Origin of the sequence: Lentzea albidocapillata subsp. violacea (assembly GCF_900100275.1) — a bacterium.
GTDB lineage: Bacteria > Actinomycetota > Actinomycetes > Mycobacteriales > Pseudonocardiaceae > Lentzea > Lentzea violacea.
On sequence record NZ_FNET01000011.1, the window covers coordinates 172,138 to 286,958 of the forward strand.

General features: G+C 68.3%; 114 protein-coding genes and 1 pseudogene (2 of these 115 only partly in view). 51 read left to right on the forward strand and 64 right to left on the reverse strand.

The window, feature by feature from the left end:
• The 4 genes from glgB to BLR21_RS24435 form a co-directional block, all read left to right on the forward strand.
• Positions 1-1,974: the 3' portion of a 1,4-alpha-glucan branching protein GlgB gene (glgB, locus tag BLR21_RS24420; protein WP_090008625.1), read on the forward strand. 195 nt of this gene lie to the left of the window's left edge; the window shows 1,974 of its 2,169 coding nt (coding positions 196-2,169); the start codon falls outside the window, past its left edge; it ends in the stop codon at positions 1,972-1,974.
• 112 nt (positions 1,975-2,086) lie between these two features.
• Positions 2,087-3,457, forward strand: coding sequence for a neutral zinc metallopeptidase (locus BLR21_RS24425; protein ID WP_090008627.1), 1,371 nt, complete (start codon positions 2,087-2,089; stop codon positions 3,455-3,457).
• 4 nt (positions 3,458-3,461) lie between these two features.
• Entirely contained in the window at positions 3,462-4,175 is a 714-nt protein-coding gene (locus BLR21_RS24430; protein ID WP_090008629.1) for a DddA-like double-stranded DNA deaminase toxin, read from the forward strand.
• A complete protein-coding gene (locus BLR21_RS24435; RefSeq protein ID WP_176929771.1) occupies positions 4,172-4,633 on the forward strand; it encodes an Imm1 family immunity protein in 462 nt (153 codons plus the stop codon). The genes BLR21_RS24430 and BLR21_RS24435 overlap by 4 nt, the downstream gene beginning before the upstream one ends.
• A gap of 42 nt (positions 4,634-4,675) precedes the next feature.
• Here the strand turns inward: BLR21_RS24435 and BLR21_RS24440 are convergent, their stop codons facing one another.
• The 3 genes from BLR21_RS24440 to BLR21_RS24450 are packed head-to-tail and all read right to left on the reverse strand — an operon-like array spanning position 4,676 to position 6,419.
• Positions 4,676-5,380, reverse strand: a complete 705-nt coding sequence (locus BLR21_RS24440) for a hypothetical protein (protein WP_143027857.1) — start codon at positions 5,378-5,380, stop codon at positions 4,676-4,678.
• Positions 5,377-5,838, reverse strand: coding sequence for a DUF6114 domain-containing protein (locus BLR21_RS24445; RefSeq protein ID WP_090008634.1), 462 nt, complete (start codon positions 5,836-5,838; stop codon positions 5,377-5,379). The genes BLR21_RS24440 and BLR21_RS24445 overlap by 4 nt, the downstream gene beginning before the upstream one ends.
• The gene (locus BLR21_RS24450) at positions 5,829-6,419 is read right to left on the reverse strand and encodes a DUF6230 family protein (RefSeq protein ID WP_090008636.1); all 591 of its coding nucleotides are present in this window, start codon (positions 6,417-6,419) and stop codon (positions 5,829-5,831) included. The genes BLR21_RS24445 and BLR21_RS24450 overlap by 10 nt, the downstream gene beginning before the upstream one ends.
• A gap of 182 nt (positions 6,420-6,601) precedes the next feature.
• Between BLR21_RS24450 and BLR21_RS24455 the strand changes: the two genes are divergently transcribed.
• Complete coding sequence (locus BLR21_RS24455) at positions 6,602-8,044, forward strand: neutral zinc metallopeptidase (protein WP_256334909.1); 1,443 nt, start codon at positions 6,602-6,604, stop codon at positions 8,042-8,044.
• Between the two features lie 32 nt (positions 8,045-8,076).
• Positions 8,077-8,871: a helix-turn-helix domain-containing GNAT family N-acetyltransferase gene (locus BLR21_RS24460; protein ID WP_090008639.1), complete on the forward strand. Its 795-nt coding sequence runs from the start codon at positions 8,077-8,079 to the stop codon at positions 8,869-8,871.
• A 372-nt stretch (positions 8,872-9,243) separates the two neighbouring features.
• On the opposite strand, the gene BLR21_RS24465 is transcribed toward BLR21_RS24460, so the two are convergent.
• From BLR21_RS24465 to BLR21_RS24475, 3 genes are all read right to left on the reverse strand, one after another.
• The gene (locus BLR21_RS24465; RefSeq protein WP_256334910.1) at positions 9,244-10,218 is read right to left on the reverse strand and encodes a tetratricopeptide repeat protein; all 975 of its coding nucleotides are present in this window, start codon (positions 10,216-10,218) and stop codon (positions 9,244-9,246) included.
• Entirely contained in the window at positions 10,215-11,039 is an 825-nt protein-coding gene (locus tag BLR21_RS24470; protein WP_090008853.1) for an SCO6745 family protein, read from the reverse strand. The genes BLR21_RS24465 and BLR21_RS24470 overlap by 4 nt, the downstream gene beginning before the upstream one ends.
• A 143-nt stretch (positions 11,040-11,182) precedes the next feature.
• Positions 11,183-11,488, reverse strand: coding sequence for an MTH1187 family thiamine-binding protein (locus BLR21_RS24475; protein ID WP_090008855.1), 306 nt, complete (start codon positions 11,486-11,488; stop codon positions 11,183-11,185).
• 51 nt (positions 11,489-11,539) lie between these two features.
• On the opposite strand from BLR21_RS24475, the gene BLR21_RS24480 reads away from it, so the two are divergent.
• On the forward strand, positions 11,540-12,037 hold the full coding sequence (locus tag BLR21_RS24480; RefSeq protein ID WP_090008643.1) for a MarR family winged helix-turn-helix transcriptional regulator: 498 nt from the start codon (positions 11,540-11,542) through the stop codon (positions 12,035-12,037).
• A 43-nt stretch (positions 12,038-12,080) separates the two neighbouring features.
• Entirely contained in the window at positions 12,081-12,689 is a 609-nt protein-coding gene (locus BLR21_RS24485; protein ID WP_090008645.1) for a phosphotransferase, read from the forward strand.
• On the opposite strand, the gene BLR21_RS24490 is transcribed toward BLR21_RS24485, so the two are convergent.
• From BLR21_RS24490 to BLR21_RS24510, 5 genes are all read right to left on the reverse strand, one after another.
• Positions 12,661-12,984 carry a DUF3817 domain-containing protein gene (locus tag BLR21_RS24490; protein ID WP_090008647.1) on the reverse strand — a complete coding sequence of 108 codons (324 nt, stop codon included), beginning with the start codon at positions 12,982-12,984 and terminating at the stop codon, positions 12,661-12,663. The genes BLR21_RS24485 and BLR21_RS24490 overlap by 29 nt on opposite strands.
• Before the next feature lie 166 nt (positions 12,985-13,150).
• Complete coding sequence (locus BLR21_RS24495; RefSeq protein ID WP_143027858.1) at positions 13,151-13,945, reverse strand: hypothetical protein; 795 nt, start codon at positions 13,943-13,945, stop codon at positions 13,151-13,153.
• Between the two features lie 91 nt (positions 13,946-14,036).
• Complete coding sequence (locus tag BLR21_RS24500; protein ID WP_090008651.1) at positions 14,037-16,247, reverse strand: helix-turn-helix transcriptional regulator; 2,211 nt, start codon at positions 16,245-16,247, stop codon at positions 14,037-14,039.
• Positions 16,248-16,274: 27 nt separating this feature from the next.
• Positions 16,275-18,482, reverse strand: coding sequence for a GH92 family glycosyl hydrolase (locus BLR21_RS24505; protein ID WP_256334911.1), 2,208 nt, complete (start codon positions 18,480-18,482; stop codon positions 16,275-16,277).
• Positions 18,483-18,696: 214 nt separating this feature from the next.
• A complete protein-coding gene (locus tag BLR21_RS24510) occupies positions 18,697-19,632 on the reverse strand; it encodes a hypothetical protein (protein WP_143027859.1) in 936 nt (311 codons plus the stop codon).
• A gap of 352 nt (positions 19,633-19,984) precedes the next feature.
• Here BLR21_RS24510 and BLR21_RS24515 point away from each other — a divergent pair, with 352 nt between their 5' ends.
• The 7 genes from BLR21_RS24515 to BLR21_RS24545 all read left to right on the forward strand — a co-directional run bounded on the left by BLR21_RS24515 (position 19,985) and on the right by BLR21_RS24545 (position 27,335).
• The gene (locus BLR21_RS24515) at positions 19,985-20,698 is read left to right on the forward strand and encodes an AfsR/SARP family transcriptional regulator (protein WP_176929772.1); all 714 of its coding nucleotides are present in this window, start codon (positions 19,985-19,987) and stop codon (positions 20,696-20,698) included.
• 135 nt (positions 20,699-20,833) lie between these two features.
• Complete coding sequence (locus BLR21_RS24520; protein ID WP_090008660.1) at positions 20,834-21,817, forward strand: LacI family DNA-binding transcriptional regulator; 984 nt, start codon at positions 20,834-20,836, stop codon at positions 21,815-21,817.
• Positions 21,814-22,854, forward strand: a complete 1,041-nt coding sequence (locus BLR21_RS24525; protein ID WP_090008662.1) for a class I mannose-6-phosphate isomerase — start codon at positions 21,814-21,816, stop codon at positions 22,852-22,854. Before BLR21_RS24520 ends, BLR21_RS24525 begins: the two co-directional genes overlap by 4 nt.
• The gene (locus BLR21_RS24530) at positions 22,851-23,615 is read left to right on the forward strand and encodes an ATP-binding cassette domain-containing protein (RefSeq protein ID WP_090008664.1); all 765 of its coding nucleotides are present in this window, start codon (positions 22,851-22,853) and stop codon (positions 23,613-23,615) included. Before BLR21_RS24525 ends, BLR21_RS24530 begins: the two co-directional genes overlap by 4 nt.
• Entirely contained in the window at positions 23,615-24,649 is a 1,035-nt protein-coding gene (locus BLR21_RS24535; protein ID WP_090008666.1) for an ABC transporter permease, read from the forward strand. Before BLR21_RS24530 ends, BLR21_RS24535 begins: the two co-directional genes overlap by 1 nt.
• 16 nt (positions 24,650-24,665) lie before the next feature.
• Positions 24,666-25,640, forward strand: a complete 975-nt coding sequence (locus BLR21_RS24540) for an ABC transporter substrate-binding protein (RefSeq protein WP_090008668.1) — start codon at positions 24,666-24,668, stop codon at positions 25,638-25,640.
• 186 nt (positions 25,641-25,826) lie between these two features.
• Positions 25,827-27,335, forward strand: coding sequence for an alpha/beta hydrolase (locus tag BLR21_RS24545; RefSeq protein ID WP_090008670.1), 1,509 nt, complete (start codon positions 25,827-25,829; stop codon positions 27,333-27,335).
• Here the strand turns inward: BLR21_RS24545 and BLR21_RS24550 are convergent.
• From BLR21_RS24550 to wecB, 3 genes are read right to left on the reverse strand one after another with little or no spacing between them, the layout of a single operon-like run.
• Entirely contained in the window at positions 27,320-27,934 is a 615-nt protein-coding gene (locus BLR21_RS24550; RefSeq protein ID WP_218130955.1) for a hypothetical protein, read from the reverse strand. The two genes, BLR21_RS24545 and BLR21_RS24550, sit on opposite strands and share 16 nt — an antisense overlap.
• Positions 27,935-27,946: 12 nt before the next feature.
• Positions 27,947-29,719, reverse strand: coding sequence for a DUF2334 domain-containing protein (locus BLR21_RS24555; RefSeq protein ID WP_218130956.1), 1,773 nt, complete (start codon positions 29,717-29,719; stop codon positions 27,947-27,949).
• Positions 29,716-30,972 carry a non-hydrolyzing UDP-N-acetylglucosamine 2-epimerase gene (wecB, locus tag BLR21_RS24560; protein ID WP_090008672.1) on the reverse strand — a complete coding sequence of 419 codons (1,257 nt, stop codon included), beginning with the start codon at positions 30,970-30,972 and terminating at the stop codon, positions 29,716-29,718. The genes BLR21_RS24555 and wecB overlap by 4 nt, the downstream gene beginning before the upstream one ends.
• A 342-nt stretch (positions 30,973-31,314) precedes the next feature.
• Here wecB and BLR21_RS24565 point away from each other — a divergent pair, with 342 nt between their 5' ends.
• Positions 31,315-32,637: a glycosyltransferase family 2 protein gene (locus tag BLR21_RS24565; protein ID WP_090008674.1), complete on the forward strand. Its 1,323-nt coding sequence runs from the start codon at positions 31,315-31,317 to the stop codon at positions 32,635-32,637.
• Here BLR21_RS24565 and BLR21_RS24570 read toward each other — a convergent pair.
• The 5 genes from BLR21_RS24570 to BLR21_RS24590 all read right to left on the reverse strand — a co-directional run bounded on the left by BLR21_RS24570 (position 32,634) and on the right by BLR21_RS24590 (position 37,681).
• Positions 32,634-33,287, reverse strand: a complete 654-nt coding sequence (locus tag BLR21_RS24570; RefSeq protein WP_090008676.1) for a response regulator — start codon at positions 33,285-33,287, stop codon at positions 32,634-32,636. The genes BLR21_RS24565 and BLR21_RS24570 overlap by 4 nt on opposite strands.
• Complete coding sequence (locus BLR21_RS24575; RefSeq protein ID WP_090008678.1) at positions 33,278-34,789, reverse strand: GAF domain-containing sensor histidine kinase; 1,512 nt, start codon at positions 34,787-34,789, stop codon at positions 33,278-33,280. The genes BLR21_RS24570 and BLR21_RS24575 overlap by 10 nt, the downstream gene beginning before the upstream one ends.
• A 136-nt stretch (positions 34,790-34,925) precedes the next feature.
• Positions 34,926-35,534, reverse strand: a complete 609-nt coding sequence (locus BLR21_RS24580; RefSeq protein ID WP_090008680.1) for a hypothetical protein — start codon at positions 35,532-35,534, stop codon at positions 34,926-34,928.
• On the reverse strand, positions 35,531-36,481 hold the full coding sequence (gene meaB / locus BLR21_RS24585; protein ID WP_090008682.1) for a methylmalonyl Co-A mutase-associated GTPase MeaB: 951 nt from the start codon (positions 36,479-36,481) through the stop codon (positions 35,531-35,533). Before meaB ends, BLR21_RS24580 begins: the two co-directional genes overlap by 4 nt.
• A gap of 9 nt (positions 36,482-36,490) precedes the next feature.
• Positions 36,491-37,681, reverse strand: coding sequence for an acetyl-CoA C-acetyltransferase (locus BLR21_RS24590; RefSeq protein WP_090008684.1), 1,191 nt, complete (start codon positions 37,679-37,681; stop codon positions 36,491-36,493).
• A 125-nt stretch (positions 37,682-37,806) separates the two neighbouring features.
• Here BLR21_RS24590 and mce point away from each other — a divergent pair, with 125 nt between their 5' ends.
• Positions 37,807-38,250 carry a methylmalonyl-CoA epimerase gene (gene mce / locus BLR21_RS24595; protein ID WP_090008685.1) on the forward strand — a complete coding sequence of 148 codons (444 nt, stop codon included), beginning with the start codon at positions 37,807-37,809 and terminating at the stop codon, positions 38,248-38,250.
• Here mce and BLR21_RS24600 read toward each other — a convergent pair.
• The gene (locus BLR21_RS24600; protein ID WP_090008687.1) at positions 38,216-38,794 is read right to left on the reverse strand and encodes a TetR/AcrR family transcriptional regulator; all 579 of its coding nucleotides are present in this window, start codon (positions 38,792-38,794) and stop codon (positions 38,216-38,218) included. The two genes, mce and BLR21_RS24600, sit on opposite strands and share 35 nt — an antisense overlap.
• Before the next feature lie 62 nt (positions 38,795-38,856).
• Complete coding sequence (locus BLR21_RS24605; RefSeq protein WP_090008689.1) at positions 38,857-39,216, reverse strand: SPW repeat domain-containing protein; 360 nt, start codon at positions 39,214-39,216, stop codon at positions 38,857-38,859.
• Between the two features lie 125 nt (positions 39,217-39,341).
• On the opposite strand from BLR21_RS24605, the gene ccrA reads away from it, so the two are divergent.
• Both ccrA and BLR21_RS24615 read left to right on the forward strand, forming a co-directional pair.
• Positions 39,342-40,709: a crotonyl-CoA carboxylase/reductase gene (ccrA, locus tag BLR21_RS24610; RefSeq protein ID WP_090008691.1), complete on the forward strand. Its 1,368-nt coding sequence runs from the start codon at positions 39,342-39,344 to the stop codon at positions 40,707-40,709.
• A gap of 36 nt (positions 40,710-40,745) precedes the next feature.
• Entirely contained in the window at positions 40,746-42,161 is a 1,416-nt protein-coding gene (locus tag BLR21_RS24615; protein ID WP_090008693.1) for a coiled-coil domain-containing protein, read from the forward strand.
• A gap of 90 nt (positions 42,162-42,251) precedes the next feature.
• Here BLR21_RS24615 and BLR21_RS24620 read toward each other — a convergent pair whose 3' ends face one another.
• Positions 42,252-42,779: a histidine phosphatase family protein gene (locus BLR21_RS24620; RefSeq protein WP_090008695.1), complete on the reverse strand. Its 528-nt coding sequence runs from the start codon at positions 42,777-42,779 to the stop codon at positions 42,252-42,254.
• Positions 42,780-42,803: 24 nt separating this feature from the next.
• Here BLR21_RS24620 and BLR21_RS24625 point away from each other — a divergent pair, with 24 nt between their 5' ends.
• Positions 42,804-43,349 carry a GNAT family N-acetyltransferase gene (locus tag BLR21_RS24625; RefSeq protein WP_030480485.1) on the forward strand — a complete coding sequence of 182 codons (546 nt, stop codon included), beginning with the start codon at positions 42,804-42,806 and terminating at the stop codon, positions 43,347-43,349.
• Positions 43,349-44,041, forward strand: coding sequence for an alpha/beta fold hydrolase (locus BLR21_RS24630; protein ID WP_090008697.1), 693 nt, complete (start codon positions 43,349-43,351; stop codon positions 44,039-44,041). Before BLR21_RS24625 ends, BLR21_RS24630 begins: the two co-directional genes overlap by 1 nt.
• Positions 44,042-44,044: 3 nt before the next feature.
• On the opposite strand, the gene BLR21_RS24635 is transcribed toward BLR21_RS24630, so the two are convergent.
• On the reverse strand, positions 44,045-44,338 hold the full coding sequence (locus tag BLR21_RS24635) for a hypothetical protein (RefSeq protein ID WP_090008700.1): 294 nt from the start codon (positions 44,336-44,338) through the stop codon (positions 44,045-44,047).
• Between the two features lie 32 nt (positions 44,339-44,370).
• On the opposite strand from BLR21_RS24635, the gene BLR21_RS24640 reads away from it, so the two are divergent.
• Positions 44,371-44,574, forward strand: a complete 204-nt coding sequence (locus BLR21_RS24640) for an FmdB family zinc ribbon protein (protein WP_090008702.1) — start codon at positions 44,371-44,373, stop codon at positions 44,572-44,574.
• A gap of 168 nt (positions 44,575-44,742) precedes the next feature.
• Here the strand turns inward: BLR21_RS24640 and BLR21_RS24645 are convergent, their stop codons facing one another.
• From BLR21_RS24645 to dhaK, 5 genes are all read right to left on the reverse strand, one after another.
• On the reverse strand, positions 44,743-45,336 hold the full coding sequence (locus BLR21_RS24645) for a DUF3558 family protein (protein ID WP_176929773.1): 594 nt from the start codon (positions 45,334-45,336) through the stop codon (positions 44,743-44,745).
• A 44-nt stretch (positions 45,337-45,380) separates the two neighbouring features.
• Entirely contained in the window at positions 45,381-47,156 is a 1,776-nt protein-coding gene (locus BLR21_RS24650; protein WP_090008706.1) for a 3-hydroxyacyl-CoA dehydrogenase family protein, read from the reverse strand.
• A gap of 592 nt (positions 47,157-47,748) precedes the next feature.
• Positions 47,749-48,456 carry a dihydroxyacetone kinase phosphoryl donor subunit DhaM gene (gene dhaM / locus BLR21_RS24655; protein ID WP_090008707.1) on the reverse strand — a complete coding sequence of 236 codons (708 nt, stop codon included), beginning with the start codon at positions 48,454-48,456 and terminating at the stop codon, positions 47,749-47,751.
• On the reverse strand, positions 48,453-49,079 hold the full coding sequence (gene dhaL, locus BLR21_RS24660; RefSeq protein ID WP_090008709.1) for a dihydroxyacetone kinase subunit DhaL: 627 nt from the start codon (positions 49,077-49,079) through the stop codon (positions 48,453-48,455). Before dhaL ends, dhaM begins: the two co-directional genes overlap by 4 nt.
• 1 nt (position 49,080) lies before the next feature.
• Complete coding sequence (gene dhaK, locus BLR21_RS24665; RefSeq protein ID WP_090008711.1) at positions 49,081-50,073, reverse strand: dihydroxyacetone kinase subunit DhaK; 993 nt, start codon at positions 50,071-50,073, stop codon at positions 49,081-49,083.
• A gap of 144 nt (positions 50,074-50,217) precedes the next feature.
• Here dhaK and BLR21_RS24670 point away from each other — a divergent pair, with 144 nt between their 5' ends.
• Positions 50,218-51,210, forward strand: a complete 993-nt coding sequence (locus BLR21_RS24670; RefSeq protein WP_090008713.1) for an ABC transporter substrate-binding protein — start codon at positions 50,218-50,220, stop codon at positions 51,208-51,210.
• Positions 51,211-51,232: 22 nt separating this feature from the next.
• On the opposite strand, the gene BLR21_RS24675 is transcribed toward BLR21_RS24670, so the two are convergent.
• The 5 genes from BLR21_RS24675 to nucS all read right to left on the reverse strand — a co-directional run bounded on the left by BLR21_RS24675 (position 51,233) and on the right by nucS (position 56,810).
• Positions 51,233-52,738 (reverse strand): aldehyde dehydrogenase family protein, encoded by a 1,506-nt coding sequence (locus tag BLR21_RS24675; RefSeq protein WP_090008715.1) that lies wholly within the window; start codon positions 52,736-52,738, stop codon positions 51,233-51,235.
• Between the two features lie 87 nt (positions 52,739-52,825).
• Complete coding sequence (locus BLR21_RS24680) at positions 52,826-53,839, reverse strand: hypothetical protein (protein WP_143027860.1); 1,014 nt, start codon at positions 53,837-53,839, stop codon at positions 52,826-52,828.
• 227 nt (positions 53,840-54,066) lie between these two features.
• Positions 54,067-54,303, reverse strand: coding sequence for a hypothetical protein (locus tag BLR21_RS24685; RefSeq protein ID WP_090008719.1), 237 nt, complete (start codon positions 54,301-54,303; stop codon positions 54,067-54,069).
• Positions 54,304-54,314: 11 nt separating this feature from the next.
• Entirely contained in the window at positions 54,315-56,006 is a 1,692-nt protein-coding gene (locus BLR21_RS24690) for a sodium:solute symporter family protein (protein ID WP_090008721.1), read from the reverse strand.
• Between the two features lie 144 nt (positions 56,007-56,150).
• Positions 56,151-56,810 carry an endonuclease NucS gene (gene nucS, locus BLR21_RS24695; RefSeq protein WP_030480472.1) on the reverse strand — a complete coding sequence of 220 codons (660 nt, stop codon included), beginning with the start codon at positions 56,808-56,810 and terminating at the stop codon, positions 56,151-56,153.
• A 54-nt stretch (positions 56,811-56,864) separates the two neighbouring features.
• Here nucS and BLR21_RS24700 point away from each other — a divergent pair, with 54 nt between their 5' ends.
• On the forward strand, positions 56,865-57,401 hold the full coding sequence (locus tag BLR21_RS24700) for an NUDIX domain-containing protein (protein ID WP_030480471.1): 537 nt from the start codon (positions 56,865-56,867) through the stop codon (positions 57,399-57,401).
• Here BLR21_RS24700 and BLR21_RS24705 read toward each other — a convergent pair.
• Entirely contained in the window at positions 57,398-58,324 is a 927-nt protein-coding gene (locus tag BLR21_RS24705; protein ID WP_090008861.1) for a GlxA family transcriptional regulator, read from the reverse strand. The genes BLR21_RS24700 and BLR21_RS24705 overlap by 4 nt on opposite strands.
• Before the next feature lie 106 nt (positions 58,325-58,430).
• On the opposite strand from BLR21_RS24705, the gene BLR21_RS24710 reads away from it, so the two are divergent.
• Both BLR21_RS24710 and BLR21_RS24715 read left to right on the forward strand, forming a co-directional pair.
• Positions 58,431-59,009 (forward strand): DJ-1/PfpI family protein, encoded by a 579-nt coding sequence (locus tag BLR21_RS24710; protein ID WP_090008725.1) that lies wholly within the window; start codon positions 58,431-58,433, stop codon positions 59,007-59,009.
• Positions 59,006-59,413 carry a hypothetical protein gene (locus tag BLR21_RS24715; protein WP_090008863.1) on the forward strand — a complete coding sequence of 136 codons (408 nt, stop codon included), beginning with the start codon at positions 59,006-59,008 and terminating at the stop codon, positions 59,411-59,413. Before BLR21_RS24710 ends, BLR21_RS24715 begins: the two co-directional genes overlap by 4 nt.
• Here BLR21_RS24715 and BLR21_RS24720 read toward each other — a convergent pair.
• Positions 59,410-60,111 (reverse strand): SDR family oxidoreductase, encoded by a 702-nt coding sequence (locus tag BLR21_RS24720; RefSeq protein WP_090008727.1) that lies wholly within the window; start codon positions 60,109-60,111, stop codon positions 59,410-59,412. The genes BLR21_RS24715 and BLR21_RS24720 overlap by 4 nt on opposite strands.
• Positions 60,112-60,213: 102 nt before the next feature.
• Here BLR21_RS24720 and BLR21_RS24725 point away from each other — a divergent pair, with 102 nt between their 5' ends.
• Positions 60,214-61,068 (forward strand): helix-turn-helix transcriptional regulator, encoded by an 855-nt coding sequence (locus tag BLR21_RS24725; RefSeq protein WP_090008729.1) that lies wholly within the window; start codon positions 60,214-60,216, stop codon positions 61,066-61,068.
• Here the strand turns inward: BLR21_RS24725 and BLR21_RS24730 are convergent.
• Positions 60,983-61,741: an enoyl-CoA hydratase-related protein gene (locus BLR21_RS24730; RefSeq protein WP_090008731.1), complete on the reverse strand. Its 759-nt coding sequence runs from the start codon at positions 61,739-61,741 to the stop codon at positions 60,983-60,985. The two genes, BLR21_RS24725 and BLR21_RS24730, sit on opposite strands and share 86 nt — an antisense overlap.
• Positions 61,742-61,758: 17 nt before the next feature.
• The gene (locus BLR21_RS24735; protein WP_090008733.1) at positions 61,759-63,753 is read right to left on the reverse strand and encodes a protein meaA; all 1,995 of its coding nucleotides are present in this window, start codon (positions 63,751-63,753) and stop codon (positions 61,759-61,761) included.
• A 103-nt stretch (positions 63,754-63,856) separates the two neighbouring features.
• Between BLR21_RS24735 and BLR21_RS24740 the strand changes: the two genes are divergently transcribed.
• On the forward strand, positions 63,857-64,144 hold the full coding sequence (locus BLR21_RS24740; protein ID WP_090008735.1) for a hypothetical protein: 288 nt from the start codon (positions 63,857-63,859) through the stop codon (positions 64,142-64,144).
• Here BLR21_RS24740 and murA read toward each other — a convergent pair.
• Positions 64,134-65,399: a UDP-N-acetylglucosamine 1-carboxyvinyltransferase gene (gene murA / locus BLR21_RS24745; protein ID WP_090008737.1), complete on the reverse strand. Its 1,266-nt coding sequence runs from the start codon at positions 65,397-65,399 to the stop codon at positions 64,134-64,136. The two genes, BLR21_RS24740 and murA, sit on opposite strands and share 11 nt — an antisense overlap.
• A 35-nt stretch (positions 65,400-65,434) precedes the next feature.
• On the opposite strand from murA, the gene BLR21_RS24750 reads away from it, so the two are divergent.
• Positions 65,435-66,007 (forward strand): cob(I)yrinic acid a,c-diamide adenosyltransferase, encoded by a 573-nt coding sequence (locus BLR21_RS24750; protein WP_030480460.1) that lies wholly within the window; start codon positions 65,435-65,437, stop codon positions 66,005-66,007.
• Between the two features lie 397 nt (positions 66,008-66,404).
• On the opposite strand, the gene BLR21_RS24755 is transcribed toward BLR21_RS24750, so the two are convergent.
• Together BLR21_RS24755 and BLR21_RS24760 are read right to left on the reverse strand one after the other, a co-directional pair.
• Positions 66,405-66,836, reverse strand: coding sequence for a DUF2550 domain-containing protein (locus BLR21_RS24755; RefSeq protein ID WP_030480459.1), 432 nt, complete (start codon positions 66,834-66,836; stop codon positions 66,405-66,407).
• Positions 66,837-66,858: 22 nt separating this feature from the next.
• Positions 66,859-67,224 (reverse strand): F0F1 ATP synthase subunit epsilon, encoded by a 366-nt coding sequence (locus BLR21_RS24760; protein ID WP_090008738.1) that lies wholly within the window; start codon positions 67,222-67,224, stop codon positions 66,859-66,861.
• 106 nt (positions 67,225-67,330) lie between these two features.
• Here BLR21_RS24760 and BLR21_RS24765 point away from each other — a divergent pair, with 106 nt between their 5' ends.
• Together BLR21_RS24765 and BLR21_RS24770 are read left to right on the forward strand one after the other, a co-directional pair.
• Positions 67,331-67,819, forward strand: coding sequence for a SigE family RNA polymerase sigma factor (locus BLR21_RS24765; protein WP_090008740.1), 489 nt, complete (start codon positions 67,331-67,333; stop codon positions 67,817-67,819).
• The gene (locus BLR21_RS24770) at positions 67,810-69,030 is read left to right on the forward strand and encodes a hypothetical protein (RefSeq protein ID WP_143027861.1); all 1,221 of its coding nucleotides are present in this window, start codon (positions 67,810-67,812) and stop codon (positions 69,028-69,030) included. Before BLR21_RS24765 ends, BLR21_RS24770 begins: the two co-directional genes overlap by 10 nt.
• A gap of 71 nt (positions 69,031-69,101) precedes the next feature.
• On the opposite strand, the gene BLR21_RS24775 is transcribed toward BLR21_RS24770, so the two are convergent.
• The 13 genes from BLR21_RS24775 to BLR21_RS24835 all read right to left on the reverse strand — a co-directional run bounded on the left by BLR21_RS24775 (position 69,102) and on the right by BLR21_RS24835 (position 83,200).
• Entirely contained in the window at positions 69,102-70,832 is a 1,731-nt protein-coding gene (locus tag BLR21_RS24775; protein WP_090008744.1) for an ABC transporter ATP-binding protein, read from the reverse strand.
• Between the two features lie 397 nt (positions 70,833-71,229).
• Positions 71,230-72,747: an ABC transporter transmembrane domain-containing protein gene (locus tag BLR21_RS24780; RefSeq protein WP_090008747.1), complete on the reverse strand. Its 1,518-nt coding sequence runs from the start codon at positions 72,745-72,747 to the stop codon at positions 71,230-71,232.
• A 16-nt stretch (positions 72,748-72,763) separates the two neighbouring features.
• Positions 72,764-73,972 (reverse strand): MFS transporter, encoded by a 1,209-nt coding sequence (locus BLR21_RS24785; protein ID WP_090008749.1) that lies wholly within the window; start codon positions 73,970-73,972, stop codon positions 72,764-72,766.
• Positions 73,973-74,096: 124 nt separating this feature from the next.
• Entirely contained in the window at positions 74,097-75,533 is a 1,437-nt protein-coding gene (gene atpD / locus BLR21_RS24790) for a F0F1 ATP synthase subunit beta (RefSeq protein ID WP_030480452.1), read from the reverse strand.
• Positions 75,526-76,440: a F0F1 ATP synthase subunit gamma gene (locus tag BLR21_RS24795; protein ID WP_090008751.1), complete on the reverse strand. Its 915-nt coding sequence runs from the start codon at positions 76,438-76,440 to the stop codon at positions 75,526-75,528. The genes atpD and BLR21_RS24795 overlap by 8 nt, the downstream gene beginning before the upstream one ends.
• Before the next feature lie 8 nt (positions 76,441-76,448).
• Positions 76,449-78,095, reverse strand: a complete 1,647-nt coding sequence (atpA, locus tag BLR21_RS24800; protein WP_090008752.1) for a F0F1 ATP synthase subunit alpha — start codon at positions 78,093-78,095, stop codon at positions 76,449-76,451.
• Positions 78,096-78,140: 45 nt separating this feature from the next.
• The gene (locus tag BLR21_RS24805) at positions 78,141-78,974 is read right to left on the reverse strand and encodes a F0F1 ATP synthase subunit delta (protein WP_090008754.1); all 834 of its coding nucleotides are present in this window, start codon (positions 78,972-78,974) and stop codon (positions 78,141-78,143) included.
• Between the two features lie 3 nt (positions 78,975-78,977).
• Positions 78,978-79,523 (reverse strand): F0F1 ATP synthase subunit B, encoded by a 546-nt coding sequence (locus BLR21_RS24810; protein WP_090008756.1) that lies wholly within the window; start codon positions 79,521-79,523, stop codon positions 78,978-78,980.
• Between the two features lie 31 nt (positions 79,524-79,554).
• Positions 79,555-79,800: an ATP synthase subunit c family protein gene (locus tag BLR21_RS24815; protein WP_090008758.1), complete on the reverse strand. Its 246-nt coding sequence runs from the start codon at positions 79,798-79,800 to the stop codon at positions 79,555-79,557.
• A gap of 61 nt (positions 79,801-79,861) precedes the next feature.
• The gene (gene atpB, locus BLR21_RS24820) at positions 79,862-80,638 is read right to left on the reverse strand and encodes a F0F1 ATP synthase subunit A (protein ID WP_090008760.1); all 777 of its coding nucleotides are present in this window, start codon (positions 80,636-80,638) and stop codon (positions 79,862-79,864) included.
• Between the two features lie 150 nt (positions 80,639-80,788).
• The gene (locus BLR21_RS24825; RefSeq protein ID WP_090008762.1) at positions 80,789-81,235 is read right to left on the reverse strand and encodes a Cg1360 family ATP-synthase-associated protein; all 447 of its coding nucleotides are present in this window, start codon (positions 81,233-81,235) and stop codon (positions 80,789-80,791) included.
• Positions 81,236-81,331: 96 nt separating this feature from the next.
• The gene (locus BLR21_RS24830) at positions 81,332-82,468 is read right to left on the reverse strand and encodes a glycosyltransferase family 4 protein (protein WP_090008764.1); all 1,137 of its coding nucleotides are present in this window, start codon (positions 82,466-82,468) and stop codon (positions 81,332-81,334) included.
• Positions 82,469-82,549: 81 nt separating this feature from the next.
• Positions 82,550-83,200 (reverse strand): L-threonylcarbamoyladenylate synthase, encoded by a 651-nt coding sequence (locus BLR21_RS24835; RefSeq protein ID WP_090008766.1) that lies wholly within the window; start codon positions 83,198-83,200, stop codon positions 82,550-82,552.
• A 134-nt stretch (positions 83,201-83,334) separates the two neighbouring features.
• Here BLR21_RS24835 and BLR21_RS42700 point away from each other — a divergent pair, with 134 nt between their 5' ends.
• From BLR21_RS42700 to BLR21_RS24900, 15 genes and pseudogenes are all read left to right on the forward strand, one after another.
• Complete coding sequence (locus BLR21_RS42700; protein WP_176929774.1) at positions 83,335-83,481, forward strand: hypothetical protein; 147 nt, start codon at positions 83,335-83,337, stop codon at positions 83,479-83,481.
• 23 nt (positions 83,482-83,504) lie between these two features.
• Positions 83,505-83,642, forward strand: coding sequence for a hypothetical protein (locus tag BLR21_RS42705; protein ID WP_176929775.1), 138 nt, complete (start codon positions 83,505-83,507; stop codon positions 83,640-83,642).
• Positions 83,642-84,160 carry a hypothetical protein gene (locus BLR21_RS24840; RefSeq protein ID WP_090008768.1) on the forward strand — a complete coding sequence of 173 codons (519 nt, stop codon included), beginning with the start codon at positions 83,642-83,644 and terminating at the stop codon, positions 84,158-84,160. The genes BLR21_RS42705 and BLR21_RS24840 overlap by 1 nt, the downstream gene beginning before the upstream one ends.
• A pseudogene (locus BLR21_RS44715) lies at positions 84,127-84,614 on the forward strand (DUF5753 domain-containing protein). The gene BLR21_RS24840 and the pseudogene BLR21_RS44715 overlap by 34 nt, the downstream one beginning before the upstream one ends.
• Complete coding sequence (locus BLR21_RS24850) at positions 84,545-84,718, forward strand: DUF397 domain-containing protein (protein ID WP_090008773.1); 174 nt, start codon at positions 84,545-84,547, stop codon at positions 84,716-84,718. The pseudogene BLR21_RS44715 and the gene BLR21_RS24850 overlap by 70 nt, the downstream one beginning before the upstream one ends.
• A 100-nt stretch (positions 84,719-84,818) precedes the next feature.
• Positions 84,819-85,244, forward strand: a complete 426-nt coding sequence (locus BLR21_RS24855; RefSeq protein ID WP_176929776.1) for a type VII secretion target — start codon at positions 84,819-84,821, stop codon at positions 85,242-85,244.
• Positions 85,244-85,780 carry a DUF3558 family protein gene (locus BLR21_RS24860; RefSeq protein ID WP_090008777.1) on the forward strand — a complete coding sequence of 179 codons (537 nt, stop codon included), beginning with the start codon at positions 85,244-85,246 and terminating at the stop codon, positions 85,778-85,780. Before BLR21_RS24855 ends, BLR21_RS24860 begins: the two co-directional genes overlap by 1 nt.
• 22 nt (positions 85,781-85,802) lie before the next feature.
• Positions 85,803-87,050: a hypothetical protein gene (locus tag BLR21_RS24865; protein WP_143027863.1), complete on the forward strand. Its 1,248-nt coding sequence runs from the start codon at positions 85,803-85,805 to the stop codon at positions 87,048-87,050.
• A complete protein-coding gene (locus BLR21_RS24870; RefSeq protein ID WP_090008781.1) occupies positions 87,047-87,799 on the forward strand; it encodes an ESX secretion-associated protein EspG in 753 nt (250 codons plus the stop codon). The genes BLR21_RS24865 and BLR21_RS24870 overlap by 4 nt, the downstream gene beginning before the upstream one ends.
• Positions 87,796-88,281 carry a YbaB/EbfC family nucleoid-associated protein gene (locus BLR21_RS24875; RefSeq protein WP_090008783.1) on the forward strand — a complete coding sequence of 162 codons (486 nt, stop codon included), beginning with the start codon at positions 87,796-87,798 and terminating at the stop codon, positions 88,279-88,281. Before BLR21_RS24870 ends, BLR21_RS24875 begins: the two co-directional genes overlap by 4 nt.
• Positions 88,278-88,580 (forward strand): type VII secretion target, encoded by a 303-nt coding sequence (locus BLR21_RS24880; RefSeq protein WP_090008785.1) that lies wholly within the window; start codon positions 88,278-88,280, stop codon positions 88,578-88,580. Before BLR21_RS24875 ends, BLR21_RS24880 begins: the two co-directional genes overlap by 4 nt.
• The gene (locus tag BLR21_RS24885) at positions 88,577-89,818 is read left to right on the forward strand and encodes a hypothetical protein (protein WP_090008787.1); all 1,242 of its coding nucleotides are present in this window, start codon (positions 88,577-88,579) and stop codon (positions 89,816-89,818) included. Before BLR21_RS24880 ends, BLR21_RS24885 begins: the two co-directional genes overlap by 4 nt.
• On the forward strand, positions 89,815-90,438 hold the full coding sequence (locus BLR21_RS24890) for a hypothetical protein (protein ID WP_143027864.1): 624 nt from the start codon (positions 89,815-89,817) through the stop codon (positions 90,436-90,438). Before BLR21_RS24885 ends, BLR21_RS24890 begins: the two co-directional genes overlap by 4 nt.
• Before the next feature lie 385 nt (positions 90,439-90,823).
• Positions 90,824-92,494, forward strand: a complete 1,671-nt coding sequence (locus BLR21_RS24895) for a hypothetical protein (protein ID WP_143027865.1) — start codon at positions 90,824-90,826, stop codon at positions 92,492-92,494.
• Entirely contained in the window at positions 92,491-92,814 is a 324-nt protein-coding gene (locus BLR21_RS24900; protein WP_090008793.1) for a hypothetical protein, read from the forward strand. Before BLR21_RS24895 ends, BLR21_RS24900 begins: the two co-directional genes overlap by 4 nt.
• 4 nt (positions 92,815-92,818) lie before the next feature.
• On the opposite strand, the gene prmC is transcribed toward BLR21_RS24900, so the two are convergent.
• From prmC to rpmE, 5 genes are all read right to left on the reverse strand, one after another.
• Positions 92,819-93,685 (reverse strand): peptide chain release factor N(5)-glutamine methyltransferase, encoded by an 867-nt coding sequence (prmC, locus tag BLR21_RS24905; RefSeq protein WP_090008865.1) that lies wholly within the window; start codon positions 93,683-93,685, stop codon positions 92,819-92,821.
• Positions 93,686-93,705: 20 nt separating this feature from the next.
• The gene (gene lpdA / locus BLR21_RS24910; protein ID WP_090008796.1) at positions 93,706-95,091 is read right to left on the reverse strand and encodes a dihydrolipoyl dehydrogenase; all 1,386 of its coding nucleotides are present in this window, start codon (positions 95,089-95,091) and stop codon (positions 93,706-93,708) included.
• Positions 95,092-95,102: 11 nt separating this feature from the next.
• Positions 95,103-96,311 carry an acyl-CoA thioester hydrolase/BAAT C-terminal domain-containing protein gene (locus tag BLR21_RS24915; protein ID WP_090008797.1) on the reverse strand — a complete coding sequence of 403 codons (1,209 nt, stop codon included), beginning with the start codon at positions 96,309-96,311 and terminating at the stop codon, positions 95,103-95,105.
• A 22-nt stretch (positions 96,312-96,333) separates the two neighbouring features.
• On the reverse strand, positions 96,334-97,398 hold the full coding sequence (prfA, locus tag BLR21_RS24920) for a peptide chain release factor 1 (RefSeq protein ID WP_090008799.1): 1,065 nt from the start codon (positions 97,396-97,398) through the stop codon (positions 96,334-96,336).
• Positions 97,399-97,483: 85 nt separating this feature from the next.
• Complete coding sequence (gene rpmE, locus BLR21_RS24925; RefSeq protein ID WP_030480430.1) at positions 97,484-97,693, reverse strand: 50S ribosomal protein L31; 210 nt, start codon at positions 97,691-97,693, stop codon at positions 97,484-97,486.
• 243 nt (positions 97,694-97,936) lie between these two features.
• Here rpmE and BLR21_RS42710 point away from each other — a divergent pair, with 243 nt between their 5' ends.
• Entirely contained in the window at positions 97,937-98,323 is a 387-nt protein-coding gene (locus BLR21_RS42710; RefSeq protein ID WP_176929777.1) for a hypothetical protein, read from the forward strand.
• Between the two features lie 85 nt (positions 98,324-98,408).
• Here the strand turns inward: BLR21_RS42710 and rho are convergent, their stop codons facing one another.
• From rho to argS, 6 genes are all read right to left on the reverse strand, one after another.
• On the reverse strand, positions 98,409-100,457 hold the full coding sequence (gene rho, locus BLR21_RS24935) for a transcription termination factor Rho (protein WP_090008804.1): 2,049 nt from the start codon (positions 100,455-100,457) through the stop codon (positions 98,409-98,411).
• 319 nt (positions 100,458-100,776) lie between these two features.
• Complete coding sequence (gene thrB, locus BLR21_RS24940) at positions 100,777-101,631, reverse strand: homoserine kinase (RefSeq protein ID WP_090008806.1); 855 nt, start codon at positions 101,629-101,631, stop codon at positions 100,777-100,779.
• The gene (thrC, locus tag BLR21_RS24945) at positions 101,628-102,680 is read right to left on the reverse strand and encodes a threonine synthase (protein ID WP_090008808.1); all 1,053 of its coding nucleotides are present in this window, start codon (positions 102,678-102,680) and stop codon (positions 101,628-101,630) included. Before thrC ends, thrB begins: the two co-directional genes overlap by 4 nt.
• Entirely contained in the window at positions 102,677-103,978 is a 1,302-nt protein-coding gene (locus tag BLR21_RS24950) for a homoserine dehydrogenase (protein WP_090008810.1), read from the reverse strand. The genes thrC and BLR21_RS24950 overlap by 4 nt, the downstream gene beginning before the upstream one ends.
• Positions 103,975-105,393, reverse strand: a complete 1,419-nt coding sequence (gene lysA, locus BLR21_RS24955; RefSeq protein WP_090008867.1) for a diaminopimelate decarboxylase — start codon at positions 105,391-105,393, stop codon at positions 103,975-103,977. Before lysA ends, BLR21_RS24950 begins: the two co-directional genes overlap by 4 nt.
• Complete coding sequence (gene argS, locus BLR21_RS24960; RefSeq protein ID WP_090008812.1) at positions 105,393-107,021, reverse strand: arginine--tRNA ligase; 1,629 nt, start codon at positions 107,019-107,021, stop codon at positions 105,393-105,395. The genes lysA and argS overlap by 1 nt, the downstream gene beginning before the upstream one ends.
• A 169-nt stretch (positions 107,022-107,190) precedes the next feature.
• On the opposite strand from argS, the gene BLR21_RS24965 reads away from it, so the two are divergent.
• The 4 genes from BLR21_RS24965 to BLR21_RS24980 form a co-directional block, all read left to right on the forward strand.
• Positions 107,191-108,018, forward strand: coding sequence for a DUF3105 domain-containing protein (locus BLR21_RS24965; protein WP_090008814.1), 828 nt, complete (start codon positions 107,191-107,193; stop codon positions 108,016-108,018).
• A complete protein-coding gene (locus BLR21_RS24970) occupies positions 108,018-108,713 on the forward strand; it encodes a DUF305 domain-containing protein (protein WP_090008816.1) in 696 nt (231 codons plus the stop codon). The genes BLR21_RS24965 and BLR21_RS24970 overlap by 1 nt, the downstream gene beginning before the upstream one ends.
• Positions 108,714-108,833: 120 nt before the next feature.
• Complete coding sequence (locus BLR21_RS24975) at positions 108,834-110,708, forward strand: acyl-CoA dehydrogenase family protein (RefSeq protein WP_090008818.1); 1,875 nt, start codon at positions 108,834-108,836, stop codon at positions 110,706-110,708.
• Positions 110,709-111,123: 415 nt separating this feature from the next.
• Positions 111,124-114,821, forward strand: partial view of a GH92 family glycosyl hydrolase gene (locus BLR21_RS24980; protein WP_090008821.1) — the 5' portion only. Its footprint extends 538 nt past the window's final position; 3,698 of the gene's 4,236 nt are visible here — the first part of the coding sequence; it begins with the start codon at positions 111,124-111,126; the stop codon falls past the right edge of the window.

The window sequence follows — 114,821 nt, forward strand, 5'->3', positions numbered from 1 at the left end:
GAGCTGCCCGGCGACTACCGGTTGCTGGTCAGGTACAACGGCGGCCCTGCGGTCGAGGTCGACGACCCGTACCGCTGGCTGCCGACCGTGGGCGAGCTGGACCTGCACCTCATCGGCGAGGGCCGGCACGAGCGGCTGTGGGACGTGCTCGGCGCTCATGTCCGTTGCTACGAAACGGCTTCCGGTGACGTCACCGGTGTCTCGTTCGCGGTGTGGGCGCCGAACGCGCGCGGCGTGCGCGTGACCGGTGACTTCGACGGCTGGGACGGGCGCGCGAACCCGTTGCGCTCCATGGGTTCCAGCGGTGTGTGGGAAGTGTTCCTGCCGAACGTCGTGGTGGGCTCGCGGTACAAGTTCCGCATCCTCGGCCAGGACGGCGTCTGGCACGAGAAGGCCGATCCGATGGCTTTCGCGACGGAGGTGCCGCCGCAGACGGCCTCGGTCGTCACGCGGTCCGAGTACCAGTGGGGCGACGCGGAGTGGGAGGCCCGGCGCGAGGCCACGCACTGGGCGAACGCGCCGATGTCGACCTACGAGGTGCATCTCGGCTCGTGGAAGCCCGGTCTCGGCTACCGGGAGCTGGCCACCGAACTCGCGGACTACTGCGCGGACATGGGTTTCACGCACATCGAGATGCTGCCTGTGGCCGAGCACCCGTTCGGTGGTTCGTGGGGCTACCAGGTCACCTCGTACTACGCGCCGACCTCGCGGTTCGGGTCGCCGGACGACTTCCGGTACTTCGTCGACACGCTGCACCAGCGCGGCATCGGCGTGCTGGTCGACTGGGTGCCCGCGCACTTCCCGAAGGACGCCTGGGCGCTCGCGAAGTTCGACGGCACGGCGCTGTACGAGCACGCCGACCCGCGTCGTGGCGAGCAGCTCGACTGGGGAACGTACGTCTTCGACTTCGGGCGCAACGAGGTCCGCAACTTCCTGGTGGCGAACGCGCTGTACTGGATCGAGGAGTTCCACCTCGACGGTCTGCGCGTGGACGCCGTCGCGTCGATGCTCTACCTCGACTACTCGCGGCCCGAGGGCCAGTGGCTGCCCAACGAGTTCGGTGGCCGGGAGAACCTCGACGCGGTGCGGTTCCTGCAGGAGCTGAACGCGACCGTGTACCGGCGGCACCCCGGCGTGGTCATGATCGCCGAGGAGTCGACGGCGTGGCCGGGCGTCACGCGGCCGACGCACCTGGGCGGGCTCGGGTTCGGCTTCAAGTGGAACATGGGCTGGATGCACGACACGCTGCACTACCTGTCGCGTGAGCCGGTGCACCGCTCGTTCCACCACAACGAGATGACGTTCTCGCTGGTGTACGCGTGGAGCGAGAACTTCGTGCTGCCGCTCTCGCACGACGAGGTGGTGCACGGCAAGGGTTCGCTGTGGCAGCGGATGCCGGGCGACGACTGGAACAAGGCCGCCGGGGTGCGGTCGCTGCTGGCGTTCATGTGGGCGCATCCGGGCAAGCAGCTGCTGTTCATGGGCGGCGAGTTCGGGCAGCGGGAGGAGTGGTCGGAGTCGCGGTCGCTCGACTGGCACCTCGTCGAGCAGGAGCCGTTGCACCAGGGCATCCAGGCGCTGACGCGCGACCTGAACTCGGTGTACAAGACGGCCGCGGCGTTGTTCTCGCACGACGTCACGCCGGAGGGGTTCCAGTGGATCGACGCGAACGACTCGGGTGGCAACGTCCTGTCGTTCCTGCGGATCGGTGAGGACGGCTCGACGCTCGCCTGCGTGGCGAACTTCTCCGGGTCGCCGCACCACGACTACCGCGTCGGCCTGCCGTCCCCCGGGCTCTGGAAGGAGCTCGTGAACACCGACGCCGCGCACTACGGCGGTTCGGGCGTGGGCAACCTCGGTGGCGTCGAGGCCGAGGCCAGGCCGTGGCACGGGCGGCCGTACTCAGCGATCCTGCAGCTGCCGCCGTCCGGGGTGCTGTGGCTCGTGCCCGACCAGGCTGCCGAGACCGGCTGATCCGTCACGTGGGCCGGTGAACCTGATCAGTCCGCCGCACGTTGCCCCTTGTATGCGCCTGACTTGGACGACTAGGACGCCCCAGGAGCCGGCCGGCAGGCACAATGGTCCCATGCGGCACCGGAGCATCGCGCTGATCGTCGTCACCGCCCTGCTTGCCGCAGGGTGCACAGCCCAGATCCCGGGGCGCCCGCGTGCCGCCAAGGTGGTGAAGAAGGAAGCGTCCACCGCCACCGTCCAGGTGCGCGGCTCGGACAACGGCCCGATCGACAAGCTGGCCGCCACCGCGCTCACGGACATCGAGGAGTTCTGGACCGAGTCCTTCCAGTCGACCTTCAACAAGCCGTGGAAGCCGCTGGGCGGCGGTTACTTCTCGGTCGACACGGCCGACGCCACCGCCAAGCCGCCACCGTGCACGCAGAAGGCCGCGGACGTGGAGGGCAACGCGTTCTACTGCCCGGCCGCCGACGCGATCGCCTGGGACCGCGCGTCCCTGCTGCCGGTGCTGCAGGACCGCTTCGGCGAGGCGGCCGTGGTGGTCGTCCTCGCGCACGAGATGGGCCACGCCGTGCAGAACCGCATGGGCATCACGCCCGAGGCCGAGCGCCGCGAGCCGGAGAAGTACCCGACGATCCTGACCGAGGCCCAGGCCGACTGCTTCGCGGGCGCGTTCGTGCGCAACGTGGCGGACGGCAGGTCGCAGCGCCTGGACATCAACGCGGACGCCCTGGACAAGGCCCTGGGCGCGCTGATCACGTTCCGCGACCCGGTCGGCACCTCCCCGGAGGACGACCAGGCGCACGGCAGCGCGTTCGACCGCGTGGCGGCCTTCCAGGACGGCTACGAGCAGGGCACGAAGTTCTGCGGCGCGATGTCGGTAAAGAACCGCCAGTTCACGCAGCGCGCGTTCACCAGCGACAAGGACCGTGCGAACGCCGGCAACCTGCCGTTCGACGACATGCTCGAAGCCGTCACGCCCGACCTCGACGGCTTCTTCAAGAACCTCGCCACGACCGCGGGCAAGACCTGGCCCTCGCCGCGCGCGGAGGCCTCCCAGACCGAACCGGACTGCTCCGGCGACCAGGGCCCCGTCGCGTACTGCCCGGCGGACAAGACGATCAAGATCGACACCAAGGACGAGCTACCGCTGCTGCACAGGGAACTCGGCGACTACGCGACGGGCACGCTGATCGCGACCAGGTACGCGATGGCCGAACTGGCCGTGCTGGGCAAGCCGACCGAGGGCGAGGACGCCTCCGCGGCGGCGTTGTGCCTGGCCGGCGCGTACACGGGCGCGGTGTTCCAGCGGCAGGACGGGTTCGGGCTCTCGCCGGGCGACTTCGACGAGGCCGTGACGGTGCTGCTGCAGTTCGACTACGCCGCCCGTGACGCCAAGGGCTCGAACGCCGTGGATCCCGGGTTCGAGCGGGTGGCTAAGTTCCGTGAGGGTGTGTTCGAGGGCGCGAAGAAGTGCGGCGTCTGAGGACTTGACCACGTTCGCGGACGTTGCCGCTGTTCTGGACCAGGTCGTTCGGAAGGTCGAAGACTCGATCGCGAGCCTGATGCAGGCGTCCGTACTCGCTGGCGAATGCCGGTCCCACTTCGCGGAGACGATGTGCGGAACCGCGGAGGAAGCTGAGGCCGATGCCGCCGTCGCATCGTTCGACGCAGTCAGTGACGGTGCGCAGGCACTGATCAGCGAGGCCAAGACCGCGCTGGAAGGTGTTGCCCGGGTCCGCGCATCGTTCGAGTCCGTGGGGAAGCCGGGGCACACAGCCCCCGCGCCGTCTACGGCAGAGCCGATGTCGCCAGGTGAGCAACCGTGGGTCATGCGCTCGCGAGCGCAACTGCCCGCTTATCAGACGAGCGGCATGTATCAGGACCCTGACGGACACAGCGACGTCGTCCAAAGTGGGCGCGAACCCGATGGCGAGCATGACCGCATCAATGATCACCTGGTTCGGCTGGGCATCGGCCGCCCAGGCGCAAGCCTCGAGGCTTCGAAACACGTCGAGGTCAAAGTCGGCTGGCGCATGCGGCTGACTGGGGTGAGCCACGCGGAGTTGGTCGTCAACAACGAGCTCTGCAACGGAGCGCTGTCCTGTGCTCAGTTGCTCCCTTTCGTGCTTGGACCTGGTCAGACGCTGACCGTGCACGATCCGGTACGTTCGCGGGTGTTTCGCGGAAAGGACGTGCGGTGAGTTACACGCTGGACATTTGGTACTACCACGGCGAAAACCGCGCTGACGAGCCCGAGTGCGTCCGTACTGCGTTGGAGCTTGATCGGGTGCTGGGTTACCTGATGGACCACCCGCAACCGCATCCCACCCAGATCGCCGCACAGGAGTTGCCGAGGTTCGGCGTCCTGGAGATCCCTGACCGCATGTTCAAGTTAGACGTCGACAAGGGCTTCGCGGCGCTGCACTACGTGGGACCAGACCCCGACGGAGAGACCGGCCAGTTCGGCTTCTGGGTCACGCGAGCCGTGGAGCCCGTTGACGACCCGCCGACGCTGTATGTCGACAAGGACAACAAGACGGAGTTCCCGCGTGATGCGGTGATCCTGGTGGAACACGTGCGAGACGCGCTGCTGGAGTTCCAGCGAACCGGATCCCGTCCCACCTGTGTGCAGTGGCAGGTCACGAACGCGACCTACTGAACGAAGCGGAAGCCCGCACCGGCTCGAGGCCTGGTGCGGGCTTCAGCGTCTGGCGGCCGGAGCCTGGTCGGACACCACGGAGATCCGCGCGCCCGGGATCGTCAGCGTTCCGCCGATCAGGTCCGTGTTGCGCACCGTGACCTCGGTGAAGGTCACGAACGGCACGTTCAGCGGCGGTGGGTGTGCCGCCGTGTAGTCCACCGGGATCTTGATCCCGAGGATGTCCAGGTTGCCCTTGAGCTGCACCGTGTACAGCTCGATGCGCCCCGGCGACACCGTGGACGTGCTGCCCGGCCGTGCGGCCGTGATGAGCTTGACGCCCGGCGAGATCTCGGCGGTCTGCACCAGGTCCTTGATCTTCATGTCCGCGGCGGTGAACTTCAGGACCTTGATGACCTGCCCGTTCAGCAACGCGTCGACGACCCCGACGAAGTTGAGGCCGCCCAGGTCGAGCCTGGAGGCCGTCAGGGTCCACTCCCGCCCTCCCGCCGCCACCGGGGCAGGGGCCGGTGGCGGGGGTGGCGGCGTCGAGGGCTCCGTGCTGGGCGGCGGAGTCGGCACGGAGGACGACGCCGGCGGTGGGATGGCACTGGTGCTCGATGCGGGTGGTGGTTCCGACGTGGTGCTGGTCGGGGCCGGTGAGCTGCTGCCGGGGCTGGACGACGGTGGCGGCTCGGTGCTCGACGGCGGTTGCAGCGCCAGCACCGCGACCATCGCGACGGCGGCCAGCGGCTGTGTTCGCATCATGTGGGTTGAACCCTCTGGGTCGTCTCCGGCTCCGGCTCTGGTTCCGCGTCCTCACGCCGCGCCTTCTTCGACCCCTTCGCCTCCTTCGGCTTCCTGGGTTCGTCCGTCCACGCGACGGCGAGCGCGCCGCCGAGCAGACTCAGGATGGTGCCGGCCAGGAAACCGCCGAGGTTGGTCACGACGAGCGCGACCAGTGACAGCAGCACCGCGACGAGGCCGGACGCCAGCCGGAACTTGGGCTGCAGCCACAACGCGGCCGCGCAGATCGCCAGCAACGCGCCGATCAGCAACGCGGAGACGCCGCCGATCGTCCTGATCGAGATGACCATGTCGCCGAGCTTCACGCCGACGAACGGCGGGAACAGGATGATGAGTGCGCCTCCGGCCACGAACAGGCCGGCCCAGAAGGGCCGGCCACGTCGCCACGCGGTGAAGCCGCGCCAGATCGTCAGAAGCACTCTTGCTTCCCCTGGCGAATGGTCAGGTTCATGCCTTTGAACCTGATGGTCTGGGCCGTGGTGGCCCAGGCGGTCTGCTTCAGCGAGGTGATGTTCGCCGTGTCGGCCTGCAGACCGAACGAGCCCGGCAGACCCCTGAGGTTCGCCGGTCCCTTGGTCACCTTGTTGGCGTCGATGCCGATCTCGGGGTTGCCGAGGACCAGGTCGCCGTTGAGGTCCGTGAGGTTGACGACCAGGTTGTCGGCGGACATGCCGCCCACACTGTCCGCGGTGATGCGCATCGTCACGTCACCGACGATCGGCATGCCGGGCACGAACACCGACTGGCAGAACTTGTCGAGCCTCGCCGTCTTGAACCCGCTGACCGCGACGACGTGCACCTTGCCCGCACCCGCGTCCACACCGCCGAACTGGACGAATCCCTGGCCCGTCAAGTTGTCGGCGGACACCTTGAAGTTGGTGCCGGACACCGCGAACGAGGCGGCCAGCGCTCCCTGGGACATGCCGAACAGGAGGGCACCGGCACCAACGGCACCGATACCGAGCACCCCGACGAACCGTGCCCAGCGCGTTCTACCCATACCGCCAAACTCCTTCCACGCCGAAGGCTTGCGGTAGGGACTGTGCGCCTCAAAACATTGGCGGTACAACGGAATCGAGTCCGAGCAGTCTTGAAATCACCCCAGAGGGTGAGGAATTTTCACGTTTGGCCGCAGGTACTGGCCGAATGGCCCTCCGGACCCGCTTAGTAGGGTCTGACCTCATGGGATTCGGACGAATCGCCGTCGCGCTGGCCGTGACCGCAACCTTGACCGCGTGCGCTTCCGTGGTCGACGGCGAACCGAAGGGCGAGCGCCCCGACCCCACGAAGGTCGCGGGCCTGGAGATCTCCAACGGCCCGTCCGGCCCCAGGAAGGGCGTGCCGGACGCGGACCTGAGCGTGGAGAACGGCGACGGCGGCGACATGGACCGCCTGGCCATCAACACCCTCGCCGACGTGCAGGAGTTCTGGAAGGCCGAGTTCCCCGCCTCGTTCGCGGGCAAGACGTTCGAACCGGTGAAGCGCCTCATCTCCTACGACTCCAACGGCAAGGGCGTCGAGGTCTGCAGGCTCGACACCACCGGCATCGCGAACGCGTTCTACTGCGCCCTCGACGACAGCATCACCTGGGACCGCGGCGAACTCCTGCCGATGCTCAAGGACTCCTTCGGCCCGATGGCCGTCGTCACCGTCCTGGCCCACGAGATGGGCCACGCCGTCCAGTACAAGCTCGGCCCGGCCTCCAACATCGGCGCCAACACGCCGTCGATCGTCAAGGAGCAGCAGGCCGACTGCTACACCGGCGTCTTCATGCGCTGGGTCGCCGAGAACAAGTCGAAGCACTTCGAACTCTCCACCGGCGAGGGCCTCAACCAGGTCCTGCAGACGATGTTCTTCATCCGCGACAGCGCCGGCACGTCGTTCGAGAAGCAGGGCGCCCACGGCAGCGCGTTCGACCGCGTCTCCGCCTTCCAGTTCGGCTTCACCCGAGGCGCCGCCCGCTGCGCCGAGATCAACGAGGCCGAGATCTCGAAGCGCATCACCGAGCGCCCGTTCGACCTCTCCGACACCGACCAGGGCCAAGGCCGCGGCAACGCCCAGGTCAACGAGGACAAGTACCTCAGGGCGCTGGAGGAGTCACTCCGCGACGCCTACAAGTCGAGCGGCGCGGCCTTCCCCGCCTTCGACAAGGCAGGCATCAAATCCTGCGCCGACGCCCAGACCACGTCCCCCGCCTCCTACTGCCCGGCGGTCAACCAACTCCAGCTCGACCTCCCGCAGTTGGTCAAGATCGGCACACCCCCGAAGAAGGGTTCAAAGGGCGGCATCGGCGACTTCGCCGCGTTCGCCGTAATCGCCTCCCGCTTCTCCCTCTCCATCCAGCACGCGACGGGCTTCAAGCTCGACGACGACGCCGCAGGCCAGCGCACCGCCTGCCTGACCGGAGCGTGGGCAGGCCTCACCAACCGCCCCAACGCCGCAGCGGGCCTGCGCCTGTCCCCAGGCGACCTGGACGAGGCAGTGGCAGAACTCCTGGCAGACGACAGCCTCATCGCGGCAGACGTCAACGGCAAAGCAGTCCCCTCCGGCTTCGCCCGCGTGGAAGCGTTCGGCGACGGCTTCTTCCGAGGCCTCTCGTTCTGCGTGAAGAAGTATTCGATTTGACCCTTTCATCGACCAACGTCGATACTTAGCAGGTGCTGACCGACGAAGCCACGACCTACGCCTCCTGGTTCGCGACACTTTCCGACCCGACCCGAGTCCGCCTGCTCCACCACGTGGCCTCGTCCTCGACCCCGGTCACCGTCGGCGAACTGACCACCCTGCTGGGCGTGAGCCAGTCCACCTGCTCACACCACGTCCGCAAACTGGCAGAGGTCGGCTTCCTCCACATCCAGCGCGAGGGCACAACAACCCTCGTCACGGTCAACCCGGCCTGCTGCACGGGCCTCCCCCACGCGGCAGACGCGGTGATGGGCGCCCTCTCCTCAGGCACGGTGACCCCGGTCGCAGGCGTCACCATCCGCACCATGACCACCGCGGACTGGACAGACGTCCGCCGCATCTACGGCGAAGGCATAGCCTCAGGCAACGCCACGTTCGAAACAGAAGTCCCGTCCCGCAGAACCCTGGAATCCAAGTGGCTACCGGACCACCGCTGGATAGCCGTGGTGGACGGCAAGATCGCAGGCTGGGCCGCAGCCACCCCGGTCTCGCCCCGCGAGTGCTACGCAGGCGTGATCGAGACCTCGATCTACGTGGCCGACGCCTCCCAGGGCAGGGGCGTGGGCAAAACCCTGCTGCACCACCAGGTCTCAGCCGCGGACGCCGACGACATGTGGACCCTGCAGGCGGTCATCTTCCCGGAGAACCGGGCCAGCATCGCCCTGCACCACAAAGCGGGGTTCCGCACAGTGGGCCTACGGGAACGAATCGCGAAGCACCACGGCGAGTGGCGAGACACAGTCCTTTTGGAACGCAGACGCCCTTAGCAGCCACCCCAAACGCGATGCCGGAGGCGAGCCGTCCTTACCGAACGGGCCAGGCGGTGGGGTCCCATCACGAGTCGCGCCATAGCTCTTGCTGCACCTGAGGGGTGAGGTCAAGTCGACACGCTTTTCGTCGACTTGACCTCACCCCTCAGGTGTGGCCCGCTCTTGGCTCGGCTCGTGATGGGACCCCACCGCCAACGCAACCCTCAAAGCAACGCGCAGCCGCCCAAACCAACAGGCGTGCCATCAACCCGCCCGTGGCGTGGACCCCCTGATCAGATTGCCGGGGGTCTGGGGGCAGCGCCCCCAGGGGAAGCAAGCAACAGCAAGGCCGCCCGCAACGCAACCACCCACAACAGCCAGCGAAACGCGTCAGTACAAAGCAGAAGCCAGCTTCCGCCGAGCCGCAGCAACCCGAGGATCATCGGCCGGGAACAACTCGAACAGCCCAACCAAATGCTGCCGAACCCGATCCCGATCCTCCCCATAAACCCGCCGAACAGTCTCAACCAACCGCGAGAACGCCTCATCAACCATCTGCCCGGCAACCTGGGCATCAGCAGCCGCAAGCTGAGCGTCGATATCCTCAGGCGCCCCATCAGCCTTGGCGATCACAGCAGGATCGACAGCCTCGGCCCGCTCAGCGAACCGAGCCTGCGCAAGCCCTTCCTTGGCCAGCTCATTCCCAGGCTCAGAGGCAAGAATCTCCGAGTAGTACCCCTGAGCAGCAACATAATCGCCCCGCTCAAAGGCCTCCTCGGCAGCAACGATCCGAGGATCCTCGACAACCTCTTCCTCGGCCGCAGGAACAGACCCAGCCCGAGCCTCCCCAGCCCGAATCCCGGGCAACCGCTCCCGCAGCGCGTCCAGCAACCGGGCGATCCACTCCGACAACTCGGCGTCGGCGATCGGCCCGGCAAAGGCGTCGATGGGCTGACCAGCGGCAACGGCGACGGTCGTGGGCACCGACTGAACCCCGAACGCCTGCCCGATCCGGGGCGCGGTCTCCAGGTCGACCCGCGCCAGAATCCAGGCCCCGCCGGACGCCGTGGCGAGCCGGGTCAGCGAAGCAGCAAGCTGCTGCGACTCGGGGCTGTAGGAGGCGCCCAGCAGCACCACGACGGGCACCTGCAGGGACTGCTCGACCACGGCCTGGAAGGAGGCCTCGGTGACGTCCACGATCCACGGCGCGGAACCGTTGTCGGGTGCGGGGGCACCACCGGCGGGGGGCGGCGTGGCAGCGGCGGTGCGGGCAGCGTCGGCTCGGGCCTTCAGGGCGCCCAGGTCTACGGCGCCGGAAAGGGCGGCGGACAGTGCGGCGGTCTTGCGAGGATCAGGCCTTGTCACGTGTTCCATCCTGGCACGGCTAGTTCCCGGACCGGGTCCAGGGCCATCGGGTTGACGCGCATCGCCTCGTTGGCTGAGGCGATGCGTAGAGCAAGCGGTGTCATCAGGTCGATGAACCGCTTTGTACCAAATGCACCCAGCGCTTCCCACGGTGCGAGAGCGGCCATGTCGGTCGCACGCTCTACTGCGGCAAGGTCGCCGGGCAGATCAGCAACTGCTTCCCATTCTTCGACAGTCCAACCACGCGCCGTGCGCATGTATGCCGGATCGAGGGAATGCTCACGCGCGTAGAGCGCAAGCGCTTGGCACGGGCCCACGCCCGCGGCCACGAGGGCTGCCACGTGGCCGTCGCCGCGGGCCTCACGCAGGATCGTGCAGGCGTGCCACAGGGCCAGATGAGGCTCGATGGGCCACGGCAACGCGCGGTTCGCGGCGGCCAGCGGACGCCCGGCTATGGGAGCCGCCAGTGCCGCCGTCCTGGCCAGCGACGCCGCCTCGGCGATCTCGGCCGTGTCCACCGAGCCCAGCAGGCGCCTCAACGCTCCGTCGGCGCCCTCCAGCCGCACCCGCAGGTACGTGGAGGGCGAGGCGACCGCCCACGCGTCCGGCAGCGCGCGGGACACCATGCGCGGTGCGAAGTTGTAGAAGACCGCCGTCACCAGTTCCGGCGACGCGGCACCCAGGGGTGCGGCGCGCATGCCGAAATAGCCCATCCAGCCGCCCTTGCAACCCAGCGCGTCCGTCGCCGCGCGGGATTCGGGCGTGAAGTACGTGACGTCGTGGTAGGGCTCGAACCTCAACCACAGTTGCCTCGCGTCCACGCCCGACACGCTAACCCAGTGAACGGCGGCGCACGGGTGCACTCACCGTCACGGCGTAGAGCTTTCGGCCATCCGAGGAGACGCGTTAAGCCTCCCGTCACACTCCACTCCCGGCCCGCCGGACACGGGCCACGAACGGCGTCTCACGGAGTGTCGGAGAGGTGCTCCTCGATGCGTTCGACCTTGGCCCTCAGTTGACCGGAGTAGCCGGGCCGGATGTCCGCCTTGAGCACGAGCGACACGCGCGAGGCACTGGCCTGCACGGCTTCCGTCGCGCGCTTGACCACGTCCATCACCTCGTCCCACTCCCCCTCGATCAGGGTGAACATCGCGTTCGTCTCATTGGGCAGGCCGGACTCCCGCACGATCCGGACCGCCTCGGCGACCGCCTTGGCGACGCTTCCGGATTCGTCCGAACCGGACGGAGCAACACTGAACGCGACAAGCACACGTGCCTCCTGCTGATCCACGAGTGGTACTGACTGGTAGCTTCCGTGCCCATGACACCGCTGCCGTTCGATCCGATCGCCCGCGCGGCCGAACTGTGGGACGACCGGGTGGGTTCCGCCACGGCGATGGCGGCCGTCACGAGCGTCATGCGTGTCCAGCAAATCATCCAGTCCGCCGTGGACGCAGCCCTCAAACCGCATGGGCTCACGTTCGCGCGCTACGAGGCGTTGGTGCTGCTCTACTTCTCCCGCAAGGGCGCGCTGCCGATGCGCGTGATGGGCGAGCGCCTGCAGCTGCACCCGACGAGCGTCACCAACATCGTCGACCGGCTGGAGAGCGACGGCCTCGTCCGCCGCACGCCGCACCCGACCGACCGCCGGACCACGCTGGTCGAGATCACCGATGCCGGACTGCAGCGGCGTGAGAGCGCGACCGCCGCCGTCGTCGACGTCAACCTGGGCCTCAAAGGCCTCACCGACCGCCAGACCGAGCAGCTCACCGACCTGCTCGCGAAGGTCCGCCGGGCCAGCGGCGACTTCGAGGATTAATTCGGTTGGGCGGTCAGGCCGGCCTGTGGCCTGATGAGCCCATGTGGGATCGACCGGGGGCGCGGTGATCAGGATGGTCGCCGCCCACGACGCTGCCCTGGTGCCCGAAGTGCTGGCCAGCGCGCCGAACCGCGTGCTGCTCAGCCAGGCCGAGGGCGCCAACTGCTGGCCGGTGACCCCTGCCCAGATCGAGGACGTCGTACCCCGCTGGGTCGCGGTCCAGCATGCACTGGCCGGGGAGGCGCGACTACCGCCGTCCGCCGTGCCGATGCCGGACTTCGGCCTGCCCGACACGCTCACGCACGGCGACTTCCACCCCGGCAACTGGCGCAGCAGCGGAGTGGTCATCGACTGGTCCGACGCCGCCTGGGGTCATCCGGCGCTCGACGTGTGCCGGCTCATGGAGTACGCCAAGCCCGAACTGCACGACCTGATCCGCCGCGTGTGGAGCGAGGCATGGCTCTCGCACCGCCCGGACAGCCGGCCGCTGGAAGCCCTGAAGGTCGCGCCCCGCGCGTCCCGGCTGCACAACGCGGTGAAGTACCAGGAGTTCCTCGACAACATCGAGGCCTCGGAACGGATCTACCACGAGGGCGACCCGCAGATCGAGCTCCGCGAGGCGCTCAGCGCTGTTCGGTGGCAGGCTCGCTGAGGCGGCCGGTCCTCGAGGCCCAGCGCTCGAAGATCACCGTGCCGAACGGCGGGATGCTCGACAGCAGGCCGAGGACCAGCGTGCGGGCGTTCCACTTCAGCGGGTCCTTCGTCATCAGCGTGACGAGGACGAAGGCGACGAAGACGAAGCCGTGGATCGGGCCGAAGATCTTGACGCCGATCTCGTTCTGCACGACGACGTACTTGAAGAACATCCCGAGCAGCAGGCCCGCCCAGGAGATGGCCTCGGCCAGGGCGAGGATGCGGAACCGTCCGACCACGCTGGAGAACGTCATGACTCACCATCATGAACCGTGACGGAGAGCACATGACCACCGGGCCTGTCCTATTCCTCCCATTTGAAGACGCCTCGTCGACGCCGTCGAGCATGCCGAGCGCGAAGAACGCGATGGTTCCCAGCAGCAGCAACGGGATCGCGAGCCACCCACTGCCCGGAGACGGTCAGCCGCCCGCGACGAGCAACGGGCAAGCGGTGTGCACGTCGTTCAACCTGCGTAGCGCCGCGGCGAACTGCTCGAAGCGGGCACGGGGAACGGCCGCGCGGACCTCGTTGATCACCTGCCACAGGTAGCGGTGCTCGGCGGTCTCCACGACGGGCTGCGGTGCGTGTCCGGGAACGTCGGCGGCGAACGCGAGGGCCACCTCCGCGGCACGCAGGCACGCGGTCGCGAGCGTCACGCAGTCCTCGGCGAGCGGGCAGTCGTCCTGCGCGCGCACGACACCGCTGACGGCGAACCGGACGGCCTGCATCAGTGCGAGGTAGAGGCGCTGGCCGGCCTGGGTGCGTTCGAGCGGGAGGTTCTCCGTGCCGCAGCCGGGTGTCACGACGGTCATGCCTACCTGGGGGCGGCGCAGCACGTGGTCGAAGAGCGCGGTCGGCGCCCAGAGCAGGGTGCGCCAGGAGTCCTCGGGGATCGAGGTGCCCATCCTGGCCGCGTTCTCCAGCACGTCGAGGTAGGCGATGAGGACGCCGGAGAGGAAGACGCCGCCGCGGTCGCCGCCGACCCGCACGACGCCGAAGCCTTCGTCGAGGCCGGAGTCCTTGGCCCAGTAGCCGGGCGTCCACTCGATGACGCCGCTGCTCGCGAGGACCACGCGCGCGAGGCGCTGGTGCACGGGCGACGCCGAGAGCACCGTGTCGTCCAGCCCCATCTGGACGAGCATGGAGGCGGCGTGCCGCAGGGACTCGCGCCGGCGCGGCACCAGGTCGGGGTGCAGCAGGCGGAACGGTTCCACGTCGCCCCCTTCCGTCGTCGTGCTCACGATGAACGGAGGGGGGCCGGAAGTCATCCGGATGAACCGCAGCGTTACGTCTCAGTTGGACGCGTCAATGCGACCGGGCCCAGGCCGCGAGCTGCGCGCGAGTCGAAAGATCCAGTGTGGTCTTCACGTTGTGCACGTGGGATTCCACGGTGCGGTGCGAGATGCCGAGCTTGGCCGCGACCTGCGCGTTCGTCAGTCCGCGCGCCACCAGTTCGACGACCATCCGCTGCCGGTCGCTGAGCACCGGGTGCCGCACCATCTCCTTGTCCAGCGCGGTTTCCAGGGCGTGCCGCGCGTCCATCGCCCGGCCCGCGCCGAGCGCTCGCTGGAATGCCGGTTGAGAAAGGGATTCCCGCGCGAGGTCCAGTGCGGCGGCCGTCTTCCGCCGCCACCAGGCTTCCGGCGGAACGACCCACGTCGTGCGCATCTGCTGACAGGCGACCAGAAGCCGCACGCCGAGCTCGTGCCGTCCGGACGCCATCGCGACCAGGCCACGGCCCTCGACCGACTCCAGCGCGGCCCGCGGTGTGTCCGCCGTCAGGCGCGCGCCCTCCGCGAACCGGGCGCCTGCCGTCACCAAATCCCCGCGCTCCAACGCGATGCAGCCCGCCGTGTGCACCGCGACGGCCACGACGTCCTGCCGTGCATGGACTCTGAGCACCGGCAACGCGCCCTCGACCAGCGCGGCGGCCGCGTCCACGGCGCCGTCGGCGAGCAGTCGCCAGCCGAGGTTGTGGCTCGACACAGCGACACTCACGTCGTTGCCGTTACGTACGCCGTGCTCGATCGATCGGCGCAACGCCGCTGCGGCATTCGACACGTCGCCCATGCCGTCGTAAGCGCCCGCTAACGTCCTGAACAGACGGCACATGATCAGATCCTGCTTGCCCGACTCCGCCGTCTCGATCGCCTCGGTGGCGTACCGCACCGCCTCGTCGTGCCGTTCCTCGTGACTCGCCAGCAGAGACGCGTACTCCAGCGCGAGGATCCGGTAGCGGGCGTCGGCGGGCGACTGGTGCAGCACCTGCATCAGCACCGCGCCGGCCTGACCGAAGCAACCGCGGTCGAAGCACACCCTGAGCAGCATCGTGGCGAGCATCAGCCGCCTGTCGTCCTGCGGTGCCACCAGATGAGCGAACGCGTACGCCACGTTGTCGTACTCCCGGTGCTGCGTCCTCACCTGCTCCGGAGTGAGGATCGACGACGAGACGCCGGGTTCGCCCTTCTCGCACAGCCACGCGATGATCCGTTCCGCCGTCACCCCGTGCTCGCCGTGTTCCTCCAGCCTTTCCCCGGCATAAAGGCGAACGGATTCGAGCATCCGGAACCGGCCGTCGGACTCCCGCACCACCAACGACTTCGCTTGCAACGCCGTGAGCAGCCCGATCACCTCACCGCCGTGCACGACCGCCGCGATGTCCAGCCCGAACCCGCCGGGCAGCAGCGCGAGCCGCCGGAACAGCTTCTGCTCGCCCTCGGTCAGCAGGTCGTGGCTCCACGCGATGGCCGCACGCAGGCCGTCGAGCAGGTCGAGCCGGTGGTCGAGGCGGTCCGCGAGCTCGGCCAGCGGCACGGACAGCTTCGCCGCGAGTTCGACGGCCAGCGGCACGCCGTCCAGCCGTGCGCAGATCGCCGCGATCACGCCGGGGTCGCCGCTGGTCCCGGCGCGTTCGACGAACAGCTCCGCCGCGTCGGCCATGCCGTGCAGCGGGTAGACGACCTCGCCGACGGACCTCAACGCTTCCCTGCTGGTCGCGAGGACCTGCACGCGCGGACAGCGCGACAACAGCGCGTCCACGACCGCGCAGCACTCCTCGGCGAGATGCTCGCAGTTGTCGACGAGCAACAGGATTCGCCGATTGCCCAGTTCCTGGAGCAACGTCGTCCGCAGCGCGACACCCGCACGTTGGTACACGCCAACGGCTTCCGCGAACGCTTCCACCACCTGCCCCGGGCGGCTCAGCCTGCCCAGCTCGACCGTGCGGACCTCGGCACGTCTGGCACGTCTCGCGAGCTCGACGGCGAGCCGCGTCTTCCCGATTCCGGCCGACCCCACGAGTGTGAGCATCCTGTGCTTGCGCAGCAACGAAAGCAGCTCCGCCAGCTCGCTCTTCCTGCCGACGAACGCGTCTTCGTAACCGGGCAGCTCGGCGACCACAGTGGACGCACCCGCGCAACGCCGGCGGTAGGCGCGCTGACGGCACGCGTTCGAGCAGTACCGCGCCCGCGACGGCAGGGGCGCGAACTCCGTGCCACAGCTCGCGCAAGCGCCCATCACGTGAGCGTACGACCGTTCGGCGTCTCAGTTGGAAAGTGTGCGGAGGTCGACCACGAGCGTGGTCCCCGAGAACAGTTCCGCGAGTTCGATCCGGTCCTTCGTCTTCGAACGCCAGCCGCTCCGGATCCGCTGCACCACCTGCGTCTTCGTGACGTCGGCCGCCTCCGCCTCGATCACGATGTCCTTGCCGTTCTCCAGGTGGATCACGGCCTTCGTGAACTTCGGGGCGTGCGGCACGAACTCACCGGTTCCCGGCACCGCCGGGTACATCCCGAGCGCGCTGAACACGTACCAGGCCGACATCGTGCCGAGGTCGTCGTTGCCCGTGACGCCCGCCGGCCCGTTGACGAACAACGTCTGCGCGGCCCGCACGACCACCGACGTCTTCTCCGGCCTGCCGATGAGCGCGTACATCCACGGCGCGTGCAGATCGGGTTCGTTGTTCGGGTTGTACCTGAACTGGTTGTAGTAGTCGTACGGCCCGACGACCCACTTCTCGCGGACCGTCCGTTTCGGGTCGACGAGCAGGTCCTCGTACGCGAAGAAGTCGTCCAGCCGCGCCTCGGCCGCCGCCTTGCCGCCGAGCGCCGTGATCAGCCCGGTGATGTCGTGCTGGCACAGCCACTGGTACTGCCACGCCGTGCCCTCGTGGAACCCCTCCGGCCCCTGCGGGGTGAACGGGGTGAGCCACGCGCCGTTCTGCAGCTTGGGCCGCGGGAACCCGGTGAAACCCCGGTCCGTGACGCTGTTGTCCCAGAGGGCGCGGTGGTTGAGACCCCGAGTGCGCAGTCGTTCCGCGTCCTCGGTGTGGCCCAGCGCCTCGGCCATGATCGCGAGCGTGGCGTCGGCCAGCGCGTACTCCAGGGTCGCCGACGCGCCGTGGTGCGGATCGGTGTCCTGGCCCTTCTTCGGGAAGCGCTTGTCGTGCTGGACGAACCCCTTGGCGAGGTAGTTCGGGTTGCCGGACCTGCCCTGGAAGCGGGAGCTCTGCGGCGGGATGCCGTCGGCGTTCTGCAGCAACGCCTGGTACGCCTGCTCCTCGAAGCCCGCGAGGTGACCGAAGCGCCACAGGTCGACCAGGAACGGCGTGACCGGGTCGCCGGTCATGCAGTTGGTCTCCTGGTTCGCGTACGCCCAGCGCGGCAGCCAGCCTCCCTGCTCGTGAATCGCCAGGATGCTGCGCGCGATGTCCTTGCTCCTGGTCGTGCGGAGCAACGCGAGGAGCTGGTTGTGGGCCCGGTAGGTGTCCCACAGCGAGTAGTACTCGTAGTAGGTCCAGCCGTCGGCCTGGTGGATCCGGCCGTCGAAGCCGCGGTACCGGCCGTCCGCGTCGCTACCGGTCAGCGGCTGGAGCAGCACGTGGTAGAGCGCGGTGTAGAAGACCGCGCGCTCGTCCCAGTCCTCTGTCTCGATCTCGATGCATCCGAGCTCCGCGCGCCAGGCCTCCTGCGCCTCGTTGCGCATGTCGTCGAAGGTCTTGCCGGTGGTCTCGGTCTCCAGGTTGTTCGCGGCACCCTGTGCGTCCACTTGGGACAGTGCGGTCGTGGCCGTGACCGGGCCCGGCCCGAACGTGACCCAGGCACCCCGGAGTCCGGCGCCTCCCGCGGACTCAGGTTGCCCCGGCCTGGATCCGGACGGGCCCCAGGTGCCGAACTCCTCGAACGGGCGGTCGAACCTGGTGGTGAAGTACGTAAGGTACGGGCGGCCGCCGCAGAACGCCTGCGTCTCCACGGTTCCGGTGATCGTGCGGTCGTCCAGAACCTGGACGGAACTGGCGCTGACGGGTTCCTTGTCGTTGGCCTGCCCGACGTTGACGAGCAGCGTGCCCCTGACGCCACCGGGGAACGTGTACCGCTCGACGCCGGCCCTCGTGGTGGCGGTGCACTCGACGGTGATGTCCCGGTCCAGCTTCACCTTGTAGTAGCCGGGTTTGCCGATCTCACCGTCGTGCGTGTACGCGCTGGCGTACCGCTTGTGGTCGAAGGTCTGCGGTAGGGCGGTGACCGGGAGGATCGGGACCAGCCCGCCCTGCTCCCAGCATCCCGCGCCGGACAGGAAGAAGTGCCCGAAGCCGCGGATCTGCTGGTCGTCGTAGCGGTAGCCGGCGTAGTGGGAGCCGATCGGGCTGGAGTGGGTCTTGCCGAACGGCATGGACGCGCCGGGGAAGGTGTTTCCCTCGTCCTTCGTGCCGATGAAGGTGTTGACCGACTCGATGGGATCCAGTGCGTCCACGAGATTCACCCTAGTGGCGCGGCCCGGGACAGCCGAGTAGTCCGGTCGGGTGGCAAGGGACCGGGCCGGGGTGCGACCCGCCGCCGCATGCGCACCCCGGCCCGGGGGCCTTCTCGCCGGACAAGCGCTGTCCGTCACCGCATCATCGCTGAGCGCACACGGTCTAGGTCAAGACCATGACGATCACTTGTCCGGTTTCGGACAACGCGAGCCGTCAGGCCGGAATAGCCATCAGCGACGTGTAACCCACGCCGACCTGCGCGAACGCCTCCGCGGCGTACGCGGTGAGCTGGTCGTTCATGGCTGGGTTCTGCGACAACGCCCGCGTCTGGGCCAACGCGGCTCCGGTGAGGCCGGGCGCCTGGCTGTACTTGATGGTGACGGACCAGCCGTCCGGCGAGGTCACGTCGACCTTGAGGCCGGAGTAGACCTGGGCCACCTTCGCGCTGAGCTTCGACGCGAAGTCGGCGATGCTGACGGCCGCGGTCAGGGTCGCGACGATCGTCAGGATCGTCGCGAAGTCGACACCGACAGCGAGAGAGGGCGTTTTCGGGGTCGACCACTTGGTGCCGTCGTAGCTCCTGGTCGCGGAGCTGGACGAGGTCAGATCGATCTCCACGATCTCGGTCTTGTCGTTGCTGACGATGGTGCTCGTGGTGACGTACTGCTGGAACCACACCTGGACGACCTCCTCCGGGGTGAGGACGAGTTCACCCGAGAGGATCGGCTTCTCGGCCAGGTAGATGGGAGTCACCGTCGTCTTGCCGCCGATGCCCGTCACGTACGCGGACAGTCCGGGGTGGATCGAGCCGAACTCGTTGTGCATCGTGATCCCCGTGCCCGGGCCGCCGGTGGACACGCCGCCCCAGACGCCCGCGTGGTCGAGGGTCGCTTCCTCCCCGAGGCCGATCGGCAGCTGCTTGCTCCTGACGTGCACCCTCAGCGGGCCGTCCATGGTGTTGCCGCCGAAGAGCTGGTACTGCGGCTGCCACGAGAAGGTGTTGTCCGAGATGTAGTCGTCGGCCGACTGCCACACGACGTTGAACTTGCCGTTCACCTTCTTCGCGAAGCAGAGGCTGTATCCGTCGTTCTTCAGCTCTTCGAGCTTCGCGTCGGGGATCCGGATGGTGACGCTCCTGGTGTCCGTCATGATCACTCCTGCGCTGGATGTCGTCGGGGCCGCTGCGGCCTCGGTGACACACGCTCCGGTGCCCGCGTCTCACCGGCGTCGCCGTAGCGCACGACGTCCTGTCGCCGCCGCATCGGCGTCACTCGATGGGCTCGACCGGAACAGGCGGGTCTGTTGGGCCATTGGCGCTATGGCTGCCAGGTGATCGGCGACGCGCTGTCGCCACGGACTCCCGACCGGGTGGCGGTCAAGTGCGCGCACGACTGAGGGTCCACCACCGGACGGCCGAGGAGAGGACGCCGCCGCAGGCTGACGAGAGATGCCCCGGAGACGCCACCGGGCGATGCTCGGAACGGCTGACGGAGGGATCACGATGAGAGACGCCGATGGCGCGCACCTGGTGTTGCTGGGCCGGTTCGAGCTGCGCACCGGCCGCGCGGACGTCGTGCTGCCCAAGGGCGCCCAGCGGTTGCTGGCCTTCCTCGCGATCCACCACGGCGAGGCGGTGAGCCGGCAGGCCGTCGCCGAGCAGCTGTGGCCCGAGTGCCGCAGGCAGCGCGCGACCGCCAACGTGCGGCAGGCGTTGTGGCACCTGCGCCGTGCGACGGACCGGCCTGTGGTCGAGCTCTCGGTGGACCGGTTGCGACTGTCCCCCGCGCTGACGATCGACTTCTGCCGTGCGGTGGAAGCGGCACACCACGTCGTCAGCGCCACGACTCCGGCGGGCGTGGCCGAGCTCGTCGGCGCGTTGTCGAGGGATCTGCTGCCGTACTGGCCGGAGGAGTGGCTGACCTCCGAACGACGGCGCTGGGAACAGGTCAGGCTGCACGCGCTGGAGGCGATCGCCCAGCACTTCATCTCGGCCGGCGCACACCTCGCCGCGCTGGAGGCCGCCTTCACCGCGATCTCCATCGACCCGGTGCGGGAGACCGCACACCGCAGGGTGGTCGCGGCGCACCTCGCCCAGGGCAACTGCGGGTCGGCACTGCGGCACTACCAGCAGTACCGCGCCCTTCTGCACCGCGAACTGGGCGTCACGCCGTCCTCCCACATGACCCGGCTCGTCGCGTCGCAGGCGGCGTTGTGAGCCATAGGTTTCCGCACGCTTGAACGGTCACGAAGTGTTGACAAGGCCGTAAAGCCGAGGTGAGATACGCGCACTATGACAACGTTGTCCCCCAGCGGGCCCGTAGCCGGTCAGCGCAAGGTACGCCGTGCGACGATGAACGACGTCGCGCGGCTCGCGGGCGTGAGCATCAAGACCGTCTCGCGCGTGGTCAACGACGAACCGGGCGTGCACCCGTCCACCGCCGAGCGCGTGCTCGCGGCCATCGACCAGCTCGGGTTCCGGCGGAACCTGAGCGCCCGCAACCTGCGCCGGGGCTCGTCCACCGGCACGATCGGGCTGGTACTGGAGGACGTCGGCAACCCGTTCTACTCCGGCGTGACCCGCGCTGTCGAGGAAATCGCCCGGCTGCGCGGCAGACAGGTGATCTCGGGGTCGTCCGACGAGGATCCCGGGCGTGAGCGCGAGCTGGCACTGGAGTTCTGCAGCAGGCGTGTGGACGGCCTGCTGATCGTGCCCGCCGGCCTGCAGCACAGCTACCTGGTGCCGGAGATGCGCGCCGGCACGCCCGTGGTGTTCCTGGACCGGCCCGCGGGTGACGTCGTGGCGGACACCGTGCTGGTGGACAACATCGGCGGCACCGTCGAGGCGGTCACGCACCTGGCCTCGCACGGGCACCGCCGGATCGCGTTCCTCGGCGACGCGCCGGACATCTTCACGGCCAACGAGCGCCTGCGCGGTTATCGCGAAGGGTGCGTGCGGGCGGGCATCGGCTACCACGAGGAACTCGTGGCGATGGGGCCGCACGACGAAAGCAGTGTCAGGACCACGTTGCAGCGCCTGCACGGCATGCGGGAGCCCGCGACGGCGATCGTGGCCGGCAACAACCGCATCACCGTCTACATCCTGCGCTCGCTCGCGGACGTCGCCGAAAGGCCCGCGCTGGTGGGCTTCGACGACTTCGAACTCGCTGACCTGTTGTCGCCGCCGGTGACCGTGATCGCGCACGACGCGAGCGCGCTCGGCAAGGCGGCCACCGATTTGTTGTTCGCCCGACTGGACGGCGACAACTCACCACCGCGCCGCGTCGTGCTGCCGGTGCGCTTGGTGCCACGAGGATCCGGGGAGGTCCACGCGTGAGTTCTGGTGTTCTCCACCAGCCCGTCAACTTGCCCGCCAACCAGCCGAAGCAGTTCTACCGCGGTGGTGAGGCGATCGCCGCGTTGCGCGGCGGGACCAGCGGCGACTTCGGCCCCGAGGACTGGGTGGCGTCGACGACGTCGCTCTACGGGCGCGACGATGCCGGGTTGACAACGTTGCCAAACGGCGTACTCCTGCGCGACGCGGTGCAAGCGGACCCGACCGGCTGGCTCGGCGCGGACCACGCGGCGAAGTTCGGCGGCGACACGGCGTTGCTGGTGAAGCTACTCGACGCGGGCCAGCGACTGCCGGTGCACTGTCACCCGTCGAACGCCTTCGCGGCCTCGCACCTGAACTGCCGCCACGGCAAGACGGAGGCGTGGATCGTCGTCGGCACCACCGGCCCGAACCCGACCGTCTACATAGGATTCCGCGACGACGTGCCCGCGGACACCGTCGCCGGCTGGGTCGCCACGCAGGACACGAAGGCGATGCTCGACGCGCTGAACCCGGTCTGCGTCCGGCCCGGCGACACGGTGTTCGTGCCCGCCGGCGTACCGCACGCGATCGGCGAGGGCGTGTTCATCGTGGAACTGCAGCAGCCCACGGACTTCTCGGTCACGCTGGAGTGGCAGGGTTTCCTCGCCAACGCCGACATCGGCCACCTCGGCCTCGGCTACGACGTCGCGCTCGACTGCGTCGACCGGCGGGGCTGGAGCGGCAAGCTCGAGGAGCTGGTGCACCAGACGTCCGAGAAGTGGGCGCCGTCGGTCGATCTCCTCGGCCACGACGCGGACCCGTTCTTCCAGGCCGACCGCCTGCACGTCGAAGGTTCCTGCACGCTGGAGCCGTCGTTCGCCGTGCTGGTCGTACTGGAGGGCGCGGGCAAGCTCGGTGAGCTGGAGGTGCACAAGGGCAGCACGCTCGTCGTGCCGCACGCGGCGGGCGAACTCGGCCTGACCGGTGACCTGGTGGCGATCCGCTGCCGCCCACCCGTTCTGTCCACAGTGTCGTCGATGGAGGATGTGACGCCGTGAGCCAGCCATTGCTGGAGGCTCGTGATCTCACGAAGAACTACGGCACCGTGGAAGCTCTGCGCGGTGCCTCGTTCACCGCCTACCCGGGTGAGGTCGTGTCGCTGATCGGCGACAACGGCGCGGGCAAGTCCACCCTGGTGAAGTGCCTGTCCGGGGTGGAGCAGCCGACCGGCGGCACGCTGACGTTCGACGGCGAGCCGCTCATCCTGAACTCCCCCAACGACGCCCGCGGCCTGGGCATCGAGACGGTGTTCCAGGACCTCGCGGTCGCGCCGGACCTCGACCCGGCCGCGAACATGTTCCTGGGCAGGGAGATCCTCAAGCCCGGCGTCCTCGGGTTCCTGGGCGTGCTCGACAAGAAGGCGATGCGCCGGCAGGCCACCGAGCACTTCACCCGGTTCGGCGCGACGCTGCAGAGCATCGACGTGCCGATCGCCGCGTTGTCCGGTGGCCAGCGCCAGTCCGTGGCGGTCGCGCGGTCGGTGGCGTGGGCGTCGAAGCTCGTGTTCATGGACGAGCCGACGGCCGCGCTCGGTGTGCTGCAACGGGAACGCGTGCTCGACGTGATCAAGCGCGTGCGCGACGAGGGCATCGCCGTCGTGCTGATCTCGCACAACATGCCCGAGGTGCTGTCGGTCTCCGACCGCGTCGAGGTGCTGCGCCTCGGCCGTCGCGTGGCCCGTTTCAAGGCTTCCGAGACCAGCGTGGAAGAACTCGTCGGCGCGATGACCGGCGCGCTGACCCAGGAGGACGCAGCCTGATGATTGAGGACAAGACAACGTTGTCAGCTGTGCCAGGCGAGCCGCGCACGTCGTTGCTCAAACGCCTGACCAGCGCGAACACGCTCTGGATCGGGCTGGTGCTGCTCGTCCTGGTCGCCACGTTCGGCGCGATCCGGCCGGACGCGATCTTCCAGGTGACCACGCTGCAGTTCCTGCTCGCGGAAACGGCAGTGCTGCTGGTGCTCTCGGTCGGCATGACGTTCGTGATCATCACGTCCGGCATCGACCTGTCCGTCGGTTCGGTGCTGGTGTTCGCGTCGGTGGCCTCCGCCATGGCGATGAACTCCGTGTCCGGCGGCGACGCGACGAACGCCGGCTGGGGCGTGATCGCGTTCGGACTGCTGGTCGCGGTGGTCAGCGGCGCGGCCTGGGGTCTGCTCAACGGCCTGCTGATCTCGCGCGCGAAGATCCCGGCGCTGATCGTGACCCTGGGTTCGTTCGGCGCGGCGCAGGGCGCGGCTTTGTTGCTGAACAACGGTTCCAACGTGTCCGGCATCCCGGACAGGCTGAACCGCACCTTCGGTTCCGGCACGTACCTCGGGATCCCGAACATCGTGATCGTGGCCGCGGTCGTCACCGCTCTCGGCGCGTTGCTGCTGTCGACCACGCGGTTCGGCCGCTACACCTACGCGGTCGGCTCGAACGAGGAGGCGGCACGGCGCGTCGGCATCTCGGTGCGCGGCCACCTGACGAAGGTGTACCTGCTCGCGGGCACCCTGGCGGGTCTCGCGGGCTTCATGGGCAACGCGTTCTTCCGCGTCGCGGTCGTCACCGGCCACGAGACGGACAACCTGAACGCGATCGCCGCCGTCGTCCTGGGTGGCACCAGCATCTTCGGCGGCATGGGGTCGGTGCTGGGCACGGTCTTCGGCGTGTTCATCCCGGCGGTGCTGGAGAAGGGCCTCGTGATCATCGGGGTCAAGGAGTTCTGGCAGCCGATCGCCGTGGCGATCGTGCTGGTGGCCGCCGTGTGGCTGGACCAGACACGGCGTCGGGCGCGCAACCAACGTTAGGAAAGGTGCTGGACCAATGAAGATCCGCTCCGCAGCGGCTGTCTGTGCCGCTTTCCTGCTCGCCGCGTGTGGCGGGGGTGGGCAGATTGGTGACTCGGGTTCGGGCGACTCGGCCACGAACAAGAAGCTGGTGCTGATCCCCGGCATCACGGCGGAACCGTTCTACATCTCGATGCAGTGCGGTTTCGAGGAGGCGGCGAAGGCCGCGGGCTACGAGTTCGACACGCAGGCCCCCGCGAAGTTCGACGCGGCCCAGCAGACCCCGATCGTCACGGGCATCCTCGCGTCGAAGCCGGCCGCGGTCCTGATCGCGCCGACCGACGACAAGGCCATGGCAGGCCCGATGAAGCAACTCAAGGACGCGGGCATCAAGGTCGTCGAGGTCGACACCAAGCTGCAGGACACCTCGATCGGCGTCTCCTCGATCTCGTCCAACAACGAGCAGGGCGGCAAGCTCGCGGCCGAGACGCTGAACAAGCTCGCCGCCGGCAAGTCCGGCTCGGTGCTGGTGCTCAACACCAAGGCCGGCACGTCCACCACGGACGCGCGCGCCAAGGGTTTCGAGGACGCCATCAAGGCGTTCCCGAACCTCAAGTACATCGGCCAGCAGTACACCGACAACGAGCCCGCCACCGCGGCCTCGAAGGTGACCGCGACCCTGGCCGCGAACCCGGACCTGATCGGCGTGTTCGCGACCAACCTCAACACCGGTGAGGGCGCGGCGACCGGCCTGCGCAACGCGGGCAAGACCGGCACGGTGAACCTCGTCGGCTTCGACGCCTCACCGAACCAGGTGAAGGACCTGCAGGGCGGCACCGTGCAGGCCCTGATCGCCCAGGACCCCGCCACGATCGGCAAGCAGGGCGTCGAGCAGGCCCTGGCCGCGATCGAGGGCAAGGAGATCAAGCGCAACATCGAGACCGATCTCGTCGCCATCACGAAGGACGACGCTTCGGCCAACTCGAAGTACTTCTACAAGGAGTCCTGCTGAGTTCTGCCTCCCGGAGGGCCGTTCCCGCCCAGGGGACGGCCCTCCGGCCTGTCCGGGCTTGATGACGCATGTCACGGGTGTTTGTCCGAGTGGCGTAAGACCCAAGTCGTACGAACCCGTCATCGTTCAGCCGATGTCCAGCGCCCCCGGAACCGATGAGCTGGAGGCACAGTGGAGGGGGCTCGAATGCTACGAACGAAAACCGCGGCGGCGCTGGCCGTCGTGACCGCGTCATCCCTGCTCATCGCACCACAGGCGCTGGCCGCACCACCGCAGGAGATCCGGTGGCAGAAGTGCAGTGAGGAGCCAGGCTTCGAACGGCTGGAGTGCGGCAGCTTCACCGCGCCGATGGACTGGAACAACCCGCGCAACGGCAAGACCATCACCATCGCGGTCAGCCGCACGGTTCCGTTGAACGGCAAGGCGAAGACCGCGGTCTTCACCAATCCCGGCGGGCCAGGCGGTGCCGGGCGCACGTTGCCGCTGGTCTACCTGAACCGGCCGAAGCTCAGCGAGAACGCCGAGATCTACGGCATCGACGTGCGCGGCACCGGTGCCAGCAGCAACGTCACGTGCGGCGGGTTCGACACCCTCGGCGCGACGGACCCGCGAGACCGGAGCAGGGCCAACCTCGACCTTATCTACAGCGGCATGGAGCTGCAGGCGAAGTTCTGCCAGACCAAGTCCGGCGAGCTCGGCAGGTACATCACCACCGACCAGACCGTGCGCGACCTCGACCTGCTCCGCCAGATCCTGGGCCGCAAGAAGGTCGACTGGCTCGGCTACTCCGGCGGCAGCTGGATGGGCGCCTACTACGCCACGTACTTCCCGAAGACGCTCGACAAGATCGTCCTCGACTCCAACACCGAGTTCACCGCGCCGTGGCAGACGGTGTTCGGCGACTTCGGCATGGGCTTCGAGCGGCGGTTTCGCGTCGACTTCGCGCCGTGGGTCGCCAAGCACGACAACGTCTACCACCTCGGCAAGACCGGTGAAGAAGTGCGCCAAACCTATGAGCGGACGCGCGCGAAGCTCGCCCAGCAGCCCGTCACCCTGCCCGAGGGCACGTACTACCCGGTCACGCTGGACCTGGTGCTCGTCCAGGGCCAGTACAGCAAGTACGCGTTCGACGGCGCCGCGCGCAAGCTGGCTGAACTGGCCGGCACGGTGCCGACGCCGCTGACGGCGCAGGCGAGCTACCCGGACGCGGCGAACGCCACGCTGCACTCGATCGTCTGCAACGACACGAAGTTCCGCGGTGAACGCAGGTTCCTGGAACGCGATGCCGCCCGGGACGGCGCGAAGTGGCCGCTGCTGGGCTACTACCAGATCATGGGCCCCTGCGCGTACTGGGACCGGCCGAACGTCAACCTCAAGCGCCCCAACGGCATCGGTGTCACGCCGACGCTGATGGTGCAGTCCGAACGCGACGCGCCGACGCCGATCGAAGGTGCCCGCAAGGCGCACGCCGGGTTCGCCGGATCACGGATGCTGACGGTGAAGGACGAGGGTGACCACGGCATCTACGGCTTCGACAACGGTTGTGTGAACGACGTCGTCGAGCGCTACCTCGTCGACCGCGTGACGCCGTCCGGAGACCTGTCCTGCCCCGGTGTGCCGCTGCCCGAACCGGGTCAGCAGCAGGCCGGTCCGCTGGAGCAGGCCCGGAAGCTGGCGGTTCAGCTGGGCTGGTGAATCTCCAGCACGGCCCGGGCGAACGTCGTGTACCAGGGGCTTTCGGTGAACGCCTGTCCGGTCTCCTCGCCAAGGTAGAGGTCGATGTGCCTCTCCCCGCCGAGACCGGGAGTGAACTCGTCGGTGATCTGCCACGACGAGGACGCGAGCTTCTGGCACACGACGGCGTCGACGTTGCCGCCCTCGGGCGTCTGTCCACACGAGACGAGCTTGATCCGTGAGCCCGTCCTCAGCCCGTCCGCGGCAGCCGAGACGAAGGGCTGCAACGGCTTGCCGAACGAGTCACGCGGCTCGGTGTCGAGCCAGTAGCCCTTGTCGTGGGACCAGTTGAGGTACCGGCCGTCCACCGTGCGGCCGGTACCCTCGTCCTGCACCGCCTTCGCGAACGACCGCGGGAACGTGCCGAGCACGTCGTCACCGTTCTCGCAGTCGATGTCCGAGCATCCCCGCACGGGCACCGTCGGTCCACTGTGGAACGACTCGACGGCGGTGTAGTAGACGGTGACCTGCCAGCCCTCGTCGATGTCACCGGCCGAGGGCGGCCCGACCTGACCGGCAGAGCACCCGGCCAGCAGCAGAACCGCCCACGACCAGCGCACCCAGACCTCCTGTCACCCCGCCATGACGGTGCCGACGGACACGAACCGGTAGCCCGCGTTCTTCAGCCCCGAGACGGTCTGCTGCAGGTACCCGGTACCGAGGTACGGGTGGTAGAAGAAGCTCGCGACACCATCATCGACCACCTTGAGCTGGTTCGCCGTCCTGACCAGGTCGGCCGGCAGGCGGGCCGGGTGGTTGTTGAACGGCTCGGGCTCGACGTTGCCCACCGCTTCCGGCGCCACGACCGAGCCGTAGACGTCGCGGACCAGGTACGGGAAGTACTGGCCGTAGATCTTGTCGTACTGCGGCGTGCCGGTGCCGCACGCGCCACCGGGGCAGTACCCGGCGAAGTACAGGCCGCGGTCGTAACGCTTGCCGAAGTTCTGCTGGATGACCTCGTAGTCCACGGCGGACGCGGCGTAGTGCGGCGGTTCGAAGATGGCCGGCTTCGCGAAACCTGCCTGCGCGAACGTGTTCGTCGCCGAGTCGATCCGGCCCTGCATCCACGCCGCCGAGTCACCGGGGACCGGGCCGTCGTAGATCACGCTGTCGTTCTCGTTGACGTGGGCCAGGTAGAACTCGAAGTCGTTGCCACTGCGGCCGTCGTACGGGTTGACCGACTTGCCGAACTGGTGCGTGTAGCCGTGCATCAGAATCGTGCCGCCGCGCTGGGTCATGTACCGCAGCGCTTTCACTACCTGCGGCTTCTGCGCGAGGTCCGCCGCCTCCGGCACGCCGTTGTTGTCGGCGCCCAGCGGGTTCTCGTAGCGCGGGTAGACCGCGATGCTGAACGGCACGTTCTGCGACCTCAGGTAGTCGGCGATCGCGCGCAGCTCGTTCGGGTCGGCGTCGGGGCCGACGTCCTCGATGCGCACCAGCGCCCGTTTGCGGTCGATCATCGCCGGGTTCGAGACCTTGCTGATCAGGTCCGCCGCGGCCAGGTAGCGGTCGCCGTGGTCGACGTAGCTGAACGGGATCTCACCGATGTAGGTCAGGTTCTTGGCCTTGGTGGCCCAGTTGATCGGGCCCACGGCCGAACCGGTCGCGACGGCCGGCGCCGACGCGATCGCCGGGTCGGTGATCGAGGTGATCATCAGACCGGACGGGGTCGCGAGCGGGTTGCGGCCGAGGTCGGTGTTCTCGTACCGGACGGTGGTCGCGGCACCGGTGTCGTACTGGACCCAGTTCCAGCCGTACGTGGCCTGGAAGCTCGGCGCACGGGCGGTGAGCTGCCAGATGTTGTGCGCCATCCACAGCACCGGCCTGCTGCCCGCGAGCACGTCGTCGAGGAACGCCACCGGAAGCGGCTCGTCGTAGGTCGAGCCGATGTAGATCACGCCGGTGTAGCCGGACATCTCGCCGGCGGCGTACGAGCCGACCGGGTGCATGACGTACGCGCTGCCGTGCGACGCGAGGTTGCCCGCCTGCACCGCGTAGGCCTCGCCCAGCCACGCCCAGGGACCCGTGCTGTCGTACAGGATCAGCGTCTTCTGCGACGCCTTCGCACCGGGCGCGCCGCCGCCGTTCGTGCCGGCCTGGGTGGAGGCCAGTCCGAGTGTCCCCAGGGCCGTCGAGACGACGCCGGGCTGCGCGGTGCGCTTGGCGACGCGCATGCTTGTCGTGGACGGCTTCTTGGTTGTCAACGGCGGCGCGGGCAGCGCGTTCCCGACGAGCTCGCCGACGGCCGGCCTGAGCGAGACGGGCGCGGCCTGGGCGGCGGGCGCGGGAACCATCACGACCGCGAGAGCGACCCCGGCAGCGACCTTGAGCAGTCGGCTTCTCATGCCACATCAACCTCTCCGGACATGCGCACGGTGGCGCTGCCCGTGTAGGGAGCGAACTCGGCGGGTCGCTGCTGTCGCAGGCCCAGCAGCCAGGCCAGGGCCTGTTCGGTGCGCACGGACGCGAGGCCGTCGCCGAACGGGTTGCCGTCGGCGGTCATCGCCTCGCGGGCGGAGGGACTGTCGAGCAGTTGGAGCGTCAGCGCCGTGATGCGCTCGCGGTCGGTGCCGACGAGCACGGCACAGCCCGAGTTGACGGCCTCCATGCGTTCGGTCACGTCCCGCAGCACCAGCACTGGGACACCGAACGACGGCGCCTCCTCCTGGATGCCGCCCGAGTCGGACAGCACCAGCGTGCACTGGGCGAGCAGCCGGGCCATCTGCGCGTACGGCAGCGGATCGGTGACCGTGACGCGGGCGACGCCGCCCAGCACGTCCACCACCTGCTCGCGCACAGCGGGATTCGGGTGGGCGGGGAGCACGACCTCGACGTCGGGCCGTGTCCGCACGATGTCCGCCACCGCGTGCAGCACCTGGTCGAGGGGCTCGCCCCACGACTCGCGGCGGTGCGCGGTGACCAGCACGAGCCGCGACTGTCCGCTGTGGACCCGGTTCTCGATCTCCTGCAGCCGGGTGTCGCCGTAGGGCGCCCGGCGGGCGGCGACGCTGAGCACGGCGTCCACCACGGTGTTGCCGATGGTCAGGACGTTGTTGCCCTGCAACGACTCCGCGGCGAGGTGCGCGGCCGAGTCCGCGGTCGGTGTGAGGTGCAGTGACGCGAGCTGGCCGACCATCTTGCGGTTCCCCTCCTCGGGGAACGGCGAGGTGAGGTCGTGCGAGCGCAGCCCGGCTTCCAGGTGCACGACGGGGATCTGGCGCCAGAACGCGGCGAGCGCGCCCGCGAGCGTCGTCGTCGTGTCGCCCTGCACGAGCACCGCGCCCGGTGTGCGTTCGGTGAACAGCCGGTCGAGTTCCTCGATCAGCTGGCTGGTCAGCTCGGCCTGGCCGCCCGTGACCCGGTTCAGCTTGAGCCTGACGTCGGCCGTGCAGCCGAACGACTCCAGCGCCTGGTCGACCATCTCCGGGTGCTGCCCGGAGTTCACGAGCACCGGCCGGAGACGACCGCACGCGAACATCGCGGCCGCCACGGGGGCCATCTTCACTGCTTCCGGGCGCGTTCCCGCGACCAGGAAAACCTCCGGAACCTCGCCCCGTAAGAACTGCCGAGGGCCGGGCACCAGGGCATTTAGTCCCATCTTCTACCTCTTTGAACGTCCAGGCACGCGCGGCGAACGTGCGCCATCATCGCGGTGGCCGAGCACCGCTGACAATCAATTGGTACCCGCCTCGCAGGGGTACCGCCATATCGGTGACCAGCTTTGCGAACCTCGTGTAACGAAGGTCTATTCGTCCCCGATATGGCCGGTTGACGCTCTGCTCCGCTAGCCCTAGTCTCGCCACGAACACCTGCTCCTGGCCCTGCTGTCCGGTATTTCGCACCGGCCCAGCGCTTCGTTACCAGGAGCCAGAATGACTCAACTTCAGATCCTGTTCACTGTTGTTGCCCCTGCAACCGCTTTTGTAGACAGGTTTGTGTCATGACAGACACGACACAATTCGCGACGTTCATGCTCGTCCTGCTGGTGTTTTGGCCCAGTTACAACCTGGTGCTCGCACTCTTTGTCTGGTGGCGTCCGAAACCGGGCGCACCGGAAGGTTCCTCGCGGCATCCACTGCAGTACTGGATCATCATTCCGGCGTTGAACGAGGAACGGGTCGTAGCCAACACCGTGCGTTCCGCACTCGCTTTGGACGGAGCACGCACACCGGTTCAGGTCGTCGTAGTCGACGACGGCTCGGACGACCGCACACCGCACGTGCTGGCCGAGATCGACGACCACCGGCTGCACGTGCTCAGACGTGACCCGCCGGAAGCCCGGAAGGGCAAGGGCGAAGCGCTCAACCACGCCTTCGCTTACATCCGCGGCATCGCGGAGGAGGCCGGCACGGTCCACCGCACGATCGTCGGCGTGATCGACGGCGACGGCCGCGGCGAGCCCGGCATGCTGTCCGAGATCTCCGCGTACTTCGCGAAACGCGCCGTCGGTGCCGTGCAGTGCCGTGTCCGGATCCACAACCGCACCAACCTGCTGGCGTTCCTGCAGGATCTGGAGTTCAGCTGCGTGGTGGACGCCTCGCAGTCGTTGCGAGACGTCGTCGGCACGGTCGGACTCGGTGGCAACGGCCAGTTCGTGCGCCTCAGGACGTTGATGGACCTGGGCGTGGCGCCGTGGTCGGCGTGCCTGGTCGAAGACCTGGAACTGGGCCTGCGCGTGCACCTGACCGGTCAGCGAATCCGGTACGCCACGCACGCGACGATCACCCAGCAGGGCCTGGTCGACGTCCAACGGCTGCTGCGGCAGCGCACCCGGTGGGGACAGGGCAACCTGCAGTGCCTCGGGTACGTGCCGAAGCTGATCAGGGCCAGGCACGTGGGTTCCGTGGCGCTGATGGAGTTCCTGCAGTACCTGCTGACGCCGTGGCTGGTCGCGCCGATGACGGTGCTCGTCACCGCGTTGGTGGGCGTCAACTTCTACGCGCAGTTCACCGGCCTGGAGATCGCCGGGTTCACCGCGAGCGGCTCGAACACCCTGCTGGCACTGGGGATCTGGCTGGTCGCCCTGCTGCTACCCGGCCTGATCTGGGGCGTGGTGCACCGGCTCAGGCACGGCGACGAACCGCTGTGGAGATGCCTGCTCGTCAGCCTGGCCTATCCGCTCTTCCTCGTCCTGGGCTCGGTCTCGACGTTGCGCGCGCTGTACCGGCACTTCGCCGGGCGCAACACGTGGGCGAAGACGGAACGCCTGGCGGAGAAGGAAGTTCCGGCGGTGACGGCGAAACAGGTGCCGAAGACTGCCTAGAAGGTGCCTGGGTGGGCGCGTCTGCGCCGGGCAGCGTAGACGCCAGCCTCGGTACGGCGGTCGAAGCCGAGCTTGTGCAGGAGTGACGACACATAGTTCTTGACGGTCTTCTCCGCGAGGAACAGGCGGTTCGCGATCTGCCGGTTCGTCATGCCCTCGGCGATGAGGTCGAGGATGCGGCGTTCCTGCGGACTCAGCGCGGCATAGCGCGGATCTTCCTCCGGCCCGCCGCGGAGTCGTTGCAGAACGGTGGCGGTGACGCCGGCGTGCAGGAGCGATCCGCCCGAGGCGAGGGTGCGGACGGCGGCCACGAGGTCGTTGCCCGACACCTCTTTCAGCATGTAGCCGGACGCGCCGGCCATGATCGCGCCGAACAGTGCCTCGTCGTCCGAGTAGGACGTGAGCATCAGGCACGCGGGTGGCGGCTGCACCAGGCTCCTGATCTCCCGGCACACCGTGACGCCGTCGCCGTCGGGCAGCCGGACGTCGATGATCGCGACGTCGGGCCTGAGCCGTGTCGCCTGCGCGATCGCGGCCGTGGCGCTGTCCGCCTGGCCGACGACCTTGATGTCCTCCGCCTGCGCCAGCAACTGTACGAGCCCGCGCCGCACGATCTCGTGGTCGTCCACGAGCAGCACCGCTACCGCCATCTTGCCTCCTGCAACACCAGTGGAACGAACCAGGTGATGCTCACTCCCGCGCCGGGGATCGAGTCGACCGCGCAGTCGCCGTGATGACGCCGCGCCCGAGCCGCCATGTTCGCCAGTCCGCCGGCGTGGTGGGGTACCCCGGCCGAATCGTCAGCCAACAGCAAGCCTCTGCCGTCGTCCTTGACCATGAGCTCGAGACTCGTCACGGTGCGATCGACGCTCACGGCGACAGCGACGTGCTTCGCTCTCGCGTGGCGCACGACGTTCGTGAGCGCTTCTCGGAGCGTGGCGAGCAAATCGGGCCGAACCTGGTCCGGCACAACGCTGTCCAACGGCCCTTCGAGCGACACGTCCGGCTCGAACCCGAGCAGCCGTGCGGACTCGTGCACCGCGTTGAGCAGCTGGCCACGCAGACTCGTGCTTCCGGACGGCGGTTCCTGCAGGGAGAAGATGGTGCGGCGGATCTCGCGGATCGTGTGGTCGACCTCCTCCACGAACCCGCTGATCCGCTCGACGACCTGGGGCTTGCCACTCATCCCGGTCAGCCCCTGCAGCCCGAGCCCGAGCCCGAACAGCCGCTGGATGACCAGGTCGTGCAGATCCCGCGCGATGCGGTCGCGATCCTCCAGCACCGCGAGCCGCTCGGTGTCGCTTCGCGCCCGCGTGAACTCCAGCACCAGCGCGGCCTGCGCGGCGAAGGCCTCGATGAGGTCGGGATCGTCGAAGCTCGGCTCGCCCGGCGGCCGCGCGACGATGAGCACACCGATCGTCCGTTCCCCCACCGTGAGCGGCACGATCGCGCACGCCCCCGGCACCGCGGCCAGGCTGCCCTCGTCGTGGCACTCGCCCTGGCCCGACTCGTAGACCCGGTAGGTGACGCTGCCGTCCTTCGGCACCCGCATGCCCTCGGCGTCGTACGTGCCGCCGTCGGTCACCTCGATGACGAGATCGCCGTTCTGATCCGGCAGCACCACCCCCGCGAAGTCCGCGTTCGCCGTCGTGCGCGCGGTCCTCGCCACGAGGTAGAGCGCGTCACGGCCGTTCGTGCCCATCAGCAGGTCGGTGGTCACCTCGGCGGCGGCCCTGAGCCACGCCTCACGCTTGCGTGTCTGTTCATAGCGGTCAAGGTGGCCCACGGCGCTGCCCGCCGCCGTCGACAGCGCGGTGAGGATGTCGCGGTCCTGGGCGGTGAACTCCGGCTTCCCGGCCAGGAAGAGGTTGCCGAACGTCTCGTCGTGGACCTTGATCGGCGCGCCCAGGAAGTCCGCTACGCCGATCGAGCGCGGATCACCGGACGTGATCTGGACCTGGCCGTCGTGGTGGCCGCCGAACTCGGTGAGCTCCTTGTGGCCGTTGATCACCGCCAACGCGCCGTAGGGGGCCTCGATCAGCTCGCAGGCGGACTCGACGACGTGACGCAGCAGCTCGGGCAGGGTGTCGTCTTCGGCGAACGACAGGACGACATCCAGCACTCGCTGTTCCGTGCTCACGTTGACGCCCACGGCTTCACCCCTTGGGGGGATAGAAGTGACACCGCACGAACGACTGAGGGTAACTCCCGAGCGTAGTCAACGGGGAGACTGTCACTGCAAACAGTGAACTTTGGGGCTACTGAGAGTAGAGGTGCGTGGCGCGTGGTCAGTGCAGGCCGACGGTGAAGCCCTCGTCGATCACGCCACGGTAGATCTGCGGGGCGAACGTCCGCAGCCCGTGGTCGATCGGCCCGATGAACCCGGCCGAGTCCCCGAGCGGCAGCCTATACCCGTTCTGCACGCGGTGGAACTCCCACAGGGGCTCCATCGCCGGGTGCGCGGGCCGGAACTGCTGCGGGTCGCGCGGGTGCAGGTCGACGCGCACCAACGTCCGGCGTACCAGGGCGTCTGCCAGCTGAACTGCGCGTTCCCGGGTTCGGGAGATCGAGATCGCGCCCAGGTCCTGCCAGGCCACCGCCCACGGCATGCCCTGCGGGTCGTCCAGGCGGATGCCCTGCTGCTCGATGACGAGCTTGCGGGGGCGGGAGATGGTCTTCCACCTGACGACGGCCATGACGCCGATGCCGGTGAACGCGATGCCGATGACGGCCGCGATGCCGCCGCCCACCGGTTCGCCGTCCATGAAGGCGGTGACGGCACCGGCCAGGGCGAGGATGCCCAGGATTCCGGCGACCGAGCCGCCGATCAGCACCTTGCGGGTGTCGCTCTTGCCGAGGTCGACGATGACGGGTGGAGGTGCTCCCCAAGCGGTCATGACCGCAGATTACCGCTGATCAACAGCTCGGCCGCGGCGAACGGGTCCAGTTCGCCGGACACCACGCGCTTCGCCAGCTGGTCCACCGGGCCGAAGCGGGTGCGGACCCGGTCCACGGCGATCGCCTCGATCTCGGCGCCGGCCCTGCGGAGGCGGCGTTCCGCGAGTTCGCCGTGCGTGGCCATCCACGACTGGTGCTCGGCGATCGCCTCGACCACGCGGTCGAGGCCCTCCATGCGGGCGGCCACCGTCTTGACCACCGGTGGGCGCCAGACCGGGCCGGAGCGGTCGCGGCGGCCCAGGGAGATCATGTACTTGAGGTCGCGCGCGGTCTGGTCGGCGCCGTCACGGTCGGCCTTGTTGACGACGAAGACGTCCGCGATCTCCAGGATGCCCGCCTTCGCGGCCTGGATACCGTCTCCCATGCCTGGCGCCAGCAGGACGATGGTCGTGTCGGCGAGGGCGACGATCTCCACTTCGGACTGACCGACGCCGACCGTCTCCACGAGGATCACGTCGAAACCGGCGGCGTCGAGCACCCGCAACGCCTGCGGGGTGGCCCAGGACAGGCCGCCGAGGTGGCCTCGGGTGGCCATCGAGCGGATGAAGACGCCGGGATCGGTGGCGTGGTCGCCCATCCGCACGCGGTCACCCAGCAGGGCGCCGCCGGAGAACGGGCTGGACGGGTCGACGGCGATCACGGCGACACGCTTGCCCTCGGCGCGGAAGGCGCGCACGAGGGCGTTGGTGGAGGTCGACTTGCCCACGCCAGGGGCGCCGGTCAGGCCGATGACCTGGGCGTTGCCGGTGTGCGGGGCGAGCGCCGCGGCCACCTCCGGAAGGGCCGAGCTCGCCTGTTCCACCAGGGAGATCAGTCTGGCGACCGCGCGCGGCTCGCCGTCACGCGCGCGGTCGACCAGTTCTGTTACGTCAACAGCTGCGGCCACAGCCAGACACTAGGCCCTGGAGGGAACACGGATGATCAGAGCGTCGCCCTGACCACCACCACCGCACAGTGCCGCGGCACCCACGCCGCCGCCTCGACGCTGCAGCTCGAGAGCGAGGTGCAGGGCGATGCGGGCGCCGGACATGCCGATCGGGTGGCCCAGCGCGATGGCGCCGCCGTTGACGTTGACCTTGTCCTCGGAGATTCCGAGCTGACGGGAAGAAACGATGCCGACCGCGGCGAACGCCTCGTTGATCTCGATCAGGTCGAGGTCGGCGGGGTCGATGCCCTCCTTGGCGCACGCGGCCTTGATGGCGTTGGACGGCTGCTCGTGCAGCGAGGCGTCGGGACCCGCGACGACGCCGTGGGCGCCGATCTCCGCGATCCACTCCAGGCCCAGTTCCTCGGCCTTCGCCTTGCTCATCACGACCACGGCGGCCGCGCCGTCGGAGATCTGCGACGCCGAACCCGCGGTGATGGTGCCGTCCGCGGCGAACGCCGGGCGCAGCTTGCCGAGCGAGTCCGCAGTCGTGTCGGCACGCACGCCCTCGTCCGTGCTGAACAGGACCGGGTCGCCCTTGCGCTGCGGGATCGCGACCGGCGCGATCTCGGCCTCGAAGACACCGTTCCCGGCGGCCTTCGCGGCGAGCTGGTGCGAACGCGCGGAGAACGCGTCCTGCTCCTCGCGCGTGACGCCGTAGCGGCCGTTGTACTTCTCGGTCGAGACGCCCATCGCGACCTGGTCGAACGCGCAGAACAGACCGTCGTGCGCCATGTGGTCGACCATCGTCACGTCGCCGTACTTGAACCCGCCGCGCGACTTCGGCAGCAGGTGCGGCGCCTGTGTCATCGACTCCTGGCCACCGGCCACGACAACGTCGAACTCGCCGGCGCGGATCAGCTGGTCGGCCAGCGCGATCGCGTCGATGCCGGACAGGCACACCTTGTTGATGGTCAGCGCGGGCACGCTCATCGGGATGCCCGCGGCCACCGCGGCCTGGCGGGCGGGAATCTGGCCCGCGCCGGCGGTGAGCACCTGACCCATGATCACGTACTGCACCTGCTCGGGGGCCACGCCCGCGCGCTCCAGTGCCGCCTTGATCGCGACGCCACCGAGCTGGGCGCCCGAGAAGTCCTTGAGCGATCCCAGCAGGCGACCCATCGGGGTACGCGCCCCGGCGACGATCACGGAACCGGACACAACTGCCTCCATTGGAAGAGCGAACGGTCGTTAACTAGGCACCATACCTGGGGCTACTGCTCGGTAATCGTGTGAGACCCCGCACAGGAGCACCTGCACCGATCAGGTAGATACCCTTGCCCGCTATGAACGCAGACCTCGCTCGATTCGTGACCGCGATCGACCACGTGGGCATCGCCGTGCCCGACCTCGACGCCGCCATCGCGTTCTACCGCGACAACTTCGGCCTCGAGGTCGCTCACGAAGAGGTGAACGAGGAGCAGGGTGTGCGCGAGGCGATGCTGCACGCGCCCGGCGACCACGCGGGCACCGCGATCCAGCTGCTGGCGCCGCTGAACGAGGACTCGACGATCGCGAAGTTCATCGGCCGCTCCGGCCCCGGCCTGCAGCAGCTCGCCTACCGGGTGTCCGATGTGGACGTCGCGGCGGACGCGCTGAGGGCGAAGGGGCTGCGGCTGCTCTACGACACGGCCCGGCGCGGCACGTCCGACAGCCGGGTCAACTTCGTGCACCCGAAGGACGCGGGCGGCGTGCTCATCGAGCTGGTCGAACCTGCGGCGAAGCACTAGCGACGAGGGCGCTGGCGACGAAGTTCAGTTCGCGGTCGATCGGATCCTCCTCGTCGCTGTGCCTCGCCACCGAGTGCCGGTAGCTGACGGCCAGCGCGAGGAGTGCCGCGGCGGCCTCGACGTCCTTGATCGCGACGGCTGCCCCGCCCGCGGCGATGATGACCTGTTTGATCTGCGCCGCAACGTTGTCGTAGCGCGCCTGCATCGCGTCCCGCACAGCCGAATGCGTATCCGCTTCACGCCACAACAGGTGTGAGAGCAGTGGTGAGGCGTTCAAGCGCGCGTCGAGAGCCGCCACGAGCCTTCTGAGCGACTCCGCGACGTCTCCCGCGACCACGATCCTGCGGTGGTCGACCGTGCTGTCCGGCAACCGCGCGACCAGTGCGGCGAGCAGGTCCTTCTTGCGGTTGAAGTAGTAGTGCACCAGGCCTTTGGGCACGCCGGCGCGCTCGGCGATCCGCGAGGTCGGGGTGGCGTCGAAGCCGCCGTCGGCGAACAACTCCTCAGCCGCGGCCAGGATGCGTTCCTTGGCCGAGTCCTCCACGCGTCTCCTCCACGAGTGTGTGGGCCCAAGAGGTTTCCTGGGCCCACAGGTTTGCTGCCTGATCAGTGCGGTTGCGCCGCAGCCGAGTGTGCTGCGTTCGCGGCGGGCATTGCGAGTGCGCCGGCCGCAATGGTGAGCACGCCACCGGCCCAGGAGACCCACGAGGCCTCCATCATGCCGGTGTAGCCCATCACCCACGGAGAGATGAACAGCAGTGCTCCGAGCACCATCTGCACGTACTCCCCGTAGATCATCGCGGGCATGGCGAGTTCGACGAGTCCGTCGATCGCGATGAGCGCGCCGAGCACGATCATCGTCCACATGGCCGCGTTCGAGGTGTCCACGACGAGCGGAGACAGCAGCACCAGCACGCCGATCGCTACCTCGGCCCAGTCCTGCCACCTGGTCCACGCCTTGGTCATCGCTGCACCTGTCCTTTCTGGCTACCTCCTCCTTCTCGGACGTCTTCGATGGTCCTCTTGGTTGGCCGCCCGGTCAATAATTCTGGGTGGGATCCCTCACACGCGTGATTCTGGATCGTTTACTGATGAGTAACCTCCGGCAACCTGCGACTATCCCTCACTCGGGAAGGAATGCCGCCGTGCAGAAGATCCTTGACGCGATCCTGGCCGATGAGCTGGGCGCGATCGGTTCGTTGGACGTTCCGGAGAGCTATCGGGGCGTGACGGTGCACGCGGACGAGGCCGACATGTTCTCGGGCCTCGAGACGCGGGACAAGGACCCGCGCAAGTCGCTGCACATCGACGAGGTCGCCACGCCGGAGCTCGGTCCGGGCGAGGCGCTGGTCGCCGTCATGGCGTCCGCGATCAACTACAACACCGTGTGGACCTCGATCTTCGAGCCGGTGTCCACGTTCGGCTTCCTGAAGAAGCTGGGCGGCCGGCACGACCTGCCGTACCACGTCGTGGGATCGGACCTGGCCGGCGTCGTCGTGCGCACCGGTCCCGGCGTCACCGCGTGGAAGCCGGGCGACCGAGTCGTGGCGCACTGCCTGGACGTGCCGCTGGAGGCGCCGGACGGCCACAACGACACGATGCTCGACCCGCAGCAGCGGATCTGGGGTTTCGAGACGAACTTCGGTGGCCTCGCGGACCTCGCGCTGGTGAAGTCGAACCAGCTGATGCCGATGCCGAAGCACCTCACGTGGGAGGAGGCGGCGTCGCCCGGTCTGGTGAACTCCACCGCGTACCGCCAGCTCGTGTCGACCAACGGCGCGAACATGAAGCAGGGCGACACCGTGCTGATCTGGGGCGCGTCGGGCGGCCTCGGTTCGTACGCCACGCAGTTCGCGCTGAACGGTGGCGCCACGCCCATCTGCGTCGTCTCGTCGCCGGAGAAGGCGGAGATCGTTCGTTCCATGGGCGCCGAACTGATCATCGATCGTTCCGCCGAGGGTTACAAGTTCTGGAAGAACGAGCACGAGCAGGACCCGCGTGAGTGGAAGCGTTTCGGCGCTCGCATCCGTGAGCTGACGGGCGGCGAGGACCCGGACATCGTGTTCGAGCACCCCGGCCGCGAGACGTTCGGCGCGTCGGTGTTCGTGGCCCGCAAGGGCGGCAAGATCGTGACGTGCGCGTCGACCTCCGGGTACATGCACCAGTACGACAACCGCTACCTGTGGATGAACCTGAAGAGCATCATCTCCTCGCACTTCGCGAACTACCGCGAGGCGTGGGAGGCGAACCGGTTGATCGCAAAGGGAAAGATCCACCCGACAGTGTCCAAGGTGTACTCAATGGACGAAACGGGCCAGGCCGCGCACGACGTGCATCGCAACGCGCACCAGGGCAAGGTCGGCGTGCTCTGCCTTGCGCCGGAAGAAGGTCTTGGTGTGCTGGATCACGAACTGCGCGCGAAGCACCTCACGGCTATCAACCGATTCCGGGGTGTGTGACCTTCCGGGGCTACCCGAACGGGTAGCGTGAGGGGCATGGGCCTCGCCGACGACCGTGACCTCGTCCCACTGGGATCCGGCTTCGACATCGTCAAGCGCGGTTACGACCGCGCTCAGGTCGAGGATCATCTCGAACGCCTCGACTCGGACCTGCGGCTGCTCGCCGCGGACCGCGATGCCGCCGTGTCCCAGACGTCCGACCTGGCGCGCCAGCTGGAAGCCGCACGCTCGGAGATCACCGAGATGCGCAACCAGGTGGAGCGCCTGTCACTGCCGCCGACGACGCTGGAGGGGCTCTCCGAGCGCCTCCAGCGCATGCTGCGGCTGGCCCAGGACGAGGCCAACGAGATCAAGGCCCGCGCCGAAGCCGAGGGCGGGCACATCCGTGCCAAGGCGGAAGCCGACGCGGGTGTGCTGCGCCAGCGCTACGAAACGCTGATCGCCGAACTCGACGAACGCCGCGCGGCCATGGAGGCCGAGCACAAGGGCGTGCTGGAGACCGCGCGCAACGAGGCCGAGAAGATCGTCTCCGAGGCCGAGAGCGCCGCCCGCAAGATCGCCGACGAGTCCGAGCAGCGCCGCGTGACCGTCGAAGAGGACTTCGAGATCGCGATGGCCGCCCGCCGCGCCGAGGCGATGGCAACGCTGGCAGCCCAGGAAGCCGCGTCCAAGAACGAGGCGGACCGCCGCATGCGCGAGGCCGCCGAGGAAGCCGCCCGCGTCCGAGCCGCGATCGCGCAGGAGCAGACCACCTCGAAGGCCGACGCCGAACGCCGCGTCCGCGAGGCCACCGAAGAGGCGAACCGCCGCCGCCACGCCGCGGTAACCGAGGCCACCGCACGCATCCAGGAAGCAACCGACGAGTCGAACCGCCGCGTGCGCGAGGCCACCGAGGAAGCCAACCGCCGCACCACCGCCGCCACCCAGCGCGTGGAGCAGCTCCGCAACCTCCGCAACCGCCTGTCGCACCAGCTCCACAACGTGCGGACGGCGCTGCAGGAGGTCGTGCCGCTGCTCGACCCGGTGGAGGAGGAGAAGCCGTCGGCGCCCGCTCCTGCCGCGCAGGGTCCGGGTGCTCCGGCACAGCGTTCGGGTGCTCAGGCTGCCGGTGCCCAGGGTTCCGGTGCCCAGGCTCAGGGCTCGGGTGCTCAGGCTGCCGCTGCGCAGGGTTCGAGCGCTCCGGCACAGGCTGCTCCGGCGCAAGGTCCCGGGGCCCAGGCTGCCGCCGCGCAGGGTTCCGGTTCTCCGGCGCAGGCCCAGCCCACGCAGGCTCAGGCCCCGGCTGCCGCTCCTGCGAAGCAGGCCACCCCGGCTCAGCAGGCCGCGCCGAACAAGCCGGCTCAGGCTCCCCAGCCAAAGGCGCCGCAGGCGCAGACACCTCAGGCCCAGGCACCCCAGCTCGACGGCCCCACGGCGCAGCTCGCGCGCCCGCAGACCGCCAAGAAGTCCTGACACCGCAAGCTCACGCAGGGGTCCCCCGCCCAGGGGGACCCCTGATTTCAATTATCCCATCCAGCACCGACAATTTCGCGTCCGCGCAGGTCAGCCCATGACCTCGTAGACCGCAGGCATCGGCAGCGAGCGCCAGAACGCCCAGTCCACGGCGTGCCCAGCCGCCATCAACGCACGCGCCAGGAACGTCCCGTGCGACCCCACCAGCACAGTCACGTCCGGGTACTCCTCAGCCATGCGCGCCAACGCTTTCCCGGCCCGCAAGGTCAGCGCGTCAAGGCTCTCCCCCGCCCCGTGCACGGATCCCGGACGAGCCCAGCTGTGGGCGTACCGGGCCTCCCAGTCCGCACTCGGCAGCGGTCCCGACTCCCACTCCCGCAGCTCGGACCACGTCGTCACCGCGAGCCCCAGCGCGTCGGCGGCCGGTGTGACGGTCTGCACCGCGCGCAGCTGCGGGCTCGACAGCACCGCGGCGGGCTCGTACGCGGTGAGGCGCCCGGCCAACGACTTCGCCGCCTCCATGCCTGCGGGCGTCAGCGGGCGCTGGTCGTCGTCGGGCACGCCGAAGCGCGGCGGGACGGACTGCGCGTGGCGCACCAATACGATTCGTGTCGTCACAACACACCATCTTGGGGGAACAGGATGTTCGTGAAATCGCTGGGCACGGACGGTGCCGAGCTCAGGCCGCTGGAACCGTGGCAGGCCGAGGAGTTCTTCGCGCACATGGAGCGCGGCCGGGAGTTCATCGGGCAGCACATCGGGTTCGCCGACAAGGCGGGAGACCTGGAGAGCGCACGCGCACTCCTGCGGGGCTACGCGGACAAGGCGGCGGCCGACACCGGGCGGATCTTCGGGATCTGGCTGGACGACAAGCTGGTCGGCGGCGTGCTGCTGCGGGTGATGGACGTCCCGCAGGGCCGCGCCGAGGTCGGGTGCTGGCTGGAGCCGGCCGCGACCGGCAAGGGGCTGATCACGCGGGCGTCGAAGATCCTCATCGACTGGGTGATTCGCGAGCGCGGCGTGCATCGGGTTGAGTGGCTGGTGTCGTCGGCGAACGCGCCCAGCATCGCGGTCGCGCGGCGGCTCGGGATGAGCAAGGACGGCGTGCTGCGCTCGTACTTCCTGTACCGCGGGGTTCGGCAGGACCTCGAGGTGTGGTCGGTGCTGGCGCCGGAGTGGGAGAGCTGATGGACGACCTGGTGCTACTGCACGCCTTTCCGCTCGACGCGCGGATGTGGGACGTGCCGGGCGCGCTGACGCCGTCGTTGCGCGGCCATGGTGAACCCGATCTCGACACCGTCGCCGCCCAGGTGCTCGGCGTGCTCGACGAACGCAAGCTGGACAGCGTCGTGCTCGGCGGCTGCTCGATGGGCGGCTACGTGGCGATGGCGTTGCTCAGGCGTGCGCCGGAACGCGTCAAGGGCCTGGTCTTCGTCGACACCAAGCACACCGCGGACACGCCGGAAGCGGCCGCGAACCGCCACGCGATGGCGGACCGCGTCGAACGCGAGGGCGTCGGCGAGTGGCTGGCGGACGCGATGCTGCCGAACCTGCTCGGCCCCAACGCGTCGGACACGGCGCGGGCGTCGGTGCGCACCATGATCCTCGACCAGCGGGCCGAGGACGTGGCGTGGTGGCAGCGCGCGATGGCGAAGCGGCCGGACTCGACGGCCGTGCTGGAGTCGCTGAACGTCCCGTCCCTGGTGCTGGTCGGCGAACACGACAAGCTCGCGCCGCCCGACGTGGCGGCGAAGCTGGCCGTGACGCTGATGCACTCCACGAGCGAACGCATCGAGGACGCGGGGCACCTGCCGCCCGTCGAGCAGCCGGACGAGTTCCGCTTCCGGCTCGAACGGTGGCGTCAGCAGGTCGGAGTCTAGGGATTACCAGCGGCGCGCGGTCGGCCATCGCCGGCCGCGCGAGTCCCAGCACGCCTGGTGCCAGTGACGGCGTTCCTCCACCGAGCCCGTCTCCTGGGCGGGCCACGCCACGACGTGTGCGACGCCGGGGCGGATCTCGTGGTCGCAGCCGGGGCAACGGTAGGTCTTCTGCGCCTGAGCGCCCGAGATGGCGCGGACCAGCCAGTCCCCGTCCGGGCCTGACTCCGCGCGCGCCCAGCCGACACCACCACCGAGCGGTCGGGGGTCGTCTGGCTTGGGGCTGTTACGACGTGGCACGACAACACGTTAACCGCTCGTAGAATCAGGGCGTGCCGACCTACGAGTTCCGTTGCCGAACCTGCGACGACACCTTCGACGTGCAGCGCCCGATGAGCGAGTCGTCCTCGCCGGCGAACTGCCCCGAGGGCCATCCCGACACGGTCAAGCTGCTGTCCATGGCCGGGATCGGCGGCACGCAGCAGGCCGCGCCCGGTGGTGGCGGCGGTTGTTGCGGTGGAGGCTGCTGCGGCTAGCGCCGGATCTTGAAGAGGTAGACCAGGCTGGCGACGAGCAGCGCCGCGGCGAGGGGAACGTGCAGCGCCGGTGACGGTGGCGGCCGTCGTGGAGAACGACCGGATCACCAGGATCTAGGCGGTGCGGAACCCGGAAAAGCTGAAGCCCTGGCGAACCGCGGGACAGGGCTAGGACGTCTCGCGGTCGATCATGACCTCGGCGATCTTGCGGCCCTGGTCGCAAACATCGCCGAACTTGCCGGTCGAGTCGATGACGATGATGCCGAGCCCGCCACCGTTGTAGGGCAGGGCGAGCACGCACGACGGTTCGATGTCCTGCTCGCCGGTGCGGTCCAGGTACGAGACCTTGTGGCCCTTCACGTCCCAGTCGCCGGTGGTGCGCTCGATCTTGATCTGCGTGCTCTCCCGGAAGCGCAGGGAGACACCGACTTCGACGTCGTCGACCTTCGTCGTCCAGCGGCACGACTCCTCGAACGTCGAGTCGTAGTTGATCTGCGTGGGCGGCGTTTCGGCCTTGCCGCCGGGGTAGGGCAGGTCCGTCCACTTCAGCTTGGCGCAGTTGGGCGTGATCTCGCCGTCGATCGGCCCGCTCTCCGGATCCTCGGACGCGCTGGGCTCGGTGTTCGGGTCCGTGGACCCTTCCTTGTCGAACGGTGAGGTCACGTCGAGAGGGGCCTGCGCGACCGGACTGCCCTCGACGATCGCACGCGCACAGCCGGACGCGAGCACGAGGACAGCCAACAGGAGCACCAGTCGCCGCATGGCTCCCACCATGCCAGACGCGACATGGTGCCCCTGTGAGCGGCTCACGAGTAGTCGCGGAACCCCTTGCCGGTCTTGCGGCCGAGGCGACCGGCCGTGACCAGGTGTTCCAGCAACGGTGCCGGCGCGAAGCCGGGCTCGCGGAACTCGTTGTAGAGCGTGCGCTGGATCGCCAGCGACACGTCCAGACCCACGACGTCGAGCAGCGCGAACGGGCCCATCGGCAGGCCGCAGCCGACCTTCATCGCGTTGTCGATGTCGTCGGCCTCGGCGTAGTGGGCCTCCAGCATCTTCACCGCGTCGTTCAGGTACGGGAAGAGCAGCGCGTTGACGATGAAGCCGGCCACGTCGCCGCAGTGCACCGGGTGCTTGCCGAGGTCGAGGCAGATCTTGCGGGCCGTCGCGACCACGTCGGCGCCCGTGGAGATCGTCTCCACGACCTCCACCAGCTTCATGACCTGCGCGGGGTTGAAGAAGTGCAGGCCCACGACGTCCGCCGGCCTGCTCGTGGCGGCCGCGACCTCGATGACCGGCAGCGAGGACGTGGTCGTCGCGAGCACCGCGCCGGGCTTGCACACCTCGTCGAGCGCCGCGAAGACCTCCTTCTTGATCCCGATCTCCTCGGCCACCGCCTCGACGACCAGATCGCAGTCCGCCAGTTCCACGAACTCCACGGCGGGCGAGATGCGGGCGAGCGCCGCGTCGCGGTCCGCCTCGGAGAGCCTGCCCTTGCTGACCGCGCGGTCGAGCGACTTGCGCACCGCGCCGATCGCCTTCTCCGCCTTGTCCAGACCGCGTGCCCGCAACACCACGTCGTACCCGCGCTTGGCGAACACCTCGGCGATGCCCGTGGCCATCGTGCCCGTGCCGATGACACCGACCCGTTGAACCTCACGAGCCTGCGTAGCACTGTCCACTTCGGACGGCGTGTGCACGTCCTTGACGACGACCGGCGAATCGGGCCCGTCGTAGGTGTAGAAACCGCGCCCGCTCTTCCTGCCGAGCAGTCCGGCCGTGATCATCTGCTTCAGCAGCGGCGCCGGCGAGTGCAGCCGGTTGCGCGACTGGTGGTACATCGTGTCGAGGATCTCGTACGCGGTGTCGAGACCGATGAGGTCCAGCAGCGCCAACGGTCCCATCGGGTAGCCGCACCCGTACCGCATGGCCGCGTCGAGGTCCTCGCGCGTCGCGTACCTGGACTCCAGCATCTTGACGGCGTGGTTGAGGTACGGGAAGAGGAGGGCGTTCGCGATGAAGCCCGCCCGGTCCCCGATCACGACCGGCGACTTGCCCAGCCGCTCGGTGAACGCGACCACGTCGGTGATCACGTCCGGCTCCGTGACGACCGTGCGCACGACCTCGACCAGCTTGAGGACCTGCGTGGGGTTGAAGAAGTGCAGGCCCACGACCTTGCCGGGCCTCTTCGTGACGACGCTGATCTCGGTGATCGACAGCGACGACGTGTTGGACGCGATGATCGCCTCTGGCTTCAGGACCTCGTCGAGGTCCTTGAAGATCCGCGCCTTGAGCTCGATGCTCTCCGGCACGGCCTCGATGACGAGATCGCAGTCCGCGAGGCTGCTCAGGTCGAGGCTCGTGGTGACCCTGCCGTGCAGCGCCGTGCTCTCGTCCGCGGTCAGCTTCTCCCGCTTCACGGCCCGCTGCGTCGAGTGCTCGAGGTGCCCGAGACCGCGCTCGACGCCGGCCGCGTCGACTTCCACCACCTTGACGGCGAGCCCGGTGCGCGCGAGTACCTCCACGATGCCCGCGCCCATGGTTCCGAAGCCGACGACTCCGACGGTGTTGATTTCGCGCGCCACTGCAGACCTCCCAGCCGGGGTAAATCGTGGGCTACCAAGGAGTAACTTGCGGGCGACTATGCCACTCCCAGCGCCGGCGGGCGTCGTGAGCTTCGCCATCGGGATCGAAACAGTTATCGGTCTAGCAAACGCCTGGAACCTGCCTTTTGCCTGATGAACCCTTGTGGGGGAACGGGGCCTTGCGCCATCTGAGGGGCGACGGCTTGGTCGGGGCCCATGTTAGGCGGGCGGGCAGGGCGGCTCGGAGGGGTGTTCGGAGGGTGGGGTGTCAGGCGGCTCCCAGGGCGGGCGGCGGGCAGGGCGGGCGGCGGACCGGAAACGCAGCAGGCTGGGCTCCGCTGCCGTGACCTCGGGGAGTTTGGGCTCGGCAAGGCTGGATCGCGCGACAGGCTGAGGTGGCCTGGCGCGATCTGAGGTGGCCGGATCACGGTGCCGGATGTGGCGAGTAAGCCCGCGCCGGCCAGCTAGCGGTAGTCGCCTGTGGCAGGTGGGCCAACGGTTGCCGCGCAGCCCGATCGCCAGGCGACCGACTACCGCCAGGCCACCGGCTACCGCGCAGCCCGACCGTCACGCCGGCGACCAGCGACCGACGTCAGTCGTCGAAACCCCTCTCCGCCAGTTCCTCGATGCGTCGTACCGCCTCCCCCGCGTCCTTGCCCGTGGCCACCACGGTGATCGACTTGCCGCCTGGCGCGCTCAGGCCCATCAGGGCCAGCACGCTTGCCGCGTTCGCCTCCTGGTCGCCGTAGCGGACCACCACGTCGGCGTCTAGTTCTGCGACGGTGCGGGCGAGCAGGGCTGCCGGGCGGGCGTGGAGGCCCACCTCGTTGGTCAGCAGCACCTCTGCCGACACGGCGTCCGGCACCAGGTGCAGTGTTGGACGGGTGGGCGTGGACACCGGGGCCTCGCCCGCGGCGCCCTCGGCGGCGCTTGCCACGTCGGGCAGTGGGGCGCCTCCCTGGGCGGCTACGGCTGCCGCCACCGCGCCTTCCACCAAGGGGGCGTCCACCACCTTGTAGAGGGAAGGGTCGTCCGCTGATTCGACGGCCATCTCCGCCGTCATCTTGGCGCTGCCCAGGTCGTAGAGCACGACCACGCCCGCGCCCGAATCTGCGTCGGCCAGGGCTTCGACCACCGCGCCGTAGTCGGTGCCCAGGCCTCCTTCCTCGGTGCCGCCTACGGGGAGCACCGTGACGTCCGGGGCCATCTGGGTGGCCAGTTCCGCTACGCCGTTGGCCAGCATGTCGCTGTGCGAGACGACCACCAGGCCCACTCGGCTCGCCGAGGCTGCCGCCGTCATGACTTGGCCGCCGCGTCTGCGAAGGCGCGCAGCAGCAACGCCGTCGACCTCGCGCCCGGATCCATGTGGCCGGCGCTGCGCTCGCCGAGGTAGGAGGCGCGGCCCTTGCGCGCCACCATGGGCACGGTCGAGGAAGCGCCTTCTTCCGCTGCGTCGGCTGCTGCGGAGAGGGTGGCGGCCACCGTGCCTTCGGCGCTCGCCGCGGCGGTCACGGCCGGGGTCAGGGCGTCGACCATCGTCTTGTCGCCCACCACGGCCTTGCCGCGCGCGAACACGCCGTCGAGCGCGGCCTGCAGGGCTCGGGCCACCGTGTCGCGGTCCAGCTCGGCCGCGTCACCCACCGCGGCTGACGCGCGCAGGAAAGCGGTGCCGTACAACGGGCCCGCCGCGCCGCCGACCGTCGAGATCAACGTAGTGGCGACCAGCTTCAGCACCTTGCCGGGTGTGTCGGGTGGCTCGGTGTCCAAACGGGACAGCACGGCGGTGAAGCCGCGCTTCATGTTCTCGCCGTGGTCGGCGTCGCCGATCGCCTGGTCCAGGCGCACCAGCTCGTCGCGGTGCTCCTGGACGACGGCCGCCGCAGCTCGCAGGGCCGCCACGACGTCCGCTGCCGTGCAGCCCACCTCAGACTCCCCACCGCAGTGCGGGCGTGTGGACCGGCGCGTCCCACAGCTCGACCATCTCGTCGTCGAGGCGGAGCAGCGTGAGACTCATGCCCTGCATCTCCAGGCTCGTGATGTACGGGCCGACCAGCCTGCGTTCCACCGTGATCCCCCGATCCGCCAGCAGCTGTTCCGCGATGCCGTGTGCCAAGTAGAGCTCGAGCAGAGGTGTCCCGCCCATCCCGTTCGTGAAGAGCAGCACCCGGTCACCCGACGCGAACGGCAGGTCTTCCAGGATCGGGTCGAGCAACGCCGAGACCATCTCCGCGGCGGTACCGGCGGGCACCTTCTGCCGGCCCGGTTCGCCGTGGATGCCGATGCCGATCTCCATCTCGTCGTCGGCCAGCTCGAACGACGGCGAACCCACGTGCGGCACCGTGCACGCGGTGAGCGCGAGGCCCATCGACCGCACCGACGCGATCACCCGTAACGACAGCGCCTCACAGGCAGCCAGATCGGCACCGCGCTCGGCCGCCGCGCCCACGATCTTCTCCAGCAGCACCGTGCCGCCGACGCCGCGACGCCCCGCCGTGAACAGCGAGTCCTTCACCGCCACGTCGTCGTCGATCACGACCGACCTGACCTCGGACTCCGCGAGCTCGGCGGCCATCTCGAAGTTCAGCACGTCGCCCGTGTAGTTCTTCACGATCAGCAACGCGCCCGCGCCACCGTCCGTCCGCGACACGGCGTCGACCACCTGGTCCGACGTCGGCGACGTGAACACCGGGCCCGGACAGGCCGCGTCGAGCATGCCCCGCCCGACGAACCCGCCGTGCAACGGTTCGTGGCCCGACCCTCCACCCGAGATGATCGCGACCTTGCCCCGCACCGGCGCGTCCGCGCGCACCACGACGGCTGGGTCGTAGTGCACGGTCAGCAGGTCGGAGTGGGCTGCCTGCATGCCCCGCAGTGCGTCCTGCACCACGGTTTCCGGATCATTGATGATCTTCTTCATCGAACAGCCCTCCCGAGGAGTCGGTGCCGTGTTCCTTCTTACTCCGGGGGTCTGACACTCGGAACCAGCAAAGGACCCGCGTACCGTTAGGCCGCCCTAACAAACGCAGGTCAACATCACGTTCCGTAGTGGAGGAACAACGCCGTGCCCAAGAGAGCAGCGCTGCTCGTAGCAGCCGTCCTGACCCTGACCGCCTGCTCCAGCACACCGGACACGCCGACCGTCGCCCAAGGTGGCGAGGACTTCGGCAAGGCCGTCGAGCTGAGCAACGGTTTCGGCACGCAGCAGAAGCCCGGCGAGTTCCCCCGCACGATCAAGCACGCGATGGGCGAGACCCAGCTCGAGAAGAAACCCGAACGGGTGATCGTGCTCGACACCGGCGAGCTCGACAACGTCGTCGCACTGGGCATCAAGCCGGTCGGCATCGCCTACACCGACGGCTCGCCCACCATGCCGTCCTACGTCGGCGACAAGGGCGGCACGCCGGAGAACGTCGGCACGATCAACAACATCAACCTCGAAGCGATCACCAAGCTGAACCCGGACCTCATCCTGGGCTCGCAGCTGCGCGCGGAGGCCCTCTACCCGAAGCTCTCGGCGATCGCCCCGACGGTGTTCAGCGTGCGCCCCGGCTACGTGTGGAAGGAGAACTTCCTGCTCAACGCCGCCGCGCTCGACCGTCAGGCCGACGCCGCGAAGATGCTCGAGGACTACACGACCAAGGCCGTCGAGACCGGTGACGCCATCGAGAAGAAGCTCGGCGTGCGCCCGACGGTGACGGCGCTGCGCTTCCTTCCGGGCCGCATCCGCCTCTACGCCAAGAAGTCGTTCATCGGCACGATCCTGATCGACGCCAAGATCGGCCAGCCGACCCCGTCCCAGGTCGACGAACTGGCCGCCGAGGTCAGCGCGGAGGAGATCGGCAAGGCCGACGGTGACTTCATCCTCTACTCCACCTACGGCGACCCGGCCAAGACCGCGACGGGCGACGTCGTCGGCGGCCCGTTGTGGAGCGGCCTGAACGCCGTCAAGGCGGGCAAGGCCAAGCCGGTCCTCGACGAGACCTACTTCCTCGGCCTCGGCGTGCTCGCCGCGGACGTCGTCCTGGACGACATCAAGAAGCAGCTCGGCGTCTGAGAGACCGAGCAGATGCTGTGCCTCAGCGACCGAAGAGCGTCCGCGCGAGGCGCAGCATCTGCTTGCCCGCCATGGACGACCTGTCGAACGTCGCCATGTTGATCAGCGACTTGAACTTCAGCTTCGTCACGGCCTTGGCGTAGGCGAACTCGCGCAGCCCGTCGTCACCGTGGATGCGCCCGAACCCGGAGTCGCCGACGCCACCGAACGGCAGCCCCGGAATCGCCGCGTAGGTCAGCACGGAGTTGACCGACACCATCCCGACCCGCAGCTCGGCGGCCAGCTCCTCGCCACGCGACTTCGAGAACACGGCGGCGCCCAGCCCGTACTTCGACTGGTTCGCGAGCCGCACGCCCTCCAGCGCGTTCGGCACCCGGTTGATCACCACGGTCGGCCCGAAGGTCTCCTCCGTGACCGCCAGCGAGTCCTCCGGCACGTCGACCAGCACCACCGGCTCGACGTATGGCGGCCTGATCGAGTCCGGCCCGCCCACCAGGGCCTTGCCGCCTCGATCCAGCGCGTCCTGCACGTGCTCGCGGATGATCTCCACCTGCGACGGCATCGTGATCGGCCCGAGGTTCGCGTTCGGCTCGCCTCCCGGCTTGAGCTTCGCCGCCCGCTTCACCACGATCTCGGTGAACTCGTCGGCGACCTCCTCGGCCACGTAGATCCGTTCCACGCCCGCACAGGTCTGGCCGGCGTTGGACACCGCGCCCCAGATCGCGGCCTCGGCGGCAGCGGTCAGGTCGGCGTCCGAGTCGACGATCAGCGCGTCCTTGCCACCGCACTCGACCAGCACCGGCGTCAGCGACGCCGCGGCCGCGGCCATGACCTTCTTGCCGGTCCGGGTGGAACCCGTGAACGCGATCTTGTCGACACCCGAGGCGACCAGTGCCGCACCCGTCTCGCCGAAGCCCGTGACGACCTGGAACACCGGATACTCCGGTACGGCCTCGGTGAACGTCGACGCGAGGAACGTGCCGACGCCCGGGGTGAACTCCGACGGCTTGAACACCACGGTGTTGCCCGCGGAAAGTGCGTACGAGATAGAACCCATGGGCGTGTGCGCGGGGTAGTTCCACGGCCCGATGACGCCGATGACGCCCAACGGCCGGTACTCCAGCGTCGCGCTGTGGTTGAACATCAGCATGCCCGAGGACACGCGGCGCTTGCCCAGCACACGACCGGCGTGCCGCGAGGCCCAGTGCAGGTGATCCATCACCAGCGCGACCTCGACGCGGGAGTCGTCCGCGGGCTTGCCCGTCTCCGAGCTGATCAACGCGATGAACTCGTCCGAGCGCTGCGAGAGGATCCTGCGCCACGCGTCGAGCTTGGTCTTGCGGCCCTCGAAGCCGAGACCCGCCCACCACGCGGCGGCCTCGCGCGCCGAGGACACCGCGTCCTCGACCTCGGCGGCCGTGTGGATCGGGTGGTGCGCGACGACCTCACCCGTGCGCGGGTCCAGCGAGGCGAACCGCCGCTGCTCGCCATCGGCCGACAGCGCGCTGTCCGAAGCGGTCTGCGTCATGAGAGCTCCTCCGGTACTCGCCAGTAACCTCGACCCTAACGCGTGCTCGGAGAACTTTCAGCCCCCGCCTGGTCCCGCACGGGACGGTCAGGCCTGGGGCAGCAGGGGAAGAACCGCCTTGGCGAACGCCTGCGCCGCCTGGCAGCGATCCAGTTCCTTCTCCTTCGAGGCCGCGACGATGAACTCCACGATCTCACCCGCGTCGTCCTGATCCCTCGTGCGGATCAGCACCAGCTCGCACGTGGGGAACGCGCCGTCCCTGAACGACTGGTAACCCTTCAGCCCGCCACCGAGATCGGTCTCGACGGACCTGCTGTCGAACTTGCCGTCCTTCGGGATGCGCGCCGTCTTGAACTCGATCTGCATCTGCGCGCTCTGTCCCGTCCACGAGCACTGGTGCAGACCGTACGGCAGCGCCCGCGGCGAGGCACCGAGCACCGGCGCGAGCGTCGACTTCTCCACGATCGCGCACGGGTCGACCTCGACCGGCGAGCCCTTCGGCGGGCTGTACTTCTGCGGGTTGCCCCTGAGCTTGCGCACGACGCCTTCGAGCACCTTGCGCCCCGGCTCGCACGCCTCACTGCCGCCGGTGCCGGTGTTCACCTGCAGCCGCACGGCCTGTGCCGGGCTCTCCTGCGTCACTGCCGAGATGAAGCACGAGGTGTTGCTCAGCTTCTGCTCACCGCTCCTGAGGCCGGCGATCTGCTTGGTCGCCTTCTTCAGCTCGGTGGACGTCAGCGAGTAGCCGATGTCCAGCGTGATGTTGAGCGTCTTGCCGGCCTTGTCCTTCATGTAGTTGGCGCAGCGCGTGTAGGAGCTGCTCGAGTACCTCGACGGCGTGCCGACCGTCTGCAGCAGTTCCTTCTCGATCAGCGCGCACGGGTTGATCAGCCGCAGGCGCTCGGGCGCGAACGCCGGATCGACCGGTTTGCCCGGCTGCGCGGACTGCTTGACCGACGGGTCGGTCGACGTCGTCGTGTCCGCACCCGCCTGCACGGTGCGGCGCGGCGAGTTGGTCTTGGCAAGACCCGGGCCGGTCGCACAGCCGGCCATCAGCAGCGCGGCGGCGGCGACCACAGCGGTGGCACGAAAACGAGGCACGACGTGCACGGTAGCGACCTTCGCGCGCCTTCGTGGGCGGTACCCCGAGTTACTCCGTGGCACATGTCACCCACAGCTACGGGAACGATTCAGAAGATCAACGCGCTGTACCGGGTGAAGACCCCGAGAGAAGGAGAAACGTGCGAAACCGAATTCGCCGCGCATTCAAACGGCTCGACGTGTGGACGATCGAGGCCTTCAACCCTGTCTACCCTGGTCGTCCCCAGTCATAGCTCCTTGAGCGGCTGCTTGTCCGGGTCCGCGAACTGGGGGCGCAGCAGCGCCCACGCGGCGAACAGCGCCGCCAGCGCCACCATGGCGACGCCGGCCCACAGGTTGATGTTGACCCCCTGAGCTTTGGCCAGGTCCTCGTCGGTCGTGAACCCGAACCCGATGACGACCAGTACGACGCCGTACAGGCCGAAGAGGAAAGCGATGATCAGTCGCAGGTCGAACAACCTCATGGCAGCCTCCCTCAGCCGAAGATGAAGTAGAGAACGGTCGTCAGGGCCAGCACTCCGCCACCCAGCAGGGCGGGCGAGCGGTACCAGCCCGCGTCCTCACCGGTGGTGGAGTGCGCCCTGTCCTTCTTGGGCGTGAGGCTGTAGACCAGCCCGACGAGCTCGCTGTCCGGCTTGGGCCTCGTGACCATGGTGACCGCGACGCTCACGACGATGTCGACCGCGAACGCGAGACCCGCGCCGAGGAAGCTCGCGCCCTGACCGGGCAGTTCCAGCAGCTCGATGCCGAACGACGGCTCCGAGATCACGTAGATGAAGATCGCGGTGAACGTGCCCGCGAGCAGACCGACCCAACCGGCGGTCGGCGTCATCCGCTTCCAGAACATGCCGAGGATGAACGTCGCGAACAGCGGCGCGTTGAAGAACGAGAACAACGCCTGGATGTAGTCCATGATGTTGGACCCGCCGAGCGCCGCCGCGATGAACGCCGTGCCGATCGCCAGGACACACGCACCGACCGTGGCGAGACGTCCGATACGCAGGTAGTACTCGTCCGGCTTGTCCTTCTTGATGTAGTCCTGCCACAGGTCGTACGTGAAGACGGTGTTGAACGAGCTGACGTTCGCCGCCACACCGGCCATGAAGCTCGCCAGCAGACCCGTGATCGCGATGCCGAGGATGCCGTTGGGCAGCAGGTCGCGCATCAGCAGCGGCAGCACGTCGTTGTAGGCCACGCCGCTGCTGGTGTCACCGGCCTTGAGCTGGGCCATCTCCGGCACGATCAGCGCGGCGATGATGCCGGGGATGATGATGATCGCCGGGATCAACGCCTTCGGGTACGCGCCGATGATCGGCGTGCGCTTGGCCGCGGACATCGACTTCGCGCTCATCGCGCGCTGCACCTCGGCGAAGTTCGTCGTCCAGTAGCCGAACGACAGCACGAAGCCGAGACCGAACACCAGACCGATGACACTCCACACCGGATGGTCGATGCCGGTGAGTTCGGTCGCGGGCCAGGCGGACAGCTGCTCCTGGTCGGTCACCTTCTCGACGATCCCCTGCCAGCCGCCGACCTTGATCAGGCCGACGATCGTCAACGGCGCCAAGGCGGCCACGATGACGAAGAACTGCAGCACCTCGTTGTAGATGGCCGCACTCAGGCCGCCGAGCGCCGTGTACGCGAGCACCACCAGCGCCGCGACGCAGATGGACACCGGCAGCGGCCACCCGAGCAGCGCGTCGATGATCACCGCGAGCGCGAACAGGTTGATGCCCGCGATCAGGATCTGCGCGACGGCGAAGCTGATCGCGTTGACCAGGTGGGCCGGTTTGCCGAACCGGCGGAGCATGAACTCGGGGACACTGCGCACTTTCGAGCCGTAGTAGAACGGCATCATCACCAGACCGAGGAACACCATCGCGGGGATGGCGCCGATCCAGTAGTAGTGCACGGTCGCCATGCCGTACTGCGCGCCGTTCGCCGTCATGCCCATCAGCTCGAGCGCGCCGAGGTTCGCCGAGATGAACGCGAGCCCGGTGACCCACGCCGGCAGCGCTCGCCCGGACAGCAGGAAGTCGAGGCTGGAGGAGACGGATCGTCGTGCCATCACGCCGATGCCGAGAACCACCACGAAGTAGATGACGAGCAACGCGTAGTCGATCGGTCCCGCGTCAAGCCGCAGGTCCGCCTCGGCCAACACCGACACCGCCCACCTCCCAAGATTCCAACAAAGTCGAACATCACCGACCAGGAGGGGACATTACTCCAGGTGGATCGGTTCTTACCCCGTGTACATGATCACGAAACCATGACCTGGAACGGGGTGCTTGCTGGAAGCCAGGCAGTGCGGTCAGAACAGGCGGAACTCGTCCGGCTCGATCCCGCGCAACGCGTCGTAGTCCAGCACCACGCACCGGATCCCGCGGTCCTCGGCCAGCACCCGCGCCTGCGGCTTGATCTGCTGCGCCGCGAACACACCCTGCACCGGAGCGAGCAGCGGATCGCGGTTGAGCAGCTCCAGGTACCTGGTCAGCTGCTCGACACCGTCGATCTCGCCACGCCGCTTGATCTCGACGGCCACCGAACCACCGGAGGCGTTGCGGCACATCAGGTCGACCGGGCCGATCGGGGTCGGGAACTCACGGCGCACCAGGGACCAGCCGTCGCCCAGCGTCGTGACGTGCTCGGCGAGGAGCTTCTGCAGGTCGGCTTCGACGCCGTCCTTCTGCAGGCCGGGCTCCGGGCCGAGCTCGTGCTTGGAGTCGTGCATGACCTCTTCGAGGGTGATGATCAGCTTCTCCCCCGCCTTGTTCTGCACCGTCCAGATGTCCGGGTCCTCGATCAGCCAGCAGGGCGGGCTCATCCAGTTCAACGGCTTGTACGCGCGGTCGTCGGAGTGGATCGACACCGAACCGTCTGCCTTGATCAGCAGCAAGCGCTGAGCCATCGGCAGATGGGCGGTGAGCCGGCCTACGTAGTCGACCTTGCAGCGAGCGATGACGAGACGCACCGCGACAGGCTACGGGGTGTGTCCAACAACCGGACGTTAGGTACGGTCCGTGCCGTGGAAAGCCTCGGCACCCGTCAGGTGTACGCAAACCCGTGGATGACCGTTCGCGAGGACGAGATCAAGCGCGCGGACGGTTCGAGTGGCATCTACGGCGTGGTCGACAAGCCCGACTTCGCGCTGATCATCCCGCTCGACGGCGAACGCGTGCGGCTCGTCGAGCAGTTCCGGTATCCGATCGGCCTGCGCCGCTGGGAGTTCCCGCAGGGCACGGCGCCGGACCGCGCCGACTCCGGGCCGCTGGAGCTGGCCCGCCGCGAGCTCCGCGAGGAGACGGGGCTGCGCGCCGGCCGGATGATCGAGCTCGGCGTGCTCGACGTCGCGCCCGGCATGTCGTCGCAGCGCGGCCGCGTGTTCCTCGCTACCGACCTGTCCGAGGGCTTTCACGAGCGGGAGCACGAGGAGCAGGACATGCGGTCAGCGTGGTTCCCGCGCGCCGACTTCGAGTCGATGGTCTCCAAGGGTGAGATCAGCGACGCCCAGTCCATCGCCGCCTACACGCTTCTCCTGCTGCACGAACACTCCCAGCCCTAGTTCTGGCAGCCTTGAAAGGCAGCCCGGTAGCTCTGCGGTGACGTCCCGGCGATCCGCTTGAACCTGTCACGGAACGCCGTGGCCGATCCGAAGCCCACGCGGCTCGCGATCAGCTCCACCGGGTCCCTGGTCGTCTCCAGCAGGTGCTGCGCCTGGCGGACCCGCGCGCGGTGCAGCCACTGGAGCGGCGTCGTGCCCGTCTGCTCACGAAAGCGCCGGTTCAACGTCCGCGTGCTCATGCCCGCCTGCTTCGCCAGGTCCTCCAGCGTCAGGTCGAGCGACGCGTTGGCCTCCATCCACCGCAGCACGGGTTCCAGCTCGGCTCCTTGAGGCGTCACGGGCGGTGTCACGATGAACTGCGCCTGCCCGCCTTCTCTCTCAAGGGGCATCACGGCGAACCGCGCGGCATCGGCCGCCACCGCTGACCCGTGATCGCGCCGGATCATGTGCAGGCACAGGTCCAGCCCCGCCGCGGCACCCGCGGACGTCAGGAACTGCCCGTTGTCGACGTACAGCACGTCCGGGTCGACCTCCAGCGCCGGAAACCGCGCCGCCAGCTCCTCCGCTCCCAGCCAGTGCGTCGTCACCCGCAGCCCGTCGAGCAGACCGGTCGCCGCGAACACGAACGCCCCCGTGCAGATCGACGCGATCCGCACACCCCTCGCCGCGGCCTGCCGCAACCCGTCGATCAACGGCTTCGGGACGACCAGGTCCGGATCGTGGCCTGGCAGAACGATCGTGTCCACTTCGGACAACAACTCCAAGCCGTGCGGGATCTTGATTTCGAAGCAGCCCGCGTCGACAGTCCTCTTCGGACCGCAGACCCGCACGCGGTACCGCCCGACCCAGTTGAACGCGTCGACCGGTGTCGCGAAGTCGAACGGGACGACGCTGTCCATCGCTACCACTGCCACCTCGTGCACGTCCACCACCGTAGCTGGCGAGAATCCGTTGGAACATGGCATTCCAGCCAGTTCTCACCACGGCCTCCCGCTCCTACGGTTCTGATCACCGACGCGAGGAGACGCAGTGAGAGCCCAAGTGGTGTTGTTCGACGGCTTCGACCCGTTGGACGTGATCGGCCCGTACGAGACGCTGACCGCAGGCGGAATCCCGGCCGAACTGGTGACGGCGGAGGGACCACGCGAGGTCCCCGCCGGGCTCAGCCTGCTGTCCCTCAAGGCAACCGCCCGGCTCGACCCCGGCGCCGGCATCATCGTGGTTCCCGGCGCCGCGGCCACGCACGAGGACGAGACGTTCGCCCTGCTCAGCGCGGCGGCGGCCACACTCGCACCGGTGCTCGCAGACTCGAAAGCGATCATCGCCACCGTGTGCGGAGGATCGCTCCTGCTGGGCATCGCCGGCCTGATCAAAGGCCGGAACGCCACCACGAACCACCTCGGCCTGCACGCGCTGGAGTCGATGGGGGTGAACGCCGTGCGCGCCCGCATCGTCGACGACGGCGACCTGGTCACCGCCGCCGGTGTCACGTCCGGCGTCGACCTCGGCCTCTACCTCGTCGAACGCGAGGTCGGCGCCCAGCGAGCCCTGAAGGTCGAGGAGTTGTTCGCCCACGAACGCCGCGGCACGGTGTGGAGTGCGGCGTGAGCAAGTTCTTCCTCTCGCTGCACGTCCTGGCCGCCATCATCGCGATCGGCCCGGTCACCGTCGCCGCCAGCATGTTCCCGAAGGCCGTGACCACGGCCGGCAATCCCGAACTCCTGCACCGGATCTGCCGTGTCTACGCGCTCATCGGCATCTCGGTGCCGGTCTTCGGGTTCGCGACGGCCGGCGTGATGGGCGTGACCGGCCACCCGTGGGTGATCGTGTCGATCGCGCTCACCACCGCCGCCGCGTTCGTGCTCGCCCTGAAGATCCTTCCCGGCCAGGAGAAGGCCCTCAGGACCAAGGACATCAAGCACCTGGCCATGTACACAGGCGTCTTCAACCTGTTGTGGGCGACCGTGACCGTGCTGATGATCCTCCGGCCGGGCTCGACGACGGGTGCCTAACGCTGCGACACCGGGCGCACGACGATCTCGTTGACATCGACCTCCGCGGGCTGCGAGATCGCGTAGGCGATGGCGTCACCGATGGCGGACGCCGGCAGCGCGAGCTTGCGGAAGTCCTCCATCAGCGACGCCGCGAAGTCCTCCGTGATGGTGTCCGCCAGCTCGGACTCCGTGACGCCAGGCGAGATCACGGTGACGCGCAGGTCGTCACGCTCTTGGCGCAGGCCCTCGGAGATCGCCCACACCGCGTACTTCGTCGCGCAGTACACGGCGGCGGTCGGCATGACCATGTGTGCGCCGATCGAGGCGACGTTCACGACGTGCCCGCCGCCCGTGAACCGGGGCAGCACGGCAGCGATGCCGTTCAGCACGCCCTTGATGTTCACGTCCACCATGCGGTCCCACTCGTCGACCTTCAGCGAACCCATGAGGGACAACGGCATCACGCCCGCGTTGTTCACCAGCACGTCGACTCGCCCGTACCGCTGCACCGCCGCATCCACAAAGGACTGGAAGGACTCACGGGAGGTCACGTCCAGCGGCGCGTACGAACCACCGATCTCGTCGGCCAGCGCTGCCAGCCGATCCTCCCGCCGTGCACCCAGGAACACCTGGTGCCCGGCCTTGGCGAGGACTCGGGCCGTCGCCTCGCCGATGCCGCTGGAAGCTCCACTGATCACCACAACTTTTTCGCTCATGGCAACAACGATCAACGCGCGGCGCTGCCCCCACCAGGACACGTTCTCCCTAGGTGCGGCACACCCAGGCAGACCGCCACCGCGGGTAATAACCTCGCAGACGTGCTCGGAGAGTTCCTGAAAGCCCACCGCGCCCGCGTCAACCCAGAGGACGCGGGCCTCCCGTCGCACACCCAGCGCAAGGTGAAGGGCCTCAGGCGCGAAGAGGTCGCGGTGCTCGCCGGCGTGAGCGCGGACTACTACGCGCGCCTCGAACAGGGCCGCGAGACCAACCCGTCGGCCCAGGTCCTGGACGCCCTGAGCCGCGCGCTGAAGCTCGACTCGGACGCCCGCGCCCACCTGCACCGCCTGGCCGGCGTGGTCGCCGACGAGGGCTACGCGCCCGACGTGGTGAGCCCGGAACTGCGGCGGCTCATCAGCGGCCTGCACGACATGCCCGCGTTCGTGATGAACTCGGTCCTCGACATCCTCGCCGCGAACGCGCTGGCCGAGGCCCTCTACGAGCCGTTCTCCCCTGCCGACAACGCGGCCAGGATGACGTTCCTCGACCCGGCCGCCGCGAGCTTCTACCCGCGCTGGAACTGGGTCGCCCAGAGCACGGTCGCCCACCTGCGGCAGACCGCCGATCCGAAGTCCCCTCGCCTCCGGCAGATGGTCGACGCGCTGAGCGAGAGCGCCGCGTTCCGCGAGCTCTGGGAGCAGCACGAGGTGCGCGGGAAGACCCAGGACGCCAAGGAGTTCGTGCACCCGGCCGTCGGCGCGCTGAAGCTGGACTACCACTCGTTCGACATCCGCGAGGCGCCCGGTCAGTTCCTGGTGATCTACCAGGCGGAGCCGGGCCCGAACGCGGACGCGCTGAGGCTCCTCGCGACTAGTCGGGCCACACGGGCGGCCGCTTCTCCAGGAACGACGCACGTCCCTCTTTGGCTGACGGGGACTGCGAAGTCTCGGCCATGACGGACAACGCGATCTCGTACCCGTCGATCTCGGGCCGGTCCAGCTGCGCGTAGATCGTCCGCTTGCCGATCGCCTTCGACGCCCTGCTCCCCCGCGTGGCGCGCGCCAGCAGCTCGTCCGTGGCGGCGTCCAACTCGTCCGCCGGCACCGCGCGGTTGATCAGCCCCCACTCCACCGCCGTCGCCGCGTCGATCACGTCGCCGGTGAGCACGAGCTCCATCAACCGCTTGCGCCCGATCGACCGCGCCACCGGCACCGCGGGCGTGTGGCAGAACCACCCGGCCTTGCCGCCCGGCAAGGAGAACCCTGCCGTGTCCGCCGCGACCGCGAGGTCACACGAAGCCACGAGCTGACATCCGGCCGCCGTCGCCAGCCCCTGCACGCGGGCGATGACCACCTGCGGCACGGACTGGATCGTCTTCATCAGCACGGTGCACAGCTCCAGCAGCAGCCGCACGCCTTCCTCGTCACGGGCGTGCACGTCCGCGAAGTCGTGCCCGGCGGAGAAGACAGGCCCGTCGGCGGCCAGCACGATGCCGGCCGCGTCCGACGTGCGTGCCTCACGGAACGCGTCCAGCAGCTCCGTGAGGTGCTCGGCGGACAGCGCGTTGCGCTTGGCCGCACGGTTCATCGTGATCCGGACGACGGACCCGTCCCGCGAAACGTCAACCATTCCGCGACACTAAGGCCCTACGAGAGAGAACGCACCTCTCGGATCACGGTGACGATCTCGTCCATGATCTCGGTCAGCTCGTAGTCCTTGGGCGTGAACACCCGCGCCACGCCACGCTCGCGCAGCTTGGCGGCGTCGTCCGGCGGGATGATGCCGCCGACGATGACCGGGATGTCCCCGGCACCGGCCGCGCGCAGGCCGTCGACCACGGCGGGCACGACCTCCAGGTGCGAGCCAGAGAGGATCGAGAGGCCCACGACGTGCACGTCCTCCTGCACGGCGGCCGCGACAATCTGCGCCGGCGTGAGGCGGATGCCCTGGTAGACGACCTCGAAACCGACGTCGCGGGCGCGCACGGCGACCTGCTCGGCGCCGTTGGAGTGGCCGTCGAGACCCGGCTTGCCGACGAGCATGCGCAGGCGCTCGCCCATCTCCTCGCCGGTCGAACGCACCCGTTCACGCACGCGCGCGATCTCCGAGCCCGCCTCGCCGGAAGCCGACGCACCGGAAACGCCTGTCGGCGCACGGTATTCGCCGAACGTCTCCCGCAGCGCCTGCGACCACTCGCCAGTCGTCACGCCGGCACGTGCGCACGCCAGCGTGACCTCGACGAGGTTCCTGTCGGTCTTCGCGGCCTCACGCAGGGCGTCCAGGGACGCCTCGACCGCGGCGTTGTCGCGGTTGGCGCGCCACTGCCTGATCGCCTCGACGGCCTGCGCCTCGGCGACCGGGTCGATGGTCTCGATCGAGTTCGCGCCCTCGGCCTGCAGCGGCGACGGCTCGGTCGTGTCGAACTTGTTGACGCCCACCACGATGTCCTCGCCCGCCTCGACGCGGCGGCGGCGATCCGCCAGTGACGACACGAGGTTCGACTTCATGTAGCCGGACTCGACGGCCGCGACGGCGCCGCCCATCGCCTGCACGCGGTCGATCTCCTCGCGGGCACCGGCCAGGATCTCGCCGACCTTCGCCTCGATGACCGGTGAGCCGTCGAAGATGTCGTCGTACTCCAGGAGGTCCGTCTCGTAGGCGAGCACCTGCTGCATGCGCAACGCCCACTGCTGGTCCCACGGGCGCGGCAGGCCGAGTGCCTCGTTCCACGCGGGGAGCTGGATGGCGCGCGCACGGGCGTTGCGGGACAACGAGACCGCGAGCATCTCCAGCACGATGCGCTGGACGTTGTTCTCCGGCTGTGCCTCGGTGAGACCGAGGGAGTTGACCTGCACGCCGTAGCGGAACCGGCGGTGCTTCGGGTTCTCGACGCCGTAACGCTCCAGCGTGATCTCGTCCCACAGCTGGGCGAACGCGCGCATCTTGCACATTTCTTCGATGAACCGCACACCGGCGTTCACGAAGAAGGAGATGCGCGCGACGACCTCGCCGAACTTCTCCTGCGGCACCTGACCGGAGTCGCGCACCGAGTCGAGGACGGCGATCGCCGTGCACATCGCGTACGCGACCTCCTGCGCCGGCGTCGCGCCGACCTCCTGGAGGTGGTAGCTGCAGATGTTGATCGGGTTCCACTTCGGCACGTTCGACACGGTCCACGCGACCATGTCGGTGATCAGCCGAAGCGACGGTCCCGGCGGGAACACGTAGGTGCCGCGGGACAGGTACTCCTTGATGATGTCGTTCTGCGTCGTGCCGGCGAGCGCCGACGGGTCCGCGCCCTGCTCCTCCGCCACGGTGACGTACATGGCGAGCAGCCACATGGCCGTCGCGTTGATCGTCATCGACGTGTTGGCACTCGCGAGCGGGATCTGGTCGAAGAGCTGCCGCATGTCGCCGATGTGGCTGATGGGCACGCCGACCTTGCCGACCTCGCCCTTCGCGAGCTCGTCGTCGGGGTCGTAGCCGGTCTGCGTCGGCAGGTCGAACGCCACCGACAACCCGGTCTGGCCCTTCGACAGGTTCCGGCGGTAGAGCTCGTTGGAGGCGGTGGCCGACGAGTGACCCGCGTACGTGCGCATCACCCAGGGCCGGTCGCGCTCACGGTCAGCTGGGTACGGCACAGCAACCTCCCACATCGTCGTTCTCAGGAGGGTACTGGCCGGTAACCATTGCTGCGCGTGCGATTGCTCACTGAATCGTGACCACTGGGAGCATGATGAAGAGGTGACGGGCTTCTACCAGACCGGGATCGTCTTCGGGGTTCTCGGCTTGCTGGCTCTGGTGCTGAGGTACTTCGCGGGCAACGACAAACGGCCCGTGCCGGATCTGGACGGCACGGACTTCGGGTTGCTGAGCGAGGTGGCTGTCGTGCCCACCGAAGAGGCCGCGAACGTCCTCGTGCAGAAGCTGAAGAAGAACGGGGTGCGTGCCACGCGCTCACGAAACGCGCCTTACCGGGTGATGGTGTTCCCGGCGGACGTCGCGAACGCGCGGCTGGTGCTCAGGAGCTGACGCGTTCCACGTCGGCCCCGAGCTTGCGGAGGTTCTCCACGAACCCGGGGTAACCGCGCTCGATGTGGAAGATCTCGTAGACCTCGGTGGCACCGTCGGCACACAGACCGGCGAGCACGAGCCCCGCACCAGCGCGGATATCCGACGCCCACACCGGCGCGCTGGACAGCTTCTCGATCCCGCGGATCACGGCGTGATGACCGTCCGTGCGCGCGTCGGCCCCGAGCCTGATCATCTCGTCGATGAACCGGAACCGTGACTCGAACAGGTTCTCGGTGATCATCGCGGTGCCCTCGGAGACCGTGGACAGCGCGATCGCGAACGGCTGGTTGTCCGTGGCGAAGCCGGGATACGGCAGCGTCACGAAGTCGACGGCCTTGGGCCGCCCCTCCATGACGACGCGGAACCCCTCGTCCTCACCCTCGTAGACGGTGACCTCGGCGCCCGCCATGCGCAGCTTCTCCAGCACCAGGTCGAGGTGGTGCGGGTTCACCCCGCGCACCCGCACGTCCCCGCGCGTCATGACGGCGGCGAAACCCCAGGTCGCACCCACGATCCGGTCACCGATGACCCGGTGCTCGGTCGGCTTGAGCTCGGTCACGCCGTGGACGGTGAGGGTGGACGTGCCGGCGCCCTCGACCTTCGCGCCCATCTGGTTGAGCATCAGGCAGAGGTCGACGATCTCGGGCTCACGAGCGGCGTTGTCGATGACCGTCGTCCCGGTGGCCAGCACGGCCGCCATCAGGATGTTCTCGGTCGCGCCCATGCTCGGGAAGTCGAGCCAGATCTGCGTGCCGTGCAGCCCCTCGGCCTCGGCGACGATGCAGCCGTGCTCGATCCACGTCCGCGCACCGAGCTTCTCGAGCCCGCTCTGGTGCATGTCCAACGGCCGCGAACCGATCGCGTCACCGCCGGGCAACGCCACGACCGCGCGCTTGCACCGCCCGACCAGCGGCCCGAGCACACAGATGCTCGCGCGCAGCTTGCCCATCGCCTCGGAATCAGCCCGATGACTCAACTCGGCGGGCGTGGTGATCCTCGCCACGTCACCTTCGAGCTCGACCTCGCACCCGAGACTCCGCAGCGCGTCCGCCATCAGCGGCACGTCGAGGATGTCCGGGCAGTTGGTGATGGTCGTGGTGCCCTCGGCCAGCAGGGCCGCGGCCATCAGCTTGAGCACGCTGTTCTTGGCGCCGACGACATCAACATCGCCGACCAGCCTTGCGCCACCGTGTACCCGGAAATGCTCGCTCACGCGGCAATCCTACGGACGGCTCTAAAGTGCCAGCCATGGCGGTACATCTCACCAAGATCTACACGCGGGTCGGCGACGACGGTACGACCGGCCTCGGCGACTTCTCCCGCGTCCCCAAGACCTCACCACGCATCGAGGCCTACGCGGACGTGGACGAAACGAACGCGTCCCTCGGCGTGGCCCTGGCGCTGGGCCAACTGGCACCAGACGTCTTCGAGGTGGTGCGCAAGGTGCAGAACGACCTCTTCGACGTCGGAGCGGACCTCTGCACCCCGATCACCCCGGACCCGAAGTACCCACCCCTGCGCGTGACCCAGGCCTACGTGGACCGCCTGGAGACCTACTGCGACACGTTCAACGAACGCCTGGGCAAACTCGACTCGTTCATCCTGAACGGGGGCACGCCAGGAGCGGCCCTGCTGCACCAGGCGCGCACCATCGCCCGCCGCGCGGAACGACGCACGTGGTCACTGATCGAAGAGGACGCCGAGCACACGAACGTCCTCACGGCCAAGTACCTGAACCGGCTCTCGGACCTGCTGTTCATCCTGGCTCGCGTGGCCAACCCGGACGGCGACGTGCTCTGGCAGCCGGGCGAGAACGCCTGACGCACGCAAGCAACCCTCGGGCGGTGTCGCCCGCACGGCACGCCCGCCAACGCAAGGCGACCACGTACGAGTCCTGGCGTGGCGATGCGAAGCGAGCCGTCCGAACCTTGGACGCCGGGTGGCGGTTCGGGTCCGCTCATGGCGATTGGGGCTTTACCTTGAGTGGGCGGGATGCTCCCCTCACGGGCACGGCCGGGCGCTTTTCAGCCCGGCCCGTTCCGGCCGTCAAGCATCCCGCCAGAGGCTCAAGGTCAAGCCCCAATCGCAACCCCGCGCAGTTCCGTCACGACCTGACGGACCACCCTCGCAAGGCGACCTCTCGCACGCCAACGCAACCCACCCCGCCCGCACGCAAAAACGACCCGCCGGGAACCCCCGACGGGTCGTTCGCACAATCTCAAGAAGCCCAGGGAATCGATCGCCCCGGCGGCGAAGACTCGAGCCAGGACAGGAACCCGGTAAGAGCATCCGGCCCCATGGCGATCTCGACCTCACCAGAGGCGGACCGGCACCGCAGCACGATCGCGCCCACCGGCATGGCGTAGGCCTCAGGCCCGGTCGGCTCCCGCCGGGCATCGATCTCGAGCCCGTCCCGGGAGATCAGCTCGTTCGGCCCGGACCCGAGCGACAGCACCCGGAACCAGGCGAACGAGTCGCCCCGGTAGTGCCCCACGCCCAGGTGCCAGCCACGCCCACGATCGTCGAACTGGCTGCGCAGGGCGACGTGCACACCACCCTCACGCAGCAGCCGGATGCGGCGCCAGGCGAAGTACGTGATGACGATCGCCACCCCAAGAAGGATCAGGCCGGCACTCTCGGTGATCCCCACGGCTGCGGCCTCGTGCCCGGTCTCAGGCCGACTGTTCCACGGCCCGCACGCGCGCTGCCGCTCGTGCGCGCTCTGCGTCGTCCGCGTCCTGCAGCGCCGTGCGCGCCGCGTTCACGTCGATCTCGCCCGCGAGCTCGGCGTCCTCGGCGAGAATCGATACGCCGGTGCCGGTCACGGAGAGGAAGCCACCATGCACGGCGGCGGTGACAAGGCCACCGTCCGTCGTGCGCACGCGCACCACGCCACCCTCGACCAGCTGGCCGAGCACGGGCTCGTGACCGGGCAGGATGCCGATCTCGCCCTCGGTGGTCTGCGCCGAAACAGAGGTGGCCTTACCGGACCACAAACGGCGTTCAACGGCGACCAGTTCAACGGTCATCTCGGCCACGCGTATCTCCCTCGTCGTCTGGAGTCGAACTGAGTCTAAACGGTCGCCTGACAACCTTGCCGCCCCGCCCGGTGTCAGTACCTTCGACGACCGCCGAAGGGGGGACATGCAGGACTTCGAGGACTTCGTGGCGTTGCGGTCGCAGGCACTGTTGCGCACCGCCTACTTGCTGTGCGGTGGCGACAAAGGCGCCGCTGAGGACATTCTGCAGGACGTCCTCATGAGCATGTACGGCAAGTGGCACCGGATCAGGTCCTCACCTGAAGCGTACGCACGCGCCGCACTGGCCAACTCGGCCGCGAACCGCTGGCGCCGGCGTTCGCGCAAACCGGAGGCACCGCTGGAACCGGGGGCGGTACCTCCGGCGCACGGGCACGAGCAACAGGTCGTGGACGCGGACAGCGTGGTGCGTGCGCTGGCGCAGTTGCCGAAGAAGATGCGCGCCGTTCTGGTGCTCCGGTTCTTCGACGACCTCAGTGAGGCGGAGACCGCGCGCGCACTCGGTTGCGGCGTCGGCACGGTGAAGAGCCAGACCTCGCGCGGCCTCGCCCGCATGCGCGAACTGATGGGTGAGCAGGTGCTGACGTGGAGTTGAAGCAGGCAATGGAGGCCGCCACGGCGGAACTCGACGTGCGGCCGGGATTCGTGGGGGACGTGATGGCCGGGGGACGACGCAGGCACACGCGCAAGCTGGTGGCGGTGACCGCGGCGGTGGCGCTACTCGCCGGAGTGACGGCGGGGGTGATGGTGACCCGTTCCGACGAGCACGGCGGCTTCACCACCCGCGATCCGCGACTGACGGCCGCGACGAGTGGCGACCTGGCGTCCAGCCGGAAGGACGTCGAGCACGCTCTGCAGGTGTGGCAAAGCACACAGAAGGCACCGGAGCGCATCACGGACTTCTCGGCTCCCGCACGCGTCTTCTGGGCGGGCAGCACGCCGGACGGCCCCGCGGTGCTGATCCTGCAACCGGTCCGGGTGGCGAGCACACCCACGCCCAAGACCCTCGTCGGCCTGGTCGCGATGAACGAGGTCGTGGATCGCGAGGTGCTCCTCGACGGTGAACCTGAGCGCGGGCTGTACCGCTTCGGCGCGAGCGAGTCGACGAACGTCGTGCTGAACCTCGGCCGGACGGTCTACTGGTCACAGCGGCCGGTGCGCGGCGGGGACGGCCGGCTGTCGCGGCAGTGGCAGGCGGCCGAGTCCAGCGGAGGTGGCGTGGCCGTGGTGAGCGCACAGCAGGCGGACCGGCCGGTGTTCGTGCGGTCCGACAGCAGGCCCGCCGCCGACGACTTCCTCAGCGAACCGCTCATGGCGAAGCCGGACTACGGACCGGACGGCGCGTTCCAGCCGCACGCCGGCCTCGGCTGGACCGACAACGTCTGGGCGACGAACCGTCAGGACGAACACCCGCAGATGAAGTCGATGCTCTCGCACCGGGACATGCAGAGGGCCGGAGTGCTCGACTACGTCGTGCGCGACTACGAGTGGGGCAGGTGGCAGGTGCAGGCGTGGCTGCCGGATGGCAGGTTCGTCTCCGTCTTCGAGGCGAACGGCGAGACGTACGCCGCCCTCTACCGGGCGAACGGCACGTTCGACGGCGGCCTGGCCGGCAGCGCGGTGAACAGGACCGCGCCGCTGCCGGCACGGGTGCGGCTACCTGGCGACTTGGGCACTGTCGTGGCCGAGTTCGGCGCACGCATCGGTCCGGACCGGCGGCCGGACGTGTGGATCGCACCTGCGGGCACGACCGAGGTGGCCGTCGAACGGCCGAACGGCGACTCGGTCCAGGTTCCTTTGGCCTAGGGTCCTGCAAGTTCGTTCGGTGAGAGGCGCGGGCGAGCGCGTGCCGCCGGACGAGGCTTACCGGACGCGAGCTAGGCACCGTGCCAGGAGCGCCAGAGCGTTGCGTAGGTGCCGTCCCTGGCCACCAGGTCGTCGTGGGATCCCAGTTCCACGATCCGGCCCGAGTCGACGACCGCGATCCGGTCGGCGTCACGCGCGGTCTGCAACCGGTGCGCGATCGCGATCACCGTGCGTCTCTCCCGCACAGCCGCGATCGCGCGCTCCGCGTGCCGGGCCGTGGCCGGGTCGAGCGAGGACGTCGCCTCGTCCAGCACCAGCGTGTGCGGATCGGCGACCTCGACGCGTGCGAGCGCGAGTTGTTGTGCCTGCGCGGGATCCAGCTCCACGCCACCCGCACCGAGCAGCGTTTCGAGGCCTTCCGGTAACTCCTCGAACCATCCCGCGCCGACGGTGCGCAACGCTTCGAGCAACCGGTCGTCCGGAGCGTCCGGCGCCGCCATCGCGAGGTTGTCCCTGACCGTGCCGATGAACACGTGATGTTCTTGCGTCACCAGCACGATCCGCTGTTCACCGGCTGCCGTGAGATCAGCGACGGACACCCCGCCGACGAGCACCGAACCCTCACCAGGGCGGTCGACGCCCGCGATCAACCGGCCCAGCGTCGACTTGCCCGCGCCGGAGACGCCGACGATCGCCAGCCGTTCTCCCTGCTGCACCACGAGGTCAACACCGTGCAGGACCTCATGGCCGTCCACATAGGAGTAATGAACTCCGCTCACCTCGATGCGGTCGCTGTCCGGTTCACGGACGGCGGGCGCGGGTTCGGCGTGGGCCCCGATCCCCTCGATCCGCGCGAACGACGCGCCGCCGCGCTGAAGGAACTCCACCCAGAACAGGATGCGGTCCATCGGCTCGACCAGCCGCCACACCCACAGCACCGCCGTGACGACGACCTCGATCCGCACGCCGTCGGCCGCGTAGAAGAAGCCGCCGACGAGCAGCACCAGCGCGGCCGGCAGGGTGTTCACGAAGGTGGTCACCGGGAACAGCACGTTCCTGAGCGCGAGCGTCCTCAGCCGCGCCCGGTACGACCGCGCGATGGTGCCGTCCGCCGCCGCCAGAATCCGGGCCCTCAGGCCGTACGTCTCGATCGTCCGGCTGCCCTCGCCCACCGCCGCGGACATCTCCGCGACGTCGCCGGCGGCCTCGCTCTCCGCGAGATACGCGTCGCGCGCACGGGCGAGATACCAGCGCACCACCCACACCACAAACGGCATCCCGGCCAGGGAGACGAGGCCGAGCACGGGATCCAGCCAGAACACCGCCACGAACACCACCACGAGGTGCACGGCGCCCGCGAGCACCTCGGGCACGCTGTCCCGCAACGCCTGGCCGACCGTGCCGACGTCGCTCGTCACGCGGCTCAGCAGGTCGCCGGTGCTCAGCCGGTCGACCACTCGCGCGGGCAACGCCAGCGTGCGCGTCACCGCCTCCTCGCGCAACGAGGCCAGAAACCGTTCGCCGAGTCTCGCCGCCCGCAACGCGCTGTACCGCACCAATACCAGGTGCAGCGCGGCCGCACCGAGCACCCCGAGCGCGAGCTGGTCCACAGTGGACAGGGTGAGGGAACCGGCCTCCACCCCGCCGACGATCTTGCCGAGCAGATACGGCCCGACGAGGCCCGACAACGCCGAGAGCGCGGTGAGCACGAGCACCACGGCCAGCGCGCGCCGTTCGCCCCGGAGCAGCCGCGCCGCCGCCTGCCGCACCTCCCGGCGGTCCGCGATCGGCAGCCTGGTCATCGGTTCTCCCCTGGGGTCTGTGTCGAAGTCTGGTTCGATGAGAGTCGCGCTTGAGGTGGATCCTGGTTGTGCGGCCGGACGGCCCGCATACCGGTGTTAGCCGGACGGCCCGCATACCGGCGTTGGCCGGCCATGCCGCATACCGGCGTTGGCCGAACGGCCCGCATACCGGCGTTGGCCGGCCATGCCGCATACCGGCGTTGGCCGAACGGCCCGCACACCGGCGTTAGCCGGCCATGCCGCATACCGGTGTTGGCCGGACAGCCCGCACACCGGCGTTAGCCGGCCATGCCGCACACTGGTGTTAGCCGGACGGCCCGCATACCGGTATTGGCCGGACGGCCCGCATACCGGCGTTGGCCGGCCGTGCCGCCAGGGGCCGCCTCGGGCCCGGCTGTCACGGGTCAGACTTCGATCCAGACCCCAGGTGCACGACCTGATCCGCCTGGCCCGCCCACAACGGCGAGGACGACACGACGACCGTGGTCCGCCCCAGCCGCCTCTCCCGCACCCTCTTCGCCACCGCGGCCTCGGTCACCGCGTCGAGCGCGGATGTCGGTTCCACCAGCACGAGCAGTTCCGGTTCGCTCAGCAACGCCCGAACGAGCCGCAGCCGTTGCCGTTGACCGCCGGAAACGTTGCGCCCCTGCGATTCCAGGTGTGAGTCGAGGCCGTCCGGCAACGCCGCCACGATGTCCACGGCCGCCGCCGCGTACAGCGCCTCGTCCAGCTCGTGGTCACCGTGCACCGCCACCGACACCGCCTCGCGCACGGTGCCCGCGAACAGGTAGTCGTCGTTGTCCGCCACCACCCCCGGCAACCGTTCGACAGCGTCCTTCGCCAGCGCCGAGTTCGCCGAGACGACCACCGTCAACGCACCGGTCTTCACGTCCAGCGGCACCGCCTCGGCGTCCTTCTCCTCAGGCTGCAACCGGAGAACGTCGATGACTCGCCGCGCCGACACCAGCGCGCGGGGAATCGCATCCGCTCCTTCCATGAAGAAGGCGACCGGCACGGTCAACGTGGTGACGTACAGGTAGACCGCGACCATCTCCTCGATCGAGATGGCACCGGTGACCACCATGCGCGCCACGATCCACGTGACCACGGCGAGGAACAACGCGGGCAGTCCCCACGTCAGCGCCTGCACCCAGCTCAGCCACGCCGACACCCGGTAGCCGTCTTCGATGACCTCCCGCGACAGGGCCCGGAACCGCGCCTCGAACGCCGGCTTCCCGCCGATCCCGGACAACACCCGCAGCCCGCCCACGATGTCGCCGGCCCGCGAGCTCAGCTCCCCCTGCCGCTGCCGGTACTCGGCCTCCACGGCGTGCAACCGCCGCAGGACGGGCCCCGTCACCACGGCGAGCACGGGCACCCCGAGCAGGACCACGACTGCGACCAGCGGCGAGATCCGCACCAGCAACACCGCCGTGGCCACGTACGCCACCACGGCACCCACTCCGGGCCCGGTACTGGTCAGCGCGTGCGCGATCCGCGCTGTGTCGCCGTTCTGCAGGTACGTGAGCTCCCCTGTGGACAGCTTCCGCCGCACGACTCCGCCGAGCCGGGTGACGTGCCGGACGACGATCTGCGCCGTGCGCAACGCGGCATCGGTTCGCACCAACGTCATCGTGCTGTGCCGGGCGATGAAGACCAGGGCCAGCCCCACCGCCACCGCGAGCAGTGCGCCGCACCACCACAGCAACGCGGCCCGGTCACCACCCCGCACACCGTCCTCGACGGCCCGCGAGATGAGGTACGGCGGCAGGATCAGCCCGCACATCGACAGCGAGCCCCACCACGCCCCGGCGAGCACCCGCCCGCGCTGCACGAGCACGAGCCACCACAGGTACCGCCAGGGCGAGCGGACGTCCGGTGTCCCCGGGTCGTCGTACGGAACGTGTCGGGCCATGCACCTGACCTTGCCATCACCCGGCGGGCGTCACGACCGATTTCGCCTTCAGCCCAATCGCGCCAACGGCCGTTGCGCCCAACGCCGCTATGAACGCGAACGCGTAGAAGCCCCACGGGTGCGCCAATCCAGCCGTGAGCAACGCACCGCCGAGCAACGGTCCACTAATGGCACCCAACCGCCCGATCCCCGCGGCCCATCCGATGCCGGTGGCCCGGTTGTCCTCGTAAACCCGCCCCGCATAGGCATAAACGAGCACCTGCGCGCTGAACACGAAGCACCCGGCCAGCAACACGGCCACGTAAACGCCCACACCCGGCAGCTTGATGCTCAGCAGGGCCAGGAACACCACGGCGGCCGCGAACCACCCGATGGCCGCGGGCCTGATCCCGATCCGGTCAGCGACCGCTCCGGCGATCAGAAGTCCCACCACCGCACCGATGTTGAGCGTGAGCAGCAACGCCAGTGCCGTGCCGAGTTCGTACCCGGCGCTGCGCATGATCTGCGGCAACCACGTGTTCAGCCCGTACACGAGCAACAGCCCCATGAACGACGCCACCCAGAACGACACAGTCGCCTTCCGCAACCCGGGCCTGAACAGCGATCCGACCGCCTCCAAGGCAGGAGCCGTGCGCGCCGCCGTCTCCGGCAAGTGCTTGACCATCAACGGAATCAGCACCAGCGCGGGCAGCGCCCCCACCACGAACAACGACCGCCACCCGAGGACGGGAATCAGCACGATCCCCAGCAGCGCCGTGATGACCGCGCCGACGTGATACCCGGTCATGATGAGCGTGGTGGCTCGGCCGCCCTGCCGCGGCCGAGCCTCGTTGACCATCGCGATCGCCGTCGGCAGGCAGCCACCGAGGCCGAGCCCCGCGAGGAACCTGAGGATCCCGAACGTCGTCGCGTCCGGCGCGAACGCACAGGCCAGCGTGAACACCGAGAACCCGGCCACGGCGTAGATCATCACCTTGCGCCGGCCGATGACGTCGGTGATGGTCCCGATGATCAGCGCACCGAGCATCATCCCGACCAGACCGGCCGTGGACACCACGCTGGCGCTCGCCGTCGTGAGCAGCTTCTCCTGCAACAGCACAGGAATCACCGTGCCGAGCACCACGAGGTCAAAGCCGTCGAGCAGGACCGCGGTCCAGCACAGCGGCAACACCCATTTGTTCACGCGCTTTTCCTCCTCGTCGAGGGCCCTGGTGATGCCGAGCATGGTGCGACGTCAGGGCCCGCGACCGGGAGTCCGGTTTCCATCCACCGGAAACGTGCGTCCTGGGAAACGCCAAAAGGGCCGTCCCTCCACAAAGGAGGAACGGCCCTTCGGCAGAAGAACTAGCTCAGTTGCCGGCCAGCTTCTTGGCGTTGGCCTCGACGTCGTCCAACCCGCCGCAGGAGAAGAACGCCTGCTCCGGGAAGTGGTCGAACTCGCCCTTGCACACGCGGTCGAACGCCTCGATCGTGTCCTTGATGGGCACGAACGAACCGGGCTGACCGGTGAACTTCTCGGCCACGATGAAGTTCTGGCCGAGGAAGCGCTCGAGACGACGCGCGCGACCGACGAGGACCTTGTCCTCTTCGGACAGCTCGTCCATACCGAGGATGGCGATGATGTCCTGCAGCTCCTTGTACTTCTGCAGGATTCGCTTCACCTCCTGGGCGACCCGGTAGTGCTCCTCGCCGACGATCGACGGCTCGAGGATTCGAGACGACGACGACAGCGGGTCGACGGCCGGGTAGATGCCCTTCTGGGAGATCGGACGGGAAAGCTCCGTCGTCGCGTCCAGGTGGGCGAAGGTCGTCGCCGGGGCGGGGTCGGTGTAGTCGTCCGCGGGCACGTAGATGGCCTGCAGCGACGTGATCGACCTACCGCGCGTCGAGGTGATGCGCTCCTGGAGCTCACCCATCTCGTCCGCCAGCGTCGGCTGGTAACCCACGGCCGAAGGCATACGACCCAGCAGGGTCGAGACCTCGGAACCGGCCTGGGTGAACCGGAAGATGTTGTCGATGAAGAGCAGCACGTCCTGGTTCTGCACGTCGCGGAAGTACTCCGCCATCGTGAGAGCGGACAGCGCGACGCGCATACGCGTGCCGGGCGGCTCGTCCATCTGACCGAACACCAGGGCGGTGTCGGCGAGAACACCCATCTCCTCCATCTCGAGGAGGAGGTCGGTGCCCTCACGGGTGCGCTCACCGACGCCGGCGAACACCGACGTACCGGAGAACTCACGCGCGATACGCGTGATCATCTCCTGGATGAGCACGGTCTTGCCGACACCCGCGCCGCCGAACAGGCCGATCTTGCCGCCCTTGACGTACGGGGTGAGCAGGTCGATGACCTTGATGCCGGTCTCGAGGATCTCGGTCTTGCCCTCGAGCTGGTCGAAGGCGGGCGCCTTGCGGTGGATGCCCCACTGCTCGCCGTCCCGGCCGAGACCGGGCACGTCGAGGCAGTCACCGAGGGCGTTGAAGACGTGGCCCTTGACGACGTCGCCGACGGGAACCGAGATGGCCTTGCCGGTGTCGGTCACGGTCGTACCGCGCACCAGACCGTCGGTCGGCTGCATCGAGATGGTGCGGACCAGGTTGTCGCCGAGGTGCTGCGCGACCTCGAGGGTCAGCGTCTTGGCGACCGCCTCGAAGGTGATCTCGGCGTGGCAAGCGTTGAAGAGCTCCGGCACGGCGTCGCGCGGGAACTCCACGTCGACGACCGCACCGATCACCCGGACCACACGGCCGGTGCGGGTGGTGGTGGCAGTAGCACTCATGTCAGTCATCACTTCCTGCGCCACCGGTAAGCGCGGAGGCGCCACCGACGATCTCGCTGATCTCCTGGGTGATCTGGGCCTGACGGGCCGAGTTCGCCGCCCGGCTGAGGTTGCGCACGAGCTCCGTCGCGTTGTCCGTCGCCGCCTTCATGGCCGTACGACGAGCTGCCGACTCCGAAGCCGCTGCCTCCAGCATGGCGGAGAACAGCCGCGTCTTCACGTACTTGGGCAGCATCGCTCCGAGCAGCGCTTCCGCACTGGGCTCGAAGTCGTACACCGCGCGCGGGCCCTTGGGCGTCTCACCGGTGTACTCGACGTCCATCGGCGCGATCCGCCTGGCGGTCGGCGTCTGGCTCAGCATGGACTTGAACTCGGTGTACACGACGTGGATCTCGTCCACGCCCTGCGCACCGTTCTCCGTGCCCTCCAGGAACGCCTCCACCAGCGCGTCACCCGCCTCGACGGCGTTGACGTAGTGCGGGGTCTGGGAGAACCCGCTCCACGACGCGGTGACCTCGCGACGGCGGAAGTTGAAGTACCCGACCGCCTTGCGGCCGGTCGCGAACAGCACCGGCTCCTTGCCTTCGGACTTGAGCAGCTGGATCAGCTGCTCAGCGGCCTTGAGCACGTTCGAGTTGTAACCACCGCACATGCCCTTGTCACTGGTCACGACCAGGACGGCGGCACGCTTGGGGTTCTCGCGTTCCGACAGCAACGGGTGGTCGAGGTTCGCCGAGGCCTCGGCCAACGCGGAGAGGACGTTGGTGATCTCGTCCGCGTAGGGGCGCGAGGCCGCGACCCTGGTCTGCGCCTTGGCGAGGCGAGACGTGGCGATGAGCTCGTACGCCTTCGTGATCTTCTTGGTCGAGTTGACCGTTCGGATCCGCTGGCGGAGCTCCCGAATCTGTGCGCCCATGGCTCAGATCACTTCTTGGTGGGCTCGGGCTTGTGGACCTTCACCGATTCCTGGGCGACCTTGTCGGCGTCCATCGCCTTCTCGGGCGCCTCGTTGACGATCGTCGTGCCGTCCGAAGCGGTGAACTGCTTCTTGAACTCGGTCACGGCGGCGACAACGCGCTTCTGCGAGTCCTCGGGGAACTTCTTGGTCTCGATGATGCTGCTCAGCAGGTCCGCGTGGTTGCGGCGCAGCGAGTCCTTGAAGTCCGCGACGAACCGGCGGATGTCGGCGACGGGGACGTCGTCCAGGTGACCCTTGGTCGCGGCGAAGATCTCGACGACCTGCTCCTCGACGGGCACCGGGGAGTACTGGCCCTGCTTGAGCAGCTCGACCAGACGGGCACCGCGGTCCAGCTGGGCGCGCGACGCGGCGTCGAGGTCGGACGCGAACGCGGAGAAGGCCTCCAGCTCGCGGAACTGCGACAGGTCGAGGCGCAGCGAGCCCGCGACGTCCTTCATCGCCTTGATCTGCGCGGCACCACCGACGCGGGAAACGGAGATACCCACGTTGACGGCCGGCCGCACACCGGCGTTGAACAGGTCGGACTCGAGGAAGCACTGACCGTCGGTGATCGAGATGACGTTGGTCGGGATGTACGCCGACACGTCGTTCGCCTTGGTCTCGATGATCGGGAGACCCGTCATCGAACCGCCGCCGAGGTCGTCCGAGAGCTTCGCGCAACGCTCGAGGAGACGCGAGTGCAAGTAGAAGACGTCGCCGGGGTAGGCCTCGCGGCCCGGCGGGCGGCGCAGCAGCAGCGAGATCGCGCGGTACGCCTCGGCCTGCTTGGTCAGGTCGTCGAAGATGATCAGGACGTGCTTGCCCTGGTACATCCAGTGCTGGCCGATGGCGGAGCCGGTGTACGGCGCCAGCCACTTGAAGCCGGCGGAGTCAGAAGCGGGGGCGGCGACGATCGTCGTGTACTCGAGTGCGCCCGCCTCCTCCAGCGCGGCCTTGACGCCCGCGATGGTGGAGCCCTTCTGGCCGATGGCGACGTAGACGCAGCGGACCTGCTGCTTCGGGTCGCCCGACTCCCAGGCCTTCTTCTGGTTGATGATCGTGTCGATGCAGACCGCGGTCTTGCCGGTCTTGCGGTCACCGATGATCAGCTGACGCTGACCGCGACCGATCGGCGTCATCGCGTCGATGGCCTTGATGCCGGTCTGCATCGGCTCGGACACCGGCTGACGCTGCAGCACGGAAGCCGCCTGCAGCTCCAGGGCGCGGGTGTCGTCGGCGACGATGTCACCGAGGCCGTCGATCGGCGTGCCCAGCGGGTTGACGACACGACCGAGGAAGCCGTCGCCGACCGGCACGGACAGGACCTTGCCCGTCCGGCGGACCTCCTGGCCCTCTTCGATCTTGTCGAAGTCACCGAGGATGACCGCACCGATGTTGCGGACCTCAAGGTTCAGGGCGACGCCGAGGACGCCGCCGGGGAACTCGAGCAACTCGTTGGTCATCGTGCCCGGAAGGCCCTCGACGATGGCGATGCCGTCGTAGGTCTCGGAGACGGTACCGACCTCTTCCCGGCTGACCTCCGGGGAGTAGCTCGAGACGTACTTCTCGATCGCACTGCGGATCTCGTCCGACGAGATCGTCAGCTCCGCCATGTCGTTCCTGCTCTCACTTCTTCGTTCTGGGAAAGGGCTCGGGGGCTAGCTGGCGAGATTGCGGCGCAGTGCCGCCAACCGGCCGGCGATGCTTCCGTCGATGATCTCGTCGCCGATCTTGATCGAGAGGCCACCGCCCAGTGCGGCGTCGACCTCCACGTGCAGCGCGATCGGACGCGAGTAGATCGTGGTCAGCGTCGCGGTCAGGCGGTCGACCTGCTCCGCGGTCAGCGCCACGGCGGACCGGACGTGCGCGACGGAACGCTGACGGCGCTTGGCCGCCAGGTCGGCGAGCTCGGAGAGCCCGTCCGCCACACGCACTCCGCGCGGGTTGCGAACCAGCTGGTCCACCAGCGTCTTGGTGACCGGGCTGACCTTCCCCTCGATCAGGGAGTCGACCAGCGCGACCTTGCCGGAGGCGTCACCGGCGGGGTCCGCCAGCAACAGCTCGAGCTCGTTCGAACCAGCCACGATGCGGCCGAGCCGGAACAGCTCGTCCTCGGTCGAGTCCAGCTGGCCGTCGCGCTCGGCACGCACCAGCAGCGTGGTGCGGGCGAGCGACTCGACACCGTCCACGAGCTCGCGCGGGCTGGACCAGCGCGACGTCACGACGGCGACCACGATCTGCAGGGTCGCGTCGCTCACCTTGCCCGCGAACAGGCCGCGAACCAGCTGCTCACGACCGGCGGCCTCGGACGAGGCGTCGGCGAGCGCGCCGCGCAGCGACCGCTGACCGATCAGCAGGTCGAGCACGGCGAAGAGCTCCTCGCCGAGCTTGGCGAGGTCGTCCGTCGACGTGGTGGCGTCGGCCAGCTCCAGCAGCCGCAGTTCCGCGGCTGCCAGAGCTTCACGACTTGCGGCATGCAACGTCATCGGCAGCCTCTACTTGCTCGCGGGCGCCGCGACGGCGTCCAGCTCGTTGAGGAAGCGGTCGACGGTGCCACGGCGGCGGGAGTCGTCCTCGAGGGACTCGCCCACGACCTTGCTCGCCAGTTCGACAGCGGTGCGGCCGAGGTCGGCACGCAGCTCCGCGACGATCTGGGCGCGCTGAGCGTCCAGCTGGTGCTGGCCCTGCGCGACGATGCGCGCCGACTCGGCCTGCGCCTGCTCACGCAGCTCCTCGACGATCTGCAGGCCCTCGGCCCGTGCGTCGTCGCGGATGCGTGCGGCCTCGGCGCGAGCCTCGGCCAGCTGCTCCTTGTACTGCTCGAGAGCACGCTGGGCCTCGGCCTGAGCCTGCTCAGCCTTCTCGATGCCACCCTCGATCTTGGCCGTCCGCTCCTCGTACAACGCCTCGAAGCGCGGTGAGACGAACTTCTTGATGACGAAGAGGAGGAGCAGGAACGCGACGAGACCGAGGATGATCTCCGAGGTATGCGGAATGACCGGGTTGACCGGACCCTCCGCAGCCAGGATGAGGGTGTCCATCACCGTTTCTCCTAACGCGATCAGAGGTCGGTCAGGCAGTCGCGATGAAGTACACGACGAAGCCGATCAGCGCGAGGACCTCGACGATGGCGAAGGTGGTCCACGCCAGGCCGAGCAGCACGCCGCGAGCCTCGGGCTGACGGGCGGTGCCGCTGATGACCGAGGAGAAGATCAGACCCACGCCGATGCCCGGGCCGATGGCGGCAAGGCCGTAGCCGATGGCCGCGAGACCCTGGTTCAGGTTGACGGCGTCCTGGGCGATCTGGATAGCGCTCACTGTTGCTGTTCCCTTTCCAACTCGGTCCGCGAGATTTCGCGGATCGGAGGCTTTGCGTTTCTCAGTGCTCTTCTGCCAGCGCCATGCCGATGTAGCTGGCAGACAGCAGCGCGAAGATGTAGGCCTGCAGGCACATGATCAGCGCCTCCAGGAAGGTCAGCGCGATGGCGAAGGCGAAGGACACCGGCGCCACGATGACGGTCAGGCCGCCATTCAGCAGCAGGAACTCACCGGCCAGGGTGAACACCAGCAGCAGGAGGTGACCCGCGAACATGGCAGCGAAAACTCGGATCGCCAGCGTGAGCGGGTTCAGGATGAACTTCTGGAAGAACTCGATCGGAATCAGCAGCGGGAGCACGAACCACGGGGCGCCCGGCGGAATCGTCTGGTGCTTCAAGTAGCCCACGAAGCCGTGCCGCTTGAACCCGACGAAGTGGTACACCGGGTAAACAACGAGCAACGAAACGGCGAGCGGAAAGCCGATGTGCGACATCGTGGGGAACTGGATGATCGGGATGAGCCCGAACAGGTTGTTCACCAGGATGAAGGTGAAGATCGTGAGGATCAGCGGGACGAACGGCTTGAAGTCCTTCGCGCCGATCTGCTCCCTGGCGATGTTGTTGCGCCCGAAGTCGTAAACCGACTCGGCGGCGAACTGGAACTTGCCGGGGACGACCTTGAGGTTGCGGGTCGCCGCAATGAAGAAGACGGCGATGATCACGATCGACAGCACCAGCAGGACCATCGGCTTCGTGACCGAGCCGAAGATCGGCGGGAGGAAGAAGTCCTTCACACCGGGAGCGACGAACTCGCCCCCCGAAGCCAGCAACTTGGTCACTGTGTTCCTTCCGGTTCTCCCGGCCGGCGTTCACTCCGCCGGGGGAATCGTCACGATCTGGACTTAACGTACCTTACGGTTCGCAAGCGACTGCCAGAGGCACCCCTGCTATCGGGTGTCCCTGGCCTGCGCGGACCATATCAGCAGGTCTCAGGTGCCTTCGGAGGCGGGGACCACCATCTGACTACGGCTGCGCTTGGAGGCTCTGGCCTCCAGGAACGACGTCACGAGCACCGTCGCCACCAGGGTGATTCCCAGCGCCTTGGGTTCGAGCCACGACTGGTTGCGCAGCAGGATCACCGCGAGTAGCAGCACGATCAGCTTGCCCATGAATCCGCCGAGTGCGGCGACCATCACGAACATCGGATCGAGTGCCGCCGTCTTGCGCATCAACAACAACGTGGCAAGGCTCGAACCGATGGCGATCGCACCACCGATCAATGACCCGAAGAGACCAGCGGTCCCCCAGATCACAGTTGACACGACGACGCCGAGGACAAACGTGCCGAGCGCCGCCCACGCGGCCTCGCGGAACATTTCCCCGGCGAGTCGCTGGACGGTCAGCTCATGCGTGACGGCCTTGTCCGCGTCGCTCATGTCCCGAAGTCTAGGAACCCGCATTCCAGCGCCTGCGGGCAGCCCTCGTTAACGCCGGTTAAGCGGCCCCAAACAAGACGCCGTACCAATTTCCGCCTACTTGCGGGCTTCCCGCAGCCGTGGGATCACGGAGACCACGAACGTCACGATCAGCCCGATGACGAAGCACGTGGCCACGATGATCGGGTCGAACAGCGTGAGCGCGACCGCGCCGAAGGCCAAAACGCCGGCCCACAAGTAGATGAGCAGCACCGCGCGTCGTTGCGAGTGCCCGATCTCCAGCAACCGGTGGTGCAGGTGCATCTTGTCCGGGGAGAACGGGCTCTCGCCACGCCGGGTGCGCCGGATGATGGCCATCAGCAGGTCGAGCAGCGGCACGAACAGCACCGCGGCGACCACGATCAGCGGCGAGAGCAGACCGAGCAGATCGGCCGCGCTGCCGGTGGCCTGGTTGATCTTGCCTGACGCGCTGGTGGTGGCGGCGGCGAGCATGAGGCCGATGAGCATGGAACCCGAGTCGCCCATGAAGATGCGCGCGGGGTTGAAGTTGTGCGGCAGGAAGCCCAGGCACGCACCCGCCAGCACGGCGGCGATCAGGGCCGGCGGGTAGGCCTCGACGGCACCCTGGCGTTCGACCAGCAGACCGATCGAGAACGCGGCCGTCGCGGCGGCGGCGATGAGGCCGATGCCGGCGGCGAGTCCGTCGAGGCCGTCGACGAAGTTCATCGCGTTGATCATGGTGACCGCGAGCAGCACGGTCAGCAACGCGCCCTGGTTCTGGTCGAGCGAGATGGTCGCGCCGCCGTCCCACGGCACCCACGCGATCATCCACTGCAGGCCGAACAGCACGAGGATGCCCGCCGCCGTGACCTGACCTGCGAGCTTGGTGAGCGAGTCGAGCTCGAACCTGTCGTCGATCGCACCCACGAGCACGATGACGCCGCCCGCGACGATGACGCCCCACGGGTCATTGGAGAAGTCGAACGCCGCCCGCAGCACCGGCAACTGGTGCGCCACGAACATGCCGGCGAGCACGCCGCCATAGATGGCGACACCACCCATCCGCGGCATCGGCTGCACGTGCACGTCCCGTTGCCGTGGATAGGCCACCGCCCCGAGCCGGAACGCCATCGCGCGCACCAGGCCGACGAGCAGGAACGTCACGACGGCAGCGATCAACGCGACGAGCAGGTACTCGCGCACGGGAAGGACGAACGAGGATGCGGGCCCCACGGGCCTACCAATCAATCGGGGGTGTTCGGGGTGCTCGCCACGGTACTCGCGGCGACCATGATCAATTCTGGCAGCCGCTCGCTACCGAGCGACCTCGACCTCGATGCCGAGCACCTCGTTGACATCTTCCTTGGTGACCGCACCCTCGCGAAGGATCAGCGCGTCGGGCCCGGTGAGGTCGACGATGGTCGACGCGACGTTCTCGCCACTCAGTCCACCGTCGAGGTACACGGGCACCGCGTCGCCGAGCTGGTCACGAGCCTCCTGCGCACTGGACGCCGGCGCGTGCCCGGTCCTGTTGGCGCTGGACACGGCCATCGGACCGACGTCGCGCAACAACTCCAGAGCGACAGGGTGCAACGGCATGCGCAGCATGACCGTGCCGCGCGTCTGCCCCAGATCCCACGCCAGACTCGGCGCGTGGGGCAGCACGATGCTCAGCCCACCGGGCCAGAAAGCCTCGATGAGCGCCCGCGCCTGCCGCGGCACGCTGAGAACCAGCCCGTCGATGGTGGTCCAGGACCCGACCAGCACGGGCACGGGCATGTCGGGCCCGCGCCCCTTGGCGTCGAGAAGACTCCGGACGGCTTCGGCGTCGAACGCGTCGCAGCCGATCCCGTAGACGGTGTCGGTGGGAAGGACGACAAGGCGCCCGCTCCGCACCGCGCCGGCGGCAGCGGCGAGTCCCGCCGCGCGATTGCCTGGTTCGCTGCAGTCGTAGACCGTGCTCACCCCGGTGAGCCTAGCCAGCCCCGCCGATCTCTCCGCATCCGGCCTGGTCGGTTTTGCCCGAGGGGCAACCCCTTCCCCGTGGACCGGGCGGCTGGCTTTCTTGGCGAGTGCTTTGCCCACATCCCGTGACTGCCATGTTCGGCACGTTCGAGCCGCCTGACCGGTTGGACGCCATCTGCCGGTTGTGCCTCTGCGCCTGGTCCACCGACACGATGCCGATGGACCTGCTGGAACGGCTGGTCGTGCACATCAGTGCCGGGAACTTCCGCCGCGTGGGCTGAGCTTTCGACCACTGGAGGCTTTTGTGCCCGAACCCGATCTCGTCAAGCTCGGGGAGGAGATCATCGAGCTGTCCACCGCGTGGCCCGGTACCGGCCTGGACAAGGTCGGCGAGTTCGCCCGCGATCTCGGCACCGCACTTCAGTCCACTGAGGACGGCTGATGCGCTGGTTCCCCGGTCTTCTGCTGACACTGGTGGCCGCGAGCGCGATGCTCGTCCTGTTGTCCGAGAACACCCTCAGTGTCCAGGGACGAGCAACGAGCCAGATCGCAGGCGAAGGCCCGCCACCCAGTTACGGCGGCACACCGATGTACGACGCGTGTTCGTTGATCACGATCACCGACCTCGCCCAGCTTGGCGTTCCGCTCAACGACGGCTGGGTCGTGGCTCACGACTACCTGGACCGTGACGTGCCACTGGAGGCCGCCGTCAGCCAACGTCGCTCGACCCCGCCAGCGCCTGCCGTTACCGCCTGCCGAACTGGAACTCGCTCGAGGTCGAAGTCCATCAGACGCCGTACAACTTCGCTGGACCTGCGGATCGACAACGCGAACCTCCAGTTCATCGTCAACTTCGAGCGCACGAACATCCCGGGCTGGTCCAACTACCCGACTACACGCGAGCCTTGCTACACGAATGCGAGCTGGTGCCGGCAGACGAAATCGATGCCAGGCTGGTGATTCGCATTCAGCGACGTTCGATCCTTGAGGAGCCAGAGCCGACCCGCCTGCCCGCCCTTATCGACGAGCACGTGCTGAACCGGCAAGTTGGCGGTCCCGCGACGATGAAGCGTCAGCTCGACCACCTCGCGGAGATGGCGGCGCTGACGAACATGTCGTTGCGAGTGATCCCCAACTCCGGCGTGCACGCGGGCTTGAACGGCGCGTTCTTGCTGCTCAAACGGGCGAACGGGCACAAGGTCTGTTCCTGGAGAACCTCACCTCCGTACTGATCCTCGAGGAACCCCAGGAAATCGAACGCTACGAGCGAGCCGTTCGGCTGATGGTCGAGCGTGCGTTGCCTGCGGCAGAATCGGTGCGGCTGATCACCGAGTACGCACGCAGATGGGACAGGTGGAGTGGCGTAAGAGCAGCTACAGCGGCAGCGAGGCGAACTGCGTCGAGGTGGCGTTGACCACCACCCACACAGGCGTACGAGACTCCAAGAACCCCTCTGGACCTGCGCTTTCGTTCTCACTTAGCGCGTTCAAGGCCTTCCTGACCAGGGCAAAGTTTTAACCCAAACAGGGTTAAGTAGTTCAACGCATCCCCCGAACGGACGCGCTTCGGTATGGTCATCAGCCGACCACAGAGCGCAATCGGGGAGGGTCGAGCTTCTGTGTCTGAAGAAGTGGTGACAAGCGGCAAAGTCGCAGGCGGTGCGTGGGACAGCATCTTTGGGGGCGGCCTCAGCGCCATCATGGACGCCGGCAGGGCCGTCGCGGTGGCCGTGGAGACCCAGCAACTGTCCGTCGACCCACAACTGGTCGACGCCATGATCAAAAAGCTGACCGAGATGGGCGACGCTCTCGAGAACGTCGCAATGAACGCCGGCGACCTCAGCATGGACACCAAGCTCGGTGGCGGCTACGCAGAAGCGATCAGTCAGGGAAATCGCACTTTCGGCCAAGCGGCCCAAAAGACACTCGTAGACATGGCCAAGGCGATTGAGAGCCTGAAGACGCAGATTGAGAAGAGTCGAGCGTCCTACCAGGCCGTTGATCAATCAAGCGCCGACGCACTGAAGAAACTCGACGGGAAGTAATGAAGCGCATCCTAATTGCCACAGCGATCGGCCTCGTGGCCCTCACTGCCGGATGCACCGGCACAGCAGGTGACGCCAAGCCGACTTCGACGACCGGCGAAGCAACTCCGACCAGTGGCTCAAGTTCGGCATCAGGTCTGGAAGCGGTCAAGCCGTGCGATCTGCTCACTGAAGCCGAAGTGACCAGCCTGGGACTGAACTCCCCAGGCAAGGCGGAGCAAGTCGCCAGCTCAGACGGCTGTAACTGGACCAAGAGCGGTGCTGGCGGTCTTCGTACGGGCATCCGCACGAAGACCGGCGTCGCAGACCTGAGTCTCGACGGTGAGAAGATCACTGACATCAAGGTCGGCAAATATGACGCGAAGAAGGTTGAGGCTGCAGACCGCGCAAAGCACCTTTGCACGATCGCAATCTCAGTAAGCGAGTCATCGTCCGTTGTGGTGATTGGCAACATCGGCCTTACCTCTGAGGACACCGCTGCCGCCTGCGAACGGTCCTCGAAGGCCGCCGAACTGATCGCACCGAAACTCCCGTAACGCCGCCCGAGGGGGGAATCTCATGGCACCCGTCAAACCCACCGTCCCACATCCGAACGCGAACTATCCCGGCCAGCCGCACGAAGAAATGAAGAAGCTGGTCACCGAGAAGTACGACCCCAGCGCCGCGAACCAGGTGATCGATGCCTGGGGAGCACTGGGGTCGCGGTTCAAGGAACTGGCCACCGACTTCAGCATTCTGGTCAACGGCTCGCAGTCGGCGTGGACGGGCAAGGCCGCCGAGGGGGTTCGGGCTGCGCTCAACAAGGTGGGGACGTTCGCGGACAACACCGGCGAGGGTTTCGTGCGCACCTCCGGTGCCATCGCGCAGCAGCGGGACGCGGCGGTGCAGGCGAACCGCAGCATGCCCGAACCGGTCAGCTTCAGCCCGATGGACATCATGAAGAAGTACGCCGCGCCTTCGATCCTCTTCCCGCCCGCCATGGTGGGCGCACCGTTCGAGATGCTCTCCAAGCACAACGAACAGCAAGAGGCGAAGGCCGAAGCCGTTCAGGTCATGCAGACGCGTGACAACACGATGATGTCCGCGGCGATGTCCATGCCCACCATGGAATCCACTCCGCAGGTCACGCAGGACCAGGGCGTCACGCAGACGAGCAGCAGCACGAGCACGAGCAGCCTGAACAACGTCAACGCCAATCAGCGGTTCAGCAACAACAGCAACACGGGCATGCCATCGATGCCTCCAGGCTCCAACAACGGCACGACAAACGCCGCGTGGGTCGCGCCCCAGGTCAAGGACCCGTCCCTGCAACCCGGCAACAACCAGAACAACCCCGGCGGCCAGAACCGGCCGCCGTTCACCCCGCCCGGCATGCTGCCGCCTCCCGGAATGCGGCCGCCCGGCGGCGGTCTGCAAGGACGACCTCCTGGTAGCGGTCCGGGCATGCGTCCCGGCGGCCCCGGAGGCGGCGGTTCCGGTGGTGGCGCGGGTGGTCGCGGCATGGGCGCGGGCGGTATGGGTCCGGGCGGCATGGGTGGTGCGGGCTCCGGCCGTGGCATGGGCAGCTTCGGCCCCGCCACCCCCGGCGGCAGCACCGGAGTCATGGGCAACGGCCCAGGCGGCGCAGGCGCGGGTGCGGGTGCCGCGGGACGTGGCGCGGCTGGTGCCGGCGGCATGGGTGCCGGAGCCGGCGCCGGTGCGGGCCAGGGCGAGGAGGACAAGGAGCACAAGTCCAACTACCTCCTCCCGACCGACGAGTTCTTCGACGACGATCGCATGGTCGCGCCGCCGGTGATCGGCGGATGAAGCAGATCGCGCAGCTCTCCCTGCCCGCGTTCGAGGTCCTCTGGGAGGACCTGCGGGCGGGAAGCATCCCGTACCCGTTCGACGTCAGCCAGCACGGCGAGACGCTCGACGAGCGCGCCCGCATCAAGGCCGCCGTGCACGCAGACCTTGAACGCCGGAACCTCGCGCGGCGCGGCAGGCCGGAGCCTGATCTCGAGGACGCGCTGAACCTGTTGGCGCGGCCCGAACTCCGTGTCATCGCGCTCTGCATCCCGGACATGAACGAGCAGAAACTCGTCCGCGCCAGTGTGGTCGCGCGCGGCGGTTACGCGGTGCTGGTGATCCAGGAGGACACCGGCATCACGTTGAGTCTGGTGCAGCCCAACGAGATCGCCACCTGCCTCGCGAACGCCATGCCGCGAGGCAGGCCGGGGCCGGGCAAGCTCGTGACCGTGCCCGGCCAGGCGTTCGAAAACCAGCCGCAGCAACAGGAAGGCTTCCGGCAGTCGGTCCGCACGGCGGAGAGCGACGAGGTTCGCATCGCCAAGCAGATGCTGACCGGCCCCGCCATCGGCAACGGCCACTTCCTCGTTCAGCTGGGCCAGGGCCGCACCATCCGCGACTTCCCGCCCGTCACGTGGATCGACACCAGCCAGGGCCGCTACGCCAACGTCGAGACCCGCAAGGGCTGGTTCACGATCACCCCCGCCGACAACGTGGGTCTGGCACGACACCTCGGACAGGTTCTGGCGATGACGAGCGAGCGATGAATCCGGAACAGATGATCGCGGACCTGGAGTCCAAGGCCCAGCAACTCCAGCAACGCTCGCACCAGATGCAGGAACAGATCCAGCACGCCGGCAGCACCATCACCTCCCCCAACGAGGCGGTGACAGTCAAGATCGCACCGAACGGCGCGTTGCAGCACATCGAGTTCTCACCTGTCGCGATGCGCCTGACGCACGTGCAACTGAGCCAGCTCGTGATGCAGACCGTGCAGAAGGCCCAGATCCAGGCCGCCGAGCAGGTCGCGTCCATTGTGGAGCCCGAGTTCGGCGGCACCGAGGCGATGGACTTCCTGCGCAGCTTCATCCCGCAGCCGGAGGAAGAGGAACCGCCACCACCACCCGAAGAGGGTCAGGTCATGCGCGAGGTCTCGTGGAACGACCCGGCGCAGAAGCCTGCACCGAGGCCCCGTCCGCAGCGGCCCGCCGATGACGACGAGGACGGCTTCGGGAGCGTGCTCCGATGACCGGCTTCCAGGTCAATCCGAGTGAGCTGCACTCGTTCGCCAAAGACCAGCTCACCCGCCAGCAAGCACTGGAAGCCGCTGCGGACAAGGCTTCCGGCGTGGATCTTGGTGGCGACACGTTCGGCGTTCTGTTGCAGTTCTTCGCCAACGACGCCGAAGACGCGGCGCACAAGACTGTCGAGGCCATCCGCAAGCTGGCCGACGGTGTCGGCGACGCCGCCGAGAACACCAAAACCACCGCGTTGTTCTACGAGCAGAGCGAGGACGCCAACCGCGGGCGCTTTGGAGGCTCTCGGTGACCTTCACGGACCTCAAGGGCGGCGATCAGTGGAGCGACCCTGCGAACTTCGCCGGTGCCGGGATGTTCGAGTCCCTCGCCCAGACCGTCGACTCGATGGGCAGACTCGGTGAAGGGGACGCCGCCGAACTGGGGCTCAACGTCGCCGCCCTGGGCCTCGACGCGCTCGGCGTGTTCATGGATCCGGTCGGAGCGCTGGCGACCGCGGGCATCGGCTGGCTTATAGAGCACCTCAGCTTCCTGCGTGAACCGCTGGACTGGCTCGCGGGCAACGGCGACAAGATCAAGGCCGCGGTCGGCACGTGGAACCAGGTGTCGACCGCGATCGCGCAGATCGCGGAAGAGCAGAACACGGCGGTGCAGAGCCAGATCAGCTCCTGGCAGGAGGCCGCGGCCGAGCGTTTCCGGTCGAGCCAGGGCAGGCTCGCCGACGAGATCACCGCGGTCAGCAGGTCGTGCGCGGCGGTGGGCGAGCAGATCGCGACAGCAGGCACCATCACGGCAGCGGTGCGCGGCATGCTCCGTGATCTGGTTGCCATGTTCATCTACGAGGTCATCCGCAACGCGATCATCGCTCTTGCTTCTTCATATGTCTCACTGGGCAGCTCGATCGCGGCCTTCTCGGCATGGGCCGTCGGACGCGGCGCCATCGTGCTCAGCAAGATCACCCAGCAGATCGCCAAGCTCATGAGGGTCATCACGAGGATCGCGGGCAGGCTCAAGACCCTCTTCGCGAAGCTTGGCGACGTGCTGGCGCAGCTCGCGCGGTTCGGCAAGGGAGGCGGCCGGACGGTGGACGCACCGAGCGTGCCCCGGACGCCGAAGGCGGACGCGGTGAGCGACGCCGGCACGCGACTGGAGGACTGGGGACAGTCGCGTCCCACTGCTGGGGAGGCGTTCGAAAAGCTCAAGCAGGGCGGCCGAGAGCTCAAGGACGGCTACCTGGACGCCGGCAACACGTGGAAGAACAAGTACGAGGACCCCTACAGCGAGAAGGCTCCGTCCAAACCGTGGCAGCAGGACGCCGTCGACGCCTACACACCGTTCAAGCCGATCACCAAGGCTGACGGTTCCGTCACCCCGCACTCGGTGCCGAACGTCCTGGATGGCGGTTACCAGATCAAGCTCGGCGCCGATGTCCTGCGGGAAGCGTCCAAGCAGGACGAGTTGCAGCTGGAGGGCGTCGAGAAGGACCAGAAACCGGCTTTCGAACGGCAGCAGGGTTACCTGGACCTATGAGCGCGACCGCAACACCTCCGCACCGACGACGGTTCGCGATGCTGCTGGCTCTCTCGCTGCTCGCCGGGTTCGTCTCCGGCTTCCTGACGGCCATGCCGGGCCTGGCGCCGCTCATCGTCGTGCCCATCGGGATCGTCTGCGTCTTCTTGGCCGGCTTCGCAATGCTGAAGCTTCGGCCGAAGTCGACCGGCCTCCTGGCCGCCCCGCTCGCGGTGCTGGTCGTGACGGGGCTGACTGTCGTCGGCGGTCACTCTCTGTGGCTGACGGCGTTCGGTGACCAGATCTCAGGCTGCGAGGTGATCTCGGTGAACAGGCACACCAGCAGCAGGTCGCCGACTTCCTTCAGCAACGACGTCAATTGCGGCTCGCAGAAGGTTCCGAGCCACTTCCCGCCCAGTCAGGACGAGCTACGCAAGCCAGGTGATCGTGTCGACCTGGTCATCGATCGAACCGGGGTCGTCAGGGTGCTCGAGCCGAGCGAGCTGACGTGGTGGCGCAATGTCCTTGTGCCCGTCGGCGCGGCCGTGGGCGTGGCCTTCGTGCTGGTCGTCTTGAAACGGCGCCGCTGGAAGCCGGGCAAACCGGCGGCACCACGCAATCTCGACAAGGACTTCCTGTAGGCGCACACGCGGTCACGCGCGAGGCGGCGGATCCTCGTAGCGCGTGACCGCGTGCCCTCCCCGCGCCGAACATACGACCATTTGGCCCCAACGTGACCGAACGTCGTGTTTTTGGCCAGGATTTGGCCACTCCGCCCGACTTCACGACGCGCCCGGCAAGCGAGTAATTTGCCCTCGTTCGGCGCATTGACAATGCGTGTTTCCGTCGTCTTCACTCCATTCCGATCAGGAACGACTATTGTTCCACCACCAGAGTTCAATTACGTGGTGTTGTTGTCTTACCATGTCCCTGACCAGCACAAACACAGAGCACCCGATTCAATGACAGAAAGTGGACAGGACGATGTCAACTCCCGCGCCGGCGACGGGAAACGATTCTCCGAAGTTGCGCGACGACACGACGCGCTTCCTCTGCGGAGCCGCTCACCGCGACGAGGAGTTCGCGGATTCCGCCATTCGCGAGTACCTCGTGGAGGCCACGCGGTCGATTCCGCGTTCGCCTGGCGTCAACTCCGGCGCGGTGTTGCGGGAGGCGGTGGCGGCACGTACGCGGCGCAAGGTGCGCGACGGGGTGTTGCTGGTGCTGGCGCTGGTGGCGCTGTTCGCCGCCGGCGGGACGTTCCTCACGGCGTGGCTGGTGGTCGCGGCGATCGCGGCGGTCGGGACCGGGGCGCGCGTGGCGTTCACGCGGCCGCGGCGGGTGGTCACGGAGCGCGGGCCGGCCGTGCTCGGCTCGATCGTCAGCGTGATCGCGCTCTTCTTCGTGCTGTACAAGCTCATGGACGAGCTCGCCGCCTCCACCGAGTACTGCAGGCCCAGGTACGAGGAGTGCGCGACGGAGAGCAGCGGCGGCGCGGTCGCGGCGTTGATCATCGCGATCGCGCTGATCTTCGCGGTGCTGCTCGCGGATCGGGTCGTGACGTGGCTGCTGGTCACGAAGAGCTTCCGGCGCGCCGGTTTCCGCACCAGCAGGGGCGAGGCGGAGCTGTGGCGCAACGAGTGGGTGTTCCGGGGGCTTGGGCACGCGAGCTACGCCGAAGCGCTCGCGCTTTACCCGATCGAGGAGAACGACGAGTCTGACGACGCGGACGGCGCGCAGGTGATCGTCTACCACGGCTATCGGCCGTTCGTCGGCTCCGGCACGATGTTCGAACCGTGGTCCATGGCGCTGCCCCTCAAGCCCGGCGAGGAGACGATGGACGCGCCGCTGCCCGGATTCGCCCTCCAGGAGCTGTACGAACGCATCACGAGCGAGCTGGTCAAGACGGGCCGTTCGCCGTCGCTCTCGCCTGGCCATCGGCTGCGCGCCCTCAGGACCGGCGACCGCGTCGTCATCTCCTCGGTCGAACTGATCGACCACATCGACGACGCCGAAGCACGGATCGTGTTGCCCGACAAGGATTATTCACCCGAAGCCACGGTCAGCCGGTCCGTTGTGGACGAACTGATCGCCAGGCCGATGGAGTGGATGCGCTACTTCCGCTCGTTCCAGGTCGAAACGTGGGACCGCGACGTCGTGATCTCCGCGTACCTGACGTTCGGGCTCGACGACGAGATGCTCTACGTCGAGTGGACGCCGTGCATCCTGCACCCGATCAACTCCGAGCACCGCAAGATCGACGTGCTGCCGGCGCAGTCGCTGCGGCCGTTCGCCGAGGCGATCGTGGACCTGCTGAAGTTCCCGGCGTCGATACCGAAGCGGTTCGCCACGGCGGTCGGCTGGATGAACCCGATTCATCAAGCAGAGGGCACGTACGTCGCGGAACGCTACGGCGCCAGCAACAGCCTGCGCGAACTCGCGAGCAGGAGCCAGGTCGACAACTACTTCCAGCTCACCGACGTCGAGCGCTACATCAAGGTGCTGGAGTCACGGCTGCTGCGCACGCTCGGCGAGTTCCTGGAGAGCAAGGGCATCTCGGTCACCGAGTTCATGGAGCAGGCCATGCAGGTGACGAGCAACAACGTGCACATCACCGGGCCGGTGATCTCCAGCAACATCGGCACGTCGGGCAAGGCACGCACGGGCAAGGCGAGCGTCGGCAAGGGAGGCTCATGAACGACCGCGACTTCGAGATCCAGGGACCGGTGATCGGCAGCAACGTCGGCACCAGCGGACGGGCCAGGACCGGGGACGTCCACATCGGACACATCAGGGACGTGAGCACCGTGCTGCGGCTGCTCGACGAGCTGCGCGAGGACCTGAACCAGGCCCAGGCGGCCACGTCCGCGATCGAGGCGGTGGACGATCTCCGCGCCGAAGCCCGCAAACCCCAGCCGAGCAAGGACGTCGCGGTCCACCTGATGGACAAGCTGTCGGACCGCGGCCTGGGCGAGCAGGTGAAGGACCTCTCGAAGGCCTTCGACGCCCTGTTCTGACCCGCTAACCGACCTTGCGGGCGGTCGCGAACCTCGGCCGCCCCGCGAGGTCGGCGTGGTCGGTCGCCTCCGTGAGTACCCGGCGCGCGGCCAGCAGCGCCGGCACGGACTCCCCCTGCGTGTCGTCGTGCTCGATCCCGACGGACCCACCGGGCTTCAGCCACCGCGCGGCAGCCCGCACGACGTGCCGGATCACGTCCAGCCCGTCGGCACCCGAGAACACCGCGTGGTGCGGATCGTGCACGCCCACCTCGGGCTGCACCGGAGTTCCTTCCGGCACGTAAGGCGGGTTGCACACCACGAGATCCACCAGACCGTCCAAATCGGACAGCAGCGACGGATCGGTGGCGTCACCCGAGTGCAGCCGGATCGGCGTGTCCCCGGCGGCCACGCGCGCGTCGGCGTTGCGCCGCGTCCACGACAGCGCCTGCGGGTCGATCTCCACCGCGTGCACCACGGCGTCCGGCCGGGCGGCCGCGATCGACAACGCCAGCGCGCCCGTTCCCGTGCAGAGATCCACGACCACGGGCGAAGAAACGCCGGCCAAAGACTTCAGGCCCCACTCCATCAGCAGCTCGGTCTCGGGCCGCGGCACGAACACACCGGGCCCGACCTCGACGGAGATGGTGCCCATCGGCGCCCAGCCGAGGATGTGCTGCAACGGAATGCGCGAGGCGCGCACCCGCACGAGCTTGTGCAGCTGGTCGATCACCGACGGATCGACCAGCGGGATGAGCGGCAACCGCCCGCGCTCGACCCCGAGCACGTGCGCGGCCAGGTACTCCGCGTCGACGCGCGGACTGTCCACACCCGCGTCGGCGAGGATCTTGGCCGCCTCGGAGACGGCGAGGCGGAGCGGTTGCCGGTTCATCATCAGATGAGAAAACTACCTCAGAAGTTGATCATGTGCCCGGCCAGGCCGTGCACCGCTTCCTTGACGGCCTCGCTCAGGGTCGGGTGAGCGTGGACGTTGCGCGCAACCTCGTGGACGGTGAGGTCCCACTGCTGCGCCAGCGTGAGCTCGGGCAGCAACTCGGTCGCCTCGGGGCCGATGATGTGGCCACCGAGCAGCTCGCCGTGCTTGCCGTCGCTGATCAGCTTGACGAACCCGCCGGGCTCGGCGAGGCCGTGCGCCTTGCCGTTCGCGGTGAACGGGAACTTCGCGACCTGGACGTCGTAACCCTTCTCGCGCGCCTGCTTCTCGGTGTAGCCGAAGGAGGCGATCTGCGGCTGGCAGAACGTCGCCCGCGGGATCATCACGTAGTCGAGCTCCATCGTCTCGGCACCCGCGATGGTCTCCGAGGCGATGACGCCCATGGCCTCGGCGGTGTGCGCGAGCATCAGCTTCGCGGTGACGTCACCGATGGCGAAGATGTGCGGCACGTTGGTGCGGCCACGGCCGTCGATGTCGATCGCGCCGCGCTCGGTCAGCTTCACGCCGGTCTTCTCGAGGCCATAGCCCTCGACGCGCGGCACGAACCCGATGGCCTGCATGACCTTGTCGGCCTCGAGAACCTCCTCGGCGCCGTTCTTCGACACGGTGACGCGGACCTTCGGGCCCGACTCGTCGATCGACTCGACACGCGTGCCGACGCGCACGTCGACGCCCAGCTTCTTGTAGCGCTTGAAGAGCTCGGCGGACACCTCTTCGTCCTCGAGCGGCACCATCCGGTCGAGGAACTCGACGATGGTGACCTTCACGCCGTAGTTGTGCATGACGTAGGCGAACTCGACACCGATCGCGCCCGCACCGGCGATGATGATCGACTCGGGCAGGTCCTCGGTCATGATCTGCTCTTCGTAGGTCACGACGCGGTCGGACTTCTGCGTGTTCGGCAGCATCCGGGTCGTGGCGCCCACGGCGATGATCGCGTGGCCGAACGTGATCGTCTCGTCCCCGACGGTCAGCGTGTGGTCGTCGGTGAAGCTGGCCCACCCGTTGTACTCGGTGATGCCGTTCTTCTTCATGAGGAAGTGCACGCCCTTGACGCGCCCGTCCGCGACCTTGCGGCTGCGCTGCCACGCCGCGCTGTAGTCGAAGCTGACGGTGCCGTCGACCTTGATGCCGAACGTCTTCTGCTCGTGCGTGAAGAGGTGCGCCAGCTCAGCGTTGCGCAGAAGAGCCTTCGACGGGATGCAGCCCACGTTCAGGCAGACACCGCCCCAGTACTTCTCCTCCACGATGGCGGTCTTCAGCCCGAGCTGAGCCGCACGGATCGCGGCGACGTAGCCGCCCGGACCCGCACCCACGACGACGACATCAAAGTGTGCGCTCATAAGCACACAACCTAGCTCCCGAGCTGCTCTCGCAAGAACTCAACCGTCCGTTTCCAGGCGTTCGCGCGAGCACGTGCGGTGGCCTGCGGAGCACCACCACCCGAGAAGGTGACGCCAGGCCCCGGATAGGTCACGTCGGTGGCCGGCCGGTGCGGTGGACCCGCGATCAGGTGTCCTGCCTCGGGATACACGACGTGCTCGTACGGGAACGGGTGCTCGTGGTCCTTCAACCGCCGTAACGCGACCTCGCTGAGCTCGGCGCTGGGCCACCCGTCGTCCTGTCCGGACGAGATGAGCAACACACCCCCGGCGATCCGTTCGACGGGTATCTCGGTGTCCTCCGGGATGCCGTCCTCCGTGCTGAACGCGAGCCTGAGCGGCACCGGTTCGCCGTTGACGATCCGCGCGCGCAGCTCGTCGCCGATCTCGTAGGGCAGATACGGCAGCGGCTCGCCCTTGAGAGTCCACGACGCCGCCTCGTATGAAAGCTTCTGCAGCAGGTTGCCGCCGGGCCCGATGCCCTGCGTCACCACACCGCTGCCGACCACGCTCACCACCGCCCTCACCTGTGAGAACGTGGCGCCGACGAGCAACGCCAGCTCACCGCCGCGCGATCCGCCGACGACACCGATCTCGCCCGCGCGTTCGGACAGGTAGTCGATGGCCTTGCCGAAGTACTCGAGCGGCACGTCGACGAGGTGCTCCGGCAGGCCCTTCAGGCCGAAGTAGCCGAGCGCGAACGTGACGAACCCGTGCGCGGCCAGCAACGCCGCGTCAGTCTCCTGAAGGCCGCCCTCGGACCCGCCGAGCACGATGACGCCCGGCAGGTCGCCTCCGTCGTCCTCAGGGGCAAACAGAGTGCCGACCAGACCGTTCTCCCGGACCTCCAGCCGCTCGACGCCGTCGGGGACGGACTGCCGTTCGAGCACGCGGTCCCCCACGCCCTCGACCGAGAGCACGGTGGGGCCGGCCTTGCCGCCGGTGCGCTCCAACGACCAGAACAGCCCCATCGGGTCGACGCCGCGATAGCTGCCATCGGCCGGTGCGTGCCGTGTGAGGTCTACGACTCCACGGTCGTCAGCCTCGAACACCGCACGAGAGGCGCGATCACCGGTGGAAAGCTGCACGGTGATCGCTTGGCCGGGTTTCAGCCCGGCGACGATCACGTCGACCGGCTGGTCGAGGGGCGCTGTCTGCGGACTAACCAGGATCTCGGCCACAACGCGCCCCTCTCACGTCGGATTACCCGCCTGCGAGCCGTTCTGCCCGGTCAGCGGCGGCCAGTGCGTCCACCACCGCGTCCAGGTCACCGTCGAGCACCTGGTCCAGGTTATGCGCTTTGTACCCAACCCGGTGATCGGAGATGCGTGATTCGGGGAAGTTGTAGGTCCTCACCCGTTCACTGCGGTCGACGGTGCGGATCTGGGTGCGCCGCGCGTCCGACTGCTCCTGCGCCTTCTGCTCCTCGGCGAGGGCGACCAGCCGGCTCTGCAGCACCTGCATGGCGCGAGCCTTGTTCTGCAGCTGGCTGCGCTCGTTCTGGCAGGACGTGACGATGCCGGTGGGCAGGTGCGTGATGCGGACCGCGGAGTCGGTGGTGTTGACCGACTGGCCGCCCTTGCCGGACGACCGGTAGACGTCGATCCGCAGGTCCTTCTCGTCGATCTCGACGGCGGCGGTCTCCTCGGTCTCCGGAAAGACGAGGACACCGGCGGCCGACGTGTGGATGCGCCCCTGCGACTCGGTGACGGGCACGCGCTGCACGCGGTGCACGCCGCCTTCCCACTTCAGCCGGCTCCACACCCCGTCCGGCACCGCGGTCTTGGCCCTGATGGAGACGGTGACGTCCTTGAACCCGCCCAGGTCGGAGTCGGTGCCGTCGAGCAGCTCGACCTTCCACCCCTGTCGCTCCGCGTAGCGCGTGTACATGCGCAGCAGGTCCCCGGCGAACAGCGCGGACTCCTCGCCACCCTCACCGGACTTGATCTCCAGCAGCACGTCGTCGCCGTCGTGCGGGTCACGCGGCAGCAGCAGCTCGTTGAGCTTCTCCTCCAGCTTGGGAAGCTGCTCCTCGATCTGCTCGACCTCCTCCTGGAAGGACCGGTCCTCGGCGGCGAGCTCCCTGGCCGCCTCCAGATCGCTCTTGGCCTGCTCGATCTTCCGCGCCGTCTGCACGATGGGCCCGAGCGCGGCGTACCGCTTGCCGAGCTTGCGCGCCCCCGTCTGGTCAGCGTGCACGGAGGGATCGGCGAGCTTCTTCTCCAGCTCGTCGTACTCAGCGAGCAAGCTGGCCAGCGACTGCGACACGTCTCCTGCTTTCGTTGGGTTTCCCTGGAAACGGCGACGGCGCCCGCCCCGGCCGGAAGGCCGAGGTCAGGCGCCGTGAAAGCAGCTACTTGTTGCGCTTGCCGTAACGCGCCTCGAAGCGCGCCACGCGACCGCCGGTGTCCAGGATGCGCTGCTTGCCCGTGTAGAACGGGTGGCAGTTGGAGCACATTTCGACGCGAACCTCGGAAGCCGAGGTGCTGCGCGTCGTGAACGTGTTCCCGCAGCTGCAGGTCACTTCGGTGGGGGTGTACTCGGGGTGGATGCCAGTCTTCAAGATCTTGTCCCTTTCAAGGATGGCCGCCGGGTCCCTCTTGGTGAACGGGTGAACCGGAGCCGGACTCGACCATTTAGTTTGCCAGACCGTTCAACACGTGCAAAAACGCGGTTGTTCCCAAGGCTGATCGGTGGCTTAAGTCACAACCGCTTAACCTCCGCGATACGCCGTTCGGCGCAAGGTGTCGCCGCTCGACCAGATACGGCTCCGTGTTGTTGGTCGGTGTCCATCAGACTGTGTGCCGTGTTCTGCACCGCTGAGCGGCCGATGAACCAGCACATGTGGCTGGCAGTGCCGTTCCTCTTCTCCGCCGCCGTGTTCGGCCTGATGGGGTCGGCAGGGCTGCTCACTGCTTCCTGGACCACGGTGCCGCTGTCACCGGTCGTGTCGGGGGCCGGGGTGGCCGTGGCCGCCGCCGTCTCCGGCGGGGTGCGGTGGGGGCGGCGGTGGCAACGTATCTGGCTGCGGTGGCCCTACCTGGCCGCGGTGCTGGCGCTGGGAGTCGTGGTGGGCGCGATGGAGGTACCCGCGCTGGCCGCGATGGCGGTGGGGGTGCCGGTGCTGCTGGTGCTGGTGTTCCAGCTGCTGGCGCAGAGCGACGAGAACCGTCAGGCCGCCGGCTGCCGCTGAGGCCGGCGCGGCATTCGAGTGAAGAGCGCAAAAAAGCCCCCGCTGACCTGCAGCGGAGGCTTTTTCACGTGAAACTCACACGGCGTCAGTCCTGCTCGGCACCGGGCGTCGTCTTCGCGACCTGCATCAGGAACTCGATGTTGGTACGCGACTTCCGCAGCCGGTCGAGCAGCAGGTCGATCGCCTGCTGACCGTCGAGCGCGTGGAGCACCCGGCGCAGCTTGTGCGTGACGGCCATCTCGTCCGGCGAGAGCAGCAGCTCTTCCTTGCGGGTGCCCGACGAGTCGACGTCCACGGCCGGGAACGTCCGCTTGTCGGCGATCTTCCGGTCGAGCTTGAGCTCGGCGTTACCCGTGCCCTTGAACTCTTCGAAGATCACCGAGTCGCCGGCGGAACCGGTCTCGACCAGCGCGGTGGCGATGACGGTCAGCGAGCCGCCGCCCTCGATGTTGCGAGCCGCACCGAGGAAGCGCTTCGGCGGGTACAGCGCGGTCGAGTCGACACCACCGGACAGGATGCGGCCGGAGGCCGGTGCCGCCAGGTTGTACGCACGACCCAGACGCGTGATCGAGTCGAGCAGCACGACGACGTCGTGGCCCATCTCGACCAGGCGCTTCGCCCGCTCGATCGCGAGCTCGGAGATGGTCGTGTGGTCCGACGGCGGCCGGTCGAAGGTGGAGGCGATGACCTCACCCTTCACCGAGCGCTGCATGTCGGTGACCTCTTCCGGACGCTCGTCCACCAGCACCACCATGAGGTGGCACTCGGGGTTGTTCGTCGTGATCGCGTTCGCGATCGACTGCAGCACCGAGGTCTTACCGGCCTTCGGAGGCGACACGACGAGGGCGCGCTGGCCCTTGCCGATCGGCATCACCAGGTCGATGACACGGGTGGTGAGGATGTGCGGCTCGGTCTCCAGGCGCAGACGCTCGTTCGGGTAGAGCGGCGTCAGCTTGGTGAAGTCCGGGCGGTTGCGCGCCTCTTCCGGGTCCAGGCCGTTGATCTTGTCGACGCGGACCAGCGGGTTGAACTTCTGGCGCTGCTGCTCCCCGTCGCGCGGCTGGCGGACGGCGCCGGTGAGGGCGTCGCCACGGCGCAGGCCGTACTTGCGGACGAGCGAGAGCGAGACGTAGACGTCGTTCGAGCCGGCGAGGTAGCCGGAGGTGCGGACGAACGCGTAGTTCTCCAGCACGTCCAGGATGCCTGCGACCGGCAGCAGGACGTCGTCGTCGCGGACCTCGGTCTCGCGGTCGACACGACCGCCGCCACCCTGCTCGTCGCCACGGCCACCGCGACGGCGGCGGTCGCGGAAGCGGCCACGGCGGCCACCGTCGTCGTCACCGTCGGGCTGGCCGCCACCCTGGCGGTCGCCGCCACGGTCACCGCGGTCGGAACGCTCGCCGCGGTCGCGGTTGCGGTCACGGCCGCCGCGCTCGTTGCGGTCGCCACGGTCGGAACGCTCGCTGCGCTCGCCACGGTCCTGGCGCTCTCCCCGGTCCTGACGCTCGCCGCGCTCGGGGCGCTCAGCACGCTCCGGCCGGTCGGTGCGCTCGGCACGGTCGGTGCGCTCAGCACGGTCAGCGCGCTCGGGGCGATCGGTCCGCTCAGGACGCTCGGAACGCTGCTCCTGCTGCGGCTGGCTCTCGCCCTCGGCGTTGCCACCGCCACGGCCGGAACGGCGGCGACGGTTTCCACGGCGCCCCCCGTCCTCGGACGAGCGGGAGTCGTCAGACGCGCCGGACTCGGCGGCAGCGGGCTTCTCCGCTACCTCGAGCTGCTGCTGAACAGGCTTTTCGGTGACCTTCTCGGTCACCTTGGCAACGGCGGGCTTCTCCGCGGGTGCCTCGGCCTTCGCGGCGACCTTCTCGGTCTTCGCGGGCTTCTCGGCTTTCGCCGGGGCTCCGGAGCCCTGCTTCTCCTTGATGGCCGCGATCAGGTCGCCCTTGCGCAGGCCTGCGGTTCCGGTGATGCCCATTTGACCGGCGAGCTCGCGCAACTCAGCGAGCACCATGCCGGACAGACCCGCGCGGCGGCGCGGCGTCGTGCCGTTCGATGGGGTGGACAGAGCGTTCTCCTCGGCTCCAGAACCAGCGGCAGCTGCGACTTCGCTGCTCAGCAAATCGGTGTTGGTCACACAAGTCCTTCCTGACCAGGCCCCGCCTCCTACGCGGCCCAGCGGACCCGCCTTCCCACTTCAGCGGGGAACGGCGGTCAAGTCCGATGAAGACGGAAGCACGACGGCTTCCCTCAAGCACGGGACTTTGCTCAGATCACACGGCGATCGGGTGCCTCTTTGCGTCCGCCCCGCCCGCACGGCACAGAGCCGGAACACAAAAGGATTGCGACCCGGAACGAATGTCCGAGCGCGACACCGGCGCCCGTGCGCGCAGTGACTGATCGCCCCCGAGGGTAGACGCCGGTCCCCCGGCATGCAACAACCGGGGTCGGGTGTGTCAGTCCAATGGACGAACGCGCACGCCGGCGGCGTCGACGTCGAGTCTGCGCACGTCGAAGCCGTGCGTGTCGACCTCGGCCGGAAGATCACCGAAGGCGATCACGGTGGGTCCCGCTCCGCTCACGCAGGCGGGAACTCCCAGCTTGCGAAGATCGTTGATCACCCGAACGGTGTCCGGCCAGGCGGGCTCGCGGTAGTTCTGGTGGAGTCGATCCTCAGTCGCCGCAAGGAGAACCGACGGATCGGACGTCAGCGCGTGCACCGCCAGGGCTGCCCGCCCGGCGGCGTGCGCGGCGTCCGCGTGCGGCACTTCGGCGGGGAGGAGGCCCCGCGTCGTCTTGGTGGACGACTCCTGCGACGGGATCAGGACGACCGGACGCACGCGTGCGTCCGCGTCCATCCGGACAGCGCGGTAGCGCTCTCCTTCGGACCACGCGACGACGACGCCGCCGAACAGGGAGGCGGCCGCGTTGTCCGCGTGCCCCTCGAACTCGGCGGCAATTTGCAACGCTGCCGTGTCCGGCTCGCGACCCTGCAGGGTGAATCCGGCTACGACACCCGCCACGATCGCGGCGGCCGACGAGCCCAGTCCCCGCGCGTGCGGGATGGTGTTGCGGCACCTCAGGGCCAGGCCACCGGTGTAGCCGGTGGCGCGGACGGCCCGCACGACGAGGTGGGTCTCGTCGAGCGGGACCTCACCTGCTCCGGCACCGTCCACGGTGATGGAGAGGCCGTCGACACCGTCGCCGCCGGCCACCTCCACGTCGTCGTACATGCCGAGCGCCAGGCCCAGCGCGTCGAACCCCGAGCCGAGGTTCGCGGTCGACGCGGGGACGGAGACGAGGAACCTCACGCCAGCTCCAGCGCGTGCGCGACGGCGCCGGGGTCGACCGGGACCGGCTCGACCTCGGTGGTGCCGAGCAGTGCCGTGTCGGGGTCCTTCAGACCGTGGCCCGTGACGGTGCACACAACGGTGGAGCCCTTCGGCAGCCTGCCGTCCTCGGCGGTCTTCAGCAGACCGGCGATGGACGCGGCCGACGCGGGCTCGACGAAGATGCCCTCGGACGAGGCCAGCAGCCGGTACGCGCTGAGGATCTGCTCGTCGGTGACGGCGTCGATCAGGCCGCCGGACTCGTCCCGGGCGTTGACCGCGCCCGTCCACGACGCCGGCGAACCGATCCGGATCGCGGTCGCGATGGTCTCCGGGTTCGGGACCGGCTGACCGCTGACCAGCGGAGCGGCGCCCGCGGCCTGGAAGCCGAACATGCGCGGCAGACCCTGGTCGTACGACGTGTAGCCCTTCCAGTACGCGGTGATGTTGCCCGCGTTGCCGACGGGCAGGCAGTGCACGTCCGGCGCCTGGCCGAGCACGTCGCAGACCTCCCACGCGGCGGTCTGCTGGCCGACGAGGCGCACCGGGTTGACCGAGTTCACCAGCGTGACCGGGTACTCGGCCGCGGTCTTCGACGCCAGCTCCAGGCAGTCGTCGAAGTTGCCGTCGATCTGCAGGATCCGCGCGCCGTGCATGACGGCCTGCGCGAGCTTGCCCATCGCGATCTTGCCGCTGGGCACCAGCACGGCCGCCGTCAGGCCCGCCTTGGCCGCGTAGGCCGCGGCGGACGCCGACGTGTTGCCGGTGGAGGCGCAGATGACCGCCTTCAGGCCGGAGGCGAGCGCGTACGTCATCGCCACGGTCATGCCGCGGTCCTTGAACGAGCCGGTCGGGTTCGCGCCCTCGACCTTGACCCAGACGTCGGACCCGGTCGCCTCGGAGAGCCTCCGAGCGTGCACCAGCGGCGTGCCGCCCTCGTGCAGCGTCACGACCTCGGCGCCCTCCGGGATCTCGATGCGATCCCTGTAGGCGTTGATGAGACCGGGCCAGCCTGCTCTCGAAGCACTCACTCTTCGCCCTCCACCCTCATGACGCTGACGACGTCCCGCACCACGGGGAGGCCACCGATTTTGTCCACAGTGGACCGCAACGCGGCGTCGGTAGCCGCGTGCGTGACGATCACCAGGCTGGCGTCCTCGACGCGGCCCTCCTGGCGCACCGCAGCGATGCTCACGTCGTGCTCGGCGAAGACCGCGGCGACCTGCGAGAGGACACCGGGCTTGTCCGCCACGTCGAGGCTGATGTGGTAGCGGGTGGGCGTGTTCCCCATGGGCTGCGCGGAAAGCGCGGCGTAGGCGGACTCGCGCGGACCGTGCCCGCTCGCGACCATGTTGCGCGCCACAGCGACCAGGTCGCCGACGACCGCGCTCGCCGTGGGGGCGCCACCGGCACCCTGCCCGTAGAACATCATCTCCCCCGCCGCGTCGGCCTCGACGAACACCGCGTTGAACGCGCCGTTGACGCTCGCCAGCGGATGCGTCCTGGGGATCATCGCCGGGTGCACTCGAACGGCGACTGACTCCTGACCGGACGGACTGGTCACGCGCTCGCAGATCGCGAGCAGCTTCACCGTCCGGCCGAGGCCCTTGGCCGCCGCGATGTCCGCCGCGGACACCGCGCGGATGCCCTCGCGGTAGACGTCCGACGCCGTCACGCGCGTGTGGAACGCAAGGGACGCAAGGATCGCGGCCTTCGACGCGGCGTCGAACCCGTCGACGTCCGCGGTCGGGTCGGCCTCGGCGTAACCGAGCCGCGAGGCCTCCTCGAGCGTCTCGCTGTACCCGGCACCCGTGGCGTCCATCGCGGACAGGATGAAGTTCGTCGTGCCGTTCACGATGCCCATGACGCGCGTGATCCGGTCTCCCGCAAGGGATTCCCGCAACGGGCGCAGCAACGGGATCGCGCCGGCGACGGCGGCCTCGAAGTAGAGGTCCGCACCGGACGCGTCGGCTGCCTCGAACAGGTCGGGGCCGTGCTCGGCGAGCAGTGCCTTGTTCGCCGTCACGACGGACTTGCCGCGCCGCAACGCCTCCAGCAGCAGGCCGCGCGTGGGGTCGATACCGCCGATGACCTCGACGATGACGTCCACGTCGGCCGACTTCACGAGCGCCTCGGCGTCCGTGGTGAGCAGGTGCTCCGGTACTTCACGGTGTTTGTTCGGCCTGCGCACGGCGATGCCCACGAGCTCAACCGGCGCACCGATGCGCTGGGTGAGGTCATCGGCCTGGTCCGTCAGCAGCCGGACTACCTCCGTGCCCACCGTGCCACATCCCAGCAAGGCGACCCGAATCGGTTTCACGGCTTTCATACCTCCAGACGGAACAGGTCGTCCTCGGTCTCGCGACGCAGCAGCAGCCGCGCCTCTCCATCGGTCACCGCGGCGAGCGCGGGCCGTGGAAGTCGGTTGTACCCGCTCGCCATCGAGTAGCAGTAGGCCCCTGTGGCAGCGATCGCAACCAGGTCCCCCGGCGCCAGGTCGTCGGGCAGCCAGCAGTCGCGCACCACGATGTCGCCGGACTCGCAGTGCTTGCCCACCACACGACACAGCACGGCCCTCGACTCGGGCTCGGAGGCGCGCGAAACGAGCTTGCAGTCGTAGACCGCGTCGTACAGGGCAGTGCGGATGTTGTCGCTCATGCCGCCGTCGACGCTGACGTACCGGCGCCGCGCGCCACCGTCGAGCTCGATGTCCTTGATCGTGCCGACCTCGTACACGGTGACCGTGCCGGGACCGACGATCGCGCGGCCGGGCTCGACCGCGATGCGAGGCATGCTCAGGCCGTTGTGCTCGCACTCCTTCTGCACGATGTTGTGCAGCTGCCGCGCGAGCTCGGCGGGCGGGGGCGGGTCGTCGTCCGGCGTGTAGGCGATGCCGAGACCGCCGCCGAGGTCGACGACGTCCAGTGACGGGACCTCTCCGTGCTCGGCGCGGATCTCGGCGAGCAGGCCGATCACGCGGCGCGCGGCGACCTCGAAGCCGGACGCGTCGAAGATCTGCGAGCCGATGTGGCTGTGCAGGCCGACGAGCTCGAGCCCGCTGGCCTTCAGCACACGTCGTACGGCCTCGGCCGCGTCGCCGGAGGACAGCGAGAAGCCGAACTTCTGGTCCTCGTGCGCGGTCGCGATGAACTCGTGCGTGTGCGCCTCGACGCCGACCGTCACGCGGATCAGCACCTTCTGCACCACACCGCGGTCGCGCGCGACCTGGTCGAGGCGCGCGATCTCGTGGTACGAGTCGAGCACGATCCCGCCGACGCCCGCCTCGACGGCCGCGATCAGTTCGGGAACGCTCTTGTTGTTGCCGTGCAACGCGATGCGCTCGGCCGGGAAGTCGGCGCGCAGCGCGATGGCGAGTTCGCCGCCGCTGCAGACGTCGATCGAGAGGCCCTCTTCGGCCACCCACTTCGCGACCTGCACGCTCAGGAACGCCTTCGAGGCGTAGTGCACGAGCGTCGGGTCGCCGAACGCCTCGGCGTGCTCGCGGCAGCGCGCGCGGAAGTCCTGCTCGTCCATGACGAACAACGGGGTGCCGTACTGCTCGGCGAGCCCGCGCACGTCCACGCCCGCCAGCTCCACGACACCCGCGTCGGTGCGCTTGGCGTTGCGCGGCCACACGGTCGGGTGCAGATAGTCGAGCTGGCCGGCGTTGGCAGGGCGGTCGCCTGCGGTGGTGCCGGAGGCCATGACGTCGGCGTGCCGGGGTCCGGCCGGATGCGCGCGCATCACATGCGCTCCGGGGCGGTCACGCCGAGCAGACCGAGGCCCGCGGCGAACACGCGCCTGGTCGCGTTGACGAGCTGAAGCCTGACCTGGTGCAACGGAGTCGTCTCCTCATCGCCGCGCGGAAGGACGCGGCAGTCCTGCTGGAAGCGGTGGTACGTGCCCGCGAGCTCTTCGAGGTAGCGGGCGACGCGGTGCGGTTCACGCAGCTCGGCGGCGGTGGCCACCACTCGCGGGAACTCGCCGATGGTGCGGATGAGGTCGCCCTCGCGCTCGTGGGTGAGCAGCGCGAAGTCCTCACCCGGGGTGATGCCGAGATCAGCGGCGTTGCGCAGGATCGACGACGTGCGCGCGTGGGCGTACTGCACGTAGTAGACCGGGTTCTCGTTGCTGTGTTTGCGCAGCAGGTCGAGGTCGATGTCGAGGCCGGAGTCGACGCTCGACCGGATCATGGCGTAGCGGGCGGCGTCCACCCCGACCACGTCGACCAGGTCCTCCATCGTGATGACGGTGCCCGCGCGTTTGCTCATCCGGACGGGCTGGCCGTCGCTGACGAGGTTCACGAGCTGGCCGATCAGCACCTCGACGCTGTCCGGGTCGTCGCCCAGTGCGGACGCGGCGGCCTTCAGACGCGCGATGTAGCCGTGGTGGTCCGCGCCGAGCATGTAGATGCACAGGTCGAAGCCGCGGCCGCGCTTGTCGACGAGGTACGCGATGTCGCCCGCGATGTACGCCGGGTTTCCGTCGCTCTTGATGACGACGCGGTCCTTGTCGTCACCGAAGTCCGTGGACCGCAGCCACCAGGCGCCGTCCTTCTCGTACAGCGAGCCGTTCGCCTTGAGCTTCGAGATCGCCTCTTCCACGCGGCCGCTCTGGTGCAGCGAGTCCTCGTGGAAGTAGACGTCGAAGTCGGTGCCGAAGTCGTGCAGGCTGCTCTTGATCTCCTCGAACATGAGCCCGACGCCGATCCTGCGCACGGTCTCCGGGTCGCTCAACGCTCCCGGCTCGCGGCGAAGCACCTCGGCGGCGATGTCGCTGACGTACGTGCCCGCGTAGCCGTCCTCGGGGGCGGGCTCGCCCTTCGCGGCGGCGATCAGCGACCGGACGAACCTGTCGATCTGCGCGCCGGCGTCGTTGAAGTAGTACTCGCGGGTGACCTCGGCGCCGCGGGCCTGCAGGACCCTGCCCAGCGCGTCACCGACGGCCGCCCAGCGGGCGCCACCGAGGTGGATGGGGCCGGTGGGGTTCGCGGAGACGAACTCCAGGTTGATCCGCTTGCCGCCGAGCTCGGGGCCGGTGCCGTACCCGGCCTCCAGGGCCGCACGAACGATCGCGCCCTGCGCCTCGGTCGCGATGGTGAGGTTCAGGAAGCCGGGACCGGCCACATCGGCCTTGGCGATGGCGTCCTGAGCGAGCAGGGCCTCGGCGAGCCACGTCGCGAACTCACGGGGCGCGACGCCCGCCTTCTTGGCGAGCTGAAGCGCGATGTTCGTGGCGTAGTCGCCGTGCTCGGGGTTCCTGGGTCGCTCGACCGTCACCTGCTCAGGCAGAGCAGAGGCGTCCAGACGCCGGTCGGCCAGCAGGCGGGCAACCGTGGTCCGGACCAGATCGGCGAGCACTTCAGGAGTCACGCCCAGAGAGTCTAGAGAAGCGTTGTCGCAGGTCTCGACCGGGTTACCGGGTCTCGGAGGGTGAGACGGCAAGTGTTAACGCGCACGTGGTATCGCACTGCGCTGACAGTGATCAGACACGATGTCCCTACACTGGCGCCGGTTGACCAGGACGACATCTGAGGCGGACATGACCAGCGGCAAGAAGACGAAGGCCACACGCAACAGCGTGGCCGCAGCCCGTTCCTCGGTGGTGGCGAGCAAGCCGAAGCCGTGGGGCACGATCCTCGCGGTGATCGCAGTGCTGGCCCTCGCGGGCGGTGTTTTCGGATATGCGTACATGCAGATCCACGAGAACAACGTCAAAGAGGCCGCCCTGGCCAAGTGGAAGCCCTCGGACACGAACAAGGACCCGTCGACCGCGCTCGCGGGCATCGTGACCAAGGAGTACAAGGGCTCCCGCCACGTCGAGCCGACCCAGCGCGTCGCGTACGACCAGACTCCCGCCTTCGGTGGCCCGCACGACGCCCAGTGGGCCGACTGCACCGGCGTCGTCTACGACAAGGCCGTGCGCACCGAGAACATGGTCCACGGCCTGGAGCACGGCGCCGTGTGGATCGCGTACAACCCTGACCAGGTCAAGGACGACGCGCTCACCAAGCTGAAGGCCAAGGTCGAGGGCATCCCGTACATGATGCTGTCGCCGTACCCCGGCCTCGACAAGCCGATCTCGCTGCAGTCCTGGGGTCACCAGCTGAAGATCGAGAACGCCGACGACGAGCGCGTCGACCAGTTCATCTCGTCGCTGCTGCGCAACCCGAACACGTACCCCGAGGTCGGCGCGTCCTGCGAGAACACGGCGTTCCTGTCGAACCCGGCCCCGTTCGTGGCCGAGAAGCCGGGCGCCGACGCCGTGCCGATGGACGGCGGCAAGGACGACTCCGTGACCGAGGGCCAGCCGCAGAACCCCAGCACGCCCCCCGCGTCGGGCTCCGCCTCGACGCCGCCGTCGAGCTGATGTCGGTTCCCGAAACCGACGAGGTGTCCGGCCGCCCCTCCGGGGTGGTCCGGGCCCTCGTCATCGGCGCAGCGGTCCTCGCCGTGCTCCTGCTGGGCGCGGCGGTGGGCCTGCTCGTGAAGCTCCCCGGCTCCACTTCGTCCACCGCGGCCCCGGCCTCCGGCTCCGTGGACGTCGGCTTCTGCCAGGACATGTCCATGCACCACCTGCAGGGCATCCAGATGGCGAACATCGCCAGGGACCGCTCGACGGACCCGGAGATCCGCCAGCTCGCCTTCGACATCTCCTCCACCCAGCTCGAACAGGTGGGGCGGATGAAGGGCTGGCTGATGATGTGGAACGAGCACGAGCAGAACATCTCGGGCGTCTACATGAAGTGGATGGACGCGGCCGGCGTCCACGGCCACGGCGCCACCACGCCCGAGGCCGGCAAGCCGCTGATGCCCGGCATGGCCACCACCGACGAGCTGACCAGGCTGCGCACGGGGCCCGCGGGCCGCGAGTTCGACGTGTACTGGCTGCAGCTGATGCTCCGCCACCACGTGGGCGGGGCCCCGATGGCCGAGTACGCCGCGACCGCCGCCGGTCAGTCCGTGGTCCGGACGCTGTCCGACAACATGCTGAAGTCGCAGTCCGCCGAGACCGAGCTGATGAAGGACTACCTGGCGAAGCGCGGAGCCGCCCCGCTGCCGTAGCCCGGTACCACTTGTCGCTGTGCGAAGGCCGTCCGATCGGGCGGCCTTTTCGCTTGTTCAGGCCATGGACAAGCGCCTACCCCCGAGTAACGTAGGTCACACCCCTACTCGGAGGTAACCATGACCGTCGACGAGCGCGCGGCCAGGCAGGTCGCCGAACAAGCACGGGAAACCCGCTGGCAGCGACCGAGTTTCGGCAAGGAGCTCTTCCTCGGTCACTTCCGCATCGACCTCATCCACCCGCACCCGAGTGGCACCGCCGAGGACCGCGAACGCGGCGAGGCGTTCCTGGAAAAGCTCCGGAAGTTCACCGAGTCGCGCATCGACAACGCCGTCATCGAACGCGACGCGCAGATCCCCGACGACGTGCTGAAGGGCCTCAAGGACCTCGGCGCGTTCGGCATGAAGATCAAGCCCGAGTACGGCGGCATCGGCCTCACGCAGGTCTACTACAACAGGGCCCTCATGCTGGTGGGCAGCGCCAGCCCCGCGCTCGGCGCGATGCTCTCCGCCCACCAGTCCATCGGTGTCCCGCAACCGGTCGCGATGTTCGGCAGCCCTGAGCAGAAGCAGGAGTTCCTGCCCAGGTGCGCCAAAGGCGAGATCACCGCGTTCCTGCTCACCGAACCGGACGTCGGCAGCGACCCGGCGCGGCTCGGGACCATCGCCACGCCGGACGGCGACGACTACGTCCTCGACGGCGTGAAGCTCTGGACCACCAACGGTGTCGTGGCCGACCTCCTCGTCGTCATGGCCCAGGTGCCGGGCAAGGGCATCACGGCGTTCGTCGTGGAAGCGGACGCCGAGGGCATCACGGTCGAGAACCGCAACGCGTTCATGGGCCTGAGGGGTCTGGAGAACGGCGTGACGAGGTTCCACCAGGTGCGCGTGCCGAAGAAGAACGTCATCGGCAGGGAAGGCGCCGGGCTCAAGATCGCTCTGGCCACCCTGAACACGGGCCGGCTCAGCCTGCCCGCCCTCTGCGCGGGCAGCGCCAAGTGGTGCCTCAAGATCGCGCGCGAATGGTCGAGCGAACGCATCCAGTGGGGTCTGCCGGTCGGCAAGCACGAGGCGGTCGCCGGCAAGATCGCCTACATCGCCGCCACGGCCTACGCGCTGGAAGCCGTGCTGGACCTCAGTTCCGAGCTCGCGGACGCCGGCAGCCACGACATCCGCATCGAGGCAGCCCTCGCGAAGCTCTACGCGTCCGAGAAGGCCTGGCTGGTGGCCGACGAACTGGTCCAGATCCGCGGCGGCCGGGGTTACGAGACGGCGGAAAGCCAGGCGGCGCGCGGAGAACGCGGCATCGCGGCCGAGCAGGTCCTCCGCGACCTCCGCATCAACCGCATCTTCGAGGGCTCGACGGAGATCATGCACCTGCTGATCGCCCGCGAGGCGGTGGACGCGCACCTCAGCGTCGCCGGCGACATCATCGACCCCGACGCCGACCGCCAGGCCAAGATGAAGGCCGCGGCCAAGGCCGGTGGCTTCTACGCGAAGTGGCTGCCCACGCTCGTCGTCGGCAAGGGCCAGACCCCGGCCGGCTACACGGAGTTCGGGCCGCTCGCCAAGCACCTGCGGTTCGTCGAACGGTCGGCGCGCAAGCTCGCGCGGCAGACGTTCTACGCCATGTCGCGGTGGCAGGGGAAGATGGAGCGCAAGCAGCGGTTCCTGAGCCGGATCGTGGACATCGGGGCCGAGCTGTTCGCGATCAGCGCCGCGTGCGTGCGGGCCGCGCAGGACAAGAACCCCAACGCGCAGATGCTCGCGGACGCGTTCGCCAAGCAGGCGCGGATCCGGGTCGACGAGCTGTTCGAGAAGCTCTGGAAGAACACCGACGACAGCGACCAGGTGCTGGCGAAACAGGTCCTCGACGGCGACTACGCGTGGCTCGAGGAGGGCGTGGTCGACTCGTCGATCCCCGGCAGCTGGATCGCGGACTCCACGCACCACGAGTCGACGGCGGACAACGTCCACCGGCCGACACCTCGATAGCCCGTTGCTGCACTGGGCAGGCTGATGGTGGTGCGGGCGCGGCACCTGCCCAGTGCACGGCCGGTAGGGGGCTACGTCCCCCGCATCCCCCTACCGACTCCCCTTGCAACGGAAGGACACAACCCCTCCAGGTGGAGGTTCCGGTAACGCTAAGCCACAAAACGCCGTTAACAGTTACGACAATTGAGTGAACTACCAGGTGAGTGGTACTCAACTACTCTCAGAGAGTCACTTCGAAGACCAATTCACGGGCGGCCTGTCCCGTCCGGGTCCCGATCTTGATCGACTCCTGTCGCGCGCCACTGTCGAGGAGACAGGTTGCGCGACAATTCCCGTCCGCTCCCTTGACAACGATGTCACGTGGCCGAAAAAGTCCCCTTCCATAAGGGGCAGGCCAGGCGGCGGAAGGGTTGCAATGAGGCAACTGGGGAAGAGACGAACCAGATCTCTGTTGAGCGTCGCGATCACTGCGACACTGGTGTGTGGCGTCACCAACGGCTACGCGGCCGCCGCACCAGAGGAGCCAGGAGTGGGTTTTTCGTCGTCCTTTGAGGAGGGTCAACCTCAGCCGTCGTGGGCGAACACGGTCGAGACCGACGCGGCGGGCAACCCGAAGTCGGCCGGTGTGGTCGGCTCGGACGGCGCGGGCATCCCCGGCAACGTCTCCGACAAGGTGCTGGAGGTGAAGGCCAACGGTGAGTTCGCGGACTCGAACGAGGTGAAGGAGAACCTCGTCGACGGCAGCGTCAACACGAAGTGGCTGGTCTTCACGAACACCGGCTGGGCGTCGTTCCGGTTCGGCGAGACGCAGACGATCAGGAAGTACGCCCTCACGTCGGCGAACGACGCGCCTGAACGCAACCCGAGGGACTGGACGCTCCAGGGCTCCGCCAACGGTACGGACTGGACCGTGCTCGACACCCGCACCGACGTGTCGTTCACCGACGAGCCGTTCCAGACCAGGTTGTTCGACGTGGCGAGCCCGGCCGCGTACTCGCACTACAAGCTCGACATCACCCGCAACAACGGCTCGCCGAACATCATCCAGCTCGCCGAGGTGCAGCTCTCCGACGGCAGCACGTCGCCGACCCCGCCGAACATGCGCAGCGTCGTCGGCAACGGCCCCACGGGTGGCTACACGGCGAAGGCGCGGGTGGGCTGGACCGGTGTGCGAGCGTTCCGCTACCAGGGCAGGCACACCGCGGAAGGCCGTGGCTACAGCTACAACAAGGTCTTCGACGTCGACATCGCGGTGCAGCAGTCGACCGAGCTGTCATACCTGATCTTCCCGAACTTCGTCACCGACAACCTCGGCTACCCGAGCACGTACGCGTCGGTCGACCTGGCGTTCTCCGACGGCACGTACCTGAGCGACCTCCAAGCGGTGGACCAGCACGGCGCGGTGCTGTCGCCGCAGGGTCAGGGCGCCGGCAAGTTCCTGTACGCCAACCAGTGGAACAAGGTGGCGTCCACCATCGGCGCGGTCGCGGCCGGCAAGACGATCAAGCGGATCCTGGTCGCCTACGACGGCCCGAAGGGTCCGACCGAGTTCGGCGGCTGGCTCGACGACGTCACCATCACCGACGCCCCGGTACGCAAGGAGTACGCCAAGCCGTCGGACTACGTGCTGACCACGCGCGGCACGAACTCGAACGGCTCGTTCTCGCGGGGCAACAACTTCCCTGCCACCGCGGTGCCGCACGGCTTCAACTTCTGGACCCCGATGACGAACGCGGGTTCCACCAGCTGGCTCTACGAATACCAGCAGCGCAACAACGACCAGAACCTGCCGACGCTGCAGGCGTTCACGGCGTCGCACGAGCCGAGTCCGTGGATGGGTGACCGGCAGACGTTCCAGGTGATGCCGTCCGACAAGGCACCGACCCAGGACCGTGCGCTGAGGGCGTTGCCGTTCAAGCACGACAACGAGGTCGCGAAGGCCCACTACTACGGCGTGACGTTCGAGAACGGCATCAAGACCGAGATCGCGCCGACGGACCATGCGGCGGTGTTCCGGTTCACGTTCAACGACGAAGCGCAGAAGAACGTCGTCTTCGACAACGTGAGCAATGCCGGTGGTCTCACGCTGGACGCGGGCAACGGTGTCGTCAGCGGCTACTCCGATGTGCGCATCGGATCGGCAGGCACGACGCGCATGTTCGTCTACGGCAAGGTCGACAAGCCGGTGACGGCGAGCGGCCGTTTGACGGGTGCCGGCCGTGACAACGTCGGCGGCTACTTCTCGTTCGCGGACAAGTCCGTCGAGCTGCGGATCGCCACCTCGCTGATCTCGGTCGACCAGGCCCGTTCGAACCTGGAGCAGGAGATCGGCGGCTCCGACACGTTCGACTCGGTGCGCGACCGCGCGCAGACCGCGTGGGACAAGGTGCTCGGCATCATCTCCGTGGAAGGTGCCACCGAGGACCAGCTGATCACGATGTACTCCAACATGTACCGGCTCTACCTCTACCCGAACTCGGGCTTCGAGCAGGTCGGCGACAAGTTCCAGTACGCGTCCCCGGTGTCGCCCGCGACCGGCCAGAACACGCCGACACGGACCGGCGCGAAGATCGTGGACGGCAAGATCTACGTCAACAACGGGTTCTGGGACACCTACCGCACGACCTGGCCCGCCTACAGCCTCTTCACGCCGTCCAAGGCGGGCGAGATGGCCGAGGGCTTCGTCCAGCAGTACAAGGACGGCGGCTGGATCTCGCGCTGGTCCTCCCCCGGTTACGCGGACCTGATGACCGGCACGAGCTCCGACGTGGCGTTCGCGGACGCGTACCTCAAGGGCGTCTCGAACTTCGACATCAAGGCCGCCTACGACGCCGCGGTGAAGAACGCCTCGGTGGTGCCACCGAACAGCGCGGTCGGTCGCAAGGGCATGGACCGGTCGATCTTCCTCGGCTGGACCGGGAACGACCAGCTGCACGAGGCGTGGTCGTGGGCGATCGAGGGCTACCTCAACGACTTCGGCATCGCGTCGATGGCGAAGTCGCTGCACGAGAAGACCGGCGAGAAGCGGTACTTGGAGGAACACGAGTACTTCCTCAACCGCGCCCAGAACTACGTGCTGACGTTCGACAAGCGGATCGACTTCTTCCAGGGACGCAACGTCGACGGCTCGTGGCGCGTCGAGGACCCGGCGAAGTACAACCCGCAGGAGTGGCGCTACGACTACACCGAGACGAACGGCTGGAACATGGCGTTCACGGTGCCGCACGACGGGCAGGGTCTCGCGAACCTGTACGGCGGGCGGGACAAGCTGGCTTCGAAGCTCGACGAGTTCTTCACGCTGCCGGAGACCGCGAAGTTCCCCGGCGGCTACGGCGGCGTGATCCACGAGATGATCGAGGCGCGGGACGTGCGGATGGGCCAGTACGGCCACTCCAACCAGCCGTCGCACCACATCCCCTACATGTACAACTACGCGGGCAAGCCCTCGCGCACGCAGGAAAAGGTGCGCGAGATCCTGTCACGCCTGTACGTGGGCTCGGAGCAGGGCCAGGGCTACGCCGGTGACGAGGACAACGGCGAGATGTCCGCGTGGCACCTGTTCTCGTCGCTGGGCTTCTACCCGCTGCAGATGGGCAAGCCGGCCTACGCGATCGGTTCGCCGCTGTTCACCAAGGCGACCGTCAAGCTGGAGAACGGCAAGAAGCTCGTCATCAACGCGCCGAAGAACAACGCGAAGAACATCTACGTGCAGGGCGTGAAGGTCAACGGCAAGGCGTGGAACAAGACGTCGCTGCCGCACGACCTGCTCTCGGCCGGCGCCACGATCGACTTCGACATGGGCCCCAAGCCGTCCGCCTGGGGCACGGGCGCCAACGACGTGCCGGAGTCGATCACCACCGGTGACGCGGTCCCGACGCCTCTGCGGGACGTGGCCTCGGACGTTGCTGTTGGCGCTTTGGTGGACAACAACTCCTCGACCTCCGCGGTGGTTAGCTCGTTCGACTTCAAGGCCGCGGACGCCAAGGAGAAGGCGGAGTTCTACACGCTGACCAACGGCAAGACGGGCACCTCGCCGTCGGCGTGGGAGCTGAAGGGCTCCTACGACGGCAAGACGTGGTCGACGGTCGACAAGCGTTCCGGTGAGAACTTCCA

Bases quoted from the DNA above. Each gene is read 5' to 3' on its own strand.
- BLR21_RS24825 (WP_090008762.1), bottom strand. From the start codon at position 81,235: ATGAGCGACGCGGACAAGGCCGTCACGCATGAGCTGACCGTCCAGCGA.
- atpD (WP_030480452.1), bottom strand. From the start codon at position 75,533: ATGACTGACATGAGTGCTACTGCCACCACCACCCGCACCGGCCGTGTG.
- BLR21_RS24675 (WP_090008715.1), bottom strand. From the start codon at position 52,738: ATGACGCAGACCGCTTCGGACAGCGCGCTGTCGGCCGATGGCGAGCAG.
- BLR21_RS24555 (WP_218130956.1), bottom strand. From the start codon at position 29,719: ATGAGAAGCCGACTGCTCAAGGTCGCTGCCGGGGTCGCTCTCGCGGTC.
- dhaK (WP_090008711.1), bottom strand. From the start codon at position 50,073: ATGAAGAAGATCATCAATGATCCGGAAACCGTGGTGCAGGACGCACTG.
- BLR21_RS24875 (WP_090008783.1), top strand. From the start codon at position 87,796: ATGAATCCGGAACAGATGATCGCGGACCTGGAGTCCAAGGCCCAGCAA.
- BLR21_RS24765 (WP_090008740.1), top strand. From the start codon at position 67,331: ATGCAGGACTTCGAGGACTTCGTGGCGTTGCGGTCGCAGGCACTGTTG.
- prmC (WP_090008865.1), bottom strand. From the start codon at position 93,685: ATGAACCGGCAACCGCTCCGCCTCGCCGTCTCCGAGGCGGCCAAGATC.
- BLR21_RS24775 (WP_090008744.1), bottom strand. From the start codon at position 70,832: ATGACCAGGCTGCCGATCGCGGACCGCCGGGAGGTGCGGCAGGCGGCG.
- BLR21_RS24450 (WP_090008636.1), bottom strand. From the start codon at position 6,419: ATGGGTAGAACGCGCTGGGCACGGTTCGTCGGGGTGCTCGGTATCGGT.
- BLR21_RS24890 (WP_143027864.1), top strand. From the start codon at position 89,815: ATGAGCGCGACCGCAACACCTCCGCACCGACGACGGTTCGCGATGCTG.
- lysA (WP_090008867.1), bottom strand. From the start codon at position 105,393: ATGCGCGCGCATCCGGCCGGACCCCGGCACGCCGACGTCATGGCCTCC.
- BLR21_RS24810 (WP_090008756.1), bottom strand. From the start codon at position 79,523: ATGGACACCCTCATCCTGGCTGCGGAGGGTCCGGTCAACCCGGTCATT.
- ccrA (WP_090008691.1), top strand. From the start codon at position 39,342: ATGAGTAACCTCCGGCAACCTGCGACTATCCCTCACTCGGGAAGGAAT.
- BLR21_RS24880 (WP_090008785.1), top strand. From the start codon at position 88,278: ATGACCGGCTTCCAGGTCAATCCGAGTGAGCTGCACTCGTTCGCCAAA.
- BLR21_RS24795 (WP_090008751.1), bottom strand. From the start codon at position 76,440: ATGGGCGCACAGATTCGGGAGCTCCGCCAGCGGATCCGAACGGTCAAC.
- BLR21_RS24625 (WP_030480485.1), top strand. From the start codon at position 42,804: ATGTTCGTGAAATCGCTGGGCACGGACGGTGCCGAGCTCAGGCCGCTG.
- BLR21_RS24455 (WP_256334909.1), top strand. From the start codon at position 6,602: ATGGGATTCGGACGAATCGCCGTCGCGCTGGCCGTGACCGCAACCTTG.
- BLR21_RS24685 (WP_090008719.1), bottom strand. From the start codon at position 54,303: ATGAGGTTGTTCGACCTGCGACTGATCATCGCTTTCCTCTTCGGCCTG.
- BLR21_RS24515 (WP_176929772.1), top strand. From the start codon at position 19,985: ATGAGAGACGCCGATGGCGCGCACCTGGTGTTGCTGGGCCGGTTCGAG.
- BLR21_RS24780 (WP_090008747.1), bottom strand. From the start codon at position 72,747: ATGGCCCGACACGTTCCGTACGACGACCCGGGGACACCGGACGTCCGC.
- BLR21_RS24540 (WP_090008668.1), top strand. From the start codon at position 24,666: ATGAAGATCCGCTCCGCAGCGGCTGTCTGTGCCGCTTTCCTGCTCGCC.
- BLR21_RS24975 (WP_090008818.1), top strand. From the start codon at position 108,834: ATGACCGTCGACGAGCGCGCGGCCAGGCAGGTCGCCGAACAAGCACGG.
- BLR21_RS24500 (WP_090008651.1), bottom strand. From the start codon at position 16,247: ATGGGCGCTTGCGCGAGCTGTGGCACGGAGTTCGCGCCCCTGCCGTCG.
- BLR21_RS24510 (WP_143027859.1), bottom strand. From the start codon at position 19,632: ATGACGGACACCAGGAGCGTCACCATCCGGATCCCCGACGCGAAGCTC.
- BLR21_RS24570 (WP_090008676.1), bottom strand. From the start codon at position 33,287: ATGGCGGTAGCGGTGCTGCTCGTGGACGACCACGAGATCGTGCGGCGC.
- BLR21_RS24615 (WP_090008693.1), top strand. From the start codon at position 40,746: ATGGGCCTCGCCGACGACCGTGACCTCGTCCCACTGGGATCCGGCTTC.
- BLR21_RS24965 (WP_090008814.1), top strand. From the start codon at position 107,191: ATGACCAGCGGCAAGAAGACGAAGGCCACACGCAACAGCGTGGCCGCA.
- BLR21_RS24785 (WP_090008749.1), bottom strand. From the start codon at position 73,972: ATGCTCGGCATCACCAGGGCCCTCGACGAGGAGGAAAAGCGCGTGAAC.
- BLR21_RS24520 (WP_090008660.1), top strand. From the start codon at position 20,834: ATGAACGACGTCGCGCGGCTCGCGGGCGTGAGCATCAAGACCGTCTCG.
- dhaM (WP_090008707.1), bottom strand. From the start codon at position 48,456: ATGACGGCGGCAGCCTCGGCGAGCCGAGTGGGCCTGGTGGTCGTCTCG.
- BLR21_RS24860 (WP_090008777.1), top strand. From the start codon at position 85,244: ATGAAGCGCATCCTAATTGCCACAGCGATCGGCCTCGTGGCCCTCACT.
- BLR21_RS24645 (WP_176929773.1), bottom strand. From the start codon at position 45,336: ATGCGGCGACTGGTGCTCCTGTTGGCTGTCCTCGTGCTCGCGTCCGGC.
- BLR21_RS24545 (WP_090008670.1), top strand. From the start codon at position 25,827: ATGCTACGAACGAAAACCGCGGCGGCGCTGGCCGTCGTGACCGCGTCA.
- BLR21_RS24580 (WP_090008680.1), bottom strand. From the start codon at position 35,534: ATGACCGCTTGGGGAGCACCTCCACCCGTCATCGTCGACCTCGGCAAG.
- BLR21_RS24490 (WP_090008647.1), bottom strand. From the start codon at position 12,984: ATGACGTTCTCCAGCGTGGTCGGACGGTTCCGCATCCTCGCCCTGGCC.
- BLR21_RS24730 (WP_090008731.1), bottom strand. From the start codon at position 61,741: ATGGTTGACGTTTCGCGGGACGGGTCCGTCGTCCGGATCACGATGAAC.
- BLR21_RS24840 (WP_090008768.1), top strand. From the start codon at position 83,642: ATGCGCTGGTTCCCCGGTCTTCTGCTGACACTGGTGGCCGCGAGCGCG.
- BLR21_RS24970 (WP_090008816.1), top strand. From the start codon at position 108,018: ATGTCGGTTCCCGAAACCGACGAGGTGTCCGGCCGCCCCTCCGGGGTG.
- BLR21_RS24425 (WP_090008627.1), top strand. From the start codon at position 2,087: ATGCGGCACCGGAGCATCGCGCTGATCGTCGTCACCGCCCTGCTTGCC.
- BLR21_RS24440 (WP_143027857.1), bottom strand. From the start codon at position 5,380: ATGATGCGAACACAGCCGCTGGCCGCCGTCGCGATGGTCGCGGTGCTG.
- BLR21_RS24900 (WP_090008793.1), top strand. From the start codon at position 92,491: ATGAACGACCGCGACTTCGAGATCCAGGGACCGGTGATCGGCAGCAAC.
- BLR21_RS24565 (WP_090008674.1), top strand. From the start codon at position 31,315: ATGACAGACACGACACAATTCGCGACGTTCATGCTCGTCCTGCTGGTG.
- BLR21_RS24630 (WP_090008697.1), top strand. From the start codon at position 43,349: ATGGACGACCTGGTGCTACTGCACGCCTTTCCGCTCGACGCGCGGATG.
- BLR21_RS24865 (WP_143027863.1), top strand. From the start codon at position 85,803: ATGGCACCCGTCAAACCCACCGTCCCACATCCGAACGCGAACTATCCC.
- BLR21_RS24720 (WP_090008727.1), bottom strand. From the start codon at position 60,111: ATGAGCGAAAAAGTTGTGGTGATCAGTGGAGCTTCCAGCGGCATCGGC.
- BLR21_RS24870 (WP_090008781.1), top strand. From the start codon at position 87,047: ATGAAGCAGATCGCGCAGCTCTCCCTGCCCGCGTTCGAGGTCCTCTGG.
- BLR21_RS24950 (WP_090008810.1), bottom strand. From the start codon at position 103,978: ATGAAAGCCGTGAAACCGATTCGGGTCGCCTTGCTGGGATGTGGCACG.
- BLR21_RS24535 (WP_090008666.1), top strand. From the start codon at position 23,615: ATGATTGAGGACAAGACAACGTTGTCAGCTGTGCCAGGCGAGCCGCGC.
- lpdA (WP_090008796.1), bottom strand. From the start codon at position 95,091: ATGAGCGCACACTTTGATGTCGTCGTCGTGGGTGCGGGTCCGGGCGGC.
- wecB (WP_090008672.1), bottom strand. From the start codon at position 30,972: ATGGGACTAAATGCCCTGGTGCCCGGCCCTCGGCAGTTCTTACGGGGC.
- BLR21_RS24605 (WP_090008689.1), bottom strand. From the start codon at position 39,216: ATGACCAAGGCGTGGACCAGGTGGCAGGACTGGGCCGAGGTAGCGATC.
- BLR21_RS24480 (WP_090008643.1), top strand. From the start codon at position 11,540: ATGACACCGCTGCCGTTCGATCCGATCGCCCGCGCGGCCGAACTGTGG.
- BLR21_RS24850 (WP_090008773.1), top strand. From the start codon at position 84,545: ATGGGACAGGTGGAGTGGCGTAAGAGCAGCTACAGCGGCAGCGAGGCG.
- BLR21_RS42700 (WP_176929774.1), top strand. From the start codon at position 83,335: ATGTTCGGCACGTTCGAGCCGCCTGACCGGTTGGACGCCATCTGCCGG.
- mce (WP_090008685.1), top strand. From the start codon at position 37,807: ATGAACGCAGACCTCGCTCGATTCGTGACCGCGATCGACCACGTGGGC.
- BLR21_RS24750 (WP_030480460.1), top strand. From the start codon at position 65,435: ATGGCGGTACATCTCACCAAGATCTACACGCGGGTCGGCGACGACGGT.
- atpA (WP_090008752.1), bottom strand. From the start codon at position 78,095: ATGGCGGAGCTGACGATCTCGTCGGACGAGATCCGCAGTGCGATCGAG.